The sequence below is a fragment of the Pseudooceanicola profundi genome (assembly GCF_050897955.1).
Classification (GTDB): Bacteria; Pseudomonadota; Alphaproteobacteria; order Rhodobacterales; family Rhodobacteraceae; genus Pseudooceanicola.
Genome location: NZ_JBPAXZ010000001.1, coordinates 333,880 through 448,787, shown reverse-complemented (window position 1 = coordinate 448,787; position 114,908 = coordinate 333,880). Strand labels below are relative to the sequence as shown.

Sequence of the window (114,908 nt, the reverse complement as noted above, 5' to 3'; positions counted from 1 at the left end):
AGATCTGCTGACGCTGCGCGCCGGCCTCGCCCGGACCTCCGGCCCGAATTATGGCAGCTGGATCGCAAGCCCCGATTGGGTCGCAGACGCGCTGTCACGAGAGATGATCGCAGAGCCGGGGAGCCGCATGCTCTATTCCACCGGCACAACCCATGTCCTTGGCGCGCTTCTGGCCGAACGGGCGGGCGAGAGCCTGCTCAGCCTCGCCCGGACCCGCCTCGGCGACCCGCTTGGCGTCGCAATCCCGCCCTGGACGCGCGACCCGCAGGGCCGCTTCATGGGCGGCAATGAAATGGCGCTGAGCCCCCGGGCGCTAATCCGGATCGGCGAGATGATGCGACAGAACGGGACTTACGAGGGCACGCGCCTCCTGTCGGCCTCCTATGTCGCGGCCTCCTTCCAGCCCCGCACCCGCTCGCCCTTCTCGGGCCTCGCTTACGGCTACGGCTGGTTCCTGGGCGGGCAGGGCGCCACGCGCTATGCGCTGGCCCGCGGCTACGGCGGCCAGATCATCGCCATTCTCCCCGGCCTTCGGGCGACCGTCGTCATCACCTCCGACCCGACCCGGCCCGCCCGGTCCCAGGGCTATTTTGGTGACCTCATGCAGCTCCTCGAAGGCCCCGTCACCGCAGCCCTCACGGCATGAAAAAGGGGCCAGACCCGGCCCCTTCATCTTTCCGAAAATACTCCGGGGGACGCCCGGAGGGCGGAGGGCAGCGCCCCCGCTCCCTCAGCCAATCAGACCAGACGGCCCATGGCTGCGGCCACATCCGCCATCCGGCAGGAAAAGCCCCATTCATTGTCATACCAGGACAAAACGCGCACCAGACGCTTGCCGGTCACTTTCGTTTGGTCGGGGGCAAAGATCGACGACTGCTCGGTATGGGTAAAGTCGATCGAGACTTTCGGCTCCGGATCATAGCCCATCACCGCGCCCATATGGCCCGCGACGGCCTCGCGCACGACCTCGTTCACATCGTCCTCAGTCACGTCCTTCTTGGCGATGAAGGTCAGGTCCACGCAGGAGACATTGGGCGTCGGCACCCGGATGGCCGATCCGTCCAGCTTGCCCTTCAGCCCGGGCAGAACCTCGCCCAGGGCCTTGGCGGCACCGGTGGAGGTCGGGATCATCGACATGGCCGCAGCCCGCGCGCGGTAAAGGTCCTTGTGGCGGCGGTCCAGCGTTGGCTGGTCGCCGGTGTAGGAATGGATCGTGGTCATGATGCCCGACTCGATCCCGATGCCTTCGTCCAGAACCTTGGCCAGCGGCGCCAGGCAGTTGGTGGTGCAGGACCCGTTGGAGATCATCACATCCTCGGCCACCAGATCGCGGTGGTTCACGCCAAAGACAACCGTCTTCTGCACGTTCTTCGCGGGGGCAGAGATCAGCACCTTCTTCGCGCCGCGCTCAAGGTGAACCTTGGCCTTCTCGCCATCGTTGAACTTGCCGGTGCATTCCAGAACGATGTCGCAGCCGGACCAGTCAAGCTCGGCAGGGTCATAGGTCGAAAAGACCTCCATCGGGCCGCGGCCGATATCCATCGTATTGCCGGCCACCTTGACCTCGCCGCCGAACCGGCCGTGCACACTATCGTATTTCAGCAGGTGGGCATTGGTCTCGATCGGGCCGGTGGCGTTCAGTTTGACAACCTGCACGTCGTTGCGGGCCTTTTCGGCGATATGGGCCAGCGTGCTGCGGCCGATGCGGCCAAATCCGTTGATGCCGAGCGTGACGGTCATGGGATGTCTCCTGATCTGAAGTCGGCCGATCTATAGCCGCTGTTGCCCAGAAGATTAAGGCATAAACCTGTTTTTTGCCAATGTGTTAGCGATAACTTGTCGGGCTTTCCCGGTGGTGGCGCTAACCCCTCGCAACGGTTCGCGCTAACACGCTGCGGTCATCTCCGGATCGCGGACGATGCGCCGTCACGGCGCAGAATCACTTTCCGGCTGTACCGGCGCGCCGTGCCATCATTCGCCCGTGATCCCGCCCCAGTCCTGCACCAGCCGCCGCGCCGCCGCAAAACGGTCGTGCAGGGGCCGCGCCGCGGGGTCCGGCACCAGATGCGCGGCTGCGTCGGGCAGGACCAGATCGCCACCCATGGCGCGCGCCGCCAGCCGTGCCGCGCCAAAACCCGTCAGCTCCGGCACCGCGCTGACCTGCACCTCCCGCCCGGTGACATCGGCCAGCAGCTGGCAGAACCAGCGGTTGGCGGTCATCCCGCCGTCGACCCTCAGCACGCCCGGCGCGGCGGACATGGCGGCCAGCACCTCCGCGCTGCGATAGGCGATCCCTTCCAGCATGGCGCGCATCATCTCCGCTGGGGTGGTGTCGAGCGTCAGCCCCAGCCAGGCCCCGCGCGCCGCCCGGTCCCAATGCGGGCAGGCCAGCCCCGCCAAGGCCGGAACAAAGACTAGCCCGCGTTCCAGCGCCGAGGGGCCGCCGAACCCGCCGATCTCTGCGAAATCGTCGAAAAGGCCCAGCCCACGGCCCCAGTTCACCGCAGCCGAGGCCGTATGTATGCCGCCATCCAGCGCATAGATCACAGGCCCGCCCGCCTCCTGCCAGGCGACAGTCGGCAGCGGACCCTCGGCCTGTGGTACTTCCGTCCCGCAGAGCGCGAAGGCAAAGGCGCCGGTCCCGAAGGTGATCTTGACCTCCCCCGCCTTTGCCAGCCCATGCCCGAAACAGGCCGCCTGCTGATCGACGATGGCGGCGCGCAGCGGCAGCCCCTCCAGCGCCCCCAGATCGCCCGAACAGGCGGTGATCTCCGGCAGGCTCTCCACCGGCAGACCGTAGAGCGCGCAGACCTCCCGGTCCCAGACCCCGCGCGCCAGATCCATCAGCCCCGTGCGGGAGGCGGTCGCGATATCGGTGGCAAACCCGGCACCAAGCGCATCGCGGAAATAGGCATCCGTCGTGCCCAGCCGCAGCTGCCCCCGGTCCATGGCCCGCCGCACCTCCAGCACATGTTCCGTGATCCAGCGCAGCTTCGGGGCGGAGAAATAGGGCTCCACCGGCAGACCCGTCCGCGCCCGGATCAGCGCGCCATGGGCGGCGTCCATCTCCCGGCAGGCGGCGGCTGTGCGTCCGTCCTGCCAGACCAGCACCGGCGACAGCGGTTCCTTCGTGACCGCGTCCCAGGCGAGGCAGCTTTCGCCCTGATTGGCCAACGCAACCACCTCTGCCCCCGCCAGACGCCCGGCCGCCAGCGCGGCCCGCAGATGGGACAACAGCTCTGCCGGGTCATGTTCCACCATATCGGCCCCGGGGTAGATCTGGCGGTGCTGGGCGGCGAAGACCTCTCGCCCCTTGCCCCCCGCATCATAAAGGATCGCGGTGGTCGAGGTGGTGCTCTGATCGATCGACAGGACGCCCATGCTCAGCTCCGGGGCAGGGGCCGCAGCACCCGCCGTTCCGGACGGGCGGACAAATGCCCGTCCTGCCCCGCTACGACCAGCGGCCCGGAATAATCCCGCGTCACCCGCAGCTGCAGATCGGGCAGGGCGGGGGCGCTGCTGCCCGGGGCCAGCCGCTGCGGCAGGGTATAGCGCAACACACCCGCGCCGCCGGTCGTGACTGCCACAGGGCGGCCCATATCCTCTGGCAGGTCCCCAGCCAGCCCCGCCGCCACGGCCTCTGCCACGCGGTGCCCCTCCCGCCAGCACCAGCCCGCCGTCTCGATCCCGCGCAGGAGGTTGCCACAGGCGAAATAGGCCGGGTCGGAGGTTCTGGCATATTGATCCACCTCCGGCCCCAGCGTGGCCGGGTCCAGCGCCAGATGGCTGTCGCGGATCAGCGCATTTTCGGGCCGGAACCCGCCCGTCACGATCAGCCCGTCGCAGGCGATCTCCTCCGTCCCGCCCGAATGGCGCAGGGTCACGCCGGTGACACGGTCGCGGCCATGCACCGCCACCACCTCCGTCCCCAGCCGCAGGGGAATGGCCAGCACGCGCGGCAACAGACCGGCAGGCCAGCGCGCAACCACCCGGGCGCCGGGCTCCACCATCGCCACGGGGCGTATCCCCGCCTGACGACAGGTCAGCAGGGCAGAGAAGGAGACAAGCTCCGTCCCCAGCACCATGGGCCGCTCAAAGGGCCGCTGCCTGTTCAGATGCACCAGCCCCTGCAGCGCGCCGGTATTGATGACGCCGCCCGGCTTCGTCCCGCCGATCAGCCGCGCCGCGCGGGTGCTTTCGCGCGCGCCCATCGCCAGTACCACGGCCCGCGCCGAGACCGTCTGCAGACCGGAGGGCAGGGCGATCTCCACCACCCCGCCGGGCATCAGCCGCGTCACCGTCGCCATGACATGGACCTGAACGCCCGCCGCCTCCGCCGCCGCGACATTGGCGCGGGCATAGGCGGGGCCGAACATTACACGGCGATATTCCCGCATCCCGTAGGGCGAATGGGCGCAATGCCGGGGGATGCCACCCGCGACCGGCTCCCGCTCCAGCACATGCACGCGGTCCACCCCCAGCTCCCGCAGCCGCCGCGCCGCCGAAAGGCCCGCCGGGCCGCTGCCAATCACCAGAACGTCCACCGTCTCTGGTAGCATCAGGAGGCCCCCCGGAAGACGCGGCCGAGCTCTGCCGAACAATAGAACCCCTGACAGCGCCCCATCGTCACCCGCGTCCGCCGCTTCAGCCCCGCCAGCGTCGCGGGGGCGAGTGGCCCCGCCATCGCCGCAGCAACCTCCCGCCGGGTGACGCGTTCGCAATGGCACAGGATCCCGTCATTGCCCGGCGCCTGCCAGTCGCGGGCCTCTTCCTCGGCCAGCATCGGCATCTGCGGCACCACCGGATCGGTCAGGGCCGCCCATCCGCCCGCCGCCAGCCCTGCCACATGCGCCGCCGTCCCGAGCGCCGAACTCAGCCCGGTAGAGCGGATCGCGCCCACAGTGATATACCCCTGATCCGACCGCGCCGAGATCTGGTAGCCCTTGTGCTCACAGGCGGGCCGCAGCCCGGCATAGACGGTCGTGATCTCTTGCGTGGCGAGGCCCGGCAGGATCTCCGCCCCCTTGGCCTTCAGCATCTCCAGCGTTTCGGGGACCAGATCGGCGGTTGAGCGGTCCGCCTGATCCTCTGCCGTGGGGCCGACCAGAAGATTGCCCCAGATCGTGCGGCAGACGACGATCCCCTTGGTCTTGTCGCTGGGCACGGGCAGCAGGATATGCCGCGCCAGCCGCGCCGCCGCCTTGTCATAGACAACGAACTGGCCCTTGCGCGGTCGGATGTTAAACGCGCTCTCCCCGACCAGCATCCGGTCCACCAGATCGCCGTAATTCCCCGCCGCATTGATGACGAGCCCGGCGGCGACCGGACCGGAGATCGTCTCCAGCCGCCAGACCCCGTCATATGTGCCGCCCGTTACCTCCGCCCCGCGCCGCAGCTCCGCCCCGTTGAGGAGCGCCTGCAACAGGTAGCCATGCGGGGCGGACCAGGGATCGATCAGCGCCTCCCGCGGGACCCGGAAGGCAGCCCTGAGATGCGGCGCCAGCCCCGGCTCCAGCGCCAGGGCCTGCGTCCGCGTCAGCATCTCCAGATCGTCGACGCCATTGGCGCGGCCCTGTGCCACCAGTTCCGGCAGCTTTGCCTCCTGCGCGCTGTCCCAGGCCAGCACCAGCGCCCCGCAACGGTCGAGCGGCAGGTTCATGGCCGCCCGGATCTCCTCATACTCGCGATGTCCGGCCTGAATGCAGTCGAGCTCCAGCGACCCGGTCGGCGCATCGAACCCGGTATGCAGGATGGCGGAATTGGCCTTCGACGCGCCATCCAGCACCTCTGCCGCCTTCTCCAGCACCACCACACGGGCGCCGTCCAGCGTAAAGCGCCGGGCAATCGCGCAGCCGATCACGCCCGCGCCGATCACCGCCACGTCATAGGGGCTCTCTGTCGTCTTTCCGCTCAATCCTATGCCTCCGTTGCCTCTTTTCTGCGCAGCCGCTCCGGCAAGGTCAAAATTATTCGCACACATACGGCTGAGCGTCACCGCCGGAGTTGACCGTCCGATCAAAAATACGCCGGTCTGGGCACAGGCCCCAAAAGAGGGCGAAGACCAAGACCAGGGGGCCCCATGCCGTCAGTGCTGAAAAGCTACATCCGGATCATCGACCGGATCTCGGACTACGTGGGCGTCATCGCCATGTACCTGATCTTTCTGATGGTCGGCGTGCTGCTGCTGGATGCCATCACCCGCAACGTCATCGACATCCCCCTGCACTGGTGCATCGAGGCGGCGCAGTTCACCCTCGCGGCCTATTATTTCATGGGCGGGGCCAAGACCATGAAGGACGGCGACCACGTCCGCATGGACCTGCTTTATGAAAAGCTGCCCGAACGCGGCAAGATCATCACCGATCTGGTGACGATCCTGTGCATGCTCTTCTACCTCGGCGTGCTGCTCTGGGGCTCTGTCTCCTCGCTCGAATATGCGATCCAGACGGGGGAGCGCCGCTTCTCCATGTGGAACCCCTCCATGATCCCGATCAAGGCGCTGATGGTGGGCTGCATCGTGCTGATGATCCTGCAGACTTTTTCGGAAATCCTCAAACATGTCGCGGACCTGCGCGGGGAGCCGATCTGATGTCCTATGAGATGATCGCCATCACCATGTTCGCCACCATGATGGTGCTGCTGCTGACCGGGCAGCGCGTCTTTGCCGCCATCGGCTTTGTCGCCTCCATCATGGTGCTGGCGCTTTACGGGCCGGGCGGAATCGAGATCCCGTTCTCCGCCGCGTTCAAGCTCTTCAACTGGTTCCCGATGCTGACGCTGCCCCTGTTTATCTACATGGGCTACGTGCTGTCAGAGGCCGGGATCGCCGAAGACCTCTACAAGATGCTGCATGTCTGGTTCGGCCGTGTCGGCGGCGGGCTGGCCATCGGCACGATCTTCCTGATGGTCATCATCTCCGCCATGAACGGGCTGTCGGTCGCCGGTATGGCCATCGGCGCCACCATTGCCCTGCCAGAGATGCTGCGGCGGGGATACGACAAGGTGCTGATCACCGGGGTGGTGCAGGGCGGGTCGTCGCTCGGTATCCTCGTGCCACCCTCCGTCGTCATGGTCCTTTACGGCATGATCGCGCGCCAGCCGGTGTCGCAGCTCTGGCTGGCGGGGGTGATCCCGGGCCTGATGATGGCCACGATGTTCGTCATCTACGTGGTCATCCGGGCGAAGCTGAACCCGGCGCTCGCCCCCGTCGTCTCCGACGAGGAGCTGAATATGCCACTGCGGGAGAAGCTGAAGCTCCTGCGCGCGGGCATCATCCCCTTCCTGATCTTCTTCGCCATGACCGGGCTCTTCATCATGGGGATCACCTCCCTCGTCGAAAGCTCCGCCGTGGGGGCCACTGCGGCCACGCTGGCGGCCATCGCCAAGCGCCGCTTCACGCTGAAGATGATGCACGACACGGCGCGCAAGACGCTGGGCGTGTCGTGCATGTTCCTCTGGCTGATCCTTGCGGCGCTGGCCTTCGGCGCGGTCTTCGACGGCATAGGCGCGGTCCGCGCGATCGAGAACCTGTTTATCAACCGCTGGGAGCTGACGCCCTGGCAGGTCATCATCATGATGCAGGTCAGCTTTATCGTTATGGGCATGTTCCTCGACGACACCGCCATGCTGGTGATCGTCGCGCCGCTCTATATCCCGCTGGTCAAGATGCTGGACCTCGGCATCGACAATCAGCTGATCTGGTTCGGCGTGCTCTACACGATGACCTGCCAGATCGCCTATATCACCCCGCCCTTCGGCTATAACCTCTTCCTCATGCGCGCCATGGCGCCGAAAGAGATCACCCTGCCGGACATCTATCGCTCCATCTGGCCCTTCGTGGCGATGATGGCGCTGACCATCGCGCTGGTGATGGTCTTCCCCCAGATCGCGCTCTGGCTGCCCGCAGCCGTCCGATAACCAAAGCAAAAAAGACCCAACAGAGAGAGGACATGACCATGACCAAATCCCCTTCGGAAAAAATCCTGGCCTCGCGCCGGAAGTTCCTGACCGGCACCGCCGCCGGCGCCGTGGGCGCGCTGGCCGCGCCCGCCGCCATCTCGCAGACCGGCCCGATCAAATGGCGCCTGCAGACCTATTCCGGCGCGCCGCTGGGCGCCCACGTCATCAAGCCGCAGATCGAGGCCTTCAACAAGGCCGCCAATGGCGAGATGGAGATCGAGCTCTACTACGCTGACCAGCTGGTCCCCACGGGCGAGCTGTTCCGCGCCATGCAGTCCGGCGTGATCGACGCGGTGCAGTCCGATGAGGCGACCATGGCCTCCCCGGTCGATATCTCCGTCTTCGGCGGCTACTTCCCCTTCGCCACGCGCTACTCGCTCGATGTGCCCGCGCTCTTCCGCTACTACGGGCTCAAGGAAATCTGGGAAGAGGCCTATGCCGAGGTCGACAATGTCACCTGGCTGTCGGCCGGGGCTTGGGATCCGCTGCACATCTTCACCAAGGAGCCGATCAATTCGCTGGCCGACATGAAGGGCAAGCGCGTCTTCGGCGTGCCGACCGCCGGCAGGTTCCTGTCAAAATACGGGCTCATCCCCGTGACCGTGCCGTGGGACGACGTCGAAGTGGCGCTGCAGACCGGCGAGCTCGACGGCGTCGCATGGTGTGGCTTTACGGAGGCTTATGAGGTCGGTTGGGCAGATATCTGCAACTATGCCCTTACGAACTCCGTCACTGGCGCATGGTTTGGTTCGTATTTTGCAAATACCGCCTCCTGGGACAAGGTGCCGCCGGACCTGCAGGAGCTCTACCTCATGTCCATCGACCAGTCGCATTACTACCGCGCCCAGTGGTACTGGGGCGGCGAGGCCAAGCTGCGGGTTGAGGGCGAGAAGATGGAACTGACCTCCATCCCGCCCGAGGAATGGGCCACCGTCACCAAGGATGCGGAAGCCTTCTGGGACGAGGTCGCTGCCTCCGGCGAGCGTCCGAAGAAGGTCGTGGAGGCCTTCAAGAAATACGCCGCCACGATGGAGAAGGCGGGCTATCCCTACCGCTGAGTTCGGCTTAGGCTGAGGGGGCGGGCCGGAGCGGTCCGCCCCTTTCCCGTGAATGGACCTGTTGTCCGGGTCCTTGACCGGGACACTGCACGGGCTGACCGGCATCATGCTATGCAAGGTGCCGCGACGCCCTGATCGAATGCCCCGCCCGGCGGCACGCCGGGCAGCGCCGACCCGCCCCCCCGGGGCGGCGCTATGGCGCCACCCCGCGGGACGGCGCTGCCCTCATCGCTCATCACAGACCTTGGGGAGGTCCTGCCAGGGAACGGCCAAAACAGATGACCTACCGCATCGCCCTCGGCGGAGAGACCTTCCGCTTCGACACAATGGCCGCGCTGATGGCCTGCGCCACGCCCGCCCGCTCGGGCGATGCTCTGGCCGGGATCGCAGCGGAGAGTGACGTGCAGCGCGTCGCCGCCCAGATGATCCTCGCCGATCTGCCCCTGTCGGATTTCCTGGCCACCGCCCTCATCCCCTATGAGGATGACGAGGTCACCCGCCTGATCCTCGACACCCATGACACCACGGCCTTCGCCCCCGTCCGGTCGATGACCGTTGGTGCCTTCCGCGAATGGCTGCTGTCGGATGCCGCCACACCCAAAGCCCTGGCCAAACTCGCCCCCGGCATCACCCCGGAAATGGCCGCAGCCACGTCGAAGATCATGCGTAACCGCGACCTGATCGCCGTGGCGCGGAAATGCGAGGTCACGACGGCCTTCCGCACCACGCTGGGCCTGCCCGGACGCCTCGGCTCGCGGCTTCAGCCGAACCACCCGGCGGATGACATGAAGGGCATCGCGGCCTCCACGCTCGACGGGCTCTCCTACGGGATCGGCGATGCGGTGCTGGGCATCAACCCGGCCACCGACAATATCGCCAATGCCACCGACCTGCTCATGATGCTCGACGAGCTGCGGGAGAAATACGCCATCCCGACCCAGACCTGCGTCCTGACCCATGTCACCAATACGATCGAGATGATCGGGCAGGGTGCGCCGGTGGACCTCGTCTTCCAGTCGGTTGCAGGCACCCAGAAAGCCAACGAAGGCTTCGGCGTAACGCTCGCGATGCTGAAGGAGGCGCAGGAGGCCGCCCTCTCCCTGAACCGCGGCACGACCGGCCAGAATGTCATGTATTTCGAGACGGGGCAGGGATCGGCCCTGTCGGCCGATGCCCATCACGGCGTCGACCAGCAGACGCTGGAGGCGCGTGCCCAGGCCGTCACCCGCGCCTATGCGCCGCTCATCGTCAATACGGTCGTGGGCTTCATCGGGCCGGAATACCTCTACGATGGCAAGGAGATCATCCGCGCGGGCCTAGAGGATCACTTCTGCGGCAAGCTCATGGGCGTGCCCATGGGCTGCGACGTCTGCTACACCAACCATGCGGAGGCCGATCAGAACGATATGGATGTGCTGATGACCCTTCTGGCCGATGCGCGCGTGCATTTCCTGATCGGCGTGCCGGGGGCGGATGACATCATGCTGAACTACCAGAGCCTGTCCTTCCACGATATCGCCTATCTCCGCAGCTCCTTCGGGCTGAAGGCCGCGCCGGAATTCGAGGCCTGGCTGGAGGGGATGGGCATCACGGCGGGCGGTCTGCTGGCCGGTGACACCCCGCGCCTGCTGGAGGCCGGATGACCGATACCCCCGCTGATAAGGCAACCGATCCCTGGGCCCGGCTCCGCGCCGCCACCCCCGCCCGCATCGGGCTGGGCCGGGTGGGCGCGGGCCTGCCGACCGCCGCGCAGATGGAATTCCAGTTCGCTCATGCCCGCGCCCGCGACGCCGTTCACACGCCGCTGGACGTCGCCGCACTAACGGCAGAGCTAGAAGACCTCGCGCCGATCACCGTCACCTCCGACGCGCCCGACCGCACGACCTACCTGCGCCGCCCCGACCTCGGCCGCCGTCTGGCAGAGGCCGATCTGCCCGAGACCGGCGCCGATGTGGTCTTTATCCTCGCCGATGGCCTCTCCTCCGCCGCGCTCGCCGCCCACGGCGCCAATGTCCTGCGGGCGACCCTGCCGAAACTCGACGGCCTCAGCATCGCGCCCCCCGTCATCGCCACCCAGGCCCGCGTGGCGCTCGGCGATGCCATCGCCGCGCAGATGAAGGCCCGCCTTGTCGTCACGCTGATTGGCGAACGGCCCGGGCTGACCGTGGCCGACAGCCTCGGCGCCTATATCACCTATGGCGCGAAACCCGGCACGCCCGACAGCCTGCGCAATTGCATCTCCAATATCCACGGGCGCGGCGGGCTGACGCCCGATCTGGCCGCCCACAAGATCGCCTGGCTGGTGCGGGAAGCGCTCTCCCGCAAGCTGACCGGCACCGGCCTCAAGGAAAACGCAGGCCTGCCCGCGCCCGCACCGGCCCCAAAACTCCAGGACTGACGGAAAGACCCGCACCATGCCCGACCTGATCCTCCGCAACGCCACGCTGCCTGATGGCCGCACCGGGCAGGACATCGCCATCGAAAAGGGCCGGATCACGGCGGTGGAGCCGGGCATTACAGCCGAGGCTGCCGAAGTGATCGACGCGCAGGGCAACCTCGTCACGCCCCCCTTTGTCGACCCGCATTTCCACATGGATGCGACCCTGTCGCTAGGCCTGCCGCGCATGAATGTCTCGGGCACTTTGCTCGAAGGTATCGCGCTCTGGGGCGAACTCCGCCCCACGCTGACGAAAGAGGCGCTGATCGAACGGGCTGTCCGCTACTGCGATCTGGCCGTGTCGAAGGGCCTGCTGGCCGTCCGCTCCCATGTCGATACCTCCGATCCGCGCCTCGTCACGGTCGAGGCGCTGCTGGAGGTGCGGGAGATCGTCTCCCCCTATCTCGACCTGCAGCTGGTGGCCTTCCCGCAGGACGGCCTCTACCGCAATCCGGAGGGCGAGGCGGCCCTGATCCGCGCCCTCGACATGGGGGTGGAGATCGTCGGCGGCATCCCGCATTTCGAACGCACCATGGCAGAGGGGCAGCGCTCCGTCGAAACCCTCTGCCGTCTGGCGGCGGAGCGGGGCCTGCGCGTCGACATGCATTGCGACGAGACGGATGACCCCATGTCCCGCCATATCGAGACGCTGGCAGCCGAAACGATCCGCCACGGGCTGCAGGGCAGGGTGGCTGGGTCGCATCTGACCTCCATGCATTCGATGGACAATTACTATGTCTCGAAACTCCTGCCCCTGATGGCAGAGGCGCAGGTGGCCGCGATCCCCAATCCGCTGATCAACATCATGCTGCAGGGCCGCCACGACACCTATCCCAAGCGGCGCGGCCTGACCCGCGTTCCGCAGATGCTGGAGATGGGGATTGATGTCGGCTTCGGTCAGGACTGCGTGCTGGACCCCTGGTATTCCATGGGCACCGGCGATCTTCTGGACGTGGCCCACATGGCGTTGCATGCGACGCAGCTCGGCTCTCAGGACGACAAGCGCGCGCTCTTCGACTGCGTGACGGTGAATTCGGCCAGGATCATGGGGCTGGAGGGCTATGGCCTCGCCCCCGGCTGCCGCGCCGACATGGTGATCCTGCAGGCAAATGACCCGGCAGAGGCGATCCGCCTGCGGCCCAACCGGCTCAAGGTCATCCGGGCGGGCAAGGTCATTGCGGAGATCGCGCCAGAGATCACGACCCTGTCGCTGGCAGGCAGGCCCGAAACCCTCGACCCGGCCGCCTACGCGCCGCGCAATGTGACGGGCTGAGGGACAGGCCGGTCCCGGTGGCCGGACGGTTCTGACCATTTGGTCAATTTCTGCGCATCCACGCCTTGCCGACGCCTGCATAGCGGCCCGCAGCCTTGACAGGACGTTACGTCACGCGCCCCAATCCCTGCATGCCGCAGAGACGGCCCAGACAGAGGCCCGCAAGGGACCAACCGGGAGATTTCCATGACCAGACTGACCCTCAACCGCCGCCGCCTGCTGGCCACCGGCGCCGCCGCAACGGCCCTGCCGCTTTTCTCGCCCAGCGTCCTGCGCGCCCAGACCAAGGTGAAGGTCGCGGGTATCCATGCCTCCCCGGTGGAGAACGCCTGGAACTCCGTCCTGCATGCCGCCATGGTCTCCGCCGCCGAGGAAGGCGTGATCGAATACACCTTCTCCGAAGGCGTCTCGGGCACCGACTATCCCCGCGCTATGCGTGAATACGCGGAGGCCGGCAATGTGCTGATCGTGGGCGAGGCCTATGCGGTTGAGCGTGAGGCCCGCACCGTTGCCGCCGACTATCCCGATACCTCCTTCCTGCTCGGCTCCTCCGGCGACGCGGCGGGCGACAATTTCGGCGTCTTCGGCACCTGGAACTGGGAAGCGGCCTATCTCGCCGGGATGCTGGCGGGCGCAATGACCGAAACCGGCACCGTGGGCTCTGTCGGGGCGATCCCGATCCCGGAGGTCAATATGCTGATCAACGGCTTTGCCGACGGCGTGAAGGCGGTGAACCCGGAGGCCAAGCACCTCGTGAACTTCATCGGCACCTTCTTTGACCCGCCCAAGGCCCGCGAGGCCGGTCTCGCCCTGATCGACGGCGGCGCGGATATCCTCTTTGGCGAACGGATCGGCACGGCCGATGCCGCGCAGGAAAAGGGGATCAAGGCCATCGGCTCGATGATCGACTATACGCCGCGCTACCCCGAAACGGTCTTTGCCAATGCGCTCTGGTCCTTCCGGCCGCTGCTCGATGCGGCGCTGGCCGATGCGACCTCGGGCAATCCCACGGGCAAGAACTACACGCCGCTCAGCCTGATGAAGGACGGCGGCAACGACATCAACTATGTCGAGGGCGCCGCCCCCGCAGAGGCCGTGGCCAAGATGGAAGAGGTCCGCGCCGCCATCAAGGCCGGCGAATTCGAAGTGCCGCGCAACTTCGACGAGCCGAAATAACCGAAGACCCGCCGGCCCGGCCCATCGAAAGACCGGGCCGGCGCCGCCGGTTGGCTGCCCCCTGGCCGTTATGGCCTCCGCGCCGCCCCCCCTTTCTCTGGTCCTGCAAATATCCCGGGGGAGTCGCCGCAGGCGACGGGGGCAGCGCCCCCATCCTTCAGCCGCTGTCCCGTATCGCCGTGCCTCCAGTCCTCGAACTCTCCCATATCACCAAGCGCTTCGGCCCGGTCACGGCGAACGAGGATGTCTCCCTGCACCTGAACCGCGGCGAGATCATCGCGCTGCTGGGCGAAAACGGCGCGGGCAAGACCACGCTCATGTCCATCCTTTTTGGCCATTACACGGCGGATGAGGGCACAGTGCGGGTCGACGGCGCAGACCTGCCCCCCGGCAAGCCCCGCGCCGCGATCCGGGCGGGCGTCGGCATGGTGCATCAGCATTTCGCGCTCGCCCCCAACCTGACCGTGCTGGAAAACGTCATGGTGGGCACGGAACGGCTCTGGCGGGCGCGGTCGGACCGGGCCGCCGCGCGCGCCAAACTGACGGCCCTGTCGGACCGCTTCGGCCTGAAGGTGGACCCCGATGCCCGCGTCTCCGACCTCTCGGTCGGCGAATGCCAGCGGGTGGAGATCCTCAAGGCGCTCTATAACGACGCCCGCATCCTGATCCTCGACGAACCGACCGCCGTGCTGACCGCACAGGAATCCGAAGGCCTCTTTGGCACGCTGCGGGAGATGGTCGCGCAGGGCCTCTCGCTCATCTTCATCTCCCACAAGCTGCATGAGGTCATGTCGGCCGCCGACCGCGTGGTCGTGCTGCGCCGGGGCCGCGTGGTGGCCGAACGCGCCACCTCCGCCACCTCCAAGGCGGAACTGGCCGAACTCATGGTCGGCCGCGCGGTGACCCGGCCCACCCGCGCGCCCTCCACCCCCGGCGAGGTCATCCTCGAGGGCAGGGGGCTGACGCTGGGCGGCAAGGGCGGCGCGTCGCTCCACGGCGTCGACTTCCAGCTCCGCGCGGGCGAGACGCTGGGGATCATCGGCGTCTCCGGCAATGGCCAGACGACGCTGGCGGGGCTGGTCTCCGGCCTCTATCCGCCGGACGCCGGTCAGCTGCTGATCCGGGGGCAGGCGCCCGCCCGCCATGACGTTCCCCAGGCCATCGCCAGCGGTATCGGCCGCATCCCCGAAGACCGCCATGCCGAGGGCACGATCGGCGACATGGCCACATGGGAAAACGCGGTGCTCGAACGCATCTGGTCGCCCGAGTTTTCCGCCCGCGGCATCGTCCGCCGCGGCCCGGCCCGCGACCTGACCGACCGGATCATCCAGGGCTATGACGTCCGCGGCGCCACGCCCGATGCCCGCATCCGCCTGCTGTCGGGCGGCAATATGCAGAAGCTGATCCTTGGCCGGGTGCTGGAGGCGGGGCCGGATATCCTCGTCGCCGCCCAGCCCTCCCGCGGGCTCGATGAAGGCGCCATCGCGGGCGTCCATGCCAAGCTGCTGGAGGCGCGGGGGCGCGGTGCAGGCGTGCTTCTGATCTCCGAGGATCTGGAAGAGGTCATCGGCTTGTCGGACCGTATCCAGGCCATCGTGAACGGCCGCCTGTCCCCGCCGATCCCGGTCGAACGGGCCGATGCCCGGACACTGGGCCTGATGATGGCCGGCGACTGGTCGGTGACGGAGCCTGCCAATGCGCTTTGAACGTCGCGACCATCCCTCCCGCCTGCTGACGGTGCTGGCGCCGCTGGGTGCGGTGCTGGCGGCGCTGATCGTCGCGGGCCTGCTCATCGCCATTGCGGGCGCCAACCCGATCCGGGCCTACGGGCTGATCCTCAAGGGCGCCTTCGGCTCCCGCCTCGGCATATCGGAGACGCTGACGCGCACGACGCCGCTGATCCTCACGGGCCTCGCCGCCGCCGTGGCCTTTCGCGCCCGGCTCTGGAATATCGGGGGGGAAGGGCAGTTCTACCTTGGCGCCATTGCCGTGGCAGGCTTTGGCATGATGCCCATGGTCGCCGCCATGCCCGCGCCGCTGGCAATCCTCACCAGCCTGATCGCGGGCGCCGTGGCGGGGATGCTCCTGCTGCTGGGCCCGCTGCTGCTGCGGCTGAAATTCGGCGTGGACGAGGTGGTCACGACCCTGCTCCTGAACTTCGTGGCCGTCCTCTTCGTGTCGCTGATGATCGAAGGAGCGATGAAGGACCCGCTGGCCTTTGGCTGGCCGCAATCCGTGCCGATCCCCGACAGCGCCGTCCTGCCCAAGCTTCTCGCCCGGTCCCGGCTGCATGCCGGGCTGCTGATCGCGCTGGCCATGGCCGCCGCAATCTGGTGGCTCCAGGCGCGGTCGGTCTTCGGGATGAAGGCGCGGGCGGCTGGCCTCAACCCGCGCGCCGCCGCGTTTGCCGGGGTCAGCCTGCCGAAGACCCTGGTCGCCGTCGCCTGCCTCTCGGGCGGCCTTGCCGGTCTTGCGGGCGCGATCGAGGTCATGGGGGTCAAGGGCTATGTCACCACCGACCTCTCGCCCAGCTACGGCTATTCCGGCATCGTCATCGCCATGCTGGCCAATCTCAACCCGCTGGGCGTGATCCTTGCCGCGCTCTTCTCCGCCACCATGTTTGTGGGCGCGGACAGTATGAGCCGGGCTTTGTCGATCCCCTCCTATATCGCCGATGTCACGGTGGCGCTGTCGCTGCTGACCATGCTGGTCGCGATCTTCCTCACGCAATACCGGGTGCGCCGATGACCGTGCTTTTCGATATCCTCGGATCGGTCGGCCTGTGGGAGGCGGTGCTGCGCATCGCCACGCCGTTGATCTTCGGCACGCTGGGTGTGCTGCTGTGCGAACGTGTCGGCGTGCTGAACCTCGGGATCGAGGGGATCATGACCTTCGGCGCCATGATCGGCTGGCTGACCGTCTATGGTGGCGGCGACCTCTGGACGGGGATGGCCGTCGCTGCGCTGTCGGGGGCGATGTTCGGCCTGCTGCATGCGCTGATGACCGTGCCGCTGGGGCTGTCGCAGCATGTGACGGGGCTGGGGATCACGCTCTTTGCCTCCTCCTTCTCCTATTATGTCTTCCGTCTGGCGGTGCCGACCTCCTCCTCCCCGCCGACGGTCACGCCGTTCAAGCCGTTTCCGCTGCCGGTCCTGTCTGAGATCCCCTTCATCGGCCCCGTCCTTTTTGACCAGACAAGCCCCACCTATCTGGCGATCGCGCTGGTGCTGGCGCTGGTCTGGCTGCTCTACCGCACGCCCCTCGGCCTCGCCATGCGCATGACCGGAGAGAACCCGCATGCGGTGGAGGCGCAGGGCATCGACCCGATCCTGCTGCGCATCGGCACGATCATGGCGGGATCGGCGCTGATGGCCATGGGCGGCGCCTTCCTGACGCTGGCGGCCTTCAACAGCTTCTTCCCGACGATGGTGCAGGGCAGGGGGTGGATCTGCGTGGCGCTGGTGGTCTTTGCCTCGTGGAAACCGGCGCGGGCGCTGACCGGCGCGCTGCTCTTCGCCTTCTTCGACGCCTTCCAGCTGCGGCTGCAGACGGTGGTCGAAGGCGTGCCCTACCAGATCTTCCTGATGCTGCCCTACCTGCTGTCCATCGTGGCGCTGGTCGTCATGGCGCGGCGGGCGCGGGTGCCGCAGGCGCTGATGCAGCCCTATAGGCGGGGCGAGCGGTAGGGAGGATTCGCGCCGCCCGGCCCCCGGCAGGGGGCATAACGGCCCGGAATTCTTCACAAAGCGGGCAAATTTCAGACGCCATGCCGCGCTGCGGTACATTTTTGTGCAACTTTTCGGCGGCGCGGCACACTTTTCATCCCTGCAACGCCGTCCGTGAAGAAAACGCTTCCCAGCCGGGGAAAAGGTGCGTTATCCATTCATCAACCGGCTGCAATGGCGCAGCGGGTTACCGAATTCCCACTGACAGGGACAGCTGAGCAAAGCCGCTCGCACTCCGCCGATTACGATCTCGGCGTGATGTGCTGCGGCTTTTTTTCATTTGCTCCGTCCTGTCAGGCCGGAGCACCACCGGAAAGGAATGACGACGTGAAGACCTTCGTATACGGCCTCGCCGCCTCCGCCCTCTTCGCCATCCCGGCCTCTGCCGAGATGCTGGAACTGGAAAAAGACGAACTGAAGTTCGGCTTCATCAAGCTGACCGATATGGCACCGCTCGCAGTCGCCTATGAACAGGGCTATTTCCTCGACGAAGGTCTCTTCGTCACGCTGGAAGCCCAGGCCAACTGGAAAGTGCTGCTGGACGGCGTGATTGGCGGACAGCTGGATGGCGCGCATATGCTGGCGGGTCAGCCCCTCGCGGCGACCATCGGTTTCGGCACCGAAGCCCACATCATCACCCCCTTCTCCATGGACCTCAACGGCAACGGCATCACCGTGTCGAACGAGATCTGGGACCAGATGAAGCCGAACATCCCGCAGGATGCCGACGGCAAGCCGCAGCACCCGATCTCTGCCGAGGCGCTAGCGCCGGTGGTCGAGAAGTACAAATCCGAAGGCAAGCCCTTCAACATGGGCATGGTTTTCCCCGTGTCGACCCACAACTACGAGTTGCGTTACTGGCTGGCCGCTGGCGGTCTGCACCCGGGCTACTACTCGCCGGACAACATCTCCGGCCAGATCGGCGCCGATGTGCTGCTCTCCGTGACGCCGCCGCCGCAGATGCCCGCAACCCTCGAAGCCGGCACGATCTACGGCTACTGCGTGGGTGAGCCTTGGAACCAACAGGCTGTCTTCAAAGGCATCGGCGTTCCGGTCATCACCGATTACGAGCTGTGGAAGAACAACCCGGAGAAGGTCTTCGGCATCTCCGCAGAGTTCGCCGAAGCCAACCCGAACACCACGCTGGCCGTGACCAAGGCGCTGATCCGTGCCGCCATGTGGCTGGACGAAAACGACAACGCCAACCGTATGGAAGCCGTTGAAATCCTTGCAAAGCCCGAATACGTCGGCGCCGATGCCGAGGTGATCGCGAACTCCATGACCGGCACTTTCGAATACGAGAAGGGCGACAAGCGTGAGGTCCCCGACTTCAACGTGTTCTTCCGTTACAACGCGACCTATCCCTTCTATTCCGACGCCGTCTGGTATCTGACCCAGATGCGCCGCTGGGGCCAGATCTCCGAAGCCAAGCCCGACAGCTGGTACGATGAGGTCGCGAAATCCGTCTACAAGCCGGAAATCTACCTCGAAGCCGCCCGCATGCTGGTCGACGAAGGTCTCGCCAACGAAGCCGACTTCCCCTGGGACAGCGACGGCTACAAGGAACCGACCCCGGCAGCCGACATCATCGACGGCATCACCTACGACGGCAAGGCACCCAACGCCTATCTCGACAGCCTGCCGATCGGCCTGAAAGGCGAGCAGATCGTCGAAGGCACCGAGGTCAAGGGCTAAGGCCCGTCCGGGCGGGGCCCGACCCCGCCCGGCCACGCTACGAGCAGTGTGCCCGGCAACGAGCACGCACAGGATAGGTCCCGCCCGCTCTCCCTCGGGCGGGGCCGCCCCAATAGCAAACCCGAACCGGCCGCAACGGCGTGGCTAAACAGAACCTAAACTCCTCAGGAATAGACCCATGACCGCAATCGATCATCAGGATCTGGACGCCGCCAAGGAAGCCCGCCGCGCCCGGCTCTTTACCGCCATCAACAAGGCCGACAAATGGCTGACCGTTCTGGGCCTCGCCTGGGTCGCGCCGATCATCAAGGCCGCCGCCGGGGACAACCCGCAGACCCAGATGAAGGAAGTCTGGCGCCTGCTGGGCGTCCCGCTTCTGGCCATCGCCGTCTTCCTGCTGCTCTGGGGCAACCTCGCCCCGCGCGTTCAGACCTCCCTCGGCGCCGTGCCGGGGCCTGCACAGGTCTGGGAAGAGGCCGTGGGCCTGCACACGGATGCACAGGACAAGGCCGCCAAGAAGGCCAAGTTCGAGGAAATGGTCGCCAAGCGGAACGAAAAGCTCATCGCCGCAGGCAAAGAAGATCAGGTGAAAACCGTCGCCTACACCGGTTCGCCCAGCTATTACGAACAGATCTGGACCTCCATCAAGACCGTCTTCTTCGGCTTCCTGATCGCCACCGCCGTGGCCGTCCCCATGGGGATCGCCGCCGGCCTGTCGCAGACGGCCAATGCCGCGCTGAACCCGCTGATCCAGATCTTCAAACCGGTCTCGCCGCTGGCCTGGCTGCCGATCGTCACCATGATCGTCTCTGCCGTCTACACGACGAATGACGGGCTCTTCTCCAAGTCCTTCCTGATCTCGGCCATCACCGTGACGCTCTGCTCGCTCTGGCCGACGCTGATCAACACCGCGCTCGGCGTGGCCTCCATCGACAAGGACCTCGTCAACGTCTCCAAGGTTCTGAAGATGAACACCTGGACCAAGATCACCCGCCTGGTCCTGCCTTCCGCCCTGCCGCTGATCTTCACCGGTCTGCGTCTGTCCCTCGGTGTGGGCTGGATGGTTCTGATCGCGGCAGAGATGCTGGCGCAGAACCCGGGCCTTGGCAAATTCGTCTGGGATGAATTTCAGAACGGCTCTTCCAGTTCCCTCGCCAAGATCATGGTCGCCGTCTTCACCATCGGCATCATCGGCTTCCTGCTGGACCGGGTCATGTACGCCCTTCAGGCCGCCTTCACCTTCACGAACAACCGCTGACCGGCGCTCAGGCGCGCAACGCGGACACGCGAAAGGACAAACACCATGGGTATCCTGACGTTTGACAATGTTTCCAAAAGCTTCGGCCAAGGCACCAACGCCGCCCATGTGCTGAAGGGGATCAACCTCGACGTAGCAGAAGGCGAGTTCCTCGTGATCCTCGGCTTCTCCGGCACCGGCAAGACGACCCTCATCAATCTGATGGCGGGCCTCGACGAGCCGACCACCGGCACGGTCACCTTCAAGGGCAAGCCGATTGCCGGCCCGGGCCCAGAACGGGGCGTCATCTTCCAGAACTACTCCCTGATGCCCTGGCTGACGGTGCAGGGGAACGTGCAGCTGGCGCTCGACTCGGTCTTCCCCTCCATGGGCAAGGTCGAAAAGGCCCAGACCGTGGCGCGCTATATCAAGATGGTGGGCCTCTCGCATGCCGCCAGCCGCCGTCCGGCGGAGCTGTCGGGCGGGATGCGCCAGCGGGTGAACGTTGCCCGCGCCCTGGCGATGAACCCCGAGGTGCTGCTGCTGGACGAGCCGCTTTCGGCCCTCGACGCGCTGACCCGCGCCAACCTCGCCGATGAGATCGAACAGATCTGGCAGCAGGACAAGAAGACCTGCGTCCTCATCACCAATGACGTGGACGAGGCCATCGTTCTGGCCGACCGCATCGTGGCGCTGAACCCCGACGGGACGCTGGGGGCTGAATTCAAGGTCACCATCCCCCGCCCGCGCGAACGCACGGCGATGAACCATGACGAGACCTTCAAGAAACTGCGCGCCGAGGTGACGAACTACCTGATGGACGTGGGCATTTCCACGCGTCCCGAAGGCTCGCGCATCCTGCCCGACATCAAGCCGCAGCACACCCATGATGCGGCGGGCGATGCGTTGCCCTCGGCCCTTGTCGATGCCCAGAAAGGCATGCTCGACCAGCGCTACCTCAGCTTCGAGGGCCTGCATAAGGTCTACCCGACGCCCAAGGGTCCGCTGACCGTGGTGGAGGATTTCAACCTCAAGCTTGACCGGGGCGAGTTCATTTCCCTCATCGGGCATTCCGGCTGCGGCAAATCCACCGTGCTGACCATGACCGCCGGGCTGAACGACATCTCCAAGGGGGTTATCAAGCTCGACGGCTACGATGTGCAGGGAGCGGACCCGGAACGCGCGGTGGTATTCCAGTCGCCGAACCTCTTCCCCTGGCTCACCGCCCGCGAAAACGTCGCGATCGGTGTCGACAAGGTCTATCCCAAGGCCAGCCGGGCCGAACGTCAGGACGTGGTCGATTACTACCTCGAACGCGTGGGCCTGGGCGACAGCATGAACAAATCCGCCGCAGAGATGTCCAATGGCATGAAGCAGCGCGTCGGCATCGCCCGCGCCTTTGCCCTCTCGCCGAAACTGCTGCTGCTGGATGAACCCTTCGGCATGCTCGACAGCCTTACCCGCTGGGAACTGCAGGAGGTGCTGATGGAGGTCTGGTCCCGCACCAAGGTAACCGCCATCTGCGTCACCCATGACGTGGACGAGGCGATCCTGCTGGCCGACCGCGTCGTCATGATGACCAACGGGCCGCAGGCCACCATCGGCAAGATCGTCAACGTGGACCTGCCGCGCCCGCGCACCCGCAAGGCGCTGCTGGAACATCCCGATTACTACCTCTACCGCGAACAGGTTCTTGATTTCCTTGAGGAATATGAACACGGCGCCAAGGGGAAATCGGCCGCCAAGGCAGAAGCCAAGAAACAGAAAGCGGCCTGAGCCGCAGCGACAAGGAGAGACGGAATGGAAGACCAGCAGATCGCCCTCGTTCAGGAGAGCTTCGCCAAGGTTGTCCCGATCAAGGATGCGGCGGCGGACATCTTCTATACCGACCTCTTCGAGACCGCGCCGGAGGTGAAGCCCTATTTCGCCAATGCCGACATGGCCGAACAGGGGGCCAAGCTGATGGCGACGCTCGCGGTTGTCGTCAACGGGCTGCGCAACCTGCCGGCCATCGTGCCCGTCGCCGAAAAGCTGGCCATCGCCCATGTCGCCTACGGCGTGAAGGCCGAGGATTACGGCAAGGTCGGCGCGTCGCTCCTCCGGACCCTTGAGAAGGGCCTGGGCGAGGGGTTCACGCCCGAGGTGAAAGACGCCTGGACCACCGCCTACGGCACCCTGTCTGGCGTCATGATCGCGGCCGCCTATCCGGACGCCGCTCAATAAACAACGGGGCATTCAGCCCGACCATTCAAGTGAGACGAACCATGGAAGCAGCAGTCGAAACACCCACCCGCACCTTTATCGAGGTCAGCGAGGTCTGGGTTCCCGAAGACGGCCGGCTTGTGCTGGCCGAGGGCAACTACGCCGGGCTCGACGCCTTCGAGGAAGCCTCCCGCCGGACCAGCTTTGGCATGGGCGAGGGGCTGCCGGGCAAGGCCTGGGCCGAAGCGCGCCCGGTCGTTCTGAAAAGCTTTGACGGCTCCTACTTTAAGCGGATCGAGGCGGCGGCAGAGGCCGGCCTCACCAGCGCCGTCGCCATCCCGGTCTTTGACGAGGACGAGCTGAAGGCGGTTCTGGTTGTGCTCTGCGCCGATGACGACAGTCGCACCGGCGCCATCGAGGTCTGGGCCGGCAAGGATGACCTGCTGATGCTGGAGGACGGCTATTACGGCGCCGCCAAGCATTTCGAATGGGTCTCTCAGCACACGCATTTCCCGCGCGGGCAGGGGCTTCCCGGCGGCGTCTGGGCGGCGGAAACGCCGATCCTGATGCGTGACCTGGGCTCCGGCTACCGTTTCATCCGTGCTGAAAGCGCGGGCAAGGCGGGGCTGACCACCGGCCTCGGCCTTCCCGTGCCGGTGCCGGGTGTCGCGCCCTATGTCGTCACGCTGCTCTCGGCCCGCGGCACGCCCATTGCCCGCCGGTTCGAGATCTGGGACGCCCGCGCCGCCAAGGTTGGCAAATCCGGCGATGCCGTTCTGGCCGACGGTGTCTGCGAACGCGACGGCCCGCTCTGGGATGAGGACAACCCGCGCCACGCCACGCCGTGGAAAGGCGCCATCGGCCGCGCGCTTGGCACCGGTATCCCGGTGGTCGAGGGCGGCAAGCCCGGTCTGGCCGCCGGATATGGCTCCATGGTCGCCCTTCCCATCCACCAGCATGGCGAAGTCTCGCACGTCGTCGCCTGGTACGTCTGACACCCGCTTTCGGCCCTGCGCCAAGGAGACCTGAAAATGCAGAAACTTGTCGTCATCGGAGCGGGCATGGCATCCGGCCGGATGCTGGAGCACCTGTTCGACGCCGATCCCTCGGCCTATGAGGTCACGCTGTTCAACACGGAACCGCGCGGCAATTACAACCGCATCATGCTCTCCCCGGTGCTGTCGGGCGAGAAGAGCTTTGCCGAGATCGTCACCCATAATGACGACTGGTATGACCATCACAAAATCACCTGCCGCTTCGGGGAAAAGGTCGAGACTATCGACCGGGAGCGGAAGGTCGTCATCGGCGCCAAGGGGGAGGTCGCCTATGACAAGCTGGTGCTGGCCACCGGCTCCGCCCCCTTCATCATCCCGTGCCCGGGCCACAAGCTGCCCGGCGTCGTGGCCTTCCGCGATCTGGAAGACGTGGATGCGATGAAGGAGGCCGCGGGGACACGCGGCCATGCGGTGGTGATCGGCGGCGGCCTCTTGGGGCTTGAGGCCGCCGCCGCCCTGCGCCTGCAGGGCATGGAAGTGACCGTGCTGCACCTGATGGGCCACCTGATGGAGCGTCAGCTGGACGAGGCGGCGGGCTACCTGCTGCGCAAGGACCTTGAAAAGCGCGGCATCAAGGTGATCACCAAGGCCTCCACCAAGGAGATTCAGGGCACCGACAAGGTCGAAAGCGTCCTGCTGGAGGATGGCACTGTCCTTCCCGCCGATATCGTCGTGATGGCCGTGGGCATCCGCCCGGCGACAGCACTGGGGCAGGACGCGGGCCTCGACATGGGGCGCGCGATCAAGGTCGACGCCCAGATGCGCACCTCCGACCCCGATATCTACGCGGTTGGCGAATGTGTGGAGTTTGACGGCAATCTCTTCGGCCTCGTTGCGCCGCTCTACGATCAGGCCAAGGTGCTGGCCAAGTCGCTGACCGGGGAGGAGGACGTCTTCAAGGTCAAGGAAATCTCCACCAAGCTCAAGGTCACGGGCTGTGACCTCTTCTCCGCCGGGGATTTTGCCGAGGGCGAGGGCCGCGAGGACATCGTCTTCCGCGACCCCGCGCGCGGCGTCTACAAACGGCTGGTGATCGAGGACGACCGCCTGATCGGCGCCGTCATGTATGGCGACACGGCCGACGGCAGCTGGTTCTTCGGCCTGATCAAGGACGGCACCGACGTGTCGGAGATGCGCGATACGCTGATCTTTGGACCGGCTTTTCAGGGGGGCGGCTCCGCGGACCCTCTCTCAGCCGTTGCAGCCTTGCCGGATGATGCGGAAATCTGCGGCTGCAACGGCGTTTGCAAAGGTGACATCGTGGCGGCAATCAATGCCGGCGCAACCGACCTCGGGGCGATCAAATCGACGACCAAGGCAAGTGCCTCCTGCGGGACCTGCACGGGGCTCGTCGAACAGGTGCTTCAGGTCACGCTGGGCGATGAGTTCGTCATGCCGACGGTGCAGCCGATCTGCGCCTGCTGCGACCTCACCCATGAGGACGTGCGCCGCCTGATCAAGACGAAGGAGCTGAAGAGCCAGCCCGCCGTCTGGCAGGAACTCGGCTGGAAAACCCCCAACGGCTGCCATGTCTGCCGCCCGGCGGTGAACTTCTACCTGCTGGCCGACTGGCCGCTGGAATACGAAGACGACCTCCAGTCCCGTTTCGTCAACGAACGCAAGCATGCAAACATCCAGAAGGACGGCACCTTCTCCGTCATGCCGCGCATGTGGGGTGGCATGACCGACGCGAACGAGCTGCGCGTCATCGCCGATGCGGCGGAGAAATACGGCGCGGCGGTCAAGGTGACGGGCGGCCAGCGGATCGACCTGCTGGGCGTCAAGGGCGAGGATCTGCCGGGTATCTGGTCCGATCTGAACGATGCGGGCATGGTCTCCGGCCACGCCTATTCCAAGGGGTTGCGGACGGTGAAAACTTGCGTCGGCAAGGACTGGTGCCGCTTCGGCACGCAGGACAGCACCGGGCTTGGCATCAAGCTGGAAAAGATCCTCTGGGGCTCCTGGACCCCGCATAAGGTGAAGCTCGGGGTGTCAGGCTGCCCCCGCAACTGCGCGGAGGCAACCTGCAAGGACGTGGGCATCGTCTGCGTCGACTCTGGCTACCAGATCGGTGTCGCAGGTGCTGCGGGCATGGATGTGAAGGAAACCGAACGTCTGGCCGATGCCAGGACGGAGGAGGAGGCGATCGAGCTCACCACCGCCTTCATCCAGCTTTACCGCGAGAATGCCAAATACCTCGACCGGCCCTATAAATGGGTCGCCAAGGTCGGGCTCGACTGGGTCAAGGCGCGGGTCGTCGACGATCTGGAGGAACGCCGCCGCCTGGTGGAGGCCTTCGAGGTCTCGCAATCCGTCTACCGCAAGGATCCCTGGGCCGATCACGTCCAGAACCGTGCCCGCAGCTACGCGCCGCTGGCGGATCTCACGCAGGAGGCGGCGGAATGAGTTGGGCTTTGCTTATGGTTGGGCTGCTCGTCCCGCTGCACCTGATGGCCGCGGGGCAAAACCGCCTCGCCACCGCCCGCGCGGCACGCCGGGCGGGTCCTGTGACCGGCGCGGCACAACATTCATCCATGCACCCAGTGCCCCCCCAAGGAGACCAAAGATGAACTGGATCGACATCTGCTCCATCGAGGACATCCCGCAGCGCGGCGCCCGCCTCGTGAAGACCGCCGTGGGCTGCATTGCCATCTTCCGCACCGGCGAGGCAGAGGTTTTTGCCGCCTCCAACACCTGCCCCCACAAGGGCGGGCCGCTGGCCGATGGCATCGTGCACGGCCAGAAGATCACCTGCCCGCTGCACAACATGGTCTTTGACCTGAACACCGGGCAGGCCGTGGGCGAAGACCACCGCATCGCCACCTATCCGGTCCAGATCGCAGACGGCCGTGTCCTGCTCGACGGGGATGCCGTCGCCAAGCGGAGTGCGGCCTGATGGACGGGGCCCAGCTGCCTGAAACCCGGTCGACCTGCCCCTATTGCGGGGTGGGCTGCGGGGTGCTGCTCCGCCCGGACGGGCAGGGGGGCCTCACCGTCAGGGGCGACCCGGAGCATCCGGCCAACCGCGGCCGCCTTTGCTCCAAGGGCTCTGCCCTGGGCGAGACGGTCACAACACTGGGCCGCCTGACCGCGCCGCAGGTCGCAGGCCGCGACACCGACTGGGATACGGCGCTCCAACTCGTCGCCGACCGGTTCCGCGAAACCGTCGAACAGTACGGGCCCGACAGCGTTGCCTTCTACGTCTCCGGCCAGCTCCTGACAGAAGATTACTACATCGCCAACAAGCTGATGAAAGGCTTCATCGGCTCGGCCAATATCGACACGAATTCAAGGCTCTGCATGGCCTCCACCGTGGCTGGCCACCGCCGCGCCTTTGGCACGGACACCGTGCCCCAGACCTATGAGGATCTGGAGCAGGCCGATCTGATCGTCCTCGTCGGCTCCAACCTCGCCTGGTGCCACCCGATCCTCTTCCAGCGCATCCTCGCCGCGCAAAAGGAGCGCGGCACGAAGATCGTCGTCATCGACCCCCGCCGTACCGCCACCTGCGACGCGGCAGAGATGCACCTGGCCATTGCGCCCGGCGGCGATGTGGCGCTTTTCAACCGGCTGCTGGCGGGACTATTCGAACGCGGCGCGATCGACCGCGATTTTCTTCAGCACGTTGAAGGGTTCGACAAGGCGCTTCATGCGGCCCTGACAGAGAATACCAGCGCCTCCGGCCTGACCGAGGAGGAAATGCAGGCCTTCTGCGACCTCTTCATTGCCAATGAAAAGGTTGTCACCGTCTTCAGCCAGGGCGTGAACCAGTCCTCCTCCGGCAGTGACAAGGTCAATGCGATCCTCAACTGCCATCTGGCCACCGGACGCATCGGCAAGCCGGGTTGCGGGCCGCTCTCCGTCACCGGCCAGCCTAATGCCATGGGCGGGCGGGAGGTCGGCGGGCTTGCCAATATGCTGGCCTGCCATCTGGATATCGAAAACGCCGAACACCGCGCCGCCGTGCGCGGCTTCTGGGACGCGCCCACCATGGCCGACCATCCCGGTCTCAAGGCTGTCGACATGTTCCGCGCCGTGGGCGAGGGGCAGATCAAGGCGCTCTGGATCATCCACACCAACCCCGCCGTCACCATGCCCGATGCCGACCGGGTGCGCGACGCCATCGTGGGCTGTGATTTCACCGTGGTCAGCGACATCACCGGCGCCACGGATACAGCACGCCTTGCAGATGTGCTGCTGCCCGCCACCGCCTGGGCGGAAAAGGACGGAACGGTCACCAATTCCGACCGTACCATGAGCCGCCAGCGCGCCGTGCTGACCGCCCCGGGCACCAGCCGCCCCGACTGGCACATGCTGGCCGAAGTCGGCCGCCGCATGGGCTGGACCGCCGCCTTCGACTATGAAACCCCTGCGGAGATCTTCCGCGAATATGCCGCACTTTCGGGCATTGCGGGGCGCATGTTCGGGCGGGATTTCGACATCTCCGGCCTGATGGAGATCACCGATTCCGAATACGACAGCTTCGCGCCGACCCGCTGGCCGGTCTCAGACGCCAAGACGGGCGGGCGCTTCTTCGCGGATGGTAAATTCTTCCACGCCGATGGCCGCGCCCGCATGCTGCCGCTGCGCTGGCAGCCGCCCGCCGCGAAGACGGACCGCAAATATCCCTTCCGCCTGAACACCGGCCGGATCCGCGACCAGTGGCATACGATGACGCGCACCGCGCTCAGCCCGCGCCTCTCGGCCCATCTGGCCGAACCCTTCCTTGAGATCCATCCGGGCGATGCCCGCAATCTGGGGATCAGCGCCTCCGATCTGGTGTCGGTCACCGGGCCCACGGGCAAGGCCATCCTGCGCGCCCGCATCACCGATGCCGTCCAGCCCGGTCAGGTCTTTGCCCCCATGCACTGGACCGGCGAAACCGCACCCTCAGCCCGGATCGACGCGCTGGTGCCCTCCGTTACCGACCCGGTCTCCGGCCAGCCGGAGAGCAAGGCCGCCGTCGCCGCCGTCGCCCGGTTTGACGCCAAATGGTACGGCTTTGCCGTCTCCGCCCGGCCCATGGCGTTGCAGGCCGATTACTGGGCGCTCGCCCGGACCGAAGCGGGCTACCGCGCCGAACTCGCCGCCACGACCGAGATCGCGGATTGGGAGGCCGAGGCGCGCCGCCTCTTCAACGCCCCCGACGCCCAGGTGGCCATCATCGAGGACAAGGCGCGCGGCATGGCGCGTGTGGCCCTCTCTGACGAGACCGGCGTCATAGGCGCGATCTTTGTCGCGCGGGAGCCCGTGGCGGTCATGCGCGACTACCTCGCCGGTCTGCCCGGCAGCGAGGCGCCGCAGATTCTGGGTGGCCGTCGCCCCGCAGGTCAGCTAGACCCGGGGCCAGTGCTCTGCTCCTGCTTCGGCGTGGGCGTGAACACGATCATCCGCGCCATCGAGGGCGGCGCCGTCTCGGTCGAGGCCGTGGGCGAGGCGCTCCAAGCGGGCACCAACTGCGGCTCCTGCCGGCCCGAGATCAAGGCCCTGCTGGAGGCGCAACTGACGAAGGAAGCTGCCGAATGACCCTTGCCCCCCATGTCCGGACTTTGGCACGGGGACAGGGCCGCTCACGCTCCCTCACACAGGACGAGGCACAGGATGCCATGGCGCAGATGCTGGCCGGGGGCGCTGACCCCGAGGCCATCGGCGCCATCCTGATGCTGCTGCGGATGAAGGGCGAAACGGCGGAGGAGATCGCCGGCTTCACCGCCGCCGCCCAAATGGCCGCGCCTGTGGCCAGCGGCGTCGACCTCGACTGGTCCTCCTATGCGGCGGGCCGGACCCGCGGGGCGCCGTGGTTCCTGCATTCCGCCCGTCTGGTCGCCGATGCGGGCTACCGCGTGTTGATCCACGGCTGGAACGGCCCGGACATGAAAATCCGCGACGGTCTGGGCGCCGTGGGCATCACCATGGCCGAGACGGGGGCGGAGGCCGCCCGCCTGCTCGACCGCGACGGGATCGCGTACCTTAAGCTGGAAACGGCGCATCCCGCGCTCTTCCATCTTTTGAACCTGCGGCCGGTCTTTGGCCTACGCTCCTGCGTCAACACGGTCTGCCGGATGCTGAACCCGGCGCGGGCAGGGGCCTCTGTCCAGGGGGTCTTCCATCCCTCCTACCGGGAGCTTCAGGCCGATGCGGCGGCGCTGCTGGGCTGGCAGCAGATGACGGTCATCAAGGGCGGCGGCGGTGAATTCGAACGTCACCCGGGCAAGGAGATCGCCGCCTTCGGCCTGCGCGACGGGCTGAGCTGGGAGGCGGCCTTTCCGGCGCTGAGCGAGGAGGTGCGGCGGCTGAAGCCCTCCGAGGATGCGGGCTTCGGACCGTTTGAGGAGCAGATCATCCTTGGCACCGCCGCGCTGGCGCTGGAGACGCTGGCCGGGGCGGAAAGCACGGGCCGGGCCGGGGAGCTCTGGCAGGATTGTCGGTTCCGGCCTGAGTTTACGGTGTAAGCTTCAGTCGGGTTCATCATTTTCCTAAGAGATGAGGTCTTAAAAGAGGGCAGCGACCGACCCGAGGGAGGCGCGATAGCGCCGCCCTCGGGTCGGCGCTGCCCGGCGTAAACGCCGGGCGGGACATATGATCGATCTCCGGACAAATTTGCGCTTTGCAGTAAAGTCTCCCGACGAAGCTGAATAATTGCCCCGCTACCCCCGCGCCTTCGGCAGCGTCCACCCGTTCCGCACAGAGGCGATCCGGATCACGATGGCCAGCAGCACCGCCCCCGTCGCCACCAGCCCGCCCGGCAGCCCCGCCGCCAGACCCAGGGCATAGGCCGCCGCCCCGGCCAAAGCCGCCAAAGCATAGACCTCCTCATGCAGCACCCGTGGCACCTGCGCCGTCATGATGTCGCGCAGCACCCCGCCGCCGATGGCCGTCAAAACCCCCAGCAGCACCGCGCCAAACCCGCCCAGCCCGAAGACCAGCGCCTTGTTGCAGCCTGCAATCGCAAAGACCCCGAGGCCGACCGCATCCAGCAGCATGACCGGCCGGTCCAGCCGCTCGATCACCGGGGCGAAGAAGAAGGCCACGAGCCCCGCCGCGCAGGTCAGCGCCAGCGGCCACAGATCCACCAGCACGGCGGGCGGCACATCGCCCAGCAGCACATCCCGCACCACGCCCCCGGCCACCCCCACGGCCGCCGACAGCACGAGGATGCCGAAGAGGTCAAACCCCCGCCGCACCGCCACCATCGCCCCGGTCAGCCCGAAGACAAAGGTGCCCATCACGTCGAGCAGGGCATAAAGGGTCAGCCCGGACAGCATCGGTCACATCCTTGCGCCAAGAGATTGCCCGCCAGTGTCACCACGCGGGCAGGGCAGGTCAATTCCCCTGTCAGCACAGCGGGTTGCACCCGCCAGCCCCCGTGCCAAAGCAGACCCAAAGAAAACGGCGGCCCGGTCTCCCGGTCCGCCGCCAATTCCCATCCGCGACCAGAGCGGATCAGAGCATCGCCTTGACCTTGGCCACGATAGTCTCCGCCGTGATCCCGAAATGCTCATAGAGCACCTCTGCCGGCGCCGAGGCCCCAAAGGACGACATGCCCACGAAATCCGCCTTGGCCTCGCGCCCACGCTCGCCCAGCAGCCAGCGGTCCCAGCCCTGACGCACCCCGGCCTCCACGCCCACGCGCACCGGCCCTGCGGGCAGCACGCGTTTGCGATAGGCCTCGTCCTGCTCGGCAAACAGCTCCATGCAGGGCATGGACACGACACGCGTGCCGATCCCATCGGCCTGCAGCATGTCGCGCGCCTTCAACGCGATCTCGACCTCCGACCCGGTGGCGATCAGGATCGCCTGCCGCTTGCCCTCGCTGTCGGCCAGCACATAGGCGCCCTGGGCGGAGAGGTTCTTCTGCTTGTGTTCCAGCCGCACGGTCGGCACGTTCTGCCGCGTCAGCGACAGGACAGACGGCGTGCCGGTCTGCGTCAGCGCCAGCTCCCAGGCCTCTGCCGTCTCGATCACATCCGCGGGGCGGAAGACCAGCGTGTTCGGCGTCGCGCGGGAGATCGCCAGATGTTCCACCGGCTGGTGCGTCGGACCGTCCTCGCCCAGACCGATCGAGTCATGCGTCATCACATAGACCACCGGCTGCTGCATCAGCGCCGACAGGCGCATCGCCGGGCGGGCATAATCGGTAAAGCACATGAAGGTGCCGGAATAAGGCCGGATGCCGCCATGCAGTGCCATGCCGTTCATCGCCGAGGCCATGCCATGTTCACGGATGCCGTAATGGATGAACCGCCCGTCGCGGCTGTCCACGTCAAAGATGCCCAGATCGCCGGTCTTGGTGTTGTTCGATCCGGTCAGGTCGGCAGACCCGCCCAGCGTCTCCGGCAGCACCGGGTTCACGACCTCCAGCACCATTTCGGATGCCTTGCGGGTGGCGACCTTCGGCTGGGCTTCGGAGTTCTGCTTCTTCAGCGCCCGGATGACAGAGGCCAGCTTGTTCGGCGCCTCGCCCTTCATGGTCCGTTCGAACTCGGCCTTCTTGCGCTCGGACACCTCGTTCAGACGCGCCTCCCAGGCGAACCGTTCCTCGGTGCCACGGCGGCCGATCTCTTCCCAGGCGGATTTGACATCCGCCGGAACCTCAAACGGGCCGGTGGTCCAGCCGTAAGCCTCTTTCGCGGCGGCCATCTGATCCTTGTCGGTCAGCGCGCCATGGCCCTTGGAGGTATCCTGCGCGGCATGGCCAAGCGCGATATGCGTCTTGCAGGCGATCATCTTGGGCTTGCTGCCCTTCTGGGCCCAGGCCAGCGCCTTGTCGATGGCCTCCGGGTCATGCCCGTCGATCTCCATCACATCCCAGCCCGACGCCTTGAACCGCGCCACCTGATCGGTGCGGTCCGACAGCTCCACGGTGCCGTCGATGGTGATGTTGTTATTGTCCCACAGGACCACGAGACGGCCCAGCTCCAGACGGCCCGCGAGCGCAATCGCCTCCTGGCTGACGCCTTCCATCAGGCAGCCGTCGCCGGCGATCACATAGGTGCGGTGATCGACGATCTTCTTGCCGAACCGCGCCCGCAGCGCCTCTTCCGCGATGGCGAAGCCGACGGAATTGGCAATGCCCTGACCCAGCGGGCCGGTGGTGGTCTCGATACCCGAGGCCAGGAAATTCTCCGGATGGCCGGCGGTCTTGGCGCCCAGCTGGCGGAAATTCCGGATCTCCTCAATCGGGAATTCCTCGTAGCCGGTCAGATGCAGCAGCGAATAGAGCAGCATGGAGCCATGGCCCGCCGACAGGATGAACCGGTCGCGATCCGCCCAGTCCGGCGCGGAGGCGTCGAACTTCAGGTATTTCCCGAACAGCACCGTCGCCACATCGGCCATGCCCATCGGCATGCCGGAATGGCCGGAATTGGCGGCGGCAACGGCATCCAGCGTCAGCGCGCGGATGGCAGTGGCCTTGGACCAGTGATCGGGATGGGCGTTGCGGAGGGCGGCGATATCCACGGGGCGGGCTCCTCTGATACCTGCGGAACGGGCGATGTTAGCGCTCTATAACCAGCCCGGCCACAGTTGCAAGGCGCCCGTCACCCCCTGGCGACGGCCCGGGGAGCCCCCAGATGGAATTGTCGAATGGTTACAGAGGGATTTGGGCTTTCCTTCATGTTTCGCTAGACTGTGTGGAAATCTGCCGCTCCGAATGATTCGGCGCGGCGCCCGGCGGAACGATGTACCGGCGTAACCGGCGGGAAGATAAGAAGAACGGGTGGGACAAGGGCGGCCCTGTCATGAGTGATATCGACGATCTTCAGCGGCGTCTGAATGCGGCTCTGGACCGTATCGGGCGGGGAATCGCTGCGCTGCCCGATGCCTCGGCGCCGCAGAATCCGCCTGAAGACAGCGGTTTGCAGGCGAAATCTGATGCGCTTGAGGCACAGGTCGCCGAACAGAAGACCGCCCTCGCCGAAATGAACCGCGAAATGAACCGGCTGCGCAAATCCAACGCCCAGCTCCGGGAAATCACGCAGTCGCTGCGGACGGCCAACGAATCTTTCCTGGGTGATGCCGATACGATCGACACGGCGTTGAAAATGGAACTTGAAGCCCTGCGCGCCAGCCATGCCGCGGCGGAGGCCGAAGTGCGGGCGGTGATGGATGCGCTGGCGCCGCTGATCGCCCCGGCCCCGGCCACGCAGCGCAGCCAGACGGAGGACGTGTGATGGCCGAACTTGAAATTCTGATCGGCGGACGTGCCTTCGAAGTGGCCTGCCAGGAAGGCGAGGAGCATTACCTTCAGACGGCGGCGGAAATGCTGAACGCCGAAGCGCAGTCGCTGATTGCCCAGACCGGCCGCATCCCCGAAGCGCGTATGCTGCTGATGTCGGGCCTGATGCTGGCCGACCGCACCGCCGGGGTCGAGGACCGCCTGAAAGAGCTGGAAGAAGAGATAGAGGCCCTGCGCAGCGACAACGCCCGGCTCAAGGCCACCGCCGAAACGGCACAGCGTCGTCCTGCGGCCCAGACGGTCGAGGTCGTGCCAGCCGCGCTTAAGGACGGTCTGCTGAACATGGCCGGCAAGGCAGAGCGGCTCGCAGAAGAGCTGGAACAGAAAGCGGCCGGCTGACCGGCCGCTCTTGCTGAGGGACTGACCCGGAGGTCAGGCGTTGGCGGCCCGGATCTTCTCTGCCGCGTCCTTGTCGTAGCTCACGGCGTTCTGGTCGAACAGCGTGTCCAGCTCGCCCGACAGCGTCATCTCCGTCACGATATCGCAGCCGCCGATGAACTCTCCCTTGACGTAAAGCTGGGGGATCGTGGGCCAGTCCGAATAGTCTTTGATACCCTGGCGGATATCGGCATCGGCCAGAACGTTCACATCGGAAAATTCGACGCCCATATAGTTCAGCACGCCGGCGACGCGGGACGAAAATCCGCACTGAGGCATGGTTTTGGTGCCTTTCATGAAGAGCACAACATCATTGCCCTTCACGATTTCATCAATCGAAGTTTTCACGTCGCTCATCATAGTCTCCTTTATGGCAGCCGTCGCGACCCAGACGCGACGGTGCAGCCGATGGGGCCGGCACGCATGTGGCGGATTGTTTGGACCGGGCCGGGACATGCCCGCCCGTGGAGTGATCTGGTTCCCGTCACGCCGGCGGCCGGGTTGTCAGCGCCAGCGCATGCAGCTCTCCGGCCGGGCCGTCCATCTTGCCCTGCAGGGCGGCATAGACAGCACGCTGCTGCTGGACCCGGTTCAGCCCGCGGAAGCTTTCGTCCACGACGCTGGCCGAGAAATGCTGCCCGTCATCGCCCTGTACCTCGATCACGGCGTCGGGAAAGCTCTGGCGGATAAGTTCCTCGATTTCGCGGGCCTGAATGGGCATTTGGGCTACTCCGGACTCTGGTCTTTGCCTGAATCTAATGCCTTGCGCGCCGCGCTGCAAGGCGGCGTGCATGTCCAAAGGCGCACCCGCCATGCAAGACTGTCCCCGGGCAATGCCCGAGCCAGGCGCCTCCGGTGCCCCGGGCGGAGAAAATTGGATCAGGGTGCCCCTGTCGCAGGGCCGTCTCGCAAGACGCGACGCGGGAGAGGCCGGTCGGCTGGCGCCACGACGCGGCGCGGATGGCGGGTCTCTCCGGGGCGCGGGCAGATGCCGCGCCCCGGATCGGTCCTCGTGGGGCGCGGGCTGGTGCCGCGCCCCCGATCGGGTCTGTCAGCGGCGGCGGATCAGGCGAGCAGCGCCATGACCCGGCCCGGACCGCCGGTGCCACCGGCGAACTTCGGGGCCCCTGCAACAAGAGTGGCGCCCAGCGGAGGCAGATCGTCGAGATTGGCGAGGTTTTCGATCCCATAACGTCCGGACGGCAGCCAAGCATAATGCACCGGCGAGGTTGTGGAATTGCCCGGATCGAGAGACATGGTGTCCACACCGATCCCGTTCACCACCCGCTCGCGCATCAGGAAATCGACCGCCTCGACGTGGAAGCCGGGGAAATGCAGCTTGCCCTCCGCATCCTGCCCGCGGAACATGTCGCTGCCCAGATGCGCCTCCCAGCCCGAATTCATCGCGACGCAGGCGTTTTCGGGGATCTCGCCATGCGCGGCCTCAAAGGCGGCGATATCATCGGGCGTAAGCATATAGTCCGGATCCTCTGCCGCCTTGGCTTTCACGTCGATGACAGCCAGCGGGCAGATCAGCTTTTCCACCGGGATCTCGTCTACCGAGGCGCCATCGGCGCTGAAGTGGAGCGGCGCATCGAAATGGGTGCCGACATGTTCGGCATATTTCATGATGCGCAGGTTCAGCTTGTCCTTGTCATAGGTAAACATGTCCTCAGACTCCCAGGCCGGGGTGCCGAAAAAGGTCGGGAAATCCGCGGTCAGCGTATGGGTCAGGTCAAGCGCGCGGGTCGCGGTGACATGGGTCGCGGCGCTGGCGCTATGGGCCGAGGCCGACAGCATCAGCCCGCTCCCGGCGGCGAGGGCCGCCCCGGACATGAAACCGCGGCGGGTCACTTCAGATTTGACGTCGTTCATCAGACAGACGTGGCACATGTGTTTTCTCCTTGTTGGTGTTTTTCGTGGGGTCTTCTCTGGTAATTTCGCCGTGTCGTTTTGGGGCCGCTTCGGAACCGGAAGGTCAGATCGTGGCGAGGTCGCGCACCGTCCGGTCGTTCTGCACATTGCCGGTGTTCAGGGTGGTGGAGGGCTCCATCAGCAGAACATCGCAGGGACCGCCGAGCGCCTCGGGGCAGTGTTCGACGCCGCGCGGCACAATCAGGAACTGGCCCGGGCCGACCCATTCCGTCCGGTCGCGGAAATGCATCGCCATGCGCCCGCGCGTGACGAGGAAAAGCTCGTCTTCCTCGTCGTGGTGGTGCCAGACGAACGCGCCCTCGAACCGGGCCAGCTTGATATCCATCTCGCCCAGTTGACCCGCGATGACGGGTGTCCAGGGTTTGGCGACGCTCTTCTGAGCAGCGGCCAGATCGACGGTCCGGTTGGGACAGATCCGGCCCGCGATCCTGGCCGTGACCATCAGGATGGCCGACAGCTGGGCCGGAAGGTCAGGCGCGGCGCCCTTGAAGTGGCCATCCAGCGCGGCGGTGCCGATGGTGAATGCGGCGGCGCCAGCCAGATGTGCCTGCCTTATCCGTGTCTCGCCGTCGATCGAGCCCGCGACGATCACCGGCTTGCCCGCGGCCTTTGCCACCTTGGCAATCAGGCCCGGCACATCGCCCTGAAACCGCCACGCCAGCAGGTCGAGCCCCGCCACACCCGGCAGGGCCACAAGCCGCCGGGCCGAGGCGACGATATCCTCCGCCGGGCCTTCCAGCACCGACGGATGCCCGGTCACGCGCCCCGGGAAAGGGAAATAGCGGATGCCAGTCCCTGCGATGATCGGCAGCACGGCTTCCGCACGGGTGCCGCCCAGCAGCACGTCGACCCCGATCTCGACCGCCATCCGGGCCGAGGTCAGCTCGCTCGCTTCGTCCAGGGACACCACTTCGAGGTAAGAGGTCGCCCCGCCGGCCCGGATGGCGGCGTTCAGCTCTTTCAGCGCCTCCACCGGCAGGCCGATGTCCTTGAAGCCGATGTGCCGGATCCCAAGCGCCAGCGCCTCTTGCAGCCGGTCTGACGCATCCGGGATGGTCCGGTCATTGCGCGTCAGCATGAAAATGAAATCCATCAGATCGTCTCCTTGGTTTTGTGGCGGGCGAGGGTTGCGGCCATCTGCATCGCGCTGCGCAGCGACGACGGATCCGCAATGCCCTTGCCCGCAATGTCGAAGGCCGTGCCGTGGTCGGGCGACGTCCGCACGAAGGGCAGGCCGAGCGTGACGTTCACGCCCTTCTCCAGCCCGAGGTATTTCACCGGGATCAGCCCCTGATCGTGGTATTGCGCGACCACCACGTCGAACCGCCCCTGCCGGGCGGCCATAAAGACGGTGTCGCCGGGCCAGGGCCCGGAGGCGTCGATGCCCTCGGCCCGGGCGGCGGCAATTGCGGGGGCAATGATCTGGATCTCTTCATGCCCGAACAGCCCATCCTCGCCGGCATGCGGGTTCAGCCCGGCAACCGCAACGCGCGGGGCGCTGACGCCCAGAGCGCGGCACCCCTCATGCGCCAGCCGGATGGCGGCCATCTGGGCTGAATAATCCGCCTGCCAGATCGCATCGCGCAGGCTGACGTGAATGGTGACCAGCACGGTCCGGATCTCGTCATTGGCCAGCATCATGGCGACCCGGGCCGCACCGCCGAGATCGGCCAGCATTTCGGTATGTCCGGGATAGGGGACCCCGGCCCGCGCCAGCGCAGCCTTGTTGATCGGGGCGGTCACAATGCCTGAGACGGCGCCGGCACGGGCCAACGCGATGGCCGCCGCAATCGCGTCAAAGGCGGCCTGCCCGGCAGCGGCGGTGACGGCGCCATAGGGCGGCGGCGCGATGTCCTGCCCGGTCGGGATGATCCGGACAGTGCCGGGGCGGGGGGCAGGGCCGGGCCTGTCCACCACGGCAATCTGCGTGCCGGGCGATACAAGCTCCAGCGCCCGGCGCAGCACCTGCACCTGTCCGATTGCAACCGCATCCGGCAGATCCGGGTCGGTCAGGCAGCGGGCGGCGATTTCGGGGCCGATCCCGGCCGGATCGCCGAGTGTAATGGCCAGTGGTGCCTGTGTCATTCTGTCTCCGATATTGGGCAAAGGCGGGTCATGGCGCGGGCCAGCACGTCCGGGCCGCCAAAGCCTCCGGCTTTCATGGCCAGGGCAAGGGGGCGACCATTGAAACTGGCCTCGCACAGGGGAAATCCCGGCTCGATCTCTCCGGTCAGGCGCATGCGGGAAATGCCCAGCCGGTCCAGGATGGCGGCCATTGTCTCGCCGCCGGTGGCGATGAGGGTGCCGGGACCCGTCGCGCGGATATGTGCGGCGGCGGTATCGGCCAGCCTGGCCAGGATGGCCCGCGGATCACCCGGGTCAGCGGGCGCGGTCAGCACGCGCCAACCCGGCGGCAGATCGGCCAGCGCTGCGGCCTGACGCTGAGAGACCGGGTTGCCACTGCCAACCACCACCAGACCGCCAGCGCGCGGCGCCTGCGATGCCGGTGCGGCCGATGCGCCGCCAAACCGCCGCCCGAGCGCGATCGCAAGACCGGGAGAGCCGACAAACAGGCAGGTCTCCGGTGACGGGAGCCGCGCAATCCAGCGGTCCAGCGCCGCCTGATCCGCGCAGTCGAGGACAATCGCGCCCGCCTCCGCCGTTGGTGCCTGATCCGCGCGGCACAGACGGACAGGACCCGCGATATCGCCCATCAGGGCCATGATATCCGCACTGCGGACAGGATGGACCGCATCGGCGCCATAGGGGCTGCGATCAACCGGGACACCGTCGACATATTGTACGCCGCCCCGGGTCACCCGACCCGCCGCAGGAAAGGCCGGGGCCATGACGATGCGTGCACGACCGCTTGCGGCAAAGCAGGCTGCGATCTCTTCGCGCACATGCCCGCGCAGGGTCGAATCGACGGTTTTCAGAAGGATCGCCTCGCCAGGCACCTGCGCCGCGGCGGCAGAGACCCGCGCCACGGCCGCTTTCACGGGGGCCGCACGGCTGTCGCAGTCAAGCGCGACAACCGCGCCATCGGCCCAGGCGCCGCGGGCGAGGTGGACGGCCCCCGGCAGGAAGGGCGCGGCGCCGTCTGCGGCGCTGGTCAGATCATCGGCGATGATGCGGACGGGCCGCACAGGATCGGAGAGACTTGTCATAATTCGTGAATATTGCGAACAATGCACACATAAAAAGCGATAAGAACTGACACTAATGGTGATAAAATCTAACGAATGAAGCGATCCGACCTGCCATCCCTCGACGATCTCCGGGCGTTCGAGGCCATCGTGCGCAAGGGCTCTGTCCGCGCCGCGGCCGAGGAGCTGGCCCTGACCCATGGCGCCGTCAGCCGCCGCGCCGGCAATCTGTCCGCGGCCGTGGGTCTGCCATTGCTGCGGCCCGATGGGCGCGGCGTCGCCCCGACAGAGGAAGGGCAGGCGCTCTCTGACGCGATGACGCAGGCCATGGCAATCCTGTCGTCCACACTGGCCGATCTGCGCCGGGCGACGGGGCCGCGTCCGCTTGTGCTGTCCTGTGAAAGATCGATCGCCATGCGGTGGCTGATCCCGCGGCTGTCCCGGTTTGAGATGGACCGCCCGGATATCGCCCTGCACCTGTCAGTGGGGGGCGGGGCGAACGATCTGGGCGCGCCGGGCCTGTCGCTTGCGCTGCGCCGGCTCGACTTTCCGGTCGATCCCAGCTGGCACGTCACCCGGCTCTGTGCCGAACGGACCGGCCCGGTCACCCATCCGGACCTTGCCGCGACAGTCATGCAGGGCGGTTTTGTGGCCCTCGCATCCCGATCGCGTCCCGATGCCTGGTCAACCTGGCAACAGGCCAACCCGCAGGCGCCACGTCCCGGCATGACCAGATTGTTTGATCATCATTTCCTGATGGTCGAGGCCGCCGCCGCAGGTCTCGGCGTCGCTATCGCGCCCGAGCTTGTGGTCGCGGACGACCTGGCGCGCGGTCGCCTGATGGCGCCCTGCGGTTTCACCGCCGACGGATCGGATTACGGGCTGATCTGCCCGGAGCCGCAGCCGGGCCCCGAAACATCCCTGCTGATCGACTGGCTTTGTTCGGAGGTCTCCGTCAACGGCGGCTGACCGCCGCCGTCACGGGGCCGGGCCCTCAGTCGAAATGCGCGGCAAAGGCCCCACGGTAAAGCGTCGACAGTTCCGCGAGCGGGGCAGAGCTGCCGCCAAGGCTGACCTCCTCGCCGGCAAATTTGCCGACCGTGGTCAGCGTCACGCCCGCCTTGCCCGCCGCGACCATCAGCGCCTCGGCCGCATCAAAGTTGCAGGCGATCAGATAGCGGCCCTGATCCTCGCCAAACAGGAACGCCTGATCTGTCACCTCCAGCTGCACGCCGACACCAGAGGCCTCCGCCAGCTCAAAGGCGGCCAGGGCCAGCCCGCCATCCGACAGGTCAGTACAGGCCGTGATCCATGCGGCATTATCAAGAATGAATGTTCCGTTCTGCTTCTCGGCGTCCAGGTCCACCGGCGGCGCATCCCCTTCAACACGGTTCAGAACCTCCGCCAGCAGGGCGGACTGGCCCAGATGGCCGTTTGTGTCGCCAACCAGCAGGGCCATGTGACCCGCGCGGGCCGTGCCGGTGATCGCCTGTTCTGCATCTTCGATCAGTCCAACGGCGCCAATGGTCGGGGTCGGCAGGATCGCCTGACCGTCGGTCTCATTGTAAAGCGACACGTTGCCCGACACGATTGGCATGTCCAGCGCCTTGCAGGCCGCGCCGATCCCCTGAATGGCGCCGACGAATTGGCCCATGATCTCGGGCTTCTCGGGGTTGCCAAAATTCAGGTTGTCGGTGGAGGCCAGCGGCTTTGCGCCGGAGGCGATCAGGTTGCGGTAGGCCTCGGCCACCGCCTGCTTGCCGCCTTCCACCGGGTTCGCCTTGACGTAGCGCGGCGTCACGTCAGAGGTAAAGGCCAGCGCCTTGCCCGTCCCGTGCACGCGGATGATCCCGGCGCCAAAGCCTGGGATGCGCATCGTATCGGCCATCACCTGGCTGTCGTATTGCTCATAGACCCACTGGCGGGAGCAGTAGTTGGGCGAGGAGATCAGCGCCTTCAGCGCATCAATCGGATCGACCGCGGGCACGTCTTCCAAGGGCGCGGCGGCGGGCGTCGGCACATGCGGCCGGTCGTATTCCGGCGCCATGGAGGACAGTTTCGACAGCGGCAGATCGGCCCAGACCTTGCCGCCCAGTTCGATCAGGAAGCGGTCCTCGTCGATCGTCTCGCCGACGATGGCGAAATCGAGGTCCCATTTGTCGAAGACGGCCTTGGCCTCCGCCTCTTTCTCTGGACGCAGCACCATGAGCATCCGCTCCTGGCTTTCCGACAGCATCATCTCGTAGGCCGTCATATTGGCCTCCCGGCAGGGCACGCGGTCCAGATCGAGCCGGATGCCCAGCCCCCCCTTGTCGCCCATCTCCACGGCCGAGCAGGTCAGGCCCGCCGCGCCCATATCCTGGATGGAGATCACGGCGCCGGTCTGCATCAGCTCCATGCACGCCTCCATCAGGCGCTTTTCGGTGAAAGGGTCGCCCACCTGAACGGTCGGGCGCTTTTCCTCGATGGTCTCGTCGAACTCCGCAGACGCCATGGTGGCCCCGCCAACCCCGTCGCGCCCGGTCTTGGCGCCGAGATAGACCACCGGCATGCCGACGCCGGAGGCGGCCGAGTAGAATATGCCGTCTGCATCCGCGAGCCCTGCGGCAAAGGCGTTCACAAGGCAGTTGCCGTTGTAGGCCGGGTCGAACCGCACCTCACCGCCCACGGTCGGAACGCCAAAACAATTGCCGTAGCCGCCCACGCCCTCGACCACGCCATGCACCAGCTGGCGGGTCTTGGGATGCGCTTTTTCGCCAAAGGACAGGGCGTTCATCGCCGCGATGGGGCGGGCGCCCATGGTAAAGACATCGCGCAGGATGCCACCGACGCCCGTCGCCGCACCCTGGTATGGCTCGATATAGGACGGGTGGTTATGGCTCTCCATCTTGAAGACCACGGCCTGGCCGTCGCCGATATCGACAACACCGGCATTCTCGCCCGGCCCGCAGATCACCTGCGGCCCGGTGGTGGGCAGGGTCTTCAGATGCAGCTTGGAGGATTTATAGGAACAATGCTCGTTCCACATCGCCGAAAAGATGCCAAGCTCTGTGAAAGTTGGCTCCCGGTTCAGGATCTTCAGGATCTCCGCATATTCGTCCGGCTTGATGCCATGGCTGGCAATCAGCTCTTCGGTGATCTCTGGTTCCTGCATTCTGTCCCCCGGGGCTCCGTCACGTGCTGTCCCTTTACGACAGGCCGCCGCGAGGGGAAAGGGGCCAGCACTCAGCCGAGGCCCGAGTGAGGGCGAAAACGAAAAAGGGCCGGGAAAAACCCGGCCCTCCTCCGTCAGAACGGATGACTGATTATTCGCTACGGCCTTCGCCGCCATCAATCGACTTCAGCGCGTTCTGGAAGCCAAGCTCGTCCATGGGAACGGTCACATTTGTTGTGCCATTTGCCACACGGATGGCGAACTGGTCGACCACGGTGCCGAGGTTATGATCAACATCGGCCAGGGCCAGCTGATCACCTTCGGGTGTGTTGTACACCTCACCGATGATGCCGACGCGCTGCTCGTCCGAGGACCACACGGCCGTGCCCAGAAGCGGGCTGTCGGTGACGCGCATATCGTCGGTCATGTAGCTTTGCAGGTCAGACACTTTCATCAAACCCATTTCACGGTTGGTGCTTTCCACATCGACCGACCGGTCAGCCAGTTCGGCGGAACGCGGGGCATCAACATTCGTCGAACCCTGCACAGCAAAGTTGTCAGATGCATTTTCCGCCTGGACCTCTTGCGGTGTCTCGCCAACCCGCGGGCTGTCGGTGGACTGGGCCGCCAGCGGGGCAGCCATAAGAGCAATAAGCGACGCGCCAATAAATGCGTTGGATTTCTTAAACATTTCGTTCTCCTTTCGGCCGCTTCGATGCGGCGTTGCAGGACCAACGGGCGGGGTGAGAAACCGTTCCCAAAAACTTTCCGACGGCGATCACGACTTTGGCATCCGGAGGAATATGCTGCCCCGGCCGAAGGGCGATGGACAGGCGCCCGGACGCGCGTCTGTCACCGTCTGGGGCAGCGAACCGCGCGGGGCCGGTCCGGCCCGCGTCGCGCGGCGCATCTATGCGATTATATATAGGGAAGGGCGCCAGGGGAGGGTGGCCGACAGAAACGATAAACCTCCGCCGTCAAGAAAAAAGGCCGGACACAGGGTCCGGCCAAGTCCAACAGGGAGGTGATGATGATGAAGCCTTAAGCATCACCATCGTCGAAGGTCGACATAAGAGGCTGTTTCGAGTCGTTCAAGCCGCATTTTGACGCATTCACGGCAAGCCCGTTATGCACGGAGCGCAGGGCTTTACGAATCAACAACCTCATCGGGGCGTGATTCCCGCAACCGGCGGCGGTGCGTAATGATCTCTTCCTGCACAAAATCGCGGAAGGCGGCGATCCGTTTGGAATGGCGCAGCTCTTCCGGGAAGGCCAGGAAGATCGGTACTTCCTGCGACTCCGCCTCCGGCAGGACGCGTTCAAGCTGCGGGAAATCCTCGACCAGATAATCCGGCAGCACACCGATCCCCAGCCCGTTCAGAACCCCCTGAAGCACACCGAAGTAATTGTTTACGGTCAGCAGCGACGGGATGTCATAGCTCATCAGCTCTTTCACCATCTTCGCTCCGGCCGCGACCTGCGCTGTGCTGGGGTTCTGACAGATCAGCCGGTGATTGCTCATATCCTCGATGCGTTTCAACCGGCCAACCCGGTCCAGATAGTCCGGCGCCGCATACAGCCGCATGCGCAGCGACATCAGCCGCTTGCGGATCAGGTCGGCCTGGCTCGGCTCCTTCATCCGGATCGCCACATCGGCCTCCCGCATCGGCAGGTCGAGCACCCGCTCCTCCAGCATCAGGTCGATCTTCAGATCGGGGAATTTCTCGTAAAGTTTGGGCAGGCGCGGGGCCAGCCACAACGTGCCGAAGCCAATCGTCGTTGTCACCCGCAGCTCGCCAAAGACCTCTTCCTCGCTGTCCTTGATCCGCGCCGTCGCCGTATCCAGCCGCTTGGCCATGGCCCGCGTCGCGTCAAAGAGCAGCTCCCCCTGTTCGGTGAGAATCAGGCCTCGCGCATGACGGTGGAAAAGGGTCGTGTTCAGCGACTCCTCCAGCCCCCGGATTTGGCGCGATACCGCCGATTGCGACAGATGCAGCGCATCGCCGGCATGTGTCAGCGACCCCGCATCGGCCACCGCGTGAAATATTCTGAGTTTATCCCAGTCCATCATTGTAATCTTCCGCTCGCCCCAAACACCGTCTAAGCAATCAATCGTCACATAGCTGCTATGCGCTCAGAGGTTAAGTACTTTCCCCCTGTCTTCACAGATTGGTCATAGTGCTTGACCCTTTTCTGGGCTATCCTTTACGCAGGGAGACGCAGATGACCAAGCAAGAGATATCGCTCAGCGACCGCTTCGACCTCGAGAAAAGCCCAGTTCTGCTGAATGGCACCCAGGCGCTTGTCCGCCTCATGCTGATGCAGAAGGCGCGCGACCGCGCGGCCGGGCTGAATACCGCAGGATATGTAACAGGATACCGTGGATCGCCGCTCGGCGCCGTGGATATGCAGATGACCCGCGCCGCCAAGGTGCTGGCCCAGAACGACATAAAGTTCCAGGAAGGTCTGAACGAGGACCTCGCCGCCACCGCCCTCTGGGGCGCGCAGCAGGCGGAACTGCGGGGCGAGGGGCGCTATGACGGCGTCTTTGGTCTCTGGTACGGCAAGGGGCCCGGCGTCGACCGCTCCGGCGATGCGATGAAACATGCCAATATGGCGGGCACCTCGCCGCATGGCGGCGTGCTGATGGCCATGGGCGACGACCACACGGGCGAGTCCTCCACCGTCCTGCACCAGTCCGAATGGGCCCTCGTCGATGCCTATATGCCCATCGTCAGCCCTGCAGGCGTGCAGGAGATCATGGATTACGGCATCTACGGCTGGGCGCTCTCGCGCTTCTCCGGCCTTTGGGTGGGCCTCAAGACGATGAAGGACACAGTGGAGGCCACGTCGGTTGTCGATGGCCGCCCCGACCGGATGTCCCTCGTCCTGCCTACCGATTACGAGATGCCGCCGGGCGGCCTCAACATCCGCCTGGGCGACAGCCCGCCCGAACAGGAAGCGCGGATGATCGACCACAAGCGTTTCGCGGCCGAGGCCTTTGCCCGCGCTAATGGCATCGACAAACGCGTCTGGGGCAAACCCGGCGCCAAGATTGGCTTTGTCGCGGCGGGTAAGAACTGGCTCGACCTCGTGCATGCCATGGCGCTGCTGGGCATCGACGAAAACGAAGCCGAACGCCTGGGTCTGACCACCTACAAGGTGGCGCAGGTCTGGCCGCTCGACATGCAGACGTTCCACGACTGGGCCGAAGGGCTCGACCTGATCGTCGTGGTCGAGGAAAAGCGCAAGCTGATCGAGGTGCAGGTCAAGGAGGCGATCTTTGACGACCGCCACGGCCGCCGCGTCTGGGGCTGGCACATGGGCGGCGGCGCGGGCTCCATGCACGGGGCAGAGCTTTTCCAGACCAAGCAGGCGCTCGACCCGATCATGATCGCGCAGAAACTCGGCGCCATCCTGCAGGGCGAAGGCCGCGACACCGACCGTATCAAGGCCGGCCTCGCCGCGCTCGATGAGGTCAAGCGCAACGACAATGCGCCGGAGATCGCCGCGCGACTGCCCTATTTCTGCTCCGGCTGCCCGCACAACACCTCCACCAAGGTGCCCGAAGGCTCCCGCGCCTATGCGGGCATTGGCTGTCATTACATGGTGCAGTGGATGGACCGCGCCACCTCCGGCTTCACCCATATGGGCGCCGAAGGGGCCAACTGGATCGGGGAGGCGCCGTTTTCGAACACCACCCATGTCTTCCAGAACCTCGGCGACGGCACCTATAACCATTCGGGCATCCAGGCCATCCGCGCGGCCCTCGCCGCCAAGACCAACATCACCTACAAGATCCTCTTCAACGACGCCGTCGCCATGACCGGCGGCCAGCGGAACGAGGGCGGGCTGACCGCCGACAAGATCGCACGCGAACTTCTGGCCATGGGCGTCAGCAGGCTCGACGTGGTCTTCGACGAAAAGGAAGAACCCCGGCGGGAGGATTTCCCCAAAGACATCGGCTGGCACGAACGCGCCGAGATGGACACGGTCCAGAAGGCCATGACCAAGGTCGAGGGCGTCTCCGCCATCCTCTACATCCAGACCTGCGCCGCCGAAAAACGCCGTCGCCGCAAGCGCGGCAGCTTCCCCGATCCGGACAAGCGCGTCTTTATCAACCCCGAGGTCTGCGAAGGCTGCGGCGACTGTGGCGTGCAGTCCAACTGCGTCTCCATCGTCCCGAAAGAGACGGAGCTTGGCCGCAAACGCCAGATCGACCAGTCCTCCTGCAATAAGGACTTCTCCTGCCTCAAGGGCTTCTGCCCCTCCTTCGTCACGCTCGAAGGCGCGCAGGTAAAGAAAAACGAAGGGCAGGGGATCGACCTGCCGCATCTGCCGGAGCCCGCATTGCCCGCCATCGACGGCACCCATAATGTCGTCATCACCGGCGTCGGCGGCACCGGGGTCGTCACCATCGGCGCCGTCATGGCCCAGGCCGCCCAGATCGAGGGCAAGGGCGCCGGCATGATGGAAATGGCCGGCCTCGCCCAGAAGGGCGGCGCGGTTCATATCCACGTCCGTCTGGCCGAAAATCCCGGCGATATCAGCGCCATCCGCGTCGCCACCGGAGAGGCGCACGCCCTCATCGGCGGCGATCTGGTGGTCAGCGCAGGCGCCAAGACCCTCGGCCTGACCCAGCACGGTCAGACCGGCGCGGTGGTAAACTCCCACCAGATCATCACCGGCGATTTCACCCGCGACACCGAATTCCAGCTGCCCTTCGACCAGCTGGAACTGCAGCTGCAGGCCCGGCTTGGCGAGCGTGTCGCGCTTTTCGATGCCTCCGAACTGGCCCGGGTCACGCTGGGCGACTCGATCTTCTCCAACATGATGGTCATGGGCGCGGCCTGGCAGCAGGGGCTGATCCCGCTCTCCCGCGACAGCATCGTGGCGGCCATCCGCCTCAATGGCGCCGCCCCCGACAAGAATATCGAGGCCTTCGATATCGGCCGCTGGGCCGTCCTCCACCCAGAGGAGGCCGCGCGCCGCCTGACCTCCTCCGTCATCGCCAAGCCACTGAGCCTGAAGGAAAAGATCGACCATCGCGCCGATCGCCTGATCGACTATCAAGGCAAGCGGCTGGCCAGACGCTACCGCAAACTGCTTGACACCATCCCGGATGAGGAGCTCAAGCTGGCTACCGCCAAAGGCTATCACAAGCTGCTGGCCTACAAGGACGAATACGAAACCGCCCGCCTGCTCCTCTCGACGCAGGACAAGGCAAAGGCGGAATTCGACGGCGATTTCCGGATGACCTACCACCTCGCCCCGCCGATCTTCGGCGGCGGCAAGGACGCGCAGGGCCGCCCCAAGAAACGCGCCTTCGGCCCCTGGATGCGGAAACCCCTCACACTCCTCGCCCGGTTCAAATTCCTCCGCGGCACCCCCTTCGACCCCTTCGGCCGCACCGCCGAACGCCGCATGGAACGCGCTCTGATCCGCCAGTACGAAAAAGACATGACCGAGATCATCGCCGCCGTGAAACCGGAGACGAAGGACATCGCCCTGGCTATCGCCGAACTGCCCCTGAAAATCCGCGGCTTTGGCCCGGTCAAACAGGTTAACGAGGCGAAAGCGGCCAAGGAACGCGAAACTCTGCTCGCCAGCTTCCGCGCCGGCGGTGGCATGAAACAGGCGGCAGAGTAGCGCCCTGCATATGCTGGCCGCCTCTGGCGCGCGTCAGGCAGCGAGGGGCCAGCCCCTCGCGCTCCCCAGGATATTTCAGGACCAGAGAAAGAGAGGGCGCGCGACCTTCCTCTTCTCTGGTCCTGAAATATCCTGGGGGAGACGGCCGCAGGCCGGCGGGGGCAAAGCCCCCTGCGCGGCGTGTCAGGCGTAGCTGCGGCTCCGGACTGGAACCGCGTCTCATCAGGCGCTATCTTACCCTGAACCGCCGGGGTTCGATCAATGACACCACATCACACGCATGAAAAACCCAGCAATCGTCAGATCGCGCGCGATATCTCCTATGCCCATTCCGCCGCGACCAAGGGCGGGCGGGCGCTGATCCGCGCGATGGAGAACCTGACGGGGCGCCCCGGTCTGATCAAACGCGCCGATGGCTATGACCGGGAGATCGCCTCGGGCCGCGATTTCTGGTCCGTTATGGTCGAGCGCTACCGGCTGCAGCTCAAGGTCACCGGCGGCGCGCTCGACAATATCCCCGAAACCGGGCCGCTGATCCTGATCTCCAACCACCCCTACGGCATTCTCGACGGGCTGATGATGGGCCATGTGCTGCAGCAGCGTCGCGGCGATTTCCGCATCCTCGCCCACCGGGTCTTCCGCAAGGCCGAGGATATCAACCGGATCATCCTGCCCATCTCCTTTGACGAGACGAAGGAGGCCGTGCAGCAGAACCTGGAGACCCGGAAGGAGGCGCTGCGCTACCTTGCGGACGGCGGCGCCATCGGCGTTTTCCCTGGCGGCACCGTCTCCACCGCGCTCAAACCCTTTTCCCAGCCGATGGATCCGGGCTGGCGCGGCTTCACCGCCCGGATGATCCTGAAATCCGACGCGGTTGTGGTGCCGATGTTTTTCGCCGGCCACACCTCGCGGCTGTTCCAGCTGGCCTCTCATCTGCATTCCACCCTGCGCATGGGGCTGCTGATCAAGGAATTCCGCTCCCGTATCGGCACGCCCGTAGAGGTCGTCATTGGTGAGCCCATCAGCCGGGAGGAGCTGGCCGCCCGTGGCAAGGACACCCGCGCGCTGATGGACTTCCTGCGCAAACGCACCTATGAGCTGTCACCGGAGCCGCTCAAATCCTTTGAATACGGTTTCGAATTCGAGGAAAAGCACCGGACGGGCGAGATGCCCCGCAAGGTCTACTGAGGCAACGGGACGGAACGGATGGCGGTTGGCATCTTCGATAGCGGCCTTGGCGGGCTGACCATCCTCGACGCGGTCGAGAAACGGCTGCCCGAAGTACCCTTCATCTATTACGGCGATAATGCCCATGCTCCTTACGGTGTAAGGGATGCCGATGATATCTACGACCTGACCACCACCGCCGTCGCCCGCATGTTCGACGCGGGCTGTGATCTGGTGGTTCTGGCCTGCAATACGGCAGCCGCCGCCGCGCTCCGGCGCATGCAGGAAAGCTGGATCCCGCCGAACAAGCGCGTGCTCGGCGTCTTTGTCCCGCTGATCGAGGCGCTGACCGAACGTCAGTGGGGCGACAATTCGCCGCCGCGTCAGGTGGCCGTGAACAACGTGGCGCTCTTTGCCACCCCCGCCACCGTCGCCTCCCGCGCCTTCCAGCGCGAACTGGCCTTCCGCGCCATCGGCGTGGATGTGGAGGCGCAGGCCTGTGGCGGCGTGGTCGATGCGATCGAAGAGGGCGACATGATCCTGGCGGAGGCGCTCGTGCGCTCCCATGTCGATGCGCTGAAACGCAAGATGCCCCGGCCCGATGCCGCGATCCTCGGCTGCACCCATTACCCGCTGATGGAAGAGACCTTTCGCGACGCGCTTGGCCCTGATGTCACGGTCTATTCGCAGGCCGCGCTGGTGGCCGACAGCCTGGCCGATTACCTCTCCCGCCGGCCCGAATTCCTCGGGCAGGGGACGGAGCCCATGTTCCTGACCACCGGCGATCCGGCCAAGGTCTCCGCCCGCGCGACCCAGTTTCTGCGACGAAAGATCACCTTCACCGCTGCTTGAGTAGCGTTTCGCCGAAACTTCCCCTATCTAGGCGTCACAGACGCCGACCCTTTACGAGGGCCCTCACATGACCAAGAAAATCGCCATTATCGGTGCCTCCGGCTATACCGGTGCCGAACTCATCCGGCTGATCTCCACCCATCCGGGCATGGAGATCGCGGCGCTGGCCGCCAATTCCAAGGCCGGTCAGAAGATGTCGGACGTCTTCCCCTTCCTGCGCCACCTCGATCTGCCCGATCTGGTGACCTGGGGTGCGATCGACTTCTCCCGGATCGACCTCTGCTTCTGCGCCCTTCCGCACAAGACCAGCCAGGAGGTCATCCGCGAGCTGCCCAAGGACCTGAAGATCGTTGATCTTTCAGCCGATTTCCGGCTGCGCGATCCCGAGGCCTACAAGACATGGTACGGCAATGACCATGCCGCGCTCGACCAGCAGGCAGAGGCGGTTTACGGCCTGACCGAATTCTACCGCTCTCAGATCGCCGCCGCCCGGCTGGTCGCCGGCACCGGCTGCAATGCCGCCACCGGCCAGTTCACCCTGCGGCCGCTGATCGCCGATGGCGTGATTGATCTGGACGAGATCATCCTCGACATGAAATGCGCGGTCTCCGGGGCAGGGCGCTCGCTCAAGGAAAACCTCCTGCATGCGGAGCTTTCCGAAGGCTATAACGCCTATTCCGTCGGCGGCACCCACCGGCATCTGGGCGAATTCGATCAGGAATTTTCCGCCATCGCCGGCCGGCCCGTGCAGATCCAGTTCACCCCGCATCTGTTGCCGGTGAACCGCGGCATCCTCTGCACCGGCTATGTGAAGGGGGAGGCCGACAAGGTCCTGACCTCCTTGGAAAAAGCCTATGCGGATGAACCCTTTATCGAGGTCCTGCCAATGGGCGTGACCCCTTCCACCCATGATGTGCGCGGCTCCAACTTCGTGCATATCGGCGTGAAGGGCGACCGCATCCCGGGCCGGACCATCGTGGTGACCGTGCTCGACAACCTCTGCAAGGGCTCCTCAGGTCAGGCGATCCAGAACGCCAACCTCATGCTGGGCCTGCCCGAAACCCAGGGGCTGATGCTGGCCCCGCTTTTCCCGTGAGGTCACCATGCGCGGGCTGAAGAAGAAACGCCGCATCCAGATCATCGTACTGGCCTTTGTGGCCCTCGCCGTGGCGACGGGCCTTATCGGCTATGCCATGCAGGACGGCATCAACTTCTTCCGCTCCCCCACCCAGGTCGCCGAAGCCCCGCCGGGCCCGGAGGAGGTCTTCCGCATCGGCGGCCTCGTCACCGAAGGCTCTCTGGTGCGCGGGCAGGGGGAGGTGATCTCCTTCTCCGTCACCGACGGCAATGCCACGATCCCCGTCACCTATACCGGCCTCCTCCCCGATCTCTTTGCGGAAAAGCAGGGCATGATCGGCACCGGCCGCTTCGTCAACGGCACCTTCGAGGCGCATGAGATCCTCGCAAAGCATGACGAGAGCTACATGCCGAAAGAGGTCGTCGACGCGCTGAAAGAGCAGGGCGTCTGGGAAGAGGGCAAGACGGACTAAGCTGTCTCTCCCGGGCTCTCCCCGGCCGTCGCTCAGCGCCGTCCTCCATAGCGCAGCATTCTCCCGGCGCCTGCTGCCAATTGCACGGCTGCCCGCCTCGCACAGCTGCCCGCCGCACAGCTGCCCACCGAACACTTGCCCGCCTCTCACATGCGTGCCGGGCACTTGCCTGCCTCCACCTCAATCGCTTCACGACGACGGCTCGTCTACATCGGCCCGCCAAAGTGCCGCATCCGCTTAGCCTCAGCGTCCCGCTTCCGCTCAGCCCTTCCGATCTTCCGACGCAGGCCTCTTTCTTACCGCGACCGCTGTTCCGTCGCCTCCGCTTGGCTGCGGCAATTCCTCCGCCATGAGCGCTCATTCGGCCCCGTCTCGTGCCCAGTTGCTTGTCCTGCGGAAAATCCGCCACCTGTCCCCCTGAACCCAACGCCGCCGCAACACCCACCGCGCGCACCGGTAACACCCTATTAAGCGCGCCAAAGCATCCTCTTCGCATAGACCCATAAAATCGACCCGGAGAGGCCCGATGCAGCAGACAGTCCGCGAGATGGCGCAGGCCATCACCGCCCGCGAGGGCGGCTATGTGAATGACCCCGACGATCCCGGCGGCGCCACCAACCACGGTGTCACCCTTGCCACGCTCCGCCAGCTTGGCCGGGATCTCACCGGGGACGGCCGCATCACCGCCGAGGATGTCAAAGCCCTCTCCGCTCAGGATGCCACGGAGATCTTTCTCGACCGTTACTTTCGCGCCCCCGGTATCGAAAAACTTCCCCCCGTCCTGTGGGAGACGGTCTTCGACATGCAGGTCAATGCCGGCAATAACGCGGTCAAGATCCTCCAGCGCCTGCTGACCCGGATGGGCCAGCCCTGCAGCGTCGACGGCGCCATAGGTCCCCAGACAATCGCGGCCGCCCATGCCGCTGCCCGATCCGCGCCCGACCATATCGCCGATGCCTATGGCATTGCCCGCCGCAACTACTATTTCGCCCTGGCCGATGCCCGCCCGGCCTCGCGCAAATTCGCCCGCACCCGCGCCGGCGGAAAGGGCGGCTGGATCACCCGCGCCGAAACCTTCATCGCCCCGAAATACCACCTGACCGAGGCGCAGTTCCGCGAAAGGACCGCCGCATGGGCCTGATCACCTCCGCCCTCACGCTCCTCTTCGGCGGCGGTCGCAACGCGATCCGCGACACCGCCCATATCTTCCGCGAAAACGCCGAGGCCGCGGCCATCCGCGACCTCTCCCGCACCGCCTCCGCGCTCACGCAATACAGCGCCGAATTCCGCGACGACCGCAGCGCCTTCGACCGGATCATGGACGGGGTGAACCGTCTGCCGCGCCCGCTTCTGGCGCTTGGCACGCTGGGCCTCTTCGCCTCGGCCATGATCGACCCGCTCTGGTTCGCCGACCGCATGACGGGCCTTGCGCTGGTGCCAGAGGCGCTCTGGTGGCTCATGGGCGCCATCGTCTCCTTCTATTTCGGCGCCAGGCACCAGGTGAAAGGCCAGCAATTTCAACGCGATCTCGCGCGGACACTGTCGCTGACACCGCCCGACCTCCTCCCTGACCCGCCCCGCCTCACCGCGGAAGAGCCCAACGCCGCCCTGCGCGACTGGGACCCTGCCCACGACCGTTAACCCTCCCCCCGGTCTTTTTCTTGCCAGAAATATCCTGGGGGAGTCGCGTCAGCGACGGGGGCAAAGCCCCCTCCCGTCCCCGGACGCCCCATCCCCCCGCGACAAAGTGAACCGCCCGACAGCGACCAAAGAATTGGCCGCCGCAGACAAGACGGATATAACCCTCCCATGTTTACCGAATTCGGCCACTTCGCTCTGATCCTCGCCTTCGCGGTTGCGCTTGTGCAGACCGTGATCCCGCTGATCGGCGCGCATAAGAAATGGCCCGGCTGGATGGCCGTGGCCGAACCCGCGGCCAATGCGCAGTTCCTGCTGCTGGGCTTTGCCTTTGCGGCCCTGACCCATGCCTTCGTCACCTCGGATTTCTCGCTGCGCCTTGTGACGCAGAACAGCCATTCCCTGAAGCCGCTGCTCTATAAGGTCACCGGTGTCTGGGGCAATCACGAGGGCTCCATGCTGCTCTGGTGCCTGATCGTGGCGCTCTTCGGCGCCTCCGCCGCCTGGTTCGGACAGGCGCTGCCCGATACGCTGCGCGCCCGGGTTCTGGCGGTGCAGGGGGCCATCGGCGCGGCCTTCCTGGCCTTCCTGATCTTCACCTCCAACCCCTTCCTGCGCCTCGCCCAGCCGCCGCTCGATGGCGGAGACCTCAATCCCCTCCTGCAAGACCCCGGGCTCGCCTTCCATCCGCCCTTCCTCTACCTGGGCTACGTGGGTCTCTCCATGGCCTTCTCCTTTGCCGTCGCCGCCCTGATCGAAGGCCGCGTCGACGCCGCCTGGGGCCGCTGGGTCCGCCCCTGGACGCTGGCCGCCTGGGTCTTTCTGACCATCGGCATCGCGCTCGGCTCCTGGTGGGCCTATTACGAGCTCGGCTGGGGCGGGTTCTGGTTCTGGGACCCGGTCGAAAACGCCTCCTTCATGCCCTGGCTGATCGCGGCGGCGCTGCTGCATTCCGCCATCGTGGTCGAAAAGCGTGAAAGCCTGAAAAGCTGGACCGTCCTGCTGGCCATCACCGCCTTCGGCTTCTCGCTGATCGGTGCCTTCATCACTCGGTCCGGCATCATCACCTCCGTCCATGCCTTCGCCACCGACCCGGAGCGGGGCGTCTTCCTGCTGGCCATCACGGCACTCTTCATGGGCGGCGCGCTGACCCTCTTTGCCGCGCGGTCAGAGGTGCTCTCCTCCAAAGGGGTCTTCTCCCTCACCAGCCGGGAATCCGCGTTGGTTCTCAACAACATCCTGCTCGCCGTCGCGGCCTTTGTCGTCTTTATCGGCACCGTCTGGCCGCTGATCGCGGAGATGGCTTTTGACCGCAAACTCTCCGTTGGCGCGCCCTTCTTCAACTCCGCCTTCACGCCCTTTTTCGTGGCCCTCGCCGTGATCCTGCCGGTGGGCGCGCTGCTGCCGTGGAAACGCGGCAAGCTGGGCCGCGCCGCGCGCCAGACGCTGCCCGCTCTGATCTTCGCGCTGGCCGTGCTGGCGCTGGTCTTCGCCTTCCAGACCGGTCGGTCTGCCCTGGCGCCTGTCGGTCTGATGCTGGGCGCCTGGCTGGTCGCCGGCGCTGCCATCGACCTCTGGTCCCGCACCGGGCGCAGCGGCATCGCGCGCCTCCTCCGCCTCCAGCGATCCGACTATGGCCGCGCGCTGGCCCATGGCGGGCTTGGCATCGCCATGATCGGCATCGCCGCCATGCTGGGCTGGCAGAGCGAGGATATCCGCGTGATGAAGGAAGGCGAGAGCCTGACCCTCTCCGGTTACACCGTTACGCTGGACAGCGTCGAACGGGTTCAGGGCCCCAACTTCATCTCCACCACCGGCACCGTACACCTGTCGAAAAACGGTCGGGACATCAGCCTGTTGCACCCTGAGAAACGCTTCTACCCCGTGGCCCGCATGCCCACGACGGAGGCCGCGATCGACAATGGCATCCTGCGCGATGTCTATGTCGTGATCGGCGATCCGCAGGATGGCGGCGGCTGGGCCTTCCGGACCTATGTCAAACCGCTGGCCAACTGGATCTGGGGCGGTGCGATCCTGATGGCGCTTGGCGGCGCGCTCAGCCTTTCGGACCGGCGCTACCGCGTCGCCGCCGCCGCCCGCAAGACCGCACCGCAGGGGGTGCCCGCGGAATGAGACGGTTCATTCTGGTGCTTGCGCTGATCCTGACGCCACTGACCGCCCTCGCGGTCCAGCCCGATGAGATCCTCGACGATCCGGCGCTGGAGGCGCGGGCGCGCGACCTTTCCAAGGGCCTGCGCTGCCTCGTCTGCCGCAACGAGAATATCGACGACAGCAATGCAGAGCTCGCCCGCGACCTGCGCCTGCTGGTCCGCGAACGGCTGACCGCGGGCGATACCGATGAAGAGGCGATTGACTTCATCACCGACCGTTACGGCGAATATGTGCTGCTGAACCCGCGCACCGGCGGGTCGAACCTCGTGCTCTGGCTCGCCGGGCCCGCCATGCTGATCCTTGGCCTTGGCATCGGCGCGGTCTTTGTCCGCCGCCGCACAAGGGGCACCGAAACCACGCTCTCCGACGACGAAGAGCGCAGGCTCAGCGAAATTCTCGACCGCTGACGCCCGGTTTCGCTTGCGTCTCTGAACCGTTCGGTTTGGATAGGGCCGACAGACGGGAGGCCCCAATGACCTATCAGACCATCACGCTGGATATCGCCGACGATATCGCGACCATCACCCTCAACCGGCCCGACAAGTACAACGCGCTCAACAGCCAGATGCGCGCCGAGCTGACCGATGCCGTGCGCAAGGGCGGGGCAGAGGCACGCGTGGTTGTGCTGACCGGCGCAGGCAAGGCCTTCTGTTCAGGTCAGGATCTCTCCGACAGCGGCGATGTGGCCAACCCGGATCTGGAGCGCACCCTGCGCGACGAATACCAGCCGCTGGTCCGCGCCATCGTCGAATGCCCGGTGCCGGTCATTGCCGCCGTCAATGGCGCGGCCGCCGGGGCGGGCGCCAATATCGCGCTCTCCTGCGACGTGGTGATTGCCGCCGAAAGCGCTTATTTCCTGCAGGCGTTCAGCCGGATCGGCCTGATCCCCGATGCCGGCGGCACCTACTGGCTGCCCCGCTCCGTCGGCACGCCCAAGGCCATGGGCGCGGCCCTCTTCGCCGAGAAGATCTCGGCCCGCGACGCCGATGCCTGGGGCATGATCTGGGAGGCCGTGGCCGATGACGCGTTTGAGGCGCAGTGGAAAGCCCGCGCCGACTACCTCGCCAAGGGCCCGACGCTGGCCTTCGCCCGGATCAAGGAGTCGATCCGCGACGCCTCCGGCAACGACCTCGACAGCCAGCTTGATCTCGAAGGCAAATATCAGGGCGCCATGGGCAAATCCCGCGATTTCCGCGAAGGCGTTCTTGCCTTCCTCGAAAAGCGTCCGGCCCGGTTCGAAGGCCGCTGATCCCCTTCTCTGGGATAAAAATATCCTGGGGGTGAGGCCGGAGGCCGAGGGGGCAAAGCCCCCTTGCGCCAATAGGCCTCACTGCGATCCCGGGGTCGTTTTCCGGGCCAGCCAGACCGTCGCGCCGCCGCAGTCCGGGTCCTCTACCTGATGCGCCAGCACCTCGAAACCATGCGCGGTCAGTTGATCAGAATACTCCGCGCGATCCAGACTGCCGTGATAGAGCCGTTCTCCCTCAAATTCGCCATAGGCCTCACCTCGTTTTGTGCCGCTGGTGAACATTACAACCCCGCCCGGACCGGTCAGCGCGGCAAAGCGCGCGATCATCCGTGGTTGATCCTCGGGAGGCAGATGAAAGAAACTGTGCCAGCCCAGCAGCCCGTCATAGCCCGAACCGCCTGACCAGTCGCGCATATCGCCGACATGCCAGTCCTGATCCGGAAAGGTCTGCTGCGCCCGTGCGACCATGGCGGGGGCCACGTCCACGCCGGTGATCCGGCAGCCCTGTTCGATCAGATATCCGGCCATCGGGCGGCCGTCGGCGCAGCCAAGATCCAGAACATGCCTTCTGTCAGGCAGGGCTGCAAGGAACCGGTCGAGCCATGGCCGCTCCATCAGGTCCTGTCGCCGCCTGCGTGGCCATGCCGCGGCATGGGTATGGTAAATATGACGGATACGGTCGGCGGGACGCATTTCAGGCACCTGTCAAAGGATGGTGACGGAACCGGTTTGCCCCGCAAGCCTAATGATACAATAGAAAAGCCGCCGGCCCAGGAGACCGGCGGCTTTTATCATTTCAGGCGGAACGATCAGCGGTTCTCGACATCCACATAGTCGCGTTCCGTCGCGCCGGTATAAAGCTGACGCGGGCGGCCGATCTTCAGCGCCGGATCCTCGACCATTTCCTTCCACTGCGAAATCCAGCCCACCGTCCGCGACAGGGCGAAGATCGGTGTGAACATGGAGGTCGGGAAGCCCATGGCCTCAAGAATGATGCCGGAATAGAAGTCGACATTCGGGAAGAGCTTCTTCTCCGCGAAATAGGGGTCGGCCAGCGCCTGCTGTTCCAGCTCCTTCGCGGTGGCGAGGATCGGGTTGTTCTCCACCCCCAGCAGATCGAGCACCTCATCGGCGGACTGCTTCATCACCGTCGCGCGGGGGTCGAAGTTCTTGTAGACCCGGTGGCCAAAGCCCATCAGACGGAACGGATCGCTCTTGTCCTTGGCGCGGGCGATATATTCCGGGATCCGGTCAGGCGTGCCGATTTCCTTGAGCATTTCCAGGCAGGCCTGGTTGGCGCCGCCATGCGCCGGACCCCAGAGGCAGGCGATGCCCGCTGCGATACAGGCGAAGGGGTTCGCACCGGAGGAGGAGGCCAGGCGCACCGTCGAGGTGGAGGCGTTCTGCTCGTGATCGGCATGCAGGGTAAAGATCCGGTCCATCGCGCGGGAAAGGATCGGGTTCACCTGGTATTCCTCCGCCGGGACGGAGAAGCACATGCGCAGGAAGTTCGACGCATAATCCAGCGAATTCAGCGGATACACGAAGGGCTGACCAATCGAATACTTATAGGCCATGGCCGCAATCGTCGGCATCTTGGCAATCAGCCGGATCGAGGCCACCTCGCGATGCCAGGGGTCCGAGATATCGGTGCTGTCGTGATAGAAGGCCGACATGGCACCGACCACACCCACCATGACCGCCATCGGATGCGCGTCACGACGGAAGCCGGTAAAGAAGCGATGCATCTGTTCATGCACCATGGTGTGCTGGGTCACCCGCTTCTCGAAATCCTCAAGCTGCGCGGCGGAAGGCAGTTCGCCGTAGAGCAGGAGGTAGCAGACCTCCAGATAATGCGATTTCCCGGCCAGCTGGTCGATCGGATAGCCACGGTGCAGAAGCACGCCGGCCTCCCCGTCGATATAGGTGATCGAGCTGTCGCAGGAGGCCGTCGAGGTGAAGCCCGGATCGTAGGTGAACACATCCGCCTGTCCGTAGAGCTTGCGAATGTCCAGCACGTCGGGGCCGGCGCTCGGCGACATGACGGGCAGCTCATAGGTCTTCCCGTCAAGCGTCAGCGTTGCCGTTTTGTTCGTATCTGACATAACTTCCCTTCCTCTATTCGCGCAGGTGCATGGTCCTGCGCCCTTTAAACAGGGGCAAGTTGCCGGCAGGTTACCCGGCGGCGACTTTCCCCGCATCTTCCAGACGGAGGATCGTCTCCTCCCGTCCCAGAACCGTCATCATGTCGAAAACGCTTGGAGTGGCGGCGCGGCCTGCAAGAGCGGCACGCAGCGGACCGGCCAATTGTCCGAACTTGAACCCCCGATCTTCGGCGAAACTGTTCAAGAGGACCTCCAAGTTCTGCCGGGACCAATTAACACTTTGCAGGTGCGGCGTCAAATCCGTCAAGAGCGCCCGAGCGTCATCCGTCAGGTTCTTGGCGGCTTTATCTTCGATCTCCAGCGGCCGATCTGACAGGCAGAAATGTGCCTTTTCAAGCAGTTCAGGGAAATTCTTTGCGCGTTCCTTCAGCACCGGAAGGGCTTGGTTAACCATGTCAAGTTTCAGGCCCGAAAGCTCCGGCTGGCCTGTGGCGACCAGAAATCCCTGCAACTCCTGCAGCAGTGCAGCATCCTGAGCCGCCGCAATGTGCTGACCGCAGATATTGTCCAGCTTCTTGAAATCGAGCCGCGCCGGGGATTTGCCGATCCCCGTCAGATCAAACCATTCCATCGCCTGCGAGTCGGTGAAAAACTCGTCATCCCCATGGCTCCAGCCCAGCCGGGCGAGGTAGTTGCGCATCCCCGCCGCCGGATAGCCCATGTCGCGGTACTCCTCGACCCCGAGCGCCCCATGCCGTTTCGACAGTTTCTTGCCGTCCGGCCCGTGGATCAGGGGAATATGGGCATAGACCGGCACGGGCCAGCCCATCGCCTCGATGATCGCCATCTGGCGCGCGGCGTTGTTGAGGTGGTCATCGCCCCGGATCACATGGGTCACGCCCATGTCATGATCATCCACCACCACGGCAAGCATATAGACCGGCGTCCCGTCGGAGCGCAGCAGCACAAGGTCATCGAGCTGGTCATTGCGGATGGTCACATCGCCCTGCACCTCGTCCCGGATGACGGTGGCGCCGTCGCGCGGGGCCTTCAGCCTTACAACGTAAGGCGCATCGGGATGCGTCTCCGGATCGGCATCCCGCCACGGGCTCTGGTAAAGGGTCGAGCGGCCCTCGGCGCGGGCAGCCTCGCGGAACGCCTCTATCTCTTCCTGGGTGGCGAAACACTTGTAGGCTTTACCATTGTTTAACAGCTCCAGCGCCACATCACGATGCCTGTCAGCCTGTTCAAACTGGCTTACCGCATCGCCATCGTAATCAAGTCCAAGCCACTGAATTCCGTTAAGAATTGCCTGAGTCGCCTCCGGGGTGGAGCGGGCGCGATCCGTGTCTTCGATCCGCAGCAGGAACTTCCCGCCGCGCCCGCGCGCATAGAGCCAGTTGAACAGCGCCGTCCGCGCCCCCCCGATATGCAGGAACCCGGTGGGAGACGGGGCAAATCGGGTCACGACCTGAGCGTTGGCGGAACGATTCTGCACGGGGAATAACCTTTCTTTAACCGGATGGAGCGAGGCTGAGCGCTGTCTATCTGCCAGAACGGAGGGTGACAAGAGTTGCAGGACATCGCCTTGATGCGGGCCGGATTGCGGGCGCCGCCGACCCGCCTTGTGCTGTCCCAGCGGGGCCATCTGTTTCCCTGGGCGCCGGTCTGCCTGTCGCTGGGCATCGCCCTGTTCTTCGCGATGCCCTCGGAACCATGGCCGGTGCATCTCTGGCTGGCCGCGCTGGCCGGTCTGGTTCTGGCTGGCATCGCCCTCAGAATGGGGGAGACCGTGGCGCCGCTTGCCACCGCCCTGTCGCTGGTCTGTGCCGGCTTTTTTCTGGCCGGTGTACGGGCCCATAACATCGCGGCCCCGGTTCTGGACTGGCGCTACTACGGCCCGGTGGAGGGGCGCGTCAGAACGATTGATCGGTCTGGGTCGGACGCACTGCGCCTGACACTGGATCAGGTCAGGCTTGCCGACGTGCCGCCGGACCGGACACCGGCCCGGGTGCGCATTTCCCTGCACGGCGCCTGGCCCATACCGCCGCCCGAACCGGGCGCAAGGATCGCGACAACAGCCCATCTGACGCCGCCATCCGGGCCGGTCGAACCGGGCGGTTTTGACTTTCAGCGCCACGCCTGGTTCGCCGGGCTGGGGGCCGTGGGCTATACGCGCAATCCTGTACTTACGCTGTATGCCCCATCGGGGAGGGAGGTCGGCATATCCCGCGCGCGGCACGCGCTGTCAGAGCGGATCCGTGACCACCTGGCAGGGGATGCCGGGGCCTTTGCCGTAGCAGTGTTGACCGGCGACCGTTCCGGGCTGAGCCTGACCGTGAAACAGCGCCTGAGGGAAAGCAATCTGGCGCATCTGCTTGCCATATCCGGCCTGCATATGGGTCTGGTGGCCGGTTTTGTTTTTGCCGCCGTCAGGCTGGTTGGCGCCGCCATCCCCGCGGCTGGCCTGCGCTGGCCCGTCAGGTCCATTGCGGCGATTGCGGCTTTGCTGGCCGGAGCGGGGTATCTTCTGCTCTCGGGCGGATCGGTTGCAACCGAACGTGCCTATATCATGACGGCCGTGGCCCTGGGCGCGGTTCTGGCCGGGCGCCGGGCCATGTCGCTGCGCGCCCTGGCGGTGGCCGGGCTTTGTGTGCTCTTAATCAGGCCGGAATCGCTGCTATCCCCCGGGTTCCAGATGTCATTTGCCGCGACCACGGCGCTTGTGGCCGTCTTTGCCTGGCAGCGGGGCCGAAGTCCGCGCTGGCCAAGGCCGCTGCGTGCGGCGCTGACACTTGTCATATCCTCCGGGGTGGCAGGGCTGGTAACGGCGCCCGTGGGCGCCGCGCATTTCAATATGATCGCAGAGTACGGGCTGGCCGCAAATCTCCTGGCGGTGCCGTTGATGGGGCTGATCATCATGCCGGCGGGCGTGATCGCCCTGTGTCTCATGCCCCTGCATCTGGAGGCCATCCCGCTGGCCGTGATGGGCCTGGGGCTGGAATGGGTCCTGTTTGTCGCAACAACTGTCTCCGACCTGCCCGGATCAACGGCCCTGATCAAGGCGCCAGGACCGGCCGTTCTGCCTCTCTACGCACTTGGCGGCCTCTGGCTGATTCTATGGCAGGGGTGGCTTCGGGTGGCGGGCATCCCGGTGGTCCTGCTGGCGGGTCTGTTCTGGCATCAGGCGCCCAGACCCGAGGTTCTGATAAGCGACCGCGGCGATCTCGTCGGTATCGTCACGCAGAGCGGCCGTGCCCTCAGCCGGGACCGGGGCGCCGGCTTTACGGCGCGGGTCTGGGCCGAAAACGATGGCTCTGCACTGACACAGCAAGAGGCGGCACAAATATGGTCCGACCTGCCAGGCAGGATCCGGCATGTCACAGGCCGATCCGCCGTATCCGCCGCCACCTGCACGTCAGATGAAATACTGGTTCTGACACATGCGCCGCCGGCAGGGCTTCCCTGCCGCAGCTACCATCCGCAATCCCTACAGAAAACCGGCGCCGTGGCGCTGTCTTTTGGCCCGGACGGCGTGTCGGAACGACAGGCCCGCGCCGTATCCGGGCGCAGGCTATGGAACTACCCCGACATCCGGCGCCGCCCGGGCTGGCAGCTCTCGCCCGACGGGATACCGACGGGCCGAACCGGCGGTCAGTAGGTTCGGATCAGCCCGACAAGGCGGCCCTGCACCTTGACCCGATGATCCGCCAGAACCCTAGTTTCATAGGCCGGATTGGCCGCGACAAGTTCGATCTGGCCGGCGCGGCGGAAAAATCGTTTCAGCGTCGCCTCTTCGCCATCAACCAATGCGACCACGATGTCACCATTATTGGCGGTTGCGGTATCGCGGATCACAACAACATCGCCATCATTGATACCGGCATCGATCATGGAATCGCCCCTGACCTCGAGCGCGTAATGCTCCCCCTGTCCGGACAGCATCGCGCCGGGAACCGCGACATGATGCGACACCTGATTGATCGCTTCGATCGGAACGCCCGCGGCAATCCGGCCCATGACAGGAAGTTCCAGCGCATGCACGGCCTCAACCGGCTGCAAACGGCCAACATCGCTGTGCTCCCGACGCCCGGCACCGCCTTCGATCACCTGCGGCTGGAAGCCACCGCCGTCACCGCCGAGACTATCCGGCAGTTTCACGATTTCGATCGCCCGGGCGCGATGCGCCAGACGGCGGATAAAGCCGCGTTCCTCAAGCGCTGTAATCAGACGGTGGATGCCTGATTTGGACCGCAGGTCCAGCGCCTCTTTCATTTCATCGAATGACGGAGGAACGCCATCGCGCTGTACCCGTTTGTGAATGAATTCAAGCAGGTCGAGTTGTTTTTTGGTTAGCACGGGGCTGCTCCCTCACGTGGACTGTCGGTGTTTGTTCTACACGTGTTCACGTTTTGTGTCAACGCCGTCGCGCGCGCGACGCATAGACACAAGCCCCTCGCGTCCAAAAGCGGACCGCGGGGCGCCTGTCATAGGGCCCGTGCAGGGGGATGGCTCCGCCACAAATAGGAGGCTGTAGCGGCGCGGCGCCTGGCGGCAACCGCGCCCGCGCTTGTCAGGCCGATTTCGACATGCGCTTGCGCTCATGCGGATCGAGGTAGCGCTTGCGCAGCCGGATCGCATTGGGCGTAACCTCGACCAGCTCGTCATCGTTGATATAGGCGATCGCCTCTTCCAGCGAGAGCGTCACGGGCGTGGTCAGGCGCACCGCCTCGTCAGTGCCGGAAGCGCGGACGTTGGTCAGTTTCTTGCCCTTGAGCGGGTTCACTTCCAGATCATTCTCACGGCTATGCTCGCCGATGATCATGCCGGTATAGACCGGAGCCTGGGCGCCCAGGAACATCTTGCCGCGATCTTCGAGGTTCCACAGCGCATAGGCGACGGTTTCGCCATTTTCCATGGAGATCAGCACCCCGGCGCGGCGGCCCTCGATCGCGCCCTTATAGGCGGTCCAGCCGTGGAAGACGCGGTTCAGAACGCCCGTTCCGCGCGTATCGGTCAGGAATTCGCCGTGATAGCCGATGAGACCGCGCGACGGCACATGGGCCACGATGCGGGTTTTGCCGGCACCGGCGGGCTTCATCTCGACCAGGTCGCCCTTGCGGGGGCCGGTGATCTTTTCGATGACCGCGCCGGTATATTCGTCATCCACGTCGATGGTGACTTCTTCCACCGGCTCCTCGCGGCCCGACTCGCCGTCGCGCATGATCACCTGCGGGCGGGAGATCGACAGTTCGAACCCTTCGCGGCGCATGTTCTCAATCAGAACGCCCATCTGAAGTTCGCCACGGCCGGAAACCTCGAAAGCCTCGCCACCGGGGGTGTCCTTGATCTTGATGGCGACGTTGGATTCCGCCTCTTTCATCAGGCGTTCGCGGATCACGCGGGACTGCACCTTCTTCCCGTCACGCCCTGCCAGCGGGCTGTCGTTGATGCCGAAGGTCACGGTAATGGTTGGCGGATCAATGGGTTGCGCTTCCAGCGGCTCGTCCACGGCCAGGGCGCAGATCGTGTCGGCCACGGTCGCCTTGGTCATCCCGGCGAGGGAGACGATATCGCCTGCCACACCTTCTTCGATATCCTGGGTGGCGAGGCCGCGGAAGGCGCGGACCTTGGTCACGCGGAACTGTTCGATCTTCTGCCCAATGCGGGAGATGGCCTGAACCGTCGCACCAACCTTGACCTTGCCGGTCTCGATCCGGCCGGTGAGGATGCGGCCCACGAAAGGGTCGGAGCCCAGCGTCGTCGCCAGCATCCGGAAATCATCATCCTGTTTCTTCTGCTGCTTGGGCGCGGGCACATGGTCCACGATCAGGCGGAAGAGCGCGTCGAGGTTCTTGCGCGGCCCGTCAAGCTCGGCATCGGCCCAGCCGGAACGGCCGGAGGCGTACATATGCGGGAAATCGAGCTGGTCATCATCGGCGCCGAGATTGGCGAAAAGGTCGAAACATTCGTCCAGCGCCCGGTCAGGCTCCGCATCCGGCTTGTCGACCTTGTTGAGCACAACGATGGGACGCAGGCCAAGCGCCAGTGCCTTGGAGGTCACGAATTTGGTCTGTGGCATCGGGCCTTCGGCGGCATCGACCAGCAGGACCACGCCATCGACCATCGACAGAATCCGCTCAACTTCGCCACCGAAATCGGCGTGGCCGGGCGTGTCGACGATATTGATCCGCGTGCCTTTCCATTCGACGGAGGTCGCCTTGGCCAGGATGGTAATCCCGCGTTCGCGTTCCAGGTCATTCGAATCCATGGCGCGTTCGGTGGTCGCCTGGTTCTCCCGATAGGTGCCGGACTGCTTGAGCAGTTCGTCCACGAGGGTCGTCTTGCCGTGGTCGACGTGGGCGATGATGGCGATGTTGCGCAGGTCCATGGGGCGTCCTTTGGTGGCTTCGCGCCCGCCTATACTGCATCCGCAGAAAATGCCAGTACCTAAACGCTGCGTCCCGGAAGGATCAGCAGGGTGGGGCCGAGGCGCCGCGGTATGGCCCCCGCGCCCAGCTTGAACCGGGTGAGGCCCGGGGTTCGGTCGGTATCGACGGGCCCGAGGTCGAGCCGAAGATACCCGCGTGCTGAGAGCCGGTCCATCGCGGTCCAGAGCAACAGCGTATGGGCCTGGGCCGCGCGCCCCTGCGGCCCCGACCAGCCGGCGATGTAGGTGGCGCAGGCGCCGTGCTGAAAAAAGATCATGAAGGCGCAGGTTTCTCCCTTCAGCTGCGCGCGCAGAAACATTGTGGCGTCGGGGTTGGCCGTGGCGTAGGCCGCCAGAAAGGCGGCAGGGTAGGACCGGTAGCCACGCGCGCGCCCTTGCGCCGTCTCTCGGTCCAGCAGGGCAGCGTGGCGGCGGGGATCGAACCTTTCTTCGACGACCTGCACCTTCCCCTGCTGAGCCCGTCGGAGCCGATTGCGCCACTTACCTGTCATCCCGGCCTGCAGGGCGGCGTCTCTCCGCGCAGGTGCCGCGCCCTGTGCCGTTCCCTTTATTGATCCCTGTGCCGTTCCCTTTGGTGAACCCTTTAATGATCTCTGTGGTGATCCTTGTGCGGGTCCCTGCGGTATTCCCTGTGCCGCGGGCGTCGTCTCGGTGAGCGGGTCCTGCAACCCGATCTCGGCCACGAATTGCCCGGTCAAAAGCGGCAGGCCGGGCAGGGCGGTCTGCGCACAATCAGAGCTGACCAGCCGGGCATGGCCGCGTGAAAGCCGGGCCAGAGCCTTTAATCCCACCTTCCCTGGGGGCAGGCGCGGCACCCAGTCCAGAACAACCGGTCCCATATGGCGGCGCAGGGACAGCACCGGCGGGGCGGCACCGGCGTCGAGCAACTGCACCTGCCGCCCCATAAGGCGGAGTGCCGCTGCATAGCCAGGGGATTGCTGCAGCGGCAGGAGGCGGGGCGTCATAAGCAGGGTATGACAGCCAAAGGTTAAAGAGCCGTTTCTGGACCTGCCGCCTCAGGCAGATTTTTCAGCCGCGTCGTTAACCGGATATCAGCGACTCGCCCGTTTAATGGCGACATGTCGCGATCTCCTTCACTCCGCCACCATAGCCTGCCATCGCCACGCCCCACCTGGCAGGCCGCGTTCTGCCTCGCCTGCGGCCTTTCGGTGATCTGGGGCGCGGCAATGCTCGCAGTGCAGCTTCTGGCGCTGCTCTGGCCGGGATGAGCCCCCGCTCAACGCCGGTCGGCCACCTTGTAGAGAGCGAAAAGACCCGCCTCTACCTGAGTCCGGTGCCAGCCGCGGCCAACAAAATAGGCGACAGCGGCTTTGTGGCGGGCCTCGGCCACGGCGGAATTTCCGACCAGGGGCGACAGCACGCCGGCCAGCTTCAGCGCGACGAGCCAGGTCATGCTGCCATGGGTATGATCCCGCATTTTGCGGCCCTGAGTGATGGCGCTCTCTGCCATGCGGGCTTCAAACCCCGCCCCATGGGATCTGTTGGCCCTGATCGGCACCGCCTCAAGGCGGATCACCGCAGAGCCGGGCACGGTCGACTTGGCCTGCAGATGATCGATGTCGAACCCGATAGGCACGATGGGATCGGATATTCCGTAAGTCCTTGTGATAAAACGTTTGTAGGCGCCTATCCAGTCGCCGTAGCTGGGCAGAACCCAGACCGAAGACCGGACGGGATCCGTCGGATGCATCAGAAAGAAGGATCGGCCCGGGCGATCCTCCTCCCAGGTCATCCCCCAGAGCCGGGCGACGTTGCTGCGAATCCCGGAATTGGCCAGAGCCATTTTCGGCGGCATCGGATCGTTCTGGAATGCCGTCAGCAGATGATCCGCGCGGTCACGCAGAATCCGGGACATCGACGGGGCCATACAATCACCTCACACAAAAAACCGGAAGCCGCAGAGTAGCGTAGCTGCCGGTCGGTGATGTGACAATCGTTGCGAAGGCGCCCATGAAAGCGCGCCGGTACCGCGTCAGAACGGGATTTCGTCGTCCAGATCGCGCGACGGGCTGCCGCCCCCACGCGACGAAGAGGGGCCGCTGTCATAGCCACCCCGGTCGCCATAGCCTTCGTCCGATCCGCCGCCGTAGCCGCCACCGCCACCCCCGCCGGAGCCGCCATCCCGCCCGTCCAGAAGCGTCAGTTCACCCCGATAGGGCCGCAGCACAACCTCGGTCGAATAGCGGTCCTGACCGGACTGATCCTGCCATTTCCGGGTCTCAAGCTGGCCTTCGATATAGACCTTGGAGCCCTTGCGCAGATATTGCTCTGCAATCCGGGCCAGCGGTTCAGAGAAGATCGCGACCGAATGCCACTCCGTCCGCTCGCGCCGTTCCCCGGTGTTGCGGTCCTTCCAGTTCTCGGACGTGGCGATGCGCAGGTTGCAGACCTTCCCCCCGTTCTGGAACGACCGGACTTCCGGATCGCGCCCGAGATTTCCGACGATAATGACCTTGTTCACGGATCCGGCCATGACTGCCCCTTTGCACATAAGATTCTGACGTTCGCAGCGTTACATCAGATCATCGCCGAAACGTAAAGTTTTTGAAATAATCCGTGGAAAGCGGACCGCCGTACGAGGTGGGACAGGATCGGCGGTCTCCCGCCGACCCCAAAGCGCCCACAGGCGGAAAGAAGAAATTCATGGCGCTCTGCCGCCAATTTCCGTACATCTGCCTCAGGGACAAGGAAAACGGGACAAACCCCTTGCTGCAGTGGAAGTTTGCGCGCGTCACGACAATCATCGTGGCCATGTTGTGTCTGCCAGAGACGGGCCAGGCTGATGTCCTGTCCTCCCGCAACCGCAACAACCTGTTCAAATCGCAGACAAGTATCCTCGATAACCGGGCCTCGCAGCAGTATAATGCATCCGTCAGGTTGCAGCCCAGCAAGATCAGAACACCGTCCAAATGGGGCGATGGCGACGAAACGATCAAGGCGTTCCGCGGCAAATATCGCGGCCCCTATCTGAGCGTTGCGCGCGCCGCGGCACAGCGCCATGGCGTGCCAGAAGATCTGTTTCTGCGGCTTGTGCAGCAGGAAAGCGGCTGGAACGAAAAAGCGCGGTCCAACAAGGGCGCCATCGGTCTGGCACAGCTGATGCCGGGCACAGCGAACCTGCTGGGTGTCGATCCGCATAACCCGCGGGAAAACCTCGAAGGCGGCGCCCGGTATCTGGCCCAGCAATACCGCGAATTCCGGTCATGGCGACTGGCATTGGCGGCCTATAATGCCGGCCCCATGGCGGTGAAAAAATATAATGACGTGCCGCCCTACAAGGAAACGCGGAACTACGTCAAGGTTATCCTGGGTCGCTGAAGGCGCTGAAACCAAAGACATAATCTAGGGTTCGGTGTGGCAGGAACCGAATTCTTTTACGCCTCGGGAACCAATATAACTGCTTTGCTGTTATCCATCCAGATCACAATGAGTGCTCTGGCCAATGTCGAATGGGCACGGCCGGAACGGAAAGGATGACAGATGTTTAAGAAATCGATGACCGCTATTGGCATTGCAATGATTGTTGCCACTCCGGCACTGGCCAAGGAAGGCCCGTTCGACGTGAGCGACATTTCTGCGAAAGTCTATGAGGGCGATGACGCCATCAAATCCACCAATGCATATGAATTCTATCCAGAGATCATGACCGATCTCGAAAACGCGATCCGCGCCGAAGTTCCTATGGCGGAAGAGGGTGAAGCGGACACTCTGGAAATCGCCGTTCTGGTCCGTGGCCTGACGATGGATAACGATCCGATGCTGGTCGATGGTGAGTTTAACCAGCTGACCGCGGAGCTTGAGATCACGCCGGAAGGCGGTTCCCCGGTGCTGTGGAGCAACGTGATCACCATCAACGCTGAGACGGCTCCGACGCCGTTCCCCTCCGTAAAGCCGGATGACTCGGTCTATTATGACGCCATGCTGAAGGCCTTTGCCATGAAAACGGCAGACATGATGGAAGAGAACGTGAAAGAGATTCCGGAAACCAAGTAACGCCGGCCTCTGACAGAAAAGCCCCTCGCATCGCGGGGGGCTTTTTCATGTCCAAAACCGACGGATCGGCCGCCGCGCCTATTCCGCCGCGATCTTGATGACCGGCTCCATCTCTGCCAGCTGCGCCTCAGAGAGGTGGCATTTGATCTGGTGGCCGTTCTGCGCCCGCATCGGCGGCACCTCTTTTTCACAGAGCCCGCCGGGGACCTGGCTCTTCCAGCGGCAGCGGGTCTGGAACGGGCAGCCCGGCGGCGGGTTCATGGCCGAAGGGATATCGCCTTCCAACACGATATGCTTCTTTTCGACCGAGGTGTCGGCGATGGGAACGGCCGAGAGCAGCGCCTCCGTATAGGGGTGGTAGGGCGGTGAGAACACCTGATCTGTCGTCCCCAGTTCCACCACATGGCCAAGGTACATGACCATGACCCGGTCCGACAGATAGCGCACGATCGACAGGTCATGCGAAATGAAGAGGAGGGTCGTCTTCTCCTCCCGCTGGATATCCATCAGCAGATCGGTGACAGCGGCCTGGACGGAGACGTCGAGCGCGGAGACCGGCTCATCCGCCACGACGAGCTTGGCCCCGCCGGCAAAGGCGCGGGCGATGCCGACCCGCTGCTTCTGCCCGCCCGAGAGCTGGCGCGGCATGCGGTCGGCAAAGGCGCGCGGCAGTTTCACGAGGTCGAGCAGGGTGAGCATCTTCTCCCGCCGTTCCGCATCATTGGCGCCGATCTTGAAGATCTCCAGCGCCCGGATGATCTGACGGCCCACCGACATCGACGGGTTGAGCGTGTCGAACGGGTTCTGGAACACCATCTGCACGCTGGAGATCGTCTCCGTCCGCCGTTTCTCGATCGGGGTCGACTGGATTTCCTTGCTGTTGAGCAGGATATTCCCGTCCGTCGCCGTCTCCAGCCCCATCAGCACCTTGGCGAAGGTCGACTTGCCGCAGCCAGACTCGCCCACGATGGCAAGCGTCTCGCCCTCGCGGGCCTCGAAGCTGAGCGTCTCGTTTGCCTTGACCACCTTGCGCGGACCGGAGGAGAAGAGGGCAGAGGCCGCGACCTCGTAGTATTTCTTGAGGTTCTCGATCTTGAGGACCGGCTTGCCGATCGCGCTTTTGCCTTTTGTGGCCTCGGCCACCATGGGCGCGGCCCAGTCGATCTCGTCATGGCGCAGGCAGCGGGTTGTATGCCGCTCGTCGCCCTCGATATTGAACATCGGGATGTCCTTGGCGTCGCAGCGGCCGGCCTCGAAATAGTCGCAGCGGGGCCCGAAATTACAGCCCGGCGGGCGTTCATGGGGCAGGGGGAAATTGCCCGGGATCGCCTTGAGCGGGCGGGAGGTCTTGTCGGCGCCCGGCAGCGGGATCGAACGGAAGAGCGCCTGAGTATAGGGATGGCGCATCTTGTCGAAGACATCCTCGATGGAGCCGCGCTCCACAGCCTCCCCGGAATACATCACGCAGATACGGTCGCAGGTCTCCAGCACCAGCCCGAGGTTGTGGGAGATGAAGAGCATCGACGTGCCGTATTTCTTGCCCAGATCGCGGACCAGCTCCACGATCGCGGCCTCCACCGTCACGTCGAGCGCGGTGGTGGGCTCATCGAGGATCAGCAGCGCGGGCTTCGACATGAGCGCCATGGCGATGACGATCCGCTGCTGCTGCCCGCCCGAAAGCTGGTGCGGGAAGGCGTCGAGCATGCGCTTGGGGTCGGGCAGTTTGACGTCGGTCACAACCTGCAGGGCGCGCTCATAGGCCTCCTTCTCGGAGATGCCCTCGTGGATCATCGGCACTTCCATGAGCTGCTTGCCGATCCGCATGGCCGGGTTCAGCGAGGCCATGGGCTCCTGATAGATCATGGCGATCTCATTGCCGCGGACCTGGCGCAGTTCCTCGTCCGACATCTGGCCCAGATCGCGGCCCTTGAACTTGATAGACCCGCCGACCACCCGGCCGTTGACGCCGAGATCCTGCATGACGCCAAGCGCCACGGTGGATTTGCCGCAGCCCGACTCGCCGACGAGGCCCACGGCTTCGCCGGGCATGACCTTGACCGAGAAATCCATCACGGCGGGGATTTCGCGGAGCCGGGTGAAGAAGGAGATCGAGAGCTGGTCGATCTCGAGGATGGGACCGTCGTAATCAGGGCTCTTCATGTCAGGCTCCTTGTCGGGCGGGGATCCAAAGGTGCGCCTGCGGCGCGTTCCTTTTGTGGCCGGTTTCCTGCGGAAACCGGGATGCCTCCGGCGGGGATATTTTGGGCAAGAAAAAGCATCGGCTCAGTCCTTCAGGCTTTCTTCGCGCAGACCGTCGGCGAGGAGGTTGAGGCCGAGGACGAGGCTGAGGAGGGCGAAGGCGGGTACGATGGCCGGATGGGGATAGATCGACAGGAGCTTGCGGCCCTGGTTGATCGTGGTCCCCCAGTCCGGGCTGTCCGACGGCAGGCCCAGGCCGAAGAAGCCCAGTGTGCCGAGCAGGATGGTGGTGTAGCCGATGCGCAGACAGAAATCGACGATGAGGGGGCCGCGCGCATTGGGCAGGATTTCCCAGAGCATGATGTACCACGGACCCTCGCCGCGGGTCTGGGCCGCCGCCACATAGTCGCGTGTCTGGATGTCCAGCGTCAGGCCACGCACGATGCGGAAGACCGTGGGCGCGTTGACGAAGACAACCGAGACGAAGACGACGAGGATGCCGCCGGGGATGTCGAAGAGGTCGAGATCGGCGGGCAGGAAGTTGACCGGCGTGCCGCGGTCGTTGATGAGCGAGAGGTAGAGCCAGCCGAGGATGAAGACCGTGATGGCGATATAGATATTCCGCCGTTTCGGATCAGTATGGTAGCGCGAGTTGATCATCACGCAGAGGAAGGCGATCGGCAGGATGAAGAGCACGATGGCCATGTAGGAGGGAATGCCGGAGGTCACCATCTCGGGCGTGACGAGCAGGTAGAAGAGCAGGATCACCGGGAAGGCGAGGATAAGGTTGGCGAGGAACGACAGCACTGCATCGAGCCTTCCGCCGAAATAGCCCGCCGGAAGCCCCAGGGTGATGCCTGCCATGAAGGCGAAGAGCGTGGCGAGCGGGGCAATGCGGACCACCACCCAGGCGCCCTGCACCATGCGGGAGAAGACATCGCGGGCCAGCGTGTCGCCGCCCAGCAGGTAATAGGGGTAGTCGGTCTCGCCGGAACCGGAGAGCGCCGTGCCGGGCACCTTGTTCTTCATGCCGGAGACCGCCTGCAGCGGATCATGCGTCATGATCATGTCAAAGAGGCCGGTGAAGAGGGCGGTATAGACCCAGAACATCACGAGGCCGAAGCCGATCATGCCGATCAGGTTGTCGAAAAGCTTGCCGTAGAGGCCGAGCTTTCGCTTGTACATGATCGACAGGGCGAACGTGGCGATCAGGGCGATCCAGACCGGAATGAACTGGATGAAGAGACGGGCGAGGATGGCGCCCCAGGACAGCGTTTCCATGAGGGGCCTCCTTACGAGATACGGATACGGGGGTTGAGGTAGACATAGCCGATATCGGAGATCAGCTGCGTCACCAGAACCACGATGACCGAGACGACGGAGATGCCCATCAGCAGGTCGATGTCATTATTGCCCGCCGCCTGCACCAGCGCCCAGCCGAGGCCCTTGTAGTTGAAGAGCGTCTCGACGATCACCACGCCGTTCAGAAGCCAGGGGAACTGCAGCATGATGACGGTGAAGGGGGCGATCAGCGCGTTCCTGAGCGCGTGCTTCAGGACGATATTGCGGAAGCTGACGCCTTTGAGCCGGGCGGTGCGGATATATTGCGCCGTCATGACCTCGGCCATGGAGGCGCGGGTCATCCGGGCGATATAGCCCATGCCGTAAAGCGCGATGGTCAGGACCGGCAGAAAGAAATTCTCGAATGTCGCGTTTTCCATGGCCGCCGTGGCGGTGCCCTTGAACCATTTGAGACCCACGGCCGAGGAAGCAAAGACCGAAATCAGGATAACACCGGAGACATATTCCGGCGTGGCCGTCGTGGCGATGGAGAAGGTGGAGAGCGACCGGTCGAGTTTCGAGCCCTCGCGCATGCCCGCCAGCACGCCGATGCCAAGCGCCGCCGGCACCATCAGCAGCATGACCCAGAGCATCAGCTTGCCGGTCATGTAGAGCCTTGTGCCAACGAGAGAGGAGACCTCATCCCGGAACACCCGCGATGCGCCCCAGTCGCCCTGCAGCACGCCGCAGTAGCTGGGCGCCTCTGCCGGGTCCATGCCGCTGTCGATGCAGCGCCCGAAGGTGCGCGCCTCTGTCTCGCGGGTCCAGCCGGGCAGCACGCCCAGCCATTCGCCGTAGCGCACGAACATGGGCCGTTCAAAGCCGTTATTCTTGAGGAAGAGTGCGACCTCCTCATCCGACATGCGCGAGTTGCCCTCGTATTTGGCAACCTTTTCCAGCATGGCCGGCTGGTTGGTCAGGAAGAATACCATGAAGCTGAGGCAGAGCGCCGTCAGAATCATGACCCCGATCCGCTTAAGCAGAAAGACTAGCATACACTATCCCCGTTGCGGTCCCGGTTGATCCGGGGCCTTGTGCTGGCCGTGCCATCCCCCCTGGGGGCAGCTGCTGGCCGGGTTCCTGGCAGGGGCGGAGCGTTCTGGCCCTCTGTGCCGCCTGCGAAAACGGCGCCCCCCGGGGAGGGCGCCGCGACTGGATCAGCTTTCGACCCACCACTTGTAATGATGCATCTCGAAGGTCGGATGCATCTCGGTGCCATGCACCGTCGGCTTGTAATGACGGAAGAGCGAGCGCCAGTAAGGCTGGATCATCACGCCGTCGTCCAGCATGATTTGCTCGATCTTGGCCATGACCTCGGACCGCTTGTCGGCATCGTTGATCGCCAGCGCCTCGTCCAGCAGGCTGTCGAATTCGGTGTTGGCCATGGCGGTTTCGTTCCAGGCCACGCCGGATTTATAGGCCAGCGCCAGAACCTGCACGCCCAGCGGACGCTGGTTCCACTCGGTTGCCGACCAGGGGTAGACCAGCCAGTCGTTCCAGAAGGTCGAGCCGGGGAGGATCTTGCGTTCGATCTGGATGCCCGCGTCGCGGACCTGCGCGGCCACCGCGTCGCAGGTTTCCGCCTGCCACTGGTCGTCGATCGAGATCAGCTCGAACACGGTATCGGCATGGCCGGCATCCGCGATCATCTGCTTGGCCGCCGCCGGATCGACCGGGAATTTGGGGATCTCGGCATATTCGGGGTGGATCGGGCAGACATGGTGATGCTCGGCCACGGTGCCGTAGCCGGCATAGCCCAGTTCCAGCACCACGGCCGGATCGACGGCCATCATCAGCGCTTTGCGGACGTTGACGTCGGTGAAGGGTTCCTGCTGCTGGTTGAACCGGACGCAGATCGTGGCGGCGGTCACCGCTTCGGATTTAACCCATTCCATCGCGTCGAGCACTTCGATGAATTCACCGGTGGACTGGTAGGTCATGTCGACCTCGTCTGCATCGGCTGCGGCCACCCAGGCGGCCATGTCGGTGCCGAAGTCGATGAATTCGATCCGGTCCAGATAGGCGCCTTCGCCCCACCAGGTGTGGTCGGTGTTCTTGGCCAGCACCTGCTTGACGCCGACCTCGTTTTCCTCGGGCAGGTAGGGGCCGGTGCCGATCGGGTTCGCCGCCGGATCGCCGCCATCGTAGGAGGAATGCACGATCTGTGCCGGGTAATCGGCAAAGCCTGCGATGATGGTGATATCGGGCACGGAGGTCTTCAGCACGACGGTCATGTCGTCGGCCTTGGTGATCGCGCCTTCCTTGTCCATCCCGGTCTCTTCATCGATCAGGTTGGCCATGCGGGAGGCCATCGAGTTGCCCTCGACGTTCTTTTCGCACCAGCGCTTGATGTTGAAGATGACATCATCGGCAGTGAAGGGATCGCCATTGTTCCAGGTCACGCCCGGACGCACCTTCAGCGTGTATTCGGTGGCGTCCTCGTTGACTTCCCAGCTTTCCAGCAGGCGGCCTTCGAAGGACCCGTCACGCTGGTATTCCACCAGGTATTCCAGCCACCCGCGGGAGAAGTTGGACATCTGGGACCAGTCGTAGTTGCGCGGGTCCTTCAGCGCCTTCGTCTCCATCTGGACGCGCAGCGTGCCGCCCATCTGGGGTTCCATATGGCTTTCGGCCTTTGCGGGCGCGATACCGCCGAGGCTGTAGATCGTGGCGGTGGCCACACCCAGCGTCGAAGCGCGGGTGATGAATTCGCGGCGGCTCATCTTGCCGGCTTTGAACTCCTCTGCCCACATTTCGGCGGCCGGATGCACGGCCTCCGTGATTTTATCCATGCGCGTCATCTGTAACTCCCTGAGACACTAATATTGAGACAGGCCTTTGCGACCCTTTTCCGATGCCGTCCGATCTGCCGGTGCCGTGGCCCCATAGCCGGTACGGGCGTCTGTCGTTTTTCCTATAGCGAAACAGAAAACGCCGGACGCCAATGGCCGGGATCGACATGTTCTGTTCAATTTGCGACATCTCTGTCAGTGAAAAACCACAAAGCGCTTCTTTTCAAGCCATAAATCTGAAATTACCCGAATGTGATCTGCCGTGCCGCCGCGCGTCGTGATCCGGCTTCTGCACAACAAATGGGCATATGTCGGGCCGCTCAGGCGTGCCGTCACTCCCGCGCGGCCTGCCGCAGGGCTGACGGTGTCTGGCCCGTCTGATTCTGCACGAACCGGGTGAAATAGGCCGCAGAGGAAAAGCCCAGCATTTCGGCGACCAGCCGGATCGGAAAATCCTGCCGTTCGAGCATATCGCGCGCAGCGTAGAGCACCCGCTGGGTGATCACCTCTGCGGCCGTCAGCCCCGAACATTGCTTGCAGGCGCGGCTGAGATGGGTCGGTGTGACGCCAAGCGCCTGGGCATAATCCGACATGGGTTTTCCGGATCTGTAGTCGCGCTCCACCAGCGCGCAGAAGGCCGCCATCAGCCGTTCGGCGGCCGGAACGCGGCTGGCCGGGGCGTTATCCGGCTGAGACAGCGTCCGCCGCACCCAGACCGACAGCAGCCCCGCATGCGCCCGCGCGGCCTCGTCGCCAAAGGCGCGGTGGGTGGACTGTTCGCGCTGCATATTGTCAAGGATCGCTGTCAGCTCGTTCTGGGCCATGACATCGCGGATACGCAGGTGGTGCGGCGTCTCAGGCAGGATGCCTGCCTCATGCGCCGGCAGGTCGACGGCGATGCCATAGCACTGCTTGCCCAGTTCAAGCGCCATCAGCGTGCCCGCAGGAATATAAAGCCCGTTATGCGCGCCCAGCCCGCGCCGCTTGCCCAGGATCGTAGCGCGGCCCTGGCCCTTGGTGACCCAGACGAACAGATGCGAGGCCCGGGCATGTTGCAATTCCAGTCGCCAGGGCGAGCCGAGCGAGAGCTGGCCAAATGTCCGGATGCGCGGCGACGCGACGGATGCCTCATGCGGCGACTGCGCGAGAATGTTCCGAATCTGCATGCGTTTTCCCCGTCTTTCTCGCTCAACCCTGCGACGGATGTTCGATTCCGTAAAGGGGGGCGGAGAGTTATCCACAGGATCGGGCCAGATATCCGCCGATTTTTGCGCCGCCTGTGGACAACCTGTGGGTGAGTGGCGTTCTCGCAGCGGTCGGCGTCGCGGCATCCGGGGCAGAGAGGGGGTTGCCCGGTTCGGTGCCCGGCACGGACGCCGGCGGCCGGGATCAGCCGTCCATGGATAAAGAGCGCCAGTCCCGCATCCTGGCCCGGAACCAGGTGCGCTGCCGCTTTGCATATTGCCGGGTGGCGATCGTGGCTGCCTGCCGTGCCTCCTCCAGCGTCATCTCCCCCCTGAGATGCGCGATGAGCTCCGGCGCGCCGATGGCACGGGAGGAGGGCCGGGAAGGGTCCCAGTCCACAAGATTGGCCCGCGCCTCCTCCAGCGCCCCGCCGTCCAGCATGGCGTCGAACCGCCGTTCGATCCGGGGGGTAAGCCAGTGTGGCGGCGCATCCAGCACCAGCGGCTGGACCTGTGACAACGGCAGCAGCGGCGCCGGGGTCGCATCCTGCCAGTCCCAGATCGGGCGCCCGGTGGCGCGCCGGACCTCCCAGGCCCTCTGTACGCGCATGGGGTTTTGCGTATCGATCCGGCGCAGCGTCTCGGCGTCGAGGTCAGCCAGCAGCGCGGCCAGCCCGCTGTTCTGACGTATCCCGTCGGCTTCGGCGCGGACATCGGGCGGCGTGGGCGGGATATCGGCCAGCCCCTCGGTCAGGGCGGAGAAATAGAGCCCGGTGCCCCCGACGACCACAACCGGCCCGGCCGCGATCAACCCCGCCACATCGCGCAGCCAGTCGCCCGCCGAATAGGCAAAGGTGCCGCCGACATGGCCGTAAAGCGCATGCGGCAGGGCGGCTTCCTCCGCGACGGAGGGGCGGGCGGTCAGCACCCGCCAGCTGTCATAGACCTGCAGCGCATCGGCATTCACCACCACCCGGTCCTGCCGCGCCGCGATCTCCATCGCCAGGGCGGATTTCCCGGAGGCCGTGGGGCCGGCGATCAGAACCGGCAGCTCGCGGGAGAGGTCATCCGGGATCACCGCCTGCCCTCCGGGCAGAGATCTGGACGCCGCGTCATTTGCTGCATTGTATTACCCGGACATTTCGACCATTTTGCCGCCAACCTAGCCCCGGCAGGGCCCCCTTGACCAGATGGAGCGCAGCATGGCGAAAGATCAATCCGAAACCACCTACAAGCGTGTGCTGCTCAAGATTTCGGGCGAGGCCCTGATGGGCGACCAGGGCTACGGGCTCAACCCGCCGACGGTGGACCGCATCGCCCGCGAGGTGATGACGGTGCATGAAATGGGCGTCGAGATATGCATGGTGATCGGCGGCGGGAACATCTTCCGCGGCCTCGCCGGTTCGGCCCAGGGCATGGAACGGACGACGGCAGATTACATGGGCATGCTGGCGACGGTCATGAATGCGCTGGCCATGCAGGCAGCGCTGGAAGCCCTGGGCGTGCATACGCGGGTGATTTCCGCCATCCCGATGGATCAGGTCTGCGAGCCCTACATCCGCCGCCGCGCCGTGCGGCACCTTGAGAAGGGCCGCGTGTGCATCTTTGCCGCCGGAACGGGGAACCCCTATTTCACCACCGACACCGCGGCCACGCTGCGCGCCAATGAAATGGCCTGCGAGGCGATCTTCAAAGGCACCAAGGTCGACGGCGTCTATGACAAGGACCCGATGAAACATGCCGATGCCAAGCGCTATGACAAGGTCACTTATGACGAGGTGCTGGCCCAGCATCTGAACGTCATGGATGCCTCGGCAATTGCGCTGGCGCGGGACAATAAAAAGCCGATCATCGTCTTTTCGCTGGACGAGCCGGGCGGGTTCCGCGGGATCCTGGCCGGGCAGGGCACCTATACGATCGTCCGCGACAAGTAAGCGTCCGGGACAGCCTGGGCTGCAAAGGCTGCCGGACGACGCGCGCCGGCTGCGCGGCGACGCCCCGCCCGCCATCCCGCTTTGCTGACGGGCCCCCGGAAACACCACATCTTGCCGCCAGCCTGCGGCCGGGGGGCACGTCGGGCCGGACACCGGGGCCGGGTCCGAAACGCGGCTCGCCGCAGACTGGCAAGCGATGCCTATACATCGCCGGACCTCTGCCTTATTACCCCCTCACCAACTTAAAGAACGGGGTATCCCATGGCCGATGAATTCGAGCTCGACACCGATGACCTGACGCGCCGCATGGACGGGACCATGAGCAATCTGCGCACCGAGTTTGCCTCGCTCCGCACCGGGCGCGCCTCGGCCTCCATGCTGGAGCCGGTGATGGTGGATGCCTATGGCAGCCCGACCCCGATCAACCAGGTCGGCACCGTCAACGTGCCGGAGCCGCGCATGGTCACCGTGAACGTCTGGGACAAGGGGCTGGTCGGCAAGGTCGAAAAGGCCATCCGGGAAAGCGGGCTGGGCATCAACCCGCAGCTGAACGGCACCATCATCATGCTGCCCATCCCCGAGCTGAACGAAGAGCGCCGCCGTGAACTGGGCAAAGTTGCCGCCCAATATGCCGAAAGCGCGCGGGTCGCGATCCGCAACCTGCGGCGCGACGGCATGGACCAGATCAAGAAAGCCAAGGCCGACGGCCTGTCCGAAGACGATCAGAAGTTCTGGGAAGCCGAAGTGCAGGATCTGACCGATACCTATATCAAGAAGGTCGATGCGGCACTGGAGTCGAAACAGGACGAGATCATGCAGGTGTGAGCCGCGTCCGACTATGACCCAGCAAGAGCACATCCAGAAAGGTCCGCGCCATGTCGCGATCATCATGGACGGCAATGGACGCTGGGCCACGATGCGCGGCCGTCCGCGGCTGTTTGGCCATCACGCCGGTGCCAAAAGGGTGCGCGAGATTGTCGAGGCCTGTCCGGGACTTGGCGTCGAATACCTGACGATCTTCGGTTTCTCGACAGAGAACTGGAAGCGCACGCAGATCGAAGTGGCGGGGCTCATGTCGCTCTTCAAGCGCTACATCCAGAAGGAGGCGCGCGCGCTCAAGGCCAATAATGTCCGGGTGCGGTTTATCGGCGACAGGCCCGGTCTGGACCGCAAGCTGCAGGAGCTGATGGACGAGCTGGAATGCATGACCGAGGGCTGCACCGGCACCAACCTGACCATTGCGCTGAACTATGGTGGCCGCGACGAGGTCGCCCGCGCGACCAAACGGCTGGCCGAGGACGTGGCGGCGGGCCGGCTGGACCCGCGCGATGTCGACGAAGAGACCCTGCCGCATTACCTCGACACTCATGTGCTGCCCGATCCCGACCTTGTCGTCCGGACCTCGGGCGAGGCGCGGATCTCCAACTTTCTGCTCTGGCAGTCGGCCTATGCGGAATATGAATTCATCGACACGCTCTGGCCTGATTTCACGGCCCGAATCTTTTCCGATCTGATCCGCAGCTATGCCGGGCGTGACCGGCGCTACGGAGGGGTGAAAGCCTGAGATGGCCGCGCGTAGCTGGGAAGATCTGAAGCCGCGGGTGATATCGGGCATCGCCATGGTCGTGCTGGGGCTGCTGGTCATATGGGCGGGCGGGCATGTGCTGCGGCTGGGCTTTGCGCTGGTCGCCGGCGGCATGGTCTGGGAACTGGTGCGGCTTCTGGTCCCCGAAGCCGACCGTTCGGCCAAGACAATGGGGCTGATTGCCTGCGTGTCGCTGCTGGCCGTCGTGTATCTGCCGCTGGGTGTTTCCCTGCCTGCACTGCTGGTGCCGGGCATGGCGGGCATCGCACTGGTCCCGCGCCACCGGGTGCTGTTCCTGACCTTTACCGCCATGATCCTGATCGCCGCCTTCGGGCTGATCCAGCTGCGCGAGATTTCGGGCATGATCTGGCTCTTCTGGCTGATTGCCGTGATCGTCGCCACCGATATCGCGGGCTATTTCGCCGGGCGGATGATCGGGGGGCCGAAATTCTGGCCCCGCGTCAGCCCCAAAAAGACCTGGGCCGGGACGATTGCAGGCTGGGTTGCGGCAGGCGTCGTGGCGGTCTGCTTTATTCTGGGGGCAGGGGCCGGATCGGCACTGATCGGGTTGTCCGTCGCCGTCTCCATGGCCTCCCAGATGGGGGATATGGCGGAATCGGCGATGAAACGGCGGGTCGGGGCGAAGGACAGCTCCTCCCTCATCCCCGGCCATGGCGGGCTGCTCGACCGGTTCGACGGGGTGCTGGGCGGCGCGGTCTTCCTGCTGCTCGTCGGCCCCTGGGCGGGCGTGCCGGTGACACCATGACACGGCGGATCAGCATCCTGGGGGCGACCGGCTCCATCGGGCAGCAGACGATTGACCTGATCGGGCGCGACCTGCCGTCCTATGAGATCGTGGCCCTGACCGGCGGGCGCAATGTGGCGCGGCTGGCCGAAGATGCGATCCGGCTGAAGGCGCAGGTGGCGGTGACCGCCTATGACGACTGTCTCGATGACCTGCGGCTGGCACTTGGCAATTCCGGGGTGGAGGCAGCCTCCGGCGGGCAGGCGCTGATCGAGGCGGCCGAACGTCCCTGCGACTGGTGTATGTCGGCCATCGTCGGCGCCGCCGGGCTGACCCCGGGCCTGCGCGCGCTGGAGCAGGGCGCAACCCTGGCGCTGGCCAACAAGGAGACGCTGGTGGCGGCGGGTCCGCTGGTCATGGCCACGGCCGAACGCTGCGGCGCGCCCATCCTGCCCGTCGACAGCGAACATTCCGCCGTTTTTCAGGCGCTGATGGGCGAAGATATCGCAACGGTGGAGAAGGTCACGCTGACCGCCTCTGGCGGGGCTTTCCGCGACTGGCCGCTGGAGAAACTGGCAGGCGCCACGCCGGAAGAGGCCGCGACCCATCCCAACTGGGCCATGGGCCAGCGGATCACCATCGATTCGGCCTCGATGTTCAACAAGGCGCTGGAGATCATCGAGGCCCGGGAATATTTCCGCCTGCATCCCGATCAGGTAGATGTGATCATCCACCCCGAAAGCATGATCCATGCGCTGGTCACCCATCACGATGGCGGCATACTGGCGCATATGGGCATGCCGGATATGCGTCATGCCATCGGCTTTGCCCTGCACCACCCGCGCCGCGCCGCGCTGCCCGTGGAACGTCTGGACCTGGCCAAACTGGGACAGCTGACCTTTCGCGCCCCCGATCCGGCCCGCTATCCTGCGCTGCGCCTTGCCGATTGGGTGATGCGACGCGGCGGGCTGGCGGGCGCGGCCTTCAACGCGGCCAAGGAACGGGCCCTTGATGCCTTCATCGAAAAGCGTATCGGGTTCACAGAAATGGCACAGGTTGTCGAAATGGTGCTGGAAAGGCTGGATGCGGGCGTCGGTCACATTGATGCCGCCATAAGCCTTGATAACATTCTTCAGATCGACCATCTCGCACGGTGTGAGGCCGATGTCGTGATCGGGTGCACCTGAAGTCAGAAACCGGAAACAGAGCAGAGGCCACAGGATCACGCATGGAATTTCTTCCACAGTTCGGCAGTCTTTTCTACACACTCCTCGCCTTTGTGGCGGCGCTGTCGATCATCGTGGCGATCCATGAATATGGCCATTACATCGTCGGACGCCTGTCGGGCATCCGGGCAGAGGTGTTTTCGCTGGGCTTCGGGCCCGTGCTGCTGTCGCGGATGGACCGGCATGGCACACGCTGGCAGCTGGCCGCGCTGCCGCTGGGCGGCTATGTCAAATTCCTGGGCGATTCCGACGCCGCCTCCGGCAAGGATGCCAGCGCCATCGGCGGGCTGAGCGAGGCGGATCGTCGCAAAACCATGCATGGCGCACCGCTCTGGGCCCGCGCGGCGACGGTTGCTGCCGGCCCGGTGTTCAATTTCATTCTGTCGATCCTGATGTTCGCCGCCCTGTTCCTGGCCCAGGGCGATATCGCGCGCCCGCTGACCGTGGCCGAGATGCGGCCGCTTCCTGCGGCGGTGCAGGGGCTGCAGGCCGGGGACAGGATCCTGGCCATTGGCGGGATCGACCTGCCACAGGATGACACCTCTGTCTCAATCAACGACGAGCTGCCGATGGCGCCGGTGCTGGATTACCGCGTCGACCGTGATGGCCAGGATATCGTAGTAGACGGACCGTTCCCTTATCCGCCGCTGGTCAGCCAGCTCGCCCCCAGTTCCGCGGCCTATGACATCGGCATGAAGACCGGCGATGTGATCACCGAAATCGACGGCCAGCCGGTGTTTGCCTTTACCCAGCTCAAGGATATCGTCGAAAGCTCGGACGGGCGGCCGCTGGCGCTGAAAGTCTGGCGGGAAGACGCGGCCGCGCCGCTCGATTTCACGCTCGCGCCGCGTCGGGTCGACGAACCGCGTCCCGAAGGCGGCTTCCGGACGGAATGGCGGATCGGGATCGCCGGTGGCCTGGCATTTGAACCGGCGACAGAGCGTATGGGGCTGGCGGATGCGGTCACAGGCGGCGTGGCGCAGACCTGGGCCATCGTCAAAAGCTCTCTGTCAGGCCTTTATCATATGATTGTCGGCCAGATCAGCACCTGCAATATGACCGGCCCCATCGGCATCGCCCAGACCTCTGGCGCCATGGCGAGCCAGGGCGCGGTCAGCTTCCTGTGGTTTGTTGCCGCCCTGTCGACAGCGGTGGGCCTGCTGAACCTATTTCCCATTCCTGTGCTCGACGGGGGTCATCTGGTCTTTCATGCCTATGAGGCCGTGTCCGGCCGCCCGCCCTCGGACAATGCGCTGCGGGTGCTTATGGGGGCGGGACTTACGTTGATCCTTGCGGTCATGATCTTTGCCCTGTCGAACGACGTGCTCTGCCCCTGACGGGCCGAGGCCGGGGCGGTTTCAGAACGCGCGATCTGTGGTCGCCCAGAAATCGCCACAATTGGGGACGTATTTCCGCCCCATTCTCACACGAAAGTCAGCTCAAACGCGGCGCGCAAAGCGCCCTCTGGTGCCGCCCACCAGACCCCGAAAGCGACTGACAAAGAAGTGAGACCATGTCGATGCAAATGATTCAGCAGGGCTATACCGGTGTTTCCCTCCTGGTTGACCTGAACCGTGACCGTCTTTTTGCAATCGGCATGATCGCTGTGACCCTGGCCGCTGGCTCCTGGGTCGGAAGCATTCTCAACTGAGTAATCCCCCCGGCCGTGGCAGCGGCCGACCTCGTGACCGGACCACGGCAGCAAATCAGGTCCGGTCTCACCTGACAGGCGCGTCCCCGACGCGCCTGATTTTTTTTGCCCGAAGGCCCGCGCCCCGCGCGACATTGGCCAGCTCGGCCGGAGCCCGGAACTTCGCGGGAAAATTGGCCCAGATGATTTTGACAAGCCGGGGACAAGTGTTTACCACCGATTAAAACCAAGGGACGACCTCCGGGGCATATCAATGATCAAGAACAAGCGGATTGGGGCTGCCACCCCGTCGCGTCGCCTCTCCAAGTTGCGCACCGTATGTGCTGTGGCTCTACTCGCGGGGACGGCGATCACAGTCGGGCCGGACATGGCCCTGGCGCAGAGCTATCGGTTCAATTCCGTTCAGGTGGACGGCAACGCCCGAATCGAAACCGGCACCATCCTGAGCTATGCCGGGATCGCGCGTGGGCAGAGCCTGTCTGCCGCCGAGCTGAACGACGCCTATCAGCGCATTGTTGCCTCCGGCCTTTTCGAAACGGTTGAAATCATGCCGCGCGGCGGCACGCTGGTGATCAACGTTGTCGAATATCCGACCGTGAATTCCGTGACCTTCGAAGGCAACCGTCGTCTGAAGGACGACCAGCTGGCCGAGATTGTCGAGGTCAAGTCGCGGCTGGTCTTTTCGCCCTCCAAGGCCCAGGCCGATGCCCAGAACATCGCCCGCGCCTATGCCGATCAGGGCCGGCTGGCCGCCCGCGTCACGCCGCGCATCATCCGCCGGTCCGACAACCGCGTCGATCTGGTCTATGAGATCTTCGAAGGCGGCAATTCCGAAACCAACCGCATCGGCTTTGTCGGCAATACCGTCTATTCGGACCGCCGTCTGCGCCGCGTCGTGGAAAGCAAACAGGCCGGCCTTCTGCGCCAGCTGATCCGCCGCGATACCTTTGTCGAGGACCGGCTGCAGCTGGACCAGCAGGTGCTGCGCGATTTCTACCTCTCGCGCGGCTATATCGACTTCCGCACAACGGCTGTGAACGCCGAATTCGCCCGCGAACGCGACGCCTATTTTGTGACCTTCAATATTCAGGAAGGTCAGCAGTTCCGGGTCGGCAACGTCTCCGTCGTCAGCGATTATCCGCAGGCCGATGCCGATTACTATCAGTCGGTGATCAAGCTGCGCCCCGGCGTGGTCTATTCGCCGCTGGCCATCGAGAACGCGATTGCGCGGATGGAAAATCTGGCGATCCGCGAGGGGCTGGATTTCCTGCGTGTTGAGCCGCAGATCACCCGCAACGACCGCGACCTGACGCTGGATGTCGAATTTGTCCTGTCGCGCGGGCCGCGCGTCTTCATCGAGCGCATCGATGTCGAAGGCAACACGACAACGCTGGATCGCGTGGTGCGTAACCAGTTCAAGGTGGTGGAGGGCGATCCCTTCAACCCGCGCCAGATCCGCGAAGCCGCCGACCGCATCCGCGCGCTGAACTTTTTCGAAAATACCAACGTGAACGCCCGCGAAGGCTCGTCTTCGGATCAGGTCGTGATCGACGTGGATGTCGAGGAAAAGACCACCGGGTCGCTGTCCTTCGGCGGGACCTATTCGACCAACTCCGGCTTTGGCCTGGCCGTAAACCTGCAGGAGCGGAACTTCCTCGGGCGCGGGCAGACCGTGAACCTGACATTCTCGGGCGCCACGACCAACCGGAACTACGGCCTGCGGTTCATCGAGCCGCAGCTGCTGGGCCGGGATGTCACCTTTGATTTCGACATCGGCTATCAGGAAACCCGTACCTTCAATTCGTCCTACGATACGGAACAGGCGCAGGTGGGTCTTGGCCTGACCTTCCCGCTGTCCGAGGCAACAAACCTGAACGTGCGCTACAACCTCCAGAGCTCGACCATGAAGACCGGCGCGAGCCTGCCGGTCACCGGCAGTATTCTGGCCAGCGAGATCGACCAGGGAGAGGTGATCTCCAGCTCTCTCGGCTATACCGTCACCTACGACAGCCGCACCACGGGCCTGGACCCGACGCGGGGCGTCCTGCTGGAATTCGGTCAGGATTTCTCGGGGCTCGGGGGCGATACGCAGTTCATCCGGACCAAGGCACGCGCGGTGGCGCAGGCGCGGATCCTGAACGAGGAAGTCACGCTGCGGGCATCGCTCTATGGTGGCATGCTGAGCTACACCAAAGGCTCCAGCCGCACGATGGATCGTGTGACCCTGCTTGACGACTACATCCGCGGCTTTGACCCGGACGGCATCGGCCCCCGGCAGCGCAGCGCCAGCGGTGCCTATGACGACGCGCTCTATGGCAATATGGTTGCCGTCGCCAGTTTCGAGGCGGAATTCCCCCTGGGCCTGCCCGAGGAATACGGCATCTCTGGCGGGGCGTTCTACGATATCGCGAACGTCTGGGATATCGGCGGCTCCTCCGCGTCTGCGGTCCCGGGCACGCTTCTGTACAACGACGGCTCGGCGCGCCATGTGGTCGGCCTGTCGATCTTCTGGGACACGCCGATCGGTCCGCTGCGGTTCAATTTCGCCAAGGCGCTGAAGAAAGAGACCTACGACCAGGAGCAGATGTTCAATATCTCCATCCGGTCCGAATTCTGAGGCCGGTGTGAGACCGCGCGCCCGACCTGTCGCGACGCTGAAGAACGGTCTGCGCGGGGCAGCGATGTGCCTGGGGCTGTGTGCCTCCGCAGGCCTGACGCAGGAGGAGGGCACCGCGCCGGCCCCTGCGCCGGATGTCACGGCCCAGGCATCGCAGGCGCTGTCGGTGGTCCGCAGCCCGATCCTGACGCTGGACAGCGAACGTCTGATCCGCGAAAGCGCCGCAGGCCGCCGTCTGGAAGACGACCTGACGGAGAGGAGCACCGTCCTCGCCGCCGAGAACCGGCGCATCGAGGCGGAGCTTGGCGAGCAGGAACGGCAGCTGACCGAAGAACGCCCGACCCTGCCTGCCGAAGAATTCCGCGCCCGTGCGACCGCCTTTGATGAACGTGTTCAGGCCTTCCGGACCCAGCAGGACGCTAAATTCCGTGCCCTGCAAGAGGAAAGCGCCGCCCTGCGATCCCGCATTCTTGAGGCCGCCGACCCGGTTCTGGCTGGGATCATGCAAGAGGCCGGCGCGATGATGATCGTGGAACTGGGCAGCGTGATCGCCTCTGTCCAGGCTATAGATGTGACGCAGATCGCGATTTCCCGGCTTGATGAGGCGATGCAGGGGCAGGGCACGGGGGCGCCCTTTTCCGAGGGCGGGTTTGAAACCGGCGTGCCCGCACCGGAGGAGCCCGTGACTCCGACAGAGCCGGACCTGCCGCCGGTGCGGACCGTGCCCGGCGGGTCTCTGCCCGGGATCGACACCCAGATACCGCAGGCCGAGCAGGGCGCGGACTGACCCCGCCACTTGCCCGGAACCGGGGGAGTTGCTAGGCACCGCTCAGATTTCGCAGGCCAGACCTGCCCAGACCCAGAGAAGGCCCGGACCCATGACCGATGCAGCGCCCCAGACCGTGACCAGTGCCGATATCGGCCTCATTCAGCGGATCATCCCGCATCGCTACCCGTTCCTGCTGATTGACAAGGTCGTCGACATCAGCGGCCATGCCTCCTGCACCGGCATCAAGAACGTCACGATGAACGAGCCGCATTTCACCGGCCATTTCCCGGGCAAGCCGATCATGCCCGGCGTCACCATCATCGAGGCCATGGCCCAAAGCGCCGCCGTCCTCGTGGGCGTGGCCACCGACAGCATCGACAAGGGCTTCCTCGTCTATTTCATGTCGATCGAGAATGCCAAGTTCCGCCGCATGGTTGTGCCCGGCGACGTGCTGAAGATGCATATGACCACGATGCGCGGCAAACCCGGCGGCAAGGTCTGGAAATTCCACGGCCGCGCCGAGGTCGACGGGGAACTCGCCTGCGAGGCAGAGCTGACCGCCATGATGGATATGTCCGGGGGGGCCTGACCCATGAGCATCGCAAGCGGCGCCGATATCCATCCCTCTGCCGTCGTTGAGGCGGGCGCGGAGATCGCGGCGGGCGCCGTCATCGGCCCCTTCTGCTACGTCGGCCCCAAGGTGAAGATCGCCGCAGGCGTCCGGCTGATGAGCCATGTCGTGGTGCAGGGCATTACGGAGATCGGGGAGGACACGCTGGTCCATCCCTTCGCCGTTCTGGGCGGCATCCCGCAGGATCTGAAGTTCAAGGGCGAGGAGACCCGCCTGACCATCGGCAGGCGCAACCGCATCCGCGAACATGTCACCATGAACAATGGCACCGAAGGCGGCGGCGGGCTGACCTCCGTCGGCGATGACGGGCTCTTCATGGCGGGCTGCCATGTCGCCCATGACTGCCGGGTCGGCAATAACGTGATCCTCGTCAACAACTCCGCGCTCGCGGGCCACTGCGTGATCGAGGATGAGGTCATCATCGGCGGACTGTCCGGCGTGCATCAATGGGTCCGCATCGGGCGCGGCGCGATCATCGGCGCCGTGACCATGGTGACGAATGACGTGATCCCGCATGGCCTCGTGCAGGCCCCGCGCGGCCATCTCGACGGGCTGAACCTCGTCGGGCTGAAACGGCGCGGCGTGGCACGGGCGGATATCACCGCGCTGCGCGCCGCCTTCCAGATGCTGGCGCAGGGCGAGGGCGCCTTTCAGGACCGCGCCCGCCGGCTGGGCGAGGAGACGGAGAGCGACTATGTCCGCGACATCGTCCGCTTCATCACCGCCGACAGCGACCGGTCCTTCCTGACCCCCGGCAAGGCCTGAGATGGCCCTGACGGAGGGACGCCTTGGCATCGTCGCGGGCAGCGGCACCCTTCCGGCCCTGCTGGCGGAGGCCGAACCCGACGCCATGGTCGTGGCCTTCGAGGGGACGGAGCTGACCCTGCCCGAGGCCCGCGTCGAACGCCACCGGGTCGAGAAACTCGGATCGCTTTTCAAATCGCTCAAGGCGGCGGGGGTGTCCCGCGTGGTCATGGGCGGCGGCTGGGCGCGGCCCAATATCAACCCGCTCAAGGCCGATGCGCTGATGCTGCGGCTGGCACCCCGCGTCATGCAGGCGGTCAAGGGTGGCGATGACGGTATCCTGCGCCTCGTGATCTCCGTCTTCGAGGAGCAGGGGTTCTCCGTCGTCGGCGCCCATGAGGTCCTGCCTGCGCTCACCGCCGCGCCGGGCCTGCTGGCCGGTCCCAAGCCGCGCGCCGAGGCGATGTCCGACATTGCCCGCGCCCGCACCATCCTCGACGCGCTGGCGCCGGTCGACGTGGGGCAGGGCTGCGTGGTGGCCGATGGCCTCTGCCTGGGGATCGAGACGCTGCAGGGCACCGATGCGCTGCTGCGCTTTGTCGGCGACACCCCGGCGCGCCTGCGCGGCCAGCGCAAGGGCGTCCTCGTCAAGCGCCCCAAACAGGGTCAGGACCTGCGCGTCGACATGCCCGCCCTGGGCCCCCGCACGGTAGAGGCCGCGGCCAGCGCCGGCCTCGAAGGTATCGCCATCGCCGCCGGCCAGGTCCTCATCCTCGACCGCGCGGAGGTGGAGGCCGCCTGCACCCGCCACAAGCTCTTCCTGCTGGCGGAGCAGGGCTGATGCAGCTCTTCCTCCTCGCAGGCGAACCCTCCGGCGATGCGCTTGGCGCGGCGCTGATGCAGGGGCTGAAGGAACTTGCGCCCGGCGTCACCTTCACCGGCGTCGGCGGCCCCCGCATGATGGCCGAAGGGATGCAAAGCCTCTTTCCCATGGACGAGCTCTCGGTCATGGGGATTGCCGAGGTGCTGCCGAAATACCGCCACCTCAAGCGCCGCATCGCCCAGACGGCAGAGGCGGTGGTGACGCAGAACCCGGCGGCGCTGATCACCATCGACAGCCCCGATTTCTCCTTCCGCGTCGCGAAACTGGTCAAAGCCGCCAGCACGATCCGCACGGTGCATTACGTCGCCCCCACCGTCTGGGCCTGGCGCCCCGGCCGGGCGCAGAAGATCGCGGCCTTCATCGACCAGGTGCTGGCGCTCTTCCCCTTTGAGCCGCCGCTGATGCAGGCCGCCGGGATGGATTGCGATTTTGTCGGCCACCCCATCGCCACCGCCCCAGTCGCGACGGAGGCTGAAGCGCAGGCATTCCGCACCGCCCATGGCCTGACCGGGGCGCCCCTTGCGCTGCTCCTGCCCGGATCGCGGCGCGGCGAGGTCTCCCGCATCGCACCCGTGCTGGCCGAAACCCTGCAACGCCTGAAAGCCGAGCGCCCCGACATTCAGGCCGTCCTGCCCGCTGCCGCCCCTGTCGTGCCACTCCTGAAGGAGATGCTGCCGTTCTGGCCCGTCCAGCCCCTGCTGCTGGACCCCGCCACCCATGACGACACGACAAAACGCGCCGCCTTCCGCGCCGCCGATATCGCCATCGCCGCCTCCGGCACCGTCTCTCTGGAACTGGCCGCCGCCGCCACGCCCATGGTCATCGCCTACCGGATGAACCCGCTGAGCTTTGCCATAATCCGCTTCATGGCGATCACCGACACCGTCACCCTGGTCAATCACGTGGCCGAAAGCCGGACCGTGCCGGAATTCCTCGGCCCCGACTGCCGGGCTGATCTCATCGCCCCCGCCGCGCTCGACGTGCTGGCCCATCCCGATGGCCAGCAGGCTGCGATGGCCCTCACCATGCAGCGTCTGGGACAGGGGGGAGAACCACCCGGCCTGCGCGCTGCCCGATCCGTGCTCCGGCACCTCTGACAGGACCGCCTCCGGCGGGAGTATTTCTGCCAAGATGAAGGGGCGGGCCGCGCTCTTTTTCTTGCTGAAAATATCCTGCCTGAGGCCTACGCGAACCGCCTCGCGGTTCTGCTTGGGGGGGAGGCCGCAGGCCGTGGGGGGCGAAGCCCCCCGCCGCGCCACTGGCGGTCAGCCCTTCCAGATCCAGCCGCCGCCCAGGATGCGCGACCCGCCGGTCTCGTAGAAGACGCAGGCCTGACCGGGCGACACGCCTTCTTCGGGCGTCAGCAGTTCGACCACGGCTTCCGTCGCCGAAACGGGCCGCAGGATCGCCTCCCGTGGGGGGCGGGTGGAGCGGACCTTGACGGAGACATGCCGCTCCGCCTGATCGGTGAAGGCGCCGTCGCCCAGCCAGTTGATCTCCCGCACCGGGACCTGCCGGGTGGCCAGCATCTCCTTCGGCCCCACGACCACCTGCCGCGCATCGACGTCCAGCTTTACCACGTAGAGCGGATCGGCCAGCCCGCCGATCCCGAGGCCGCGACGCTGCCCGATCGTGTAATGGATCACACCGTTGTGCTGACCCAGAACGGTGCCGTCCACATCCACGATCTCCCCCGGCTCCGCCGCGCCGGGGCGCAGCTTCTCGATCACCGAGGCATAATTCCCGTTGGGCACGAAGCAGATATCCTGGCTGTCGGGCTTATCGGCCACGGGAAGCCCGTATTTGGCCGCAAGCGCCCGCGTCTCTGCCTTGGAGGGCAGATGGCCCAGCGGAAAGCGCAGGTAGGAGAGCTGCTCCGGCGTGGTGGAAAACAGGAAATAGCTCTGGTCGCGGTTGGCATCGGCGGCGGAATGCAGCTCCGGCCCCTCAGTGCCCATCATGCGCTGGATGTAATGGCCGGTCGCCATGCAGTCGGCGTCGAGGTCCTTGGCCGTCTCCAGCAGGTCCTTGAACTTCACCCGTTCATTGCAGCGGATGCAGGGCACGGGGGTGGCGCCGGCCAGGTAGCTGTCGGCAAATTCGTCGATCACCGCATCCTTGAAGATATTCTCGTAATCCAGCACGTAATGCGGAAAACCCATCTCCTCGGCCACGCGCCGCGCGTCATGTATATCGAGCCCGGCACAGCAGGCGCCCTTTTTGGCCAGCGCCGCGCCGTGATCGTAGAGCTGCAGCGTTACCCCAACGACGTCATAGCCTTCCTCGGCCAGCATCGCCGCCACGACAGAGCTGTCGACGCCCCCCGACATGGCCACGACCACGCGCGTCTCCGCCGGCGGCTTGGCAAAGCCCAGCGAGTTCAGTCCGGTGTCACGATCCAGTGCCATGATAAGGGCCCTCCGACCCGAGGGGAGAAGAAGTCCCGCGCAATAGACGAAAATGCGGGAGATTAACAGCCCGGCATTTCATGCCCCGTTAAGCCAGAACAGCAACTGTAGCTGGGAAGTAAGAGGGGTGAGTTCAATGTACCTGAAGAAAATATCCGGTCCACGGGCCGTAACCTTGCCCGATGGACGGATCATGACCCGTGCCGATCTGCCGCCTGCGGAAACCAGGCGTTGGGTGGCATCACGCAAACAGGCGGTGGTCACCGCAGTCTCAAACGGGTTGATCACGAAAGAAGAAGCGCTTGATTCTTATGGGCTTAGCTCAGACGAGCTGACGGAATGGATGCAGGCGATCGACCGGCATGGCCCCGAGGCGCTGAAAGCCACCGCAATTCGCAGGTTTCGCTCATAACGCGAGCCGGACGCGCTGAATTAGGAAAACGGGCCAATTTATGGTAATCGGTCATTAACCATTTAGCGGCAAGATAAGGAAAGTTGTCCTAACGTAACGGAGCCTGGGTATGCGTGTCCTTCTTGTCGAAGACGATCCGACTACTTCGAAAAGCATCGAGCTGATGCTCAGCCATGCGAATCTGAATGTATATTCGACGGATTTGGGGGAAGAGGGGATCGACCTTGCCAAACTCTACGACTACGACCTGATCCTGCTCGATCTCGGGCTTCCCGATCTGAACGGACATGAGGTTCTGCGCCAGCTCAGGCTGGCACGGATCGACACGCCAATCCTGATCCTCTCCGGCGCGGATGACACTGAGAACAAGATCAAGGGTTTTGGCTTCGGGGCCGACGACTATATGACCAAGCCCTTCCATCGGGAGGAACTGGTCGCCCGCATCCACGCCATCATCCGGCGTTCGAAGGGGCATTCGCAATCCATTATCGAAACCGGCCGTGTCTCGGTCAATCTCGACGCCAAGACGGTTGAGGCGGATGGCAAGCCGGTGCATCTGACCGGCAAGGAATACCAGATGCTGGAGCTTCTTTCGCTGCGCAAGGGCACAACCCTGACGAAAGAGATGTTCCTGAACCATCTCTATGGCGGCATGGACGAGCCGGAACTCAAAATCATCGACGTCTTTATCTGCAAACTGCGCAAGAAACTGTCGACGGCGACTGGCGGCGACAATTATATCGAAACCGTCTGGGGCCGTGGCTACGTGCTGCGCGACCCGGAACCGGTCGAACTGGATGACCAGCGGATCGCCATGGGCGCCTGACCCTCTGGACCACCGCCCCAGCCCGCCCTATCACTTGGCCGGAGCCGCGCCGAGCGGCATCTGACCGTGATTGGGGCAACGCCATGTCTGACATACCTGTAGATCGGCTCTCGGCTGAGGCGGCAGAGGCAGAGCTTGCGCGCCTCGCGGAATTTCTGGCGAAAGCCAACAAAGCCTATCACAGCGACGACGCGCCGGAGATATCCGATGCGGAATACGACGCGGCCAAGCAACGAAATCTGGCCATCGAAACGGCCTTTCCCGATCTGAAACGGGCCGATAGTCCAACGGAACAGGTCGGCGCCGCGCCATCGGAAGGTTTCGGAAAAATCACGCATTCCGTGCGGATGATGTCGCTGGCCAACGGTTTTGACGAGACGGATCTGACGGATTTTGTGGGACGGGTGCGGTCCTATCTTGGTCTGTCGGGGGAGGCGCCGCTGGCCTTCACCGCAGAGCCCAAGATCGACGGGCTCAGCCTGTCTATCCGATATGAAAACGGTGTGCTGGTGCAGGCCGCCACCCGTGGCGATGGCGAGACGGGCGAGAATGTCACTGCCAATGCCCGCACCATTGCGGACATCCCGGCGCGTCTCGAAGGCGCGCCGGAGGTGATGGAGGTGCGCGGCGAGGTCTATATGAGCCACGCGGATTTCGCCGACCTCAACGCCCGGCAGGCCGCGCGCGGCGACAAGACATTCGCCAATCCACGCAATGCTGCGGCCGGGTCGCTGCGCCAGCTGGATTCCACGATCACCCGTGACAGGCCTTTGAAATTCTTTGCCTATTCCTGGGGGGAGCTGTCAGAACCGCTGGCGGACACGCAATCCGGTGCCATCCGGCGACTGGCGGAACTAGGGTTTCAGACCAATCCTCTGACCCGCCGCTGCACAACCGCGGCGGAGATGTTGGAACATTACCGTGCGATCGAGGAACAGCGCGCGACGCTGGGCTACGATATCGACGGCGTCGTCTACAAGGTCGATGACCTGTCCCTGCAGGAGCGGCTGGGCTTTCGCGCAACCACACCCCGCTGGGCGCTGGCGCATAAATTCCCGGCCGAACTCGCCTGGACCCGGCTGGAGGCGATCGACATTCAGGTCGGTCGTACCGGCGCGCTCTCTCCGGTTGCACGCCTGACCCCGGTCACGGTGGGCGGCGTCGTCGTGTCGAACGCCACATTGCACAACGAGGATTATATCGCCGGTCGCGACAACAGGGGGGAGGAAATCCGGAGCGGCAAGGACATCCGCATTGGCGACTGGGTACAGGTGTATCGCGCGGGGGATGTGATCCCCAAGGTGGCCGATGTCGATCTGTCGAAACGGGCGGACGGCGCGGAGCCCTATGTTTTTCCAGACAAATGTCCTGAATGCGGGTCGGACGCCGTCCGCGAGGAGGGCGATGCCATCCGGCGCTGTACAGGCGGGCTGATCTGCCCGGCTCAGGCCGTTGAAAAACTTAAGCATTTCGTGTCCCGTGCGGCCTTCGATATCGAAGGGCTGGGGGCAAAACAGATCGAGATGTTTTATGCGGACGAAAGCCTGCCGATCCGGGAACCCGCCGACATTTTTACCCTTTCGAAACGCGATGCGGCTAATCTGGCCCGGCTGAAGAACCGCGATGGCTTTGGCGATAAGAGCGTCACAAACCTGTTTGCCGCGATTGAGGAGAAGCGGCAGATCCCGCTCAACCGGCTGATCTTTGCCCTCGGTATCCGCCACGTGGGCGAAGTGGCCGCCGCCGACCTGGCCCGCCACTATACGAGCTGGGAAAATTTCATCCGTGCCGTGGACGCAGCCTCGCCTGCCGCTCTTCGGTACCTCCAGGCCGAAGAGGCCGTGACCCGCGAGCGCCAGATCGCGGCAGAGGAGGGGCGGCGCGCTGCAGTCTCCGCCATCCGCGCCGCGCATTGGGACGATGCCCCCGTGCCGGAGGCCGCAAAATCCGCCTGGGACGACCTCGTCGGCATCGACGGGATCGGCGCGACCGTGGCCGTGTCTCTGGTGACGACCTTTCAGCAGGAGGCAGAGCGCGCCTCCATCGACCGGCTTGCGGCAGAGCTGGACCCGCAGGATATGGCCCCGGCGTCACGCAGCGACAGCCCGGTCGCAGGGAAAACAGTCGTTTTCACCGGCACCTTGGAAAAGATGACCCGGGCGGAAGCCAAGGCCCGGGCGGAGGCTCTTGGCGCGAAGGTCTCCGGCTCTGTCTCTGCCAAAACGGACATTCTGGTGGCGGGGCCGGGCGCGGGCTCCAAAGCCAAAAAGGCGGCGGAGCTGGGGGTGGAGACCCTCGATGAAGACGGCTGGCTGGCCCTGATCGGAGGCTGACCCGTGACCACGCCAGGCCGCCCGGAAATTCTGTTCCCGCTTTTTGCGGAGGCAACGGTTTTGGCCGGCATAGGTCCCAAAATCGCCAAGGCGCTGGCGCAGATGGGCGTTGAGACACCGCGCGACCTTCTGTTCCTGTTGCCCCACGGGGTCATCGACCGCCGCCGCCGGGACACCATCCGTGGCGCCGCCGCGCCAGGCGTCGTCACGGTCGAGGTCACCGTCAAAGCGCACCGTGCGCCGGCGCGACGCGGAGGCGCCGCGCGCGTCCTCGTTCAGGATTCAGAGGAGGATTTCCCTATCGTCTTCTTCCATGCCCGCGGCGACTACCTGACAAAAATACTGCCCGTCGGGGAAAAACGCGTGGTTTCGGGCAAGCTGGAGCTGTTTGACGGCATCCTTCAGATGGTCCATCCGGATTACATCCTGCCGCTGTCAGAGGCGGACGACGTGCCGGAATTCGAACCTGTCTATCCGCTCACACAGGGCGTCACGCAACGCGTCATGGGCCGTGCCGTGCGCGGCGCGCTGGAGCGTGCGCCCGATCTTGCGGAATGGATCGATCCTTCGCTGAAATCCGAACGTGCCTGGCCGGGCTGGCAGGCGGCGCTGTCGCGCGTCCATGCCCCCCAGGCCGAGATCGGGCCCAACGATCCGGCGCGCATGCGGCTCGCCTATGATGAGCTTCTGGCGCATCAGCTGACGCTGGCTCTGGCGCGGGCACGGACGCGCCGCGGCAAAGGGCGGACCAGCCTTTCCACCCAGCAGCTTCAGAATAAGGTCTTGAATTCACTGCCCTATGCGCCGACCGCCGCGCAGGTCCGCGCGGTGAAGGAGATTGCGACCGACATGACGGGCGGCGCCCGCATGTCCCGCCTGCTGCAGGGGGATGTCGGCGCGGGCAAAACGCTGGTTGCCTTTCTCGCCCTTCTGATCGCGGTGGAGGCGGGCGGGCAGGGCGTCATGATGGCGCCGACGGAGATCCTGGCTCGCCAGCATATGGAGGGGCTTGAGCCGCTCGCCCGGGCTGCGGGGATCCGGCTGGACGTTCTGACGGGCCGGGACAAGGGGCGGGACCGGACCGCGAAACTGACCGCCCTGGAAGCCGGAGAGATCGACATACTCGTCGGCACCCATGCGGTTTTTCAGGCGGATGTCGTTTTTCACGATCTGCGGCTCGCCGTGATCGACGAACAACACCGCTTTGGTGTGCGGCAGCGGCTGGAACTGGGGCGAAAGGGCGCTCTGGCCGACGTTCTGGTGATGACGGCGACCCCGATTCCGCGGTCCCTGTCGCTGGCGCAATACGGGGATATGGATATCTCTGTGCTGGATGAAAAACCGCCCGGCCGCAAACCGATCGTCACGGCGTTGATCTCGACCGACCGGATGGAGGAGGTGGTGGACCGCCTGCGCCGCGCCGTGGCGGAGGGGCGCCGGGCCTATTGGGTCTGCCCTCTGGTCGAAGAATCGGAAGTATCGGACCTGACCGCGGCCGAAGAGAGGTTCCGCTATCTTCGCAGCGCATTGGGCGAGGACGTGGTAACCCTGGTCCATGGCCAAATGCCTCCGGCGCAAAAAGATCAGGCCATGGCGGATTTCGTGGCGGGGCGCCGGCAGGTTCTCGTGGCGACAACGGTGATCGAGGTTGGCGTGAACGTCCCCGAAGCCTCCATCATGGTGATCGAGCGCGCGGAAAGTTTTGGCCTGGCCCAGCTGCACCAGCTGCGCGGTCGGGTCGGACGGGGGGCCGCTCAGGCGACCTGCCTGATGATGTACCGCGCGCCGATGAGCGAAACGGCCGAAAAACGACTGACCCTGATGCGCGAGACGGAAGACGGGTTTCGCATCGCAGAGGCTGACCTGACGATGCGCGGGGCCGGCGATGTGATCGGGACGGCGCAGTCGGGCCTTCCCCGGTTTCGCATCGCCGATCTTGAGCGCGACACGGGGCTGATGGCTGTCGCCCAGACGGATGCCCGCGCGCTGCTTGCCGCTGACCCTCAACTGGAAGGGGCACGGGGAAAAGCGGCGCGACACCTGCTTTGGCTGATGGGCCAGGACACAGCTATCCAATTGATTTCTGTGGGATAACCCATTTTGTTCTCAAATGTTCTCAAAAAGTTCTTTACTGGGTGAGGGGAATGTGAGAACAAAGAGGCAACAGAGTTAACCACATAAAGGAAGACGACATGATCCGACAGATCGCCAACCTGGCCCGCCGCTCCAGCGATACCCTGATCGAAGATATGCTCGGCGCTGCCGCGCTTGTCGTTGTCCTTGTGGGGGCGCTGAACCTTCCCTCTCTCATCTGATTTTCTGTTTTCTGCCCGCGGTGTCACGTCTGGTCTGTCCGCTTTCCCCGAAGCGCTTCTGAGATTGCCTGTCCCAGTTTTCCGGGTTTGCCTCATTCCCCGGTCCGACCGACCAGTGTCCTACGTGACATCGCTGACTCCGCCGCCATTCCTCCCCGAATGCGCGGCGGATTTTTTTTACTCAGGGGGTTTGAACCTTGTCGGGCGTCTTGTGGCTTGGGGAAGCGGAGCTGATCCTCGATCCGGCCTGTCGAACGTTGCGAACAGAGACAGTGTCGCGACAGCATGAATGCCAAAGCATCATCCCGATGGGCGCCTTCCCACATTCGATCTTATAGGCGATAGGCCAGCCGCAACCCGCCCCAGTGACGACCCTGCACCGTGATAGGGGCCGAGACGTCCTTCATCAGAACGAACTCGCCCCCCCCCATATCCCGTCGATAGACCTGCAGGAGAAATGGTTCGGTATTCTGACCGGCTTTGAGGCCAACGCGATCGTCAAAGATTCGCCGGTGCCGGCAATGTGCCATGTTCCAGGTCACGTCCGGGCCCTGCGGATGGGAAAACTTGTCATTATGCGTGGGCAGATAGCCGTTGCGGTCCACCGCCGCGCAGAAGACTACACGTGGGTCAAGCTCCAGCACCGGTTCCTGAATCTCCGGCAGGACGATATCCGTAAATCCGGTAAATGCGGTTGTGACCTGTTCCGGATCGGAACCCGATATCGGACGATAATCGGTATCGAACAGAGAGCCCTGTGAAATCTGACCTGTCTCGACGGCCTCGCTGAACAATTCTGAAATAATCTGAGCGCAGCGTTTCACTTCGGTAATGAACTGCTCATCGTTATGGGTGCCGCCCAGTCCGACGGTATCCTGAACCAGCGCCTCGGATGTATCGATCAGCGCCGTCAGCCGCACATGTGCCTCCTGCACGCCCCGGACGCCCTGAGTGACAGATGTGTCGATGGCGGCGATATTCGGCTGGAAGCTTTTCAGCGCCTCCTCCGCCTCTGCCGCGTCGCGCGAAATCAGCTGTGTCCGATCCTGCGTCGCCGTCATCTCTTCCACAGCGTTCTTAAGCGCTGCGGCGCTGGCCTGACCCATGTTGCGCATCTCATGAGACCGGGTGCTGATATCGGCAGATTCGCTCTGCAGCGTGGCAATCCAGTCCACAAGGGCGGTGATATTGGCGGTGATATCCTGCGCGGCATGGCCAGTGCGCTGCGACAGTTCGTTAATGGCATCGGCAACCACGGCAAACCCCTTGCCGGTTTCGCCGGCGCGCGCCGCCTCGATCTTGGCATTGATGGCCAGCATATTCACCTGGGCGGCGATCACGGCGATCTGGTCGTTCGAAATCCGCACGGCATCGAGCGTGCCCTGCACAGCCTTGGCGCGGGTGTCGATATTCTGAACCCAGCTGCACAGGTCCGCCGATCTGATTTCGGACTCCGTAAGGAGCCCGTCGGCGTCGAGCAGATTGGAAAGGGTCGCGGTGACCTTGTCCGACAGGGCATGCAGCGTCGCGATGACGGAGGCATTGATCTGGACAACATGACCCGCCCCATCGCGAAGGGCGGCCAGCGTCTGCAACTGTTGCTGCGTCTGACGGGTCAGGTCGTCAAGAAACCCTTCGACATCAACAATTTCGGCCCCGAGCGTCGCGGCATTGCCGGCGATACGGTCAAGTCCCGATTGTCGTCGGGCGTCGTCCATTCCGGACAGGCTATGCTTCATGGCGTCCTTTCCTTCGGTCAGAAGGACGTTAGCCGCATAGTCCGAATGTAAGGTTAAGCGCAGTCGCTTTGAGAGATCTGCCCCATCGCCTCGTTCAGCGCCTCAAGCGACAGAAGAATCGAGGCATGCCGGTTCTTGTACTCCTGTGCCGGACGCAGCACCTCTAGCCCGTCGAAAGGGGCCTCCGGCGCAGGGCCGCCCTCCTTCAGCATGGCCTTGAGCGCATCGAGCGCGGCGCGGATCTGGTCCGGGGTCGTGCCGATCACATTCGCCCCCACGACCGATGCCGCGGCCTGACCAAGTGCACAGGCCTTCACGTCCTGCCCGTATTCCGCGACCCGGCCATCCTTCATCACCACATCCACCGTGACCGTCGACCCGCAGAGCGGCGCGCGGCGTTTCACGCTGGCATCTGGCGTCTCCAGCCGGGTCTGGTGCGGGATATCCGCGGCCAGGCCCAAGATGCGGTTGGAGTAGAGCTTGACGAGATCGGTCTCCGCGCTCATGCGGTGTCCTTTCGGTTGGGCAGTGGCGTTTCGGCCTCTTTGACCATAGATAGCCCCGAGCCCCCGGTTTGAAAAGGATCCCGCCATGGCCTTCGATGCATCCACCCTGAAATACGATGAAAAGGGTCTCATTCCCGCCATTGCGCAGGACGAGGAGGGCGCGGTGCTGATGATGGCCTGGATGAACCTTGAGGCGGTCGAGAAGACGCTGGAGACGGGGCGGGTGACCTATTGGTCACGCTCGCGCCAGAGCTTCTGGATCAAGGGCGAGACCTCCGGCCATGTGCAGGAGCTGGTCGATTTCCGGGTGGATTGCGACCGGGATTGTCTTTTGGTCGTGGTGCGCCAGACCGGGCCGGCCTGCCATACCAACCGGCGGTCGTGTTTTTACACGGCGGTGCGGGACGGGGATGAGGTGGAGCTGATGGCGCCGATGGTGTGAGGCGGCCGGCCTGACGTTCGGATAAAGCGCCCGTCCGGCGGAACGCCGGGCAGCGGCCGACCCGCCCCCCTGGGGCGGCCGCTTGCGCGCCCACCCCGCGGGACGGCCGCTGCCCTCCGTCCTGACCTCATATCGACCGCTGGCGACTAAAGCCCCACCATCCGCCGGATATCCGCCGGGCTCGCCCCCTCCGACCGGTAGAGCGCGATCGCTCGGGCATCGTCCCGCTTGGCCAGCCTTTTGCCATCCTCGTCCCGGATCAGCCGGTGGTGATGATAGGCGGGCGTCGGCAGGCCCAGCAGGCGTTGCAGCACCACATGGATCGCGGTGGCCTGGAACAGATCCTCGCCGCGCACCACATGGGTGACGCCCTGTTCCGCATCATCGAGCACCACCGACAGGTGGTAAGACGTGCCCATGTCGCGCCGCGCCAGCACCACGTCGCCGATCTGGCCGATCAGCACTTGCGGATCCGTCCGCACCTCCCAGTCCTTATTGCCCGCGCGATAGCCCTGTTCGCGGAAGACCACCGGCGCCGTGGCCGCCCGCGCCATGTCCAGCCGCAGCGCCGCGTCCCGGGGCAGGGGCAGGCGGCCGCCGTCTGAGCGGCGGTGACGGCAGGTGCCAGGATAGACCACCCCATCGGGCCCGATCAGCGGCGCACCTTCCTGCGGGGCGGACGCCGCCTCGACGATATCGCGGCGCGAACAGGTGCAGGCAAAGATCGCTTCCTCGGCCCAGAGCCGCTCCAGCACCGCGCGATAGGCGGGCAGGCGGTCGGACTGGCGCATGACCGGCACCTCCCAACTGAGCCCCAGCCAGGCGAGGTCGTCGTAGATCTGCGCCTCCCAGTCCGGGCGGGCGCGGCTCTGGTCGATATCCTCGATCCTCAGCAGGAACCGCCCGCCCGCCTTGCGCGCCATGTCATGGGCCAGGATGGCGGAATAGGCATGGCCCAGGTGCAGCGGCCCGGTGGGCGAAGGCGCGAAACGGGTGGTAAAACTTACGGTGTCAGTCCCGGCGCGAGAGCCAGCGCGTGTTCCGCTCATGGATCACCAGCCAGGCCAGCACGATGACCACGGGATGTGTCAGACCGCCCGAGAAGAGGATCGCGGGGACCCAGACAAAAAAGATCACGATGCCAAGGATCGGACGCCCGGCCAGCAGGATGGCCAGCGGCGGCAGAAGCAGGGCAAGCAGGTAGAGCATCGCTCTTGGTCCTCATCAGGTTGTGGACACCTGATATGGGGTCGGCTGCGCCCTCAGGCAAGCGCGGCCCCCTCGGGCACCTGCGCGGCAAGCCAGTCGGACCAGCTTTCTTTCGCCCGGTCCGTATAGCCCTTGTAGCGGTCCTTGCGGCCGCGCCGCCCGCCCCTGTAGCCGTCGATCGGCGGGAACAGCCCGAAGTTCACGTTCATCGGCTGAAAGGTCTTGGCCTCCGCGCCCCCTGTGATGTGATGGATCAGCGCGCCCATGGCCGTCTCCGGCGGGGGCGGGGGCAGGTCGCGGCCCAGGATCTCCTGCGCCGCCATCCGGCCAGCCAGTAGCCCCATGGCAGAGCTTTCGACATAGCCCTCCACCCCGGTGATCTGCCCGGCAAAGCGGATATGCGGGCGCGAGCGAAGGCGCATCCGGTCATCCAGCAGCGTCGGCGAATTGAGGAAGGTGTTCCGGTGGATCCCGCCCAGCCGCGCAAAGGAGGCATTCTCCAGCCCGGGGATCATCTTGAAGACCTCCGTCTGGGCGCCGTATTTCATCTTGGTCTGGAAGCCCACGATGTTGAAGAGCGTGCCAAGCGCATTGTCGCGCCGCAGCTGGACCACGGCATAGGCCTTTTCCGTCGGATTATGCGCATTGGTCAGCCCCACCGGCTTCATCGGCCCGTGGCGCAGGGTTTCGCGGCCACGTTCGGCCATGACCTCAATGGGCAGGCAGCCGTCAAAATAACCGGCCGTTTCGCCCTCGTGAAACTCCGTCTTGTCGGCGGCCAGCAGCGCGTCGATGAAGGCCTCGTACTGGTCCTTGGTCATCGGGCAGTTGAGGTAGGCTTTCTGCTCCTCCTCCGTCTCGCCCTTGTCATAGCGGGACTGGGCCCAGACCGTGCCCATGTCGATGCTCTCCGCATAGACGATGGGGGCGATGGCGTCGAAAAAGGCCAGCGCCTCCTTGCCTGTCTCGGCGGCAATCGCGGCGCCCAGCCCTTCGGAGGTCAGCGGCCCGGTGGCGATGATCCAATGTCCGCTGTCGGGCAGGGCGGTGATCTCCCCGCCCTCGACCCGGACCAGCGGATGGGACCGCAGCCGTTCCGTCACGGCGGCGGAAAAGGCGTCGCGGTCCACGGCCAGCGCGCCACCGGCGGGCAGCTGATGCTTGTCCGCCATCTCCATGATCAGCCCGCCGGCCTGGCGCATCTCCCAATGCAGCAGGCCTACGGCATTCTGTTCATCGTCGTCCGACCGGAAGGAATTGGAACAGACCATTTCCGCCAGATCGCCGGTCTTATGGGCGAAGGTGCCGACATGGGGGCGCATCTCGTGGATGACCACGCGCACGCCCAGTTGCGCCGCCTGCCAGGCGGCCTCCGACCCGGCCATGCCGCCGCCGACGATGTGAAGCTCTGCTGTCTGATCTGTATGCGCCATGGCGCGCGATCTAAGGTATCGGGGCAGCTTTGGGAAGGGCCCTAGCGCACCGGGTCGAGCGGCAGGCCGGAGGGCACGCTCTCCGGTGCCCCCAGCCGCCCGCGCCCGGCATTGGGATCGGTCAGCGCGCCCAGGAAGGCAATCAGCGCCGCGACCTCCGTATCGGAGAGATCGACCGGCGCCAGCTCGATCGCCTCCGCAATCCGCATGACTTCGTCGAAATCCGACATGGCGCCCCAGTCGTTCAGCTCTACCGAGACGTCGTGCAGCCGGGCCTGCGTTCGGTCATACTGCGCCAGCGACTGCACCGGGTCGAGGTGATGGCGCACCATCGCCTCCAGATCGGAATAGGCGCCGTTATGCCCGTAAGGCCCTGTAATCGCGACATTGCGCAGCGAGGGCGTGCGGAACCGGTAACGGTCCTCCGGATCGCCGGTCACGGCAATGCGGCCCTTGTCGGCATAGCTGTCGGGCTCTTTCCCCGGGCCAAGCTGCGGCAGGCCGATGGCATGGAACCGATGATCGGTCAGGAAGGGGCCGGAATGACAATCGGCGCATTGGCCCTTGCCATAAAAGATCTCCATCCCCGCCATCTGCTCCGCCGTCAGCGCCGCCTTGTCGCCCCAGAGGTAGCGGTCAAAGGGGCTGTTGACCGACTGGAATTCAAACGTCTCGAATTCGGCAATCGCGCGGGCGACATCGGTGAAATGCAGCGGCCTGTCGCCAATAACGGTCTTGAACCGCTCCACATAGTCCGGGATCGCCTCGATCCGCTTGCAGAGCAGGTCCCAGACCCCGCCTTTGCCAGCGAATTTCTTGTCGCGGGAGGCGAGGGAGATCGGGTTTTCCTCATCCTGCCCGGCCATTTCGTCGAAACTGGTGGGCGGCATCAGCGCCTGCGCCGCCAGAGGCGAGGCCACGGGCCGTTCCAGCACCGCATGCGGCGGCATCTTGATCCCAAAAGGCTGATCCGCATCCGCCTGCACCCGCCCGTCATGAAACAGCACCCGGAATTCATAGGCCCCGATATTGAACAGCGCGGGCGCATTGCGGGGAATACGGTTCTGCGGTGCATTCCCGGGATCGACAACCCGATCCGCGCCCAGATTATGCGCGCCCTCACCAAGGCTCAGCGACATACCGTCTGCAGAGGCGAGAGAGGGGTGATGGCAGGTGGCGCAGGCAATGTTTTTATTGCCCGACAGGATCGGGTCAAAAAACAGATCGCGGCCCAATTCAACCAGAATGGGATCGGTGGCGGGAAAAGCGATCGGGGTCACCGCATTTGGTAGATCGGCGGCCAGAGAGAGATTGGCCAGGAGAGACAATGCGCCGGCGGTGACCCAATTTCGCATGACGTTCATCCGTCTTGTAAGAAAACTTTAGCAGAAAAGAATGCGGCAGAAAAATGCCCATCTTTGCAATAATCGGGCCGCATTTCGGAAACAAACCTGTCGCAATTCCTGTGCCTTATGGCTAACAGCCCGGGACCCGCCTGTCGAGAATTGGGTCGCCGCTATGTCCAGTCCGGCGGCCTTTTCTCAAGAAATGCCTGAATACCTTCATTCGTATCGGCGCGAAGCATGTTCTGCACCATGACATCGCCGGTATAGGCATAGGCGGCGTCCAGCCCCATTTCGGCCTGAACGTAAAAAGCTTCTTTCCCGATCCGGACCGCGGCGGAGAGCTTGGCCGCGACCGCCTCAGCCAGCTCCTGCGCGGTTGCATCCAGCATATCCTCCGGCACCACGCGATTGACGAGGCCAAGCGCCTCCGCCCGCGTGGCAGAGATGAACTGGCCCGTGGTCAGCATCTCGAACGCCTGCTTGCGCGGGATATTTCTGGTCAGCGCCACCATTGGCGTCGAACAGAAGAGCCCGATATTCACCCCGTTCACGCCAAACCGGGTCGTCTCCGTCGTCACGGCCATGTCGCAGGTCGCGACCAGCTGACAGCCAGCGGCGGTGGCGATCCCATGCGGCCGGGCGATCACCGGCTGGGGCAGGGTGCGGATGGTCCGCATCAATGTGGAACAGCGGGAGAAGAGATCGGCGAAATAGGCAGCACCCCCGTCCTCCGCCTGCCGGCCCGCCTGCATTTCCTTCAGGTCATGCCCGGCGCAGAAGGCCTTGCCCGCGCCGCCCAGCACGACGACCCTTATGGCGGTATCCCCGGCGATCCCCTCCAGCTCTGCCTGCAACGCGGCCATCATCGCATCCGACAGGGCGTTGAGCTTTTCCGGCTGGTTCAGCGTCAGCCAGGCGACGGCCCCCCGATCCTCGCGCAGCAGAATTCCCATCTTGTACCTCCTCCGGTTTCCCGGAACTCTAGCCCCCGAGGGAAGAGGAGGAAAGCAATGCCCGTCATGACCGGTCCCGAGCTGGAGGAATTCCTGGTGGAGGCCTTCCCCCAGGTGCATCGCGATTTCCGCGTGGAGGAGGTGCGCGATATGGGCATCCGTGTCCGCATGGTGGTGGAGGACCGGCATCTGCGGCCGGGCGGCACTGTCTCTGGACCCTCGATGTTCGCGCTGGCGGATGTGTCGATCTACCTGGCGATCCTTGGCATGATCGGACCAGAGGCGCTGGCGGTGACCACCAATTGTTCCATCGACTTCATGCGCAAACCCGCCGCCGCCACCGATCTGATCGCAGAGGCCACGCTGCTGAAACTGGGCAAGGTGCTGGCCGTGGGGGACGTGCTGCTTTACTCCGACGGGATGGCGGCGCCGGTCGCCCGGGCCTCGCTGACCTATTCGATCCCGCCAAAAGGGTGAGATTTTTGGGGTATATGGATACCTATTTTTCAAGTCATTGAAATTACGTATTTAATCCGGGAATGTCCGGCTTGACTGGCGCATCGGCGGCTGTATAACCCGCCCATCAATCCGCCCGGCCGGCCTCTGACCGTCCGGGCTGCCATTTTCCAAAGGGCACCCGTTATGAAAACCTTCTCTGCTACTCCGGCAGATATCGACAAGAAATGGATCCTGATCGACGCCGAGGGCGTGGTTCTGGGCCGTCTTGCCTCGATCGTTGCCATGCGCCTGCGCGGCAAGCACAAGGCGACCTTCACGCCGAACCAAGACATGGGCGACAACGTTATCATCATCAACTGCGACAAGGTGCAGATGACCGGTAACAAGCGCGCCGAAAAGAAATACTACTGGCACACCGGCCACCCGGGCGGCATCAAGCACCGCACCGCGGAGCAGCTGCTGGAAGGCAACTACCCCGAGCGTGTCGTGACCGCAGCGGTCAAGCGCATGCTGCCGGGCAACCGCCTGTCCCGCAAGCAAATGACCAACCTGCGTGTCTACGCCGGTGCCGAGCATCCCCATGAGGCGCAGTCGCCCGAAGTGCTCGACGTCAAATCCATGAACTCCAAGAACACGCGGAGCTGATAAATGGCCGACCAGATCAATTCGCTCGAAGAGCTGAAGGACGCCGTCTCCGACGATATCGGTGGCGTTGTCGCGGCTGCAGAGCCCGAAACCCCGCGTGAGCCCGTCCGTGACGAGCTGGGCCGCTCCTATGCGACCGGCAAGCGTAAAGACGCAACCGCCCGCGTCTGGATCAAGCCGGGCTCCGGCAAGGTCACCGTGAACGGCAAGGAGATGGACAAGTACTTTGCCCGTCCCGTGCTGCAGATGATCCTGCGCCAGCCCTTCACCATCGCTGGTGTCGAAGGCGAGTTCGACGTGATGGCAACCGTTTCCGGTGGCGGCCTCTCCGGCCAGGCCGGCGCGGTCAAGCACGGCATCTCCAAGGCGCTGCAGCTCTACGATCCGTCGCTGCGCGGTGCGCTGAAGGCCGCTGGCTTCCTGACCCGCGACAGCCGCGTTGTCGAGCGTAAGAAATACGGCCGCCGCAAGGCCCGCCGGAGCTTCCAGTTCTCCAAGCGCTGATCCGATTTATCGGACAAGTTCTGGAAAGGGCCGCCATCGTGCGGCCCTTTTTGCATGGCGCGGATCGTAACCGGGTGCGGGCATGCGCCCGGGGGCGGCCCCTGGGGCGGTCTTCCTGCATGCGCTGCACCCAATATGGGCCCGGCGGCGAGACAACCTGCCGACGACCTCGGGTACCAACGCATGACAGGCTGCATCCCGCAGCCCGGTCTCCGGTTCCTGTCCCGTCGGCGCCCTCCGCAGGTGTCTGGTGCTGGCCTTATTTCGGGGGCTACATTTGCCTTCGGGATTGTCGCAAAGGACATACCACAGCCGTCTGCCTATTGCCCGGACGGGACACCGACAGCTCTAATGCTCCGCAGCAGCTGCGACGGCCGGCCACGGGGCCGGCGGCAGGAGCAGGGTATATCGCAGTTGACGAGGCCCGTTTGAGTTGCCGGATGGGATGTCGCCGGCATCGCGGGATCAGACCGTGGCGCTGCGCGGCATGCCCATACCACGATCGCCTGTCGGTCGCTGTCGCGGGGCGCTTTTCCGGTCATTCACTCTGAACGTCGAAATCAATTCGCGCAGCCGGCGGGTATTGGTGCTGAGGACCGTATTTGCCGCAGTTGTCTCTTCGAAACGGGAGGCGAACTGCTGTGTCTCGCTGTCAAGTGAGGAGATCGCATCGTTGACGTTGCCTAGCCCCTGCGACTGCTCTCCGGTTGCATGGGCAACCGTCTGCATACCGCCGGCGATTGAGTTCACACTGTTCTGGATTTCATTGAGGGCCGTACCGGTTTCCTTGACCAGCCTGACACCGTCGCTGATCTGTGCCACGGACGCCTTGATAAGGTTGTCGATTTCGCTGGCGGCATCCGACGACCGTTGTGCCAGTGCACGGACTTCGGTCGCCACGACGGCGAATCCTCGCCCGGCTTCGCCCGCACGGGCCGCTTCGACACCCGCATTCAGCGCCAGCAGATTGGTCTGGAAGGCAATCGTTTCGATAACGCTGATGATTTTCCCGATCTCGGAGGCGGAGGCCTCGATCCCGTCGATTGCGGTCACGGTGCGGGTCATGATTTCCATGCCCGATTCTGCCTGAACGCGGGTCTCTTCGGCGCGGCTGCGCGCGGCATCGGTATCCTCCGCGATCCCTCCAATGAGCGTGGTAAGCTGGTGGAGCGATGTTGCAATTTCGGTGAGCGTGCCGGCCTGTCGCTCCGTGCGGCGGGCGAGGTCAGCCGAACTGTTGCAAATCTCTTCGGAGTAGGATTCGATTCCGGCAACTTCGACAAGAACATTTGCCATTGTCGTTTCCAGGCTGTCCAATGCGCTGTTAAAGACGGACCCCAGCTCCCGATAGTCTTCGGGCAGGTCTTCTTCTATGCGCACCCGCAGATCGCCCTGCGCCAGGCCACGCAGCTTTGTCCGGATCAGGGTCAACATTTCCTCGACTTCGCGATTATGACGCTCCTTCATTGCGACGGATTGCTCCTGCGCTTGGTGCACTGCGCGCGCGTTCGCCTGGGCTTCTTCCAGAGCCTGCTCCGCCTCCGCCCGGGCGGCGGCGGCGCGAACGACGGCTTCGTCTGCCTCTTTCCGGGCGGCCTCTGCCGCGATCTTCTGCTCCTGTGCCGCCTGCAGGGACATCTGCGCCTCCTCCATGGCGGTCTGCAATTTTTTGGCATGGCGCTGGGCAGAGGCCGTCTGTGCGAGGCGGACGTAGACGGCAAAGGTCAGATTGCCCGCCGCAAGGACAACAAAAAAGGCATGCAGGCCCGACCGCATCAGGTTGAATGACAGGTCACGGGACAGAAACACCAGTTCCGGAAACAGGAATGCGCCCACAAGGTGGTGCACGGCGATCAGCCCGACAGCGGCAATCAGCGCGTGGCGCGACGCATAAGTGGCAATCGCCGTCAGCGCCAAAAAGAACACCATATGCATGTCGGGCTGTAGAACATGGTCCCGCAGTGCTGCCGTCAGCAACGCCACCTGGGCGGTCAGAGCCAGGGCGACCGCGATCCGTGCGGCCTTACCGGGAAGCCGCATGCCGCCCAGGGCAAGTGCCGACACAATGACGGACCCCAACAGGACAGGCCAGAACATCGCGTTGCCAACCAGAAACGCGGCGCCGGCCGTTGCCACGGGCGAGCAGGCCGCGATCCAGCCCACCGTCCTTACAGCCGTCTTGCGATGCCGTTCAAACCGTTCGCCCAGAAATTCGGGCGAGAAATCATTTTTGCGACCCGCGATCGGGCTGGAGTTGAGCTTGGTCACGATGCATCCCGAAGACAATCATTCAGGCATCGTCATCTCATGAAATCATTGCCCGACAATTAACCCGGGCCCTATTGGTCCGGCGGGATCAGCCCCAGACCTCTCAGGTAGACGCCAATGCCGGATTCCAGCAGATCCTCGGGCGGGAACGGAGACTGCGTGCCGGGCGAGTTCCGGGCGAATAATTCGACAACACCGTGAGACATGGCCCAGATATGGGCCGAAAACATCGCCGCAGGCGGCCGGCGTTCGGGCGGGATATGCTGCGACAGATCCGCGGCCGCCTTTTCAAGCACGCCGCGCGCCCGCCGCGATACCGCCGCCAGATCCGGATTGCGATTGACCGAGATGCCGCTTTCGAACATGGCGATGTAATGCCCGGGATAGCGCCGCGCAAAGGCGAGATAGGCCCGCCCCGTCGCCTCGAAAGAGGCCAGCGCCGAAGGCTGCCCCTTGTCATAGGCATATTGAATCGTATCGGCGAAAATCTCATAGCCCTGACGCGCGGCCTCGGCGATCAGATCCTCGCGCCCCTCGAAATGACGGTAGACGGCCGCCGGCGTGACGCCGGCCTGTTTCGCGGCTTCCGACAGGGTAAATCCGGTCGGCCCCTTGGCTTCGATCAGCTCCAGCGCGGCATCGACCAGCGCCTGGCGCAGGTTCCCGTGATGGTAGCCGCGTTTCTTATGCATCCCAGATATCCGGGCCGCCGCAGATCGCCGGATCGACTTTCCCCAGGGATTTCTGAGATTTCCGCGCATAGTCGAGCGATTTCAGCACATGGCGGATCGCCTCGATCCGGGCGCGCCGCTTATCGTCGGACCGGATGATGGTCCAGGGCGCATGGTCGGAATGGCTGCGATCCAGCGTCTCGGCAATCGCTTTGGAGTAAGCCTCCCATTTCTTGATGCCTTCAACGTCGATCCAGCTGAGTTTCCACTGTTTCAGCGGGTCCTTCTCCCGGTCGAGGAACCGGCGCAGCTGTTCGGCCCGCCCCACGTTCAGCCAGAATTTAAAAAGGTGGATGCCGTTCTGAACGAGCATCTTTTCGAAATCCGGCACCTGTTCGAAGAAATGCTCGCGCTGCGTCTCGTCGCAGAAGCCAAAGACATGTTCCACCACGCCGCGATTATACCAGGAGCGGTCGAAAAACACGATCTCGCCCTCTGTCGGCAAATGGCTGACATAGCGCTGGAAATACCACTGGCCCTGTTCGGTCTCCGTGGGTTTGGGCAGGGCCACGACGCGGGCGCCGCGGGGGTTCAGGTTCTCGCGGAAGCGCTTGATCGTGCCGCCCTTGCCGGCAGCATCGCGCCCCTCGAACACGCAGACGACACGGGCGCCTGTTTCCTTGGCCCATGTCTGCATCTTCACCAGCTCGATCTGGAGCTTCTCCAGGTCCTTCTCGTAGGTCTTTTTCGCCATCCGGTCGGAATAGGGATAGTCGGGATTGATCACATCGTCCTTATCGGCGCGGGCAATCGCCTCGCGGATCGATTTCGGAGCCTCTGTCTCGTGAAAGGCGCTGATCGCGCCGTCAAAGGGCAAGTCCATATTTGTCCGTCCATTTTTTCCCAATATGGCGGTGCGGAGCGCGGCGCGCAACGGGGCTGGGGTGTTCCGGCTCACGGCCCGGGGGCACGACCTCAGGCCGGGCGACTTGCGCTGTTGCGGTTGGATTACCGCAGTCCTGCCCGTTCCGCCGCGCGGTCGATCGCGCCGATCACCGCCTCCTGCGCCACGTGCTGGGGCATATGGCCGATGCCGGGCAGGCGGGTGAGATGCGCGCTCTCCACATCCCGGGCCAGCGCCTCCGAATGGATTTGCAGCGACACGGTGTCATCGGCATCGCCATGCACGATCTCGATCGGCATGGTCAGGGCAGAGTAGCGGGGCGCCAGCGCGCGGAGCTCTTCGCGCAGATCGGTGCGTTGCTGGGCATTGGCGGTAAGGCTCTGCGGCCGGATCACCAGAGGCGCACCGATGTAGTCCGCGTAGCCTTCGGGTGCGGCATTGGGGGCAAAGACGCCCTCGATGGAGGTCTCGATATAGTCCTCGCTGACCCAGGCGCCGACCACCCGCGCCAGCAGGGGCCCGATCACGGGACGGGCCAGCAGCGCATAGAACCGGTCCAGTTCTCCGGGCCAGGGGTAGGTCGCGCCGGAGATGTCGACGACCGCCGCCACCTCATCCGGGTGCTCGACTGCCCAGGTCATCACCACGGCGCCGCCGAAACTCTGGCCCGCCAGCACGGGCCGGGTCACCCCAAGGGCCTGTGTCGCGCCCCGTAGCAGTGCCACCTGATCCGACAGCGTCACCCCACGCGCCGCCAGACGCGGCGTATAGCCAAGCCCCGGCCGGTCCAGAACCGTGACGCGGTAGCGGTCGGTCAGCCGGTCGACCAGGGAAAAGGTGAAATCCCGCGTATTGCCCGAGGCGCCATGGATCAGCACCAGATCGGGCCCGGACCCGCGCTGCACGTAATGCACCGGATGGCCGTCTACCTCGACAAAGGCGCCTTCGGGCGGAAAGTCAGCCCGCGCAGCCTTGGCCCGGACATGCAGCCGCCAGCCCGTGACCGCCGCAAAGACGGCGATCAGCAGCACCAGCGCCAGCAGGATCCTAAGTGCCAATAGCATCGATCTCGAACGGTGTGGTCTGATAGATCTCGTTGATCCAGTTGCCGTAGAGGAGATGGGCATGGCTGCGCCATCTGTTGACCGGTATCTTGGAGGGATCGTCATCGGGATAATAATTCCTCGGCACATTGATAGGTGTGCCTTCAGATACGTCCCGATCGTATTCCTGTTTCAGCGTGTCGCGATCATATTCGAAATGGTTGAAGACATAGACCGCCCGATGCGCCGGATCCTCGACCAGACAGGGGCCTGTCGTCTCGTCCCCCAGCAGCGTGATCAGCCCGTCCGCGCGGTCGATATCCTCCTGCCGGTTTTCGGTCCAGCGGGACACCGGCACGACGCAGACATCCGAAAACCCGCGCAGATAGGGCGAGGGCCGGGCAAGGTTCTTCTGCGGGTAACAGCCGAAAAGCTTCTCCGGCAGGATGATCTTGGGCACCCGGTGGAAATGATGGATCATCGCCATCCCGCCCCAGCAGACGCCAAAGGTCGAATGCACGTGGCTCTGGGTCCAGTCCATCACCTCCAGCATCTCGTCCCAATAGGTGACCTCCTCGAACTCCAGATGTTCGATGGGGGCGCCGGTGATGATGAGGCCGTCGAACTTCTCTCCGCTTTCCTTCACCTCGGCGAAGGAATGGTAGAAGTTCTCCATATGCTCGGCGGCGGTGTTCTTGGTCACATGTTCCGTCATCCGGATGAGCGAGAACTCGATCTGCAGCGGCGTCGCCCCGATCAGCCGGGCGAACTGGTTCTCCGTCTGGATCTTCTTGGGCATGAGGTTGAGCAGCGCGATGCGCAGCGGGCGGATGTCCTGACGCGATGCCTGATCCTCTGCCATGACCATGACACCCTCGCGCGTGAGCACGTCGAAGGCGGGCAGGTCGGAGGGGATCTTGATCGGCATGATTGGAACGGGTCCTTCGTCAGTTACAGGTAGGGTGAGATAGGAAGTGGATCAGCGCGCCGCCAGAGCGCGCGAGATCATGGCCGTGAAATCGTCTTCACTGCGGACCTCGGCCACCTGATCGGCGGTCACAGTCAGTCCGAACCGCGCCATCGCCTCATAGCGCGGCTGACGATGGGCCAAAGCCTTGGCATAGGTCCAGCGAATGAAAGTATCGGGATCGATATCGTCCTCGGCCTGACCGGTCTCGTCCCGGTAGTCTTCCCAGCATTTCAACAGAAACTCGGGCTGATAATACATAGGCTTGGGCGCGCGGTCAAAACGCCGGACCAACTCTGCCGTATGGTCTTCGCTCCCCTTGATCCAGACCATCAGCGCTACATCCGACAGCGCGTTCAGGATCGGATCCTCGTCATCCCAGGGGTCCACCACCTCGCAGATCGACCCGCCGCTGTCGCAGACGAAATGCGGATAGCCATAGAGCGACTGCGCCCGGTCGATGAACCGCTCCGTCTCCAGAAGCGCGGCCATCTCGGCCCCGCGATGCTGGGCCTGACGCAGGCAATAGAGATCGAAGGGCAGGCCGCCCTTGTCCGGATCGCCGGGTTTGCCCAGGTAGGTCGAGAGCGGCGCGAGGTTGTTGAAGGTGATATTGGAGCCGATATAGATCGAATCCGACCGCAGCAGGTCGCGCAGGAACGGCACCTTCATCGCATGCGCCTTGGCATTGTCGGCAATGACCTCGCCCATGTAGCGGGTGCCGATGCGGTAATCGATGGAATAGTGGAACCACTCGCCCGACTGGCGCAGGGCATTCGAGATATGGGTCTTGCCCAGTCCCGACATGCCAAACAGCACCACGCGCTTATGCGTGGCCTTTTCCCAGGCGTCAGGTGTTTCGTAGATCAGTCCCATGCGCTTTCCGCTACTCGGTCGCACCTAGCTAAGCGGCAGGGCAGGCGGGGTCAAACCTGAAATAATTAGCGCCGGCACCGCCCGGGCCGGGGGCGGTGCCGGAATGTCACGGCAGCGGTCAGAACGTATAGGCGATCTTCATGCCAAACGCGGTCACGCTGTTATTGTCAAAGCTCCCGCGGGCCGTTCCGGCCGTGGCCGGCTGCGCATCGCCCAGCCAGACCTTGCTGACCCCGGCGGAAAGCTCCACCCGCTCGTTGAACTTGTAGCTGGCTCCGACAGAGATCGACTTGCGCCCCGTGGACGGCGCCAGCGGGCTGACCAGAGGATCGCCTTCCTTTTCATACCCGAAAGAGATGGAGGCCGCGAAGGCCGGTGTGAATCTGCGCGCCACGCCCAGCGTATAGGTGGTGGTATCGTCCAGCGAGACCAGACCGCCACCTGTCAGCGCGCCAAAGGTGGCCGGCTGAATCTGAAAGGCCGAATGTTCCGCCCAGCGGACGGAGGCCATCAGGAGCGTATCGGGCGCGATCCCGGTCTGGAAATCCAGATTGACGCTCTGCGGCGTTTTCACCTCGGTCGAGGAGGTCACGCCCGGGGCGATGTTTTCGGTCGTGGAGAAATTATGCGTGATCGCGGAGTTATAGGTCAGCGCGATTCGCAGGGCGATATCCGGGATCTCATAGGCAGCGCCAAGGACATAGCCTGTCGCCCAGTCACTATCGAGCTGGACGTTATACCCCGTCAGCGCGCCATAGGCCGCGCCGTTCAGGGTAATCTCGCCCTCCGCCCGCTGTTGCCGGATGCCGCCAAAGACGCTGACCCTGTCGGTCA

102 protein-coding genes (2 of these 102 only partly in view) are annotated in these 114,908 nt (G+C 64.7%); 58 read left to right on the top strand and 44 right to left on the bottom strand.

The genetic code is table 11. The features are described 5' to 3' along the window. Positions 1–646: the 3' portion of a serine hydrolase domain-containing protein gene (locus ACRARG_RS02170; RefSeq protein ID WP_432688333.1), read on the top strand. Its footprint begins 377 nt before the window's first position; only the last 646 of its 1,023 coding nucleotides appear in the window; its start codon lies beyond the left edge, outside the window; the stop codon is at positions 644–646. 92 nt (positions 647–738) lie between these two features. Here ACRARG_RS02170 and gap read toward each other — a convergent pair whose 3' ends face one another. The 4 genes from gap to ACRARG_RS02150 form a co-directional block, all read right to left on the bottom strand. Continuing rightward, positions 739–1,740, bottom strand: coding sequence for a type I glyceraldehyde-3-phosphate dehydrogenase (gap, locus tag ACRARG_RS02165; protein WP_432688332.1), 1,002 nt, complete (start codon positions 1,738–1,740; stop codon positions 739–741). 231 nt (positions 1,741–1,971) lie between these two features. Further along, a complete protein-coding gene (locus ACRARG_RS02160; protein WP_432688331.1) occupies positions 1,972–3,381 on the bottom strand; it encodes an FGGY family carbohydrate kinase in 1,410 nt (469 codons plus the stop codon). Positions 3,382–3,383: 2 nt separating this feature from the next. Continuing rightward, complete coding sequence (locus tag ACRARG_RS02155; protein WP_432688330.1) at positions 3,384–4,559, bottom strand: NAD(P)/FAD-dependent oxidoreductase; 1,176 nt, start codon at positions 4,557–4,559, stop codon at positions 3,384–3,386. After that, positions 4,559–5,914 (bottom strand): NAD(P)/FAD-dependent oxidoreductase, encoded by a 1,356-nt coding sequence (locus ACRARG_RS02150; protein ID WP_432688329.1) that lies wholly within the window; start codon positions 5,912–5,914, stop codon positions 4,559–4,561. Before ACRARG_RS02150 ends, ACRARG_RS02155 begins: the two co-directional genes overlap by 1 nt. 165 nt (positions 5,915–6,079) lie before the next feature. On the opposite strand from ACRARG_RS02150, the gene ACRARG_RS02145 reads away from it, so the two are divergent. The 19 genes from ACRARG_RS02145 to ACRARG_RS02055 all read left to right on the top strand — a co-directional run bounded on the left by ACRARG_RS02145 (position 6,080) and on the right by ACRARG_RS02055 (position 30,269). Further along, positions 6,080–6,589 carry a TRAP transporter small permease subunit gene (locus ACRARG_RS02145; RefSeq protein ID WP_432688328.1) on the top strand — a complete coding sequence of 170 codons (510 nt, stop codon included), beginning with the start codon at positions 6,080–6,082 and terminating at the stop codon, positions 6,587–6,589. After that, complete coding sequence (locus tag ACRARG_RS02140; RefSeq protein WP_432688327.1) at positions 6,589–7,917, top strand: TRAP transporter large permease; 1,329 nt, start codon at positions 6,589–6,591, stop codon at positions 7,915–7,917. The genes ACRARG_RS02145 and ACRARG_RS02140 overlap by 1 nt, the downstream gene beginning before the upstream one ends. A gap of 65 nt (positions 7,918–7,982) precedes the next feature. Then, a complete protein-coding gene (gene dctP / locus ACRARG_RS02135) occupies positions 7,983–9,017 on the top strand; it encodes a TRAP transporter substrate-binding protein DctP (RefSeq protein ID WP_432691304.1) in 1,035 nt (344 codons plus the stop codon). A gap of 278 nt (positions 9,018–9,295) precedes the next feature. Then, positions 9,296–10,660, top strand: coding sequence for an ethanolamine ammonia-lyase subunit EutB (locus ACRARG_RS02130; RefSeq protein ID WP_432688326.1), 1,365 nt, complete (start codon positions 9,296–9,298; stop codon positions 10,658–10,660). Beyond that, positions 10,657–11,415: an ethanolamine ammonia-lyase subunit EutC gene (eutC, locus tag ACRARG_RS02125; protein WP_432688325.1), complete on the top strand. Its 759-nt coding sequence runs from the start codon at positions 10,657–10,659 to the stop codon at positions 11,413–11,415. The genes ACRARG_RS02130 and eutC overlap by 4 nt, the downstream gene beginning before the upstream one ends. A gap of 16 nt (positions 11,416–11,431) precedes the next feature. Further along, complete coding sequence (locus ACRARG_RS02120; RefSeq protein WP_432688324.1) at positions 11,432–12,727, top strand: amidohydrolase family protein; 1,296 nt, start codon at positions 11,432–11,434, stop codon at positions 12,725–12,727. 186 nt (positions 12,728–12,913) lie between these two features. Then, entirely contained in the window at positions 12,914–13,903 is a 990-nt protein-coding gene (locus tag ACRARG_RS02115; protein ID WP_432688323.1) for a BMP family protein, read from the top strand. 179 nt (positions 13,904–14,082) lie between these two features. Beyond that, positions 14,083–15,609, top strand: a complete 1,527-nt coding sequence (locus ACRARG_RS02110) for an ABC transporter ATP-binding protein (protein ID WP_432688322.1) — start codon at positions 14,083–14,085, stop codon at positions 15,607–15,609. Next, positions 15,599–16,651, top strand: a complete 1,053-nt coding sequence (locus ACRARG_RS02105; protein ID WP_432688321.1) for an ABC transporter permease — start codon at positions 15,599–15,601, stop codon at positions 16,649–16,651. The genes ACRARG_RS02110 and ACRARG_RS02105 overlap by 11 nt, the downstream gene beginning before the upstream one ends. Continuing rightward, positions 16,648–17,589, top strand: a complete 942-nt coding sequence (locus ACRARG_RS02100; RefSeq protein WP_432688320.1) for an ABC transporter permease — start codon at positions 16,648–16,650, stop codon at positions 17,587–17,589. Before ACRARG_RS02105 ends, ACRARG_RS02100 begins: the two co-directional genes overlap by 4 nt. A gap of 429 nt (positions 17,590–18,018) precedes the next feature. Then, entirely contained in the window at positions 18,019–19,323 is a 1,305-nt protein-coding gene (locus tag ACRARG_RS02095) for a CmpA/NrtA family ABC transporter substrate-binding protein (RefSeq protein WP_432691303.1), read from the top strand. 178 nt (positions 19,324–19,501) lie between these two features. Continuing rightward, complete coding sequence (locus tag ACRARG_RS02090) at positions 19,502–20,581, top strand: ABC transporter permease (protein ID WP_432688319.1); 1,080 nt, start codon at positions 19,502–19,504, stop codon at positions 20,579–20,581. A 45-nt stretch (positions 20,582–20,626) separates the two neighbouring features. Then, on the top strand, positions 20,627–22,336 hold the full coding sequence (locus ACRARG_RS02085; protein ID WP_432688318.1) for an ABC transporter ATP-binding protein: 1,710 nt from the start codon (positions 20,627–20,629) through the stop codon (positions 22,334–22,336). A 24-nt stretch (positions 22,337–22,360) separates the two neighbouring features. Beyond that, the gene (locus ACRARG_RS02080; RefSeq protein WP_432688317.1) at positions 22,361–22,783 is read left to right on the top strand and encodes a globin family protein; all 423 of its coding nucleotides are present in this window, start codon (positions 22,361–22,363) and stop codon (positions 22,781–22,783) included. 41 nt (positions 22,784–22,824) lie between these two features. Next, positions 22,825–23,757, top strand: coding sequence for a GAF domain-containing protein (locus ACRARG_RS02075; protein WP_432688316.1), 933 nt, complete (start codon positions 22,825–22,827; stop codon positions 23,755–23,757). 36 nt (positions 23,758–23,793) lie between these two features. After that, complete coding sequence (gene nirB, locus ACRARG_RS02070; RefSeq protein ID WP_432688315.1) at positions 23,794–26,223, top strand: nitrite reductase large subunit NirB; 2,430 nt, start codon at positions 23,794–23,796, stop codon at positions 26,221–26,223. A gap of 160 nt (positions 26,224–26,383) precedes the next feature. Beyond that, on the top strand, positions 26,384–26,713 hold the full coding sequence (gene nirD / locus ACRARG_RS02065) for a nitrite reductase small subunit NirD (RefSeq protein WP_432688314.1): 330 nt from the start codon (positions 26,384–26,386) through the stop codon (positions 26,711–26,713). Continuing rightward, the gene (locus tag ACRARG_RS02060) at positions 26,713–29,343 is read left to right on the top strand and encodes a nitrate reductase (protein ID WP_432688313.1); all 2,631 of its coding nucleotides are present in this window, start codon (positions 26,713–26,715) and stop codon (positions 29,341–29,343) included. The genes nirD and ACRARG_RS02060 overlap by 1 nt, the downstream gene beginning before the upstream one ends. Further along, positions 29,340–30,269: a glycosyl transferase family protein gene (locus ACRARG_RS02055; RefSeq protein ID WP_432688312.1), complete on the top strand. Its 930-nt coding sequence runs from the start codon at positions 29,340–29,342 to the stop codon at positions 30,267–30,269. The genes ACRARG_RS02060 and ACRARG_RS02055 overlap by 4 nt, the downstream gene beginning before the upstream one ends. Before the next feature lie 195 nt (positions 30,270–30,464). Here the strand turns inward: ACRARG_RS02055 and ACRARG_RS02050 are convergent, their stop codons facing one another. Together ACRARG_RS02050 and tkt are read right to left on the bottom strand one after the other, a co-directional pair. Continuing rightward, a complete protein-coding gene (locus tag ACRARG_RS02050; protein ID WP_432688311.1) occupies positions 30,465–31,082 on the bottom strand; it encodes a trimeric intracellular cation channel family protein in 618 nt (205 codons plus the stop codon). Positions 31,083–31,260: 178 nt separating this feature from the next. Beyond that, positions 31,261–33,276: a transketolase gene (gene tkt, locus ACRARG_RS02045; protein ID WP_432688310.1), complete on the bottom strand. Its 2,016-nt coding sequence runs from the start codon at positions 33,274–33,276 to the stop codon at positions 31,261–31,263. Positions 33,277–33,557: 281 nt separating this feature from the next. Between tkt and ACRARG_RS02040 the strand changes: the two genes are divergently transcribed. Then, positions 33,558–33,989 carry a nucleotide exchange factor GrpE gene (locus tag ACRARG_RS02040; RefSeq protein WP_432688309.1) on the top strand — a complete coding sequence of 144 codons (432 nt, stop codon included), beginning with the start codon at positions 33,558–33,560 and terminating at the stop codon, positions 33,987–33,989. Beyond that, positions 33,989–34,393 (top strand): cell division protein ZapA, encoded by a 405-nt coding sequence (locus ACRARG_RS02035; protein WP_432688308.1) that lies wholly within the window; start codon positions 33,989–33,991, stop codon positions 34,391–34,393. The genes ACRARG_RS02040 and ACRARG_RS02035 overlap by 1 nt, the downstream gene beginning before the upstream one ends. Positions 34,394–34,426: 33 nt before the next feature. Here ACRARG_RS02035 and grxD read toward each other — a convergent pair whose 3' ends face one another. The 6 genes from grxD to ACRARG_RS02005 all read right to left on the bottom strand — a co-directional run bounded on the left by grxD (position 34,427) and on the right by ACRARG_RS02005 (position 39,534). After that, on the bottom strand, positions 34,427–34,789 hold the full coding sequence (gene grxD / locus ACRARG_RS02030; RefSeq protein ID WP_432688307.1) for a Grx4 family monothiol glutaredoxin: 363 nt from the start codon (positions 34,787–34,789) through the stop codon (positions 34,427–34,429). A 127-nt stretch (positions 34,790–34,916) separates the two neighbouring features. After that, the gene (locus ACRARG_RS02025) at positions 34,917–35,153 is read right to left on the bottom strand and encodes a BolA/IbaG family iron-sulfur metabolism protein (RefSeq protein ID WP_432688306.1); all 237 of its coding nucleotides are present in this window, start codon (positions 35,151–35,153) and stop codon (positions 34,917–34,919) included. Between the two features lie 344 nt (positions 35,154–35,497). Then, on the bottom strand, positions 35,498–36,325 hold the full coding sequence (locus ACRARG_RS02020) for a cyclase family protein (protein WP_432688305.1): 828 nt from the start codon (positions 36,323–36,325) through the stop codon (positions 35,498–35,500). An 85-nt stretch (positions 36,326–36,410) separates the two neighbouring features. Continuing rightward, positions 36,411–37,460, bottom strand: coding sequence for a cupin domain-containing protein (locus ACRARG_RS02015; RefSeq protein ID WP_432688304.1), 1,050 nt, complete (start codon positions 37,458–37,460; stop codon positions 36,411–36,413). Next, positions 37,460–38,452 carry a 4-hydroxythreonine-4-phosphate dehydrogenase PdxA gene (pdxA, locus tag ACRARG_RS02010; RefSeq protein WP_432688303.1) on the bottom strand — a complete coding sequence of 331 codons (993 nt, stop codon included), beginning with the start codon at positions 38,450–38,452 and terminating at the stop codon, positions 37,460–37,462. Before pdxA ends, ACRARG_RS02015 begins: the two co-directional genes overlap by 1 nt. Then, positions 38,449–39,534: a four-carbon acid sugar kinase family protein gene (locus ACRARG_RS02005; protein ID WP_432688302.1), complete on the bottom strand. Its 1,086-nt coding sequence runs from the start codon at positions 39,532–39,534 to the stop codon at positions 38,449–38,451. Before ACRARG_RS02005 ends, pdxA begins: the two co-directional genes overlap by 4 nt. 75 nt (positions 39,535–39,609) lie before the next feature. Here ACRARG_RS02005 and ACRARG_RS02000 point away from each other — a divergent pair, with 75 nt between their 5' ends. Continuing rightward, positions 39,610–40,482: a LysR family transcriptional regulator gene (locus tag ACRARG_RS02000; protein WP_432688301.1), complete on the top strand. Its 873-nt coding sequence runs from the start codon at positions 39,610–39,612 to the stop codon at positions 40,480–40,482. Between the two features lie 25 nt (positions 40,483–40,507). Here the strand turns inward: ACRARG_RS02000 and purL are convergent, their stop codons facing one another. The 3 genes from purL to ACRARG_RS01985 all read right to left on the bottom strand — a co-directional run bounded on the left by purL (position 40,508) and on the right by ACRARG_RS01985 (position 44,735). Further along, positions 40,508–42,667 (bottom strand): phosphoribosylformylglycinamidine synthase subunit PurL, encoded by a 2,160-nt coding sequence (gene purL, locus ACRARG_RS01995; protein WP_432688300.1) that lies wholly within the window; start codon positions 42,665–42,667, stop codon positions 40,508–40,510. Positions 42,668–42,818: 151 nt separating this feature from the next. Next, positions 42,819–43,358, bottom strand: a complete 540-nt coding sequence (locus ACRARG_RS01990; protein ID WP_432688299.1) for a hypothetical protein — start codon at positions 43,356–43,358, stop codon at positions 42,819–42,821. Positions 43,359–43,814: 456 nt separating this feature from the next. After that, complete coding sequence (locus ACRARG_RS01985) at positions 43,815–44,735, bottom strand: LysR family transcriptional regulator (protein ID WP_432691302.1); 921 nt, start codon at positions 44,733–44,735, stop codon at positions 43,815–43,817. Between the two features lie 155 nt (positions 44,736–44,890). Between ACRARG_RS01985 and ACRARG_RS01980 the strand changes: the two genes are divergently transcribed. From ACRARG_RS01980 to ACRARG_RS01935, 10 genes are all read left to right on the top strand, one after another. Then, positions 44,891–48,316 carry an indolepyruvate ferredoxin oxidoreductase family protein gene (locus tag ACRARG_RS01980; protein WP_432688298.1) on the top strand — a complete coding sequence of 1,142 codons (3,426 nt, stop codon included), beginning with the start codon at positions 44,891–44,893 and terminating at the stop codon, positions 48,314–48,316. 261 nt (positions 48,317–48,577) lie between these two features. Then, entirely contained in the window at positions 48,578–49,504 is a 927-nt protein-coding gene (locus tag ACRARG_RS01975) for a lysophospholipid acyltransferase family protein (protein WP_432688297.1), read from the top strand. A gap of 18 nt (positions 49,505–49,522) precedes the next feature. Then, positions 49,523–50,335, top strand: coding sequence for a glutamate racemase (locus ACRARG_RS01970; protein WP_432688296.1), 813 nt, complete (start codon positions 49,523–49,525; stop codon positions 50,333–50,335). Positions 50,336–50,402: 67 nt separating this feature from the next. Continuing rightward, positions 50,403–51,431, top strand: coding sequence for an N-acetyl-gamma-glutamyl-phosphate reductase (argC, locus tag ACRARG_RS01965; protein WP_432688295.1), 1,029 nt, complete (start codon positions 50,403–50,405; stop codon positions 51,429–51,431). A 7-nt stretch (positions 51,432–51,438) separates the two neighbouring features. After that, a complete protein-coding gene (gene ccmE, locus ACRARG_RS01960) occupies positions 51,439–51,885 on the top strand; it encodes a cytochrome c maturation protein CcmE (RefSeq protein WP_432688294.1) in 447 nt (148 codons plus the stop codon). Positions 51,886–52,411: 526 nt separating this feature from the next. Further along, positions 52,412–53,026 (top strand): holin-associated N-acetylmuramidase, encoded by a 615-nt coding sequence (locus ACRARG_RS01955; protein WP_432688293.1) that lies wholly within the window; start codon positions 52,412–52,414, stop codon positions 53,024–53,026. Next, positions 53,017–53,526 carry a holin family protein gene (locus ACRARG_RS01950; protein ID WP_432688292.1) on the top strand — a complete coding sequence of 170 codons (510 nt, stop codon included), beginning with the start codon at positions 53,017–53,019 and terminating at the stop codon, positions 53,524–53,526. Before ACRARG_RS01955 ends, ACRARG_RS01950 begins: the two co-directional genes overlap by 10 nt. Before the next feature lie 168 nt (positions 53,527–53,694). Further along, complete coding sequence (locus ACRARG_RS01945; RefSeq protein ID WP_432688291.1) at positions 53,695–55,656, top strand: heme lyase CcmF/NrfE family subunit; 1,962 nt, start codon at positions 53,695–53,697, stop codon at positions 55,654–55,656. Further along, positions 55,653–56,102 (top strand): cytochrome c-type biogenesis protein, encoded by a 450-nt coding sequence (locus tag ACRARG_RS01940; RefSeq protein WP_432688290.1) that lies wholly within the window; start codon positions 55,653–55,655, stop codon positions 56,100–56,102. Before ACRARG_RS01945 ends, ACRARG_RS01940 begins: the two co-directional genes overlap by 4 nt. 65 nt (positions 56,103–56,167) lie before the next feature. Further along, entirely contained in the window at positions 56,168–56,944 is a 777-nt protein-coding gene (locus tag ACRARG_RS01935; protein ID WP_432688289.1) for an enoyl-CoA hydratase-related protein, read from the top strand. Between the two features lie 78 nt (positions 56,945–57,022). On the opposite strand, the gene ACRARG_RS01930 is transcribed toward ACRARG_RS01935, so the two are convergent. The 3 genes from ACRARG_RS01930 to gltX form a co-directional block, all read right to left on the bottom strand. After that, entirely contained in the window at positions 57,023–57,637 is a 615-nt protein-coding gene (locus tag ACRARG_RS01930; RefSeq protein ID WP_432688288.1) for a class I SAM-dependent DNA methyltransferase, read from the bottom strand. A gap of 116 nt (positions 57,638–57,753) precedes the next feature. Next, positions 57,754–59,049, bottom strand: a complete 1,296-nt coding sequence (gene gltA, locus ACRARG_RS01925) for a citrate synthase (protein WP_432688287.1) — start codon at positions 59,047–59,049, stop codon at positions 57,754–57,756. A gap of 70 nt (positions 59,050–59,119) precedes the next feature. Next, entirely contained in the window at positions 59,120–60,547 is a 1,428-nt protein-coding gene (gltX, locus tag ACRARG_RS01920; RefSeq protein WP_432688286.1) for a glutamate--tRNA ligase, read from the bottom strand. A 75-nt stretch (positions 60,548–60,622) separates the two neighbouring features. On the opposite strand from gltX, the gene ACRARG_RS01915 reads away from it, so the two are divergent. Continuing rightward, entirely contained in the window at positions 60,623–62,710 is a 2,088-nt protein-coding gene (locus tag ACRARG_RS01915) for a ComEC/Rec2 family competence protein (RefSeq protein ID WP_432688285.1), read from the top strand. Here the strand turns inward: ACRARG_RS01915 and lexA are convergent. From lexA to ssb, 5 genes are all read right to left on the bottom strand, one after another. Further along, entirely contained in the window at positions 62,704–63,408 is a 705-nt protein-coding gene (lexA, locus tag ACRARG_RS01910) for a transcriptional repressor LexA (protein WP_432688284.1), read from the bottom strand. The two genes, ACRARG_RS01915 and lexA, sit on opposite strands and share 7 nt — an antisense overlap. 214 nt (positions 63,409–63,622) lie before the next feature. After that, positions 63,623–65,440 carry a translational GTPase TypA gene (gene typA, locus ACRARG_RS01905; RefSeq protein ID WP_432688283.1) on the bottom strand — a complete coding sequence of 606 codons (1,818 nt, stop codon included), beginning with the start codon at positions 65,438–65,440 and terminating at the stop codon, positions 63,623–63,625. Positions 65,441–65,499: 59 nt separating this feature from the next. Continuing rightward, positions 65,500–66,465 carry a GNAT family N-acetyltransferase gene (locus ACRARG_RS01900; protein WP_432688282.1) on the bottom strand — a complete coding sequence of 322 codons (966 nt, stop codon included), beginning with the start codon at positions 66,463–66,465 and terminating at the stop codon, positions 65,500–65,502. Between the two features lie 272 nt (positions 66,466–66,737). Then, positions 66,738–67,376: a hypothetical protein gene (locus tag ACRARG_RS01895; protein ID WP_432688281.1), complete on the bottom strand. Its 639-nt coding sequence runs from the start codon at positions 67,374–67,376 to the stop codon at positions 66,738–66,740. A gap of 117 nt (positions 67,377–67,493) precedes the next feature. Then, entirely contained in the window at positions 67,494–67,994 is a 501-nt protein-coding gene (gene ssb, locus ACRARG_RS01890) for a single-stranded DNA-binding protein (RefSeq protein ID WP_432688280.1), read from the bottom strand. Positions 67,995–68,272: 278 nt separating this feature from the next. On the opposite strand from ssb, the gene ACRARG_RS01885 reads away from it, so the two are divergent. Together ACRARG_RS01885 and ACRARG_RS01880 are read left to right on the top strand one after the other, a co-directional pair. After that, positions 68,273–68,839 carry a lytic transglycosylase domain-containing protein gene (locus tag ACRARG_RS01885; RefSeq protein ID WP_432691301.1) on the top strand — a complete coding sequence of 189 codons (567 nt, stop codon included), beginning with the start codon at positions 68,273–68,275 and terminating at the stop codon, positions 68,837–68,839. Positions 68,840–69,001: 162 nt separating this feature from the next. Then, positions 69,002–69,514 (top strand): hypothetical protein, encoded by a 513-nt coding sequence (locus tag ACRARG_RS01880; protein WP_432688279.1) that lies wholly within the window; start codon positions 69,002–69,004, stop codon positions 69,512–69,514. Positions 69,515–69,592: 78 nt separating this feature from the next. Here ACRARG_RS01880 and ACRARG_RS01875 read toward each other — a convergent pair whose 3' ends face one another. From ACRARG_RS01875 to miaA, 6 genes are all read right to left on the bottom strand, one after another. Further along, positions 69,593–71,674: a dipeptide ABC transporter ATP-binding protein gene (locus tag ACRARG_RS01875; RefSeq protein ID WP_432688278.1), complete on the bottom strand. Its 2,082-nt coding sequence runs from the start codon at positions 71,672–71,674 to the stop codon at positions 69,593–69,595. A gap of 123 nt (positions 71,675–71,797) precedes the next feature. Next, a complete protein-coding gene (locus tag ACRARG_RS01870) occupies positions 71,798–72,994 on the bottom strand; it encodes an ABC transporter permease (RefSeq protein WP_432688277.1) in 1,197 nt (398 codons plus the stop codon). A gap of 11 nt (positions 72,995–73,005) precedes the next feature. Continuing rightward, positions 73,006–74,049 carry an ABC transporter permease gene (locus ACRARG_RS01865; RefSeq protein WP_432688276.1) on the bottom strand — a complete coding sequence of 348 codons (1,044 nt, stop codon included), beginning with the start codon at positions 74,047–74,049 and terminating at the stop codon, positions 73,006–73,008. Between the two features lie 162 nt (positions 74,050–74,211). Next, positions 74,212–75,855, bottom strand: coding sequence for an ABC transporter substrate-binding protein (locus tag ACRARG_RS01860; protein WP_432688275.1), 1,644 nt, complete (start codon positions 75,853–75,855; stop codon positions 74,212–74,214). Between the two features lie 323 nt (positions 75,856–76,178). Continuing rightward, positions 76,179–77,012: a helix-turn-helix transcriptional regulator gene (locus ACRARG_RS01855; protein WP_432688274.1), complete on the bottom strand. Its 834-nt coding sequence runs from the start codon at positions 77,010–77,012 to the stop codon at positions 76,179–76,181. A 223-nt stretch (positions 77,013–77,235) separates the two neighbouring features. Continuing rightward, positions 77,236–78,105 (bottom strand): tRNA (adenosine(37)-N6)-dimethylallyltransferase MiaA, encoded by an 870-nt coding sequence (gene miaA, locus ACRARG_RS01850; protein ID WP_432691300.1) that lies wholly within the window; start codon positions 78,103–78,105, stop codon positions 77,236–77,238. 127 nt (positions 78,106–78,232) lie between these two features. On the opposite strand from miaA, the gene pyrH reads away from it, so the two are divergent. The 13 genes from pyrH (at position 78,233) to lpxB (ending at position 90,912) form a co-directional block, all read left to right on the top strand. Further along, positions 78,233–78,964: a UMP kinase gene (gene pyrH, locus ACRARG_RS01845; RefSeq protein ID WP_432688273.1), complete on the top strand. Its 732-nt coding sequence runs from the start codon at positions 78,233–78,235 to the stop codon at positions 78,962–78,964. Between the two features lie 261 nt (positions 78,965–79,225). Beyond that, positions 79,226–79,789 carry a ribosome recycling factor gene (gene frr / locus ACRARG_RS01840; protein WP_432688272.1) on the top strand — a complete coding sequence of 188 codons (564 nt, stop codon included), beginning with the start codon at positions 79,226–79,228 and terminating at the stop codon, positions 79,787–79,789. A gap of 13 nt (positions 79,790–79,802) precedes the next feature. Continuing rightward, positions 79,803–80,528 carry a polyprenyl diphosphate synthase gene (gene uppS, locus ACRARG_RS01835; protein ID WP_432688271.1) on the top strand — a complete coding sequence of 242 codons (726 nt, stop codon included), beginning with the start codon at positions 79,803–79,805 and terminating at the stop codon, positions 80,526–80,528. A gap of 1 nt (position 80,529) precedes the next feature. Continuing rightward, complete coding sequence (locus tag ACRARG_RS01830; RefSeq protein WP_432688270.1) at positions 80,530–81,315, top strand: phosphatidate cytidylyltransferase; 786 nt, start codon at positions 80,530–80,532, stop codon at positions 81,313–81,315. Beyond that, positions 81,312–82,481, top strand: coding sequence for a 1-deoxy-D-xylulose-5-phosphate reductoisomerase (gene dxr / locus ACRARG_RS01825; protein WP_432688269.1), 1,170 nt, complete (start codon positions 81,312–81,314; stop codon positions 82,479–82,481). The genes ACRARG_RS01830 and dxr overlap by 4 nt, the downstream gene beginning before the upstream one ends. 41 nt (positions 82,482–82,522) lie before the next feature. Continuing rightward, complete coding sequence (rseP, locus tag ACRARG_RS01820) at positions 82,523–83,857, top strand: RIP metalloprotease RseP (protein ID WP_432688268.1); 1,335 nt, start codon at positions 82,523–82,525, stop codon at positions 83,855–83,857. A gap of 176 nt (positions 83,858–84,033) precedes the next feature. Further along, on the top strand, positions 84,034–84,171 hold the full coding sequence (locus ACRARG_RS01815) for a hypothetical protein (RefSeq protein ID WP_432688267.1): 138 nt from the start codon (positions 84,034–84,036) through the stop codon (positions 84,169–84,171). A gap of 253 nt (positions 84,172–84,424) precedes the next feature. Beyond that, positions 84,425–86,788 carry an outer membrane protein assembly factor BamA gene (gene bamA / locus ACRARG_RS01810; RefSeq protein ID WP_432688266.1) on the top strand — a complete coding sequence of 788 codons (2,364 nt, stop codon included), beginning with the start codon at positions 84,425–84,427 and terminating at the stop codon, positions 86,786–86,788. A gap of 7 nt (positions 86,789–86,795) precedes the next feature. Beyond that, the gene (locus ACRARG_RS01805; protein ID WP_432688265.1) at positions 86,796–87,575 is read left to right on the top strand and encodes an OmpH family outer membrane protein; all 780 of its coding nucleotides are present in this window, start codon (positions 86,796–86,798) and stop codon (positions 87,573–87,575) included. A 91-nt stretch (positions 87,576–87,666) separates the two neighbouring features. After that, positions 87,667–88,146 (top strand): 3-hydroxyacyl-ACP dehydratase FabZ, encoded by a 480-nt coding sequence (fabZ, locus tag ACRARG_RS01800; protein WP_432688264.1) that lies wholly within the window; start codon positions 87,667–87,669, stop codon positions 88,144–88,146. Between the two features lie 3 nt (positions 88,147–88,149). Continuing rightward, positions 88,150–88,953 carry an acyl-ACP--UDP-N-acetylglucosamine O-acyltransferase gene (lpxA, locus tag ACRARG_RS01795; RefSeq protein WP_432688263.1) on the top strand — a complete coding sequence of 268 codons (804 nt, stop codon included), beginning with the start codon at positions 88,150–88,152 and terminating at the stop codon, positions 88,951–88,953. A gap of 1 nt (position 88,954) precedes the next feature. Beyond that, positions 88,955–89,773: an LpxI family protein gene (locus ACRARG_RS01790; protein WP_432688262.1), complete on the top strand. Its 819-nt coding sequence runs from the start codon at positions 88,955–88,957 to the stop codon at positions 89,771–89,773. Next, complete coding sequence (lpxB, locus tag ACRARG_RS01785; protein ID WP_432688261.1) at positions 89,773–90,912, top strand: lipid-A-disaccharide synthase; 1,140 nt, start codon at positions 89,773–89,775, stop codon at positions 90,910–90,912. Before ACRARG_RS01790 ends, lpxB begins: the two co-directional genes overlap by 1 nt. A 168-nt stretch (positions 90,913–91,080) precedes the next feature. On the opposite strand, the gene mnmA is transcribed toward lpxB, so the two are convergent. After that, positions 91,081–92,223, bottom strand: coding sequence for a tRNA 2-thiouridine(34) synthase MnmA (mnmA, locus tag ACRARG_RS01780; RefSeq protein ID WP_432688260.1), 1,143 nt, complete (start codon positions 92,221–92,223; stop codon positions 91,081–91,083). Positions 92,224–92,359: 136 nt separating this feature from the next. Here mnmA and sciP point away from each other — a divergent pair, with 136 nt between their 5' ends. The 5 genes from sciP to ACRARG_RS01755 all read left to right on the top strand — a co-directional run bounded on the left by sciP (position 92,360) and on the right by ACRARG_RS01755 (position 98,109). Next, positions 92,360–92,635, top strand: coding sequence for a CtrA inhibitor SciP (sciP, locus tag ACRARG_RS01775; RefSeq protein ID WP_432688259.1), 276 nt, complete (start codon positions 92,360–92,362; stop codon positions 92,633–92,635). A gap of 109 nt (positions 92,636–92,744) precedes the next feature. Next, positions 92,745–93,461: a response regulator transcription factor CtrA gene (ctrA, locus tag ACRARG_RS01770; RefSeq protein WP_432688258.1), complete on the top strand. Its 717-nt coding sequence runs from the start codon at positions 92,745–92,747 to the stop codon at positions 93,459–93,461. Positions 93,462–93,544: 83 nt separating this feature from the next. Continuing rightward, the gene (gene ligA, locus ACRARG_RS01765) at positions 93,545–95,794 is read left to right on the top strand and encodes an NAD-dependent DNA ligase LigA (RefSeq protein ID WP_432688257.1); all 2,250 of its coding nucleotides are present in this window, start codon (positions 93,545–93,547) and stop codon (positions 95,792–95,794) included. Positions 95,795–95,797: 3 nt separating this feature from the next. Beyond that, positions 95,798–97,888: an ATP-dependent DNA helicase RecG gene (gene recG, locus ACRARG_RS01760; protein WP_432688256.1), complete on the top strand. Its 2,091-nt coding sequence runs from the start codon at positions 95,798–95,800 to the stop codon at positions 97,886–97,888. 98 nt (positions 97,889–97,986) lie between these two features. After that, on the top strand, positions 97,987–98,109 hold the full coding sequence (locus tag ACRARG_RS01755; RefSeq protein ID WP_432688255.1) for a hypothetical protein: 123 nt from the start codon (positions 97,987–97,989) through the stop codon (positions 98,107–98,109). 332 nt (positions 98,110–98,441) lie between these two features. Here the strand turns inward: ACRARG_RS01755 and ACRARG_RS01750 are convergent, their stop codons facing one another. After that, positions 98,442–99,848, bottom strand: coding sequence for a methyl-accepting chemotaxis protein (locus tag ACRARG_RS01750; RefSeq protein WP_432688254.1), 1,407 nt, complete (start codon positions 99,846–99,848; stop codon positions 98,442–98,444). A 53-nt stretch (positions 99,849–99,901) separates the two neighbouring features. After that, positions 99,902–100,354, bottom strand: a complete 453-nt coding sequence (locus ACRARG_RS01745; protein ID WP_432688253.1) for an iron-sulfur cluster assembly scaffold protein — start codon at positions 100,352–100,354, stop codon at positions 99,902–99,904. 85 nt (positions 100,355–100,439) lie between these two features. On the opposite strand from ACRARG_RS01745, the gene hisI reads away from it, so the two are divergent. Beyond that, a complete protein-coding gene (gene hisI / locus ACRARG_RS01740) occupies positions 100,440–100,796 on the top strand; it encodes a phosphoribosyl-AMP cyclohydrolase (RefSeq protein WP_432688252.1) in 357 nt (118 codons plus the stop codon). A gap of 146 nt (positions 100,797–100,942) precedes the next feature. Here hisI and gluQRS read toward each other — a convergent pair whose 3' ends face one another. From gluQRS to ACRARG_RS01715, 5 genes are all read right to left on the bottom strand, one after another. Continuing rightward, the gene (gluQRS, locus tag ACRARG_RS01735) at positions 100,943–101,845 is read right to left on the bottom strand and encodes a tRNA glutamyl-Q(34) synthetase GluQRS (RefSeq protein ID WP_432688251.1); all 903 of its coding nucleotides are present in this window, start codon (positions 101,843–101,845) and stop codon (positions 100,943–100,945) included. After that, a complete protein-coding gene (locus ACRARG_RS01730; protein ID WP_432688250.1) occupies positions 101,808–102,005 on the bottom strand; it encodes a hypothetical protein in 198 nt (65 codons plus the stop codon). The genes gluQRS and ACRARG_RS01730 overlap by 38 nt, the downstream gene beginning before the upstream one ends. 53 nt (positions 102,006–102,058) lie before the next feature. Further along, complete coding sequence (trmFO, locus tag ACRARG_RS01725; RefSeq protein WP_432691299.1) at positions 102,059–103,465, bottom strand: methylenetetrahydrofolate--tRNA-(uracil(54)-C(5))-methyltransferase (FADH(2)-oxidizing) TrmFO; 1,407 nt, start codon at positions 103,463–103,465, stop codon at positions 102,059–102,061. 14 nt (positions 103,466–103,479) lie between these two features. Then, positions 103,480–104,793 carry a cytochrome-c peroxidase gene (locus ACRARG_RS01720; RefSeq protein ID WP_432688249.1) on the bottom strand — a complete coding sequence of 438 codons (1,314 nt, stop codon included), beginning with the start codon at positions 104,791–104,793 and terminating at the stop codon, positions 103,480–103,482. 161 nt (positions 104,794–104,954) lie between these two features. Beyond that, positions 104,955–105,737 (bottom strand): enoyl-CoA hydratase, encoded by a 783-nt coding sequence (locus ACRARG_RS01715; protein ID WP_432688248.1) that lies wholly within the window; start codon positions 105,735–105,737, stop codon positions 104,955–104,957. 57 nt (positions 105,738–105,794) lie between these two features. On the opposite strand from ACRARG_RS01715, the gene ACRARG_RS01710 reads away from it, so the two are divergent. The 3 genes from ACRARG_RS01710 to rpsI all read left to right on the top strand — a co-directional run bounded on the left by ACRARG_RS01710 (position 105,795) and on the right by rpsI (position 107,345). Continuing rightward, positions 105,795–106,214 (top strand): PaaI family thioesterase, encoded by a 420-nt coding sequence (locus ACRARG_RS01710; RefSeq protein ID WP_432688247.1) that lies wholly within the window; start codon positions 105,795–105,797, stop codon positions 106,212–106,214. A 165-nt stretch (positions 106,215–106,379) separates the two neighbouring features. Then, complete coding sequence (gene rplM / locus ACRARG_RS01705; RefSeq protein ID WP_432688246.1) at positions 106,380–106,841, top strand: 50S ribosomal protein L13; 462 nt, start codon at positions 106,380–106,382, stop codon at positions 106,839–106,841. 3 nt (positions 106,842–106,844) lie between these two features. Beyond that, complete coding sequence (rpsI, locus tag ACRARG_RS01700; protein ID WP_432688245.1) at positions 106,845–107,345, top strand: 30S ribosomal protein S9; 501 nt, start codon at positions 106,845–106,847, stop codon at positions 107,343–107,345. Positions 107,346–107,810: 465 nt separating this feature from the next. On the opposite strand, the gene ACRARG_RS01695 is transcribed toward rpsI, so the two are convergent. The 7 genes from ACRARG_RS01695 to ACRARG_RS01665 form a co-directional block, all read right to left on the bottom strand. Continuing rightward, positions 107,811–109,613 carry a methyl-accepting chemotaxis protein gene (locus tag ACRARG_RS01695; protein ID WP_432688244.1) on the bottom strand — a complete coding sequence of 601 codons (1,803 nt, stop codon included), beginning with the start codon at positions 109,611–109,613 and terminating at the stop codon, positions 107,811–107,813. Between the two features lie 71 nt (positions 109,614–109,684). Beyond that, positions 109,685–110,305: a TetR/AcrR family transcriptional regulator gene (locus ACRARG_RS01690; RefSeq protein WP_432688243.1), complete on the bottom strand. Its 621-nt coding sequence runs from the start codon at positions 110,303–110,305 to the stop codon at positions 109,685–109,687. Continuing rightward, positions 110,298–111,167: a polyphosphate kinase 2 gene (gene ppk2, locus ACRARG_RS01685; protein WP_432688242.1), complete on the bottom strand. Its 870-nt coding sequence runs from the start codon at positions 111,165–111,167 to the stop codon at positions 110,298–110,300. Before ppk2 ends, ACRARG_RS01690 begins: the two co-directional genes overlap by 8 nt. A gap of 125 nt (positions 111,168–111,292) precedes the next feature. Beyond that, the gene (locus tag ACRARG_RS01680) at positions 111,293–112,252 is read right to left on the bottom strand and encodes an alpha/beta fold hydrolase (protein ID WP_432688241.1); all 960 of its coding nucleotides are present in this window, start codon (positions 112,250–112,252) and stop codon (positions 111,293–111,295) included. After that, complete coding sequence (locus ACRARG_RS01675) at positions 112,236–113,159, bottom strand: homoserine O-succinyltransferase (RefSeq protein WP_432688240.1); 924 nt, start codon at positions 113,157–113,159, stop codon at positions 112,236–112,238. The genes ACRARG_RS01680 and ACRARG_RS01675 overlap by 17 nt, the downstream gene beginning before the upstream one ends. 51 nt (positions 113,160–113,210) lie before the next feature. Then, positions 113,211–114,068: an ATPase gene (locus ACRARG_RS01670; RefSeq protein WP_432691298.1), complete on the bottom strand. Its 858-nt coding sequence runs from the start codon at positions 114,066–114,068 to the stop codon at positions 113,211–113,213. 124 nt (positions 114,069–114,192) lie between these two features. Next, positions 114,193–114,908, bottom strand: partial view of an OmpP1/FadL family transporter gene (locus ACRARG_RS01665; protein ID WP_432688239.1) — the 3' portion only. 376 nt of this gene lie beyond the right edge of the window; 716 of the gene's 1,092 nt are visible here — the last part of the coding sequence; its start codon lies beyond the right edge, outside the window; it ends in the stop codon at positions 114,193–114,195.

What these genes read in the sequence shown, in the direction of transcription:
- gap (WP_432688332.1), bottom strand. Translation starts at nt 1,740, where the DNA reads ATGACCGTCACGCTCGGCATCAACGGATTTGGCCGCATCGGCCGCAGC.
- ACRARG_RS02160 (WP_432688331.1), bottom strand. Translation starts at nt 3,381, where the DNA reads ATGGGCGTCCTGTCGATCGATCAGAGCACCACCTCGACCACCGCGATC.
- ACRARG_RS02155 (WP_432688330.1), bottom strand. Translation starts at nt 4,559, where the DNA reads ATGCTACCAGAGACGGTGGACGTTCTGGTGATTGGCAGCGGCCCGGCG.
- ACRARG_RS02145 (WP_432688328.1), top strand. Translation starts at nt 6,080, where the DNA reads ATGCCGTCAGTGCTGAAAAGCTACATCCGGATCATCGACCGGATCTCG.
- ACRARG_RS02140 (WP_432688327.1), top strand. Translation starts at nt 6,589, where the DNA reads ATGTCCTATGAGATGATCGCCATCACCATGTTCGCCACCATGATGGTG.
- ACRARG_RS02130 (WP_432688326.1), top strand. Translation starts at nt 9,296, where the DNA reads ATGACCTACCGCATCGCCCTCGGCGGAGAGACCTTCCGCTTCGACACA.
- eutC (WP_432688325.1), top strand. Translation starts at nt 10,657, where the DNA reads ATGACCGATACCCCCGCTGATAAGGCAACCGATCCCTGGGCCCGGCTC.
- ACRARG_RS02120 (WP_432688324.1), top strand. Translation starts at nt 11,432, where the DNA reads ATGCCCGACCTGATCCTCCGCAACGCCACGCTGCCTGATGGCCGCACC.
- ACRARG_RS02115 (WP_432688323.1), top strand. Translation starts at nt 12,914, where the DNA reads ATGACCAGACTGACCCTCAACCGCCGCCGCCTGCTGGCCACCGGCGCC.
- ACRARG_RS02105 (WP_432688321.1), top strand. Translation starts at nt 15,599, where the DNA reads ATGCGCTTTGAACGTCGCGACCATCCCTCCCGCCTGCTGACGGTGCTG.
- ACRARG_RS02100 (WP_432688320.1), top strand. Translation starts at nt 16,648, where the DNA reads ATGACCGTGCTTTTCGATATCCTCGGATCGGTCGGCCTGTGGGAGGCG.
- ACRARG_RS02095 (WP_432691303.1), top strand. Translation starts at nt 18,019, where the DNA reads ATGCTGGAACTGGAAAAAGACGAACTGAAGTTCGGCTTCATCAAGCTG.
- ACRARG_RS02090 (WP_432688319.1), top strand. Translation starts at nt 19,502, where the DNA reads ATGACCGCAATCGATCATCAGGATCTGGACGCCGCCAAGGAAGCCCGC.
- ACRARG_RS02085 (WP_432688318.1), top strand. Translation starts at nt 20,627, where the DNA reads ATGGGTATCCTGACGTTTGACAATGTTTCCAAAAGCTTCGGCCAAGGC.
- ACRARG_RS02080 (WP_432688317.1), top strand. Translation starts at nt 22,361, where the DNA reads ATGGAAGACCAGCAGATCGCCCTCGTTCAGGAGAGCTTCGCCAAGGTT.
- ACRARG_RS02075 (WP_432688316.1), top strand. Translation starts at nt 22,825, where the DNA reads ATGGAAGCAGCAGTCGAAACACCCACCCGCACCTTTATCGAGGTCAGC.
- nirB (WP_432688315.1), top strand. Translation starts at nt 23,794, where the DNA reads ATGCAGAAACTTGTCGTCATCGGAGCGGGCATGGCATCCGGCCGGATG.
- nirD (WP_432688314.1), top strand. Translation starts at nt 26,384, where the DNA reads ATGAACTGGATCGACATCTGCTCCATCGAGGACATCCCGCAGCGCGGC.
- ACRARG_RS02060 (WP_432688313.1), top strand. Translation starts at nt 26,713, where the DNA reads ATGGACGGGGCCCAGCTGCCTGAAACCCGGTCGACCTGCCCCTATTGC.
- ACRARG_RS02055 (WP_432688312.1), top strand. Translation starts at nt 29,340, where the DNA reads ATGACCCTTGCCCCCCATGTCCGGACTTTGGCACGGGGACAGGGCCGC.
- ACRARG_RS02050 (WP_432688311.1), bottom strand. Translation starts at nt 31,082, where the DNA reads ATGCTGTCCGGGCTGACCCTTTATGCCCTGCTCGACGTGATGGGCACC.
- ACRARG_RS02040 (WP_432688309.1), top strand. Translation starts at nt 33,558, where the DNA reads ATGAGTGATATCGACGATCTTCAGCGGCGTCTGAATGCGGCTCTGGAC.
- ACRARG_RS02035 (WP_432688308.1), top strand. Translation starts at nt 33,989, where the DNA reads ATGGCCGAACTTGAAATTCTGATCGGCGGACGTGCCTTCGAAGTGGCC.
- grxD (WP_432688307.1), bottom strand. Translation starts at nt 34,789, where the DNA reads ATGAGCGACGTGAAAACTTCGATTGATGAAATCGTGAAGGGCAATGAT.
- ACRARG_RS02025 (WP_432688306.1), bottom strand. Translation starts at nt 35,153, where the DNA reads ATGCCCATTCAGGCCCGCGAAATCGAGGAACTTATCCGCCAGAGCTTT.
- ACRARG_RS02020 (WP_432688305.1), bottom strand. Translation starts at nt 36,325, where the DNA reads ATGTGCCACGTCTGTCTGATGAACGACGTCAAATCTGAAGTGACCCGC.
- ACRARG_RS02015 (WP_432688304.1), bottom strand. Translation starts at nt 37,460, where the DNA reads ATGGATTTCATTTTCATGCTGACGCGCAATGACCGGACCATCCCGGAT.
- pdxA (WP_432688303.1), bottom strand. Translation starts at nt 38,452, where the DNA reads ATGACACAGGCACCACTGGCCATTACACTCGGCGATCCGGCCGGGATC.
- ACRARG_RS02005 (WP_432688302.1), bottom strand. Translation starts at nt 39,534, where the DNA reads ATGACAAGTCTCTCCGATCCTGTGCGGCCCGTCCGCATCATCGCCGAT.
- ACRARG_RS02000 (WP_432688301.1), top strand. Translation starts at nt 39,610, where the DNA reads ATGAAGCGATCCGACCTGCCATCCCTCGACGATCTCCGGGCGTTCGAG.
- purL (WP_432688300.1), bottom strand. Translation starts at nt 42,667, where the DNA reads ATGCAGGAACCAGAGATCACCGAAGAGCTGATTGCCAGCCATGGCATC.
- ACRARG_RS01990 (WP_432688299.1), bottom strand. Translation starts at nt 43,358, where the DNA reads ATGTTTAAGAAATCCAACGCATTTATTGGCGCGTCGCTTATTGCTCTT.
- ACRARG_RS01985 (WP_432691302.1), bottom strand. Translation starts at nt 44,735, where the DNA reads ATGGACTGGGATAAACTCAGAATATTTCACGCGGTGGCCGATGCGGGG.
- ACRARG_RS01980 (WP_432688298.1), top strand. Translation starts at nt 44,891, where the DNA reads ATGACCAAGCAAGAGATATCGCTCAGCGACCGCTTCGACCTCGAGAAA.
- ACRARG_RS01975 (WP_432688297.1), top strand. Translation starts at nt 48,578, where the DNA reads ATGACACCACATCACACGCATGAAAAACCCAGCAATCGTCAGATCGCG.
- ACRARG_RS01970 (WP_432688296.1), top strand. Translation starts at nt 49,523, where the DNA reads ATGGCGGTTGGCATCTTCGATAGCGGCCTTGGCGGGCTGACCATCCTC.
- argC (WP_432688295.1), top strand. Translation starts at nt 50,403, where the DNA reads ATGACCAAGAAAATCGCCATTATCGGTGCCTCCGGCTATACCGGTGCC.
- ccmE (WP_432688294.1), top strand. Translation starts at nt 51,439, where the DNA reads ATGCGCGGGCTGAAGAAGAAACGCCGCATCCAGATCATCGTACTGGCC.
- ACRARG_RS01955 (WP_432688293.1), top strand. Translation starts at nt 52,412, where the DNA reads ATGCAGCAGACAGTCCGCGAGATGGCGCAGGCCATCACCGCCCGCGAG.
- ACRARG_RS01950 (WP_432688292.1), top strand. Translation starts at nt 53,017, where the DNA reads ATGGGCCTGATCACCTCCGCCCTCACGCTCCTCTTCGGCGGCGGTCGC.
- ACRARG_RS01945 (WP_432688291.1), top strand. Translation starts at nt 53,695, where the DNA reads ATGTTTACCGAATTCGGCCACTTCGCTCTGATCCTCGCCTTCGCGGTT.
- ACRARG_RS01940 (WP_432688290.1), top strand. Translation starts at nt 55,653, where the DNA reads ATGAGACGGTTCATTCTGGTGCTTGCGCTGATCCTGACGCCACTGACC.
- ACRARG_RS01935 (WP_432688289.1), top strand. Translation starts at nt 56,168, where the DNA reads ATGACCTATCAGACCATCACGCTGGATATCGCCGACGATATCGCGACC.
- ACRARG_RS01930 (WP_432688288.1), bottom strand. Translation starts at nt 57,637, where the DNA reads ATGCGTCCCGCCGACCGTATCCGTCATATTTACCATACCCATGCCGCG.
- gltA (WP_432688287.1), bottom strand. Translation starts at nt 59,049, where the DNA reads ATGTCAGATACGAACAAAACGGCAACGCTGACGCTTGACGGGAAGACC.
- typA (WP_432688283.1), bottom strand. Translation starts at nt 65,440, where the DNA reads ATGGACCTGCGCAACATCGCCATCATCGCCCACGTCGACCACGGCAAG.
- ACRARG_RS01900 (WP_432688282.1), bottom strand. Translation starts at nt 66,465, where the DNA reads ATGACGCCCCGCCTCCTGCCGCTGCAGCAATCCCCTGGCTATGCAGCG.
- ACRARG_RS01895 (WP_432688281.1), bottom strand. Translation starts at nt 67,376, where the DNA reads ATGTCCCGGATTCTGCGTGACCGCGCGGATCATCTGCTGACGGCATTC.
- ssb (WP_432688280.1), bottom strand. Translation starts at nt 67,994, where the DNA reads ATGGCCGGATCCGTGAACAAGGTCATTATCGTCGGAAATCTCGGGCGC.
- ACRARG_RS01885 (WP_432691301.1), top strand. Translation starts at nt 68,273, where the DNA reads ATGTTGTGTCTGCCAGAGACGGGCCAGGCTGATGTCCTGTCCTCCCGC.
- ACRARG_RS01880 (WP_432688279.1), top strand. Translation starts at nt 69,002, where the DNA reads ATGTTTAAGAAATCGATGACCGCTATTGGCATTGCAATGATTGTTGCC.
- ACRARG_RS01875 (WP_432688278.1), bottom strand. Translation starts at nt 71,674, where the DNA reads ATGAAGAGCCCTGATTACGACGGTCCCATCCTCGAGATCGACCAGCTC.
- ACRARG_RS01870 (WP_432688277.1), bottom strand. Translation starts at nt 72,994, where the DNA reads ATGGAAACGCTGTCCTGGGGCGCCATCCTCGCCCGTCTCTTCATCCAG.
- ACRARG_RS01865 (WP_432688276.1), bottom strand. Translation starts at nt 74,049, where the DNA reads ATGCTAGTCTTTCTGCTTAAGCGGATCGGGGTCATGATTCTGACGGCG.
- ACRARG_RS01860 (WP_432688275.1), bottom strand. Translation starts at nt 75,855, where the DNA reads ATGACGCGCATGGATAAAATCACGGAGGCCGTGCATCCGGCCGCCGAA.
- ACRARG_RS01855 (WP_432688274.1), bottom strand. Translation starts at nt 77,012, where the DNA reads ATGCAGATTCGGAACATTCTCGCGCAGTCGCCGCATGAGGCATCCGTC.
- pyrH (WP_432688273.1), top strand. Translation starts at nt 78,233, where the DNA reads ATGGCGAAAGATCAATCCGAAACCACCTACAAGCGTGTGCTGCTCAAG.
- frr (WP_432688272.1), top strand. Translation starts at nt 79,226, where the DNA reads ATGGCCGATGAATTCGAGCTCGACACCGATGACCTGACGCGCCGCATG.
- uppS (WP_432688271.1), top strand. Translation starts at nt 79,803, where the DNA reads ATGACCCAGCAAGAGCACATCCAGAAAGGTCCGCGCCATGTCGCGATC.
- ACRARG_RS01830 (WP_432688270.1), top strand. Translation starts at nt 80,530, where the DNA reads ATGGCCGCGCGTAGCTGGGAAGATCTGAAGCCGCGGGTGATATCGGGC.
- dxr (WP_432688269.1), top strand. Translation starts at nt 81,312, where the DNA reads ATGACACGGCGGATCAGCATCCTGGGGGCGACCGGCTCCATCGGGCAG.
- rseP (WP_432688268.1), top strand. Translation starts at nt 82,523, where the DNA reads ATGGAATTTCTTCCACAGTTCGGCAGTCTTTTCTACACACTCCTCGCC.
- ACRARG_RS01815 (WP_432688267.1), top strand. Translation starts at nt 84,034, where the DNA reads ATGTCGATGCAAATGATTCAGCAGGGCTATACCGGTGTTTCCCTCCTG.
- bamA (WP_432688266.1), top strand. Translation starts at nt 84,425, where the DNA reads ATGATCAAGAACAAGCGGATTGGGGCTGCCACCCCGTCGCGTCGCCTC.
- fabZ (WP_432688264.1), top strand. Translation starts at nt 87,667, where the DNA reads ATGACCGATGCAGCGCCCCAGACCGTGACCAGTGCCGATATCGGCCTC.
- lpxA (WP_432688263.1), top strand. Translation starts at nt 88,150, where the DNA reads ATGAGCATCGCAAGCGGCGCCGATATCCATCCCTCTGCCGTCGTTGAG.
- ACRARG_RS01790 (WP_432688262.1), top strand. Translation starts at nt 88,955, where the DNA reads ATGGCCCTGACGGAGGGACGCCTTGGCATCGTCGCGGGCAGCGGCACC.
- lpxB (WP_432688261.1), top strand. Translation starts at nt 89,773, where the DNA reads ATGCAGCTCTTCCTCCTCGCAGGCGAACCCTCCGGCGATGCGCTTGGC.
- mnmA (WP_432688260.1), bottom strand. Translation starts at nt 92,223, where the DNA reads ATGGCACTGGATCGTGACACCGGACTGAACTCGCTGGGCTTTGCCAAG.
- sciP (WP_432688259.1), top strand. Translation starts at nt 92,360, where the DNA reads ATGTACCTGAAGAAAATATCCGGTCCACGGGCCGTAACCTTGCCCGAT.
- ctrA (WP_432688258.1), top strand. Translation starts at nt 92,745, where the DNA reads ATGCGTGTCCTTCTTGTCGAAGACGATCCGACTACTTCGAAAAGCATC.
- ligA (WP_432688257.1), top strand. Translation starts at nt 93,545, where the DNA reads ATGTCTGACATACCTGTAGATCGGCTCTCGGCTGAGGCGGCAGAGGCA.
- ACRARG_RS01755 (WP_432688255.1), top strand. Translation starts at nt 97,987, where the DNA reads ATGATCCGACAGATCGCCAACCTGGCCCGCCGCTCCAGCGATACCCTG.
- ACRARG_RS01750 (WP_432688254.1), bottom strand. Translation starts at nt 99,848, where the DNA reads ATGAAGCATAGCCTGTCCGGAATGGACGACGCCCGACGACAATCGGGA.
- ACRARG_RS01745 (WP_432688253.1), bottom strand. Translation starts at nt 100,354, where the DNA reads ATGAGCGCGGAGACCGATCTCGTCAAGCTCTACTCCAACCGCATCTTG.
- hisI (WP_432688252.1), top strand. Translation starts at nt 100,440, where the DNA reads ATGGCCTTCGATGCATCCACCCTGAAATACGATGAAAAGGGTCTCATT.
- gluQRS (WP_432688251.1), bottom strand. Translation starts at nt 101,845, where the DNA reads ATGAGCGGAACACGCGCTGGCTCTCGCGCCGGGACTGACACCGTAAGT.
- ACRARG_RS01730 (WP_432688250.1), bottom strand. Translation starts at nt 102,005, where the DNA reads ATGCTCTACCTGCTTGCCCTGCTTCTGCCGCCGCTGGCCATCCTGCTG.
- ACRARG_RS01720 (WP_432688249.1), bottom strand. Translation starts at nt 104,793, where the DNA reads ATGCGAAATTGGGTCACCGCCGGCGCATTGTCTCTCCTGGCCAATCTC.
- ACRARG_RS01715 (WP_432688248.1), bottom strand. Translation starts at nt 105,737, where the DNA reads ATGGGAATTCTGCTGCGCGAGGATCGGGGGGCCGTCGCCTGGCTGACG.
- ACRARG_RS01710 (WP_432688247.1), top strand. Translation starts at nt 105,795, where the DNA reads ATGCCCGTCATGACCGGTCCCGAGCTGGAGGAATTCCTGGTGGAGGCC.
- rplM (WP_432688246.1), top strand. Translation starts at nt 106,380, where the DNA reads ATGAAAACCTTCTCTGCTACTCCGGCAGATATCGACAAGAAATGGATC.
- rpsI (WP_432688245.1), top strand. Translation starts at nt 106,845, where the DNA reads ATGGCCGACCAGATCAATTCGCTCGAAGAGCTGAAGGACGCCGTCTCC.
- ACRARG_RS01690 (WP_432688243.1), bottom strand. Translation starts at nt 110,305, where the DNA reads ATGCATAAGAAACGCGGCTACCATCACGGGAACCTGCGCCAGGCGCTG.
- ppk2 (WP_432688242.1), bottom strand. Translation starts at nt 111,167, where the DNA reads ATGGACTTGCCCTTTGACGGCGCGATCAGCGCCTTTCACGAGACAGAG.
- ACRARG_RS01680 (WP_432688241.1), bottom strand. Translation starts at nt 112,252, where the DNA reads ATGCTATTGGCACTTAGGATCCTGCTGGCGCTGGTGCTGCTGATCGCC.
- ACRARG_RS01675 (WP_432688240.1), bottom strand. Translation starts at nt 113,159, where the DNA reads ATGCCGATCAAGATCCCCTCCGACCTGCCCGCCTTCGACGTGCTCACG.